General features: G+C 41.6%; 65 protein-coding genes, 1 tRNA gene and 1 pseudogene (1 of these 67 running past the window's edge). 46 read left to right on the top strand and 21 right to left on the bottom strand.

All coding sequences use genetic code 11. The annotated features are described in order from the left end of the window. Both DWW10_RS08990 and DWW10_RS08985 read left to right on the top strand, forming a co-directional pair. Positions 1 to 41 carry the 3' portion of a hypothetical protein gene (locus DWW10_RS08990; RefSeq protein ID WP_009130248.1) on the top strand. 457 nt of this gene lie to the left of the window's left edge, so the window shows 41 of its 498 coding nt (coding positions 458–498); its start codon lies off the left edge, out of view; its stop codon occupies positions 39 to 41. A 24-nt stretch (positions 42 to 65) separates the two neighbouring features. Continuing rightward, a complete protein-coding gene (locus DWW10_RS08985) occupies positions 66 to 1,724 on the top strand; it encodes a flotillin family protein (RefSeq protein ID WP_009130249.1) in 1,659 nt (552 codons plus the stop codon). 87 nt (positions 1,725 to 1,811) lie between these two features. Here the strand turns inward: DWW10_RS08985 and DWW10_RS08980 are convergent, their stop codons facing one another. Beyond that, positions 1,812 to 2,618 (bottom strand): LytTR family DNA-binding domain-containing protein, encoded by an 807-nt coding sequence (locus DWW10_RS08980; protein WP_022392995.1) that lies wholly within the window; start codon positions 2,616 to 2,618, stop codon positions 1,812 to 1,814. A 4-nt stretch (positions 2,619 to 2,622) separates the two neighbouring features. Further along, positions 2,623 to 3,411, bottom strand: a complete 789-nt coding sequence (locus DWW10_RS08975; RefSeq protein WP_022392994.1) for a LiaF transmembrane domain-containing protein — start codon at positions 3,409 to 3,411, stop codon at positions 2,623 to 2,625. Between the two features lie 292 nt (positions 3,412 to 3,703). Between DWW10_RS08975 and DWW10_RS08970 the strand changes: the two genes are divergently transcribed. The 13 genes from DWW10_RS08970 (at position 3,704) to DWW10_RS08910 (ending at position 32,290) form a co-directional block, all read left to right on the top strand. Then, complete coding sequence (locus DWW10_RS08970; RefSeq protein ID WP_118420794.1) at positions 3,704 to 7,696, top strand: hybrid sensor histidine kinase/response regulator transcription factor; 3,993 nt, start codon at positions 3,704 to 3,706, stop codon at positions 7,694 to 7,696. A gap of 22 nt (positions 7,697 to 7,718) precedes the next feature. After that, positions 7,719 to 10,598: a glycoside hydrolase family 2 TIM barrel-domain containing protein gene (locus tag DWW10_RS08965; protein ID WP_022392992.1), complete on the top strand. Its 2,880-nt coding sequence runs from the start codon at positions 7,719 to 7,721 to the stop codon at positions 10,596 to 10,598. Between the two features lie 144 nt (positions 10,599 to 10,742). Next, a complete protein-coding gene (locus DWW10_RS08960; RefSeq protein ID WP_022392991.1) occupies positions 10,743 to 13,001 on the top strand; it encodes a sialate O-acetylesterase in 2,259 nt (752 codons plus the stop codon). Between the two features lie 23 nt (positions 13,002 to 13,024). Next, complete coding sequence (locus DWW10_RS08955; RefSeq protein ID WP_022392990.1) at positions 13,025 to 16,051, top strand: DNRLRE domain-containing protein; 3,027 nt, start codon at positions 13,025 to 13,027, stop codon at positions 16,049 to 16,051. A gap of 127 nt (positions 16,052 to 16,178) precedes the next feature. Next, positions 16,179 to 19,238 carry a SusC/RagA family TonB-linked outer membrane protein gene (locus DWW10_RS08950; protein ID WP_022392989.1) on the top strand — a complete coding sequence of 1,020 codons (3,060 nt, stop codon included), beginning with the start codon at positions 16,179 to 16,181 and terminating at the stop codon, positions 19,236 to 19,238. Positions 19,239 to 19,256: 18 nt separating this feature from the next. After that, the gene (locus DWW10_RS08945; protein WP_022392988.1) at positions 19,257 to 20,861 is read left to right on the top strand and encodes a RagB/SusD family nutrient uptake outer membrane protein; all 1,605 of its coding nucleotides are present in this window, start codon (positions 19,257 to 19,259) and stop codon (positions 20,859 to 20,861) included. 42 nt (positions 20,862 to 20,903) lie between these two features. Continuing rightward, positions 20,904 to 22,724, top strand: coding sequence for a BACON domain-containing protein (locus DWW10_RS08940; protein ID WP_022392987.1), 1,821 nt, complete (start codon positions 20,904 to 20,906; stop codon positions 22,722 to 22,724). A gap of 20 nt (positions 22,725 to 22,744) precedes the next feature. Continuing rightward, positions 22,745 to 24,295 carry a hypothetical protein gene (locus DWW10_RS08935; RefSeq protein WP_022392986.1) on the top strand — a complete coding sequence of 517 codons (1,551 nt, stop codon included), beginning with the start codon at positions 22,745 to 22,747 and terminating at the stop codon, positions 24,293 to 24,295. 522 nt (positions 24,296 to 24,817) lie between these two features. Beyond that, positions 24,818 to 27,202: a DUF2264 domain-containing protein gene (locus DWW10_RS08930; RefSeq protein WP_022392985.1), complete on the top strand. Its 2,385-nt coding sequence runs from the start codon at positions 24,818 to 24,820 to the stop codon at positions 27,200 to 27,202. Positions 27,203 to 27,227: 25 nt separating this feature from the next. Then, positions 27,228 to 28,616, top strand: a complete 1,389-nt coding sequence (locus tag DWW10_RS08925) for a sulfatase family protein (protein ID WP_022392984.1) — start codon at positions 27,228 to 27,230, stop codon at positions 28,614 to 28,616. A gap of 30 nt (positions 28,617 to 28,646) precedes the next feature. Further along, on the top strand, positions 28,647 to 30,452 hold the full coding sequence (locus DWW10_RS08920; RefSeq protein WP_022392983.1) for a family 43 glycosylhydrolase: 1,806 nt from the start codon (positions 28,647 to 28,649) through the stop codon (positions 30,450 to 30,452). A 19-nt stretch (positions 30,453 to 30,471) separates the two neighbouring features. Beyond that, positions 30,472 to 31,839: a sulfatase family protein gene (locus DWW10_RS08915; protein ID WP_022392982.1), complete on the top strand. Its 1,368-nt coding sequence runs from the start codon at positions 30,472 to 30,474 to the stop codon at positions 31,837 to 31,839. 94 nt (positions 31,840 to 31,933) lie between these two features. Further along, positions 31,934 to 32,290 carry a hypothetical protein gene (locus tag DWW10_RS08910; protein WP_022392981.1) on the top strand — a complete coding sequence of 119 codons (357 nt, stop codon included), beginning with the start codon at positions 31,934 to 31,936 and terminating at the stop codon, positions 32,288 to 32,290. A 92-nt stretch (positions 32,291 to 32,382) separates the two neighbouring features. Here DWW10_RS08910 and DWW10_RS08905 read toward each other — a convergent pair whose 3' ends face one another. From DWW10_RS08905 to DWW10_RS08880, 6 genes are all read right to left on the bottom strand, one after another. After that, positions 32,383 to 35,658 (bottom strand): glycosyl hydrolase, encoded by a 3,276-nt coding sequence (locus tag DWW10_RS08905; protein WP_022392980.1) that lies wholly within the window; start codon positions 35,656 to 35,658, stop codon positions 32,383 to 32,385. 118 nt (positions 35,659 to 35,776) lie between these two features. Next, positions 35,777 to 35,850, bottom strand: a tRNA-Ile gene (locus DWW10_RS08900). Between the two features lie 95 nt (positions 35,851 to 35,945). Further along, positions 35,946 to 36,257 (bottom strand): DUF4491 family protein, encoded by a 312-nt coding sequence (locus DWW10_RS08895; RefSeq protein ID WP_007661686.1) that lies wholly within the window; start codon positions 36,255 to 36,257, stop codon positions 35,946 to 35,948. Between the two features lie 10 nt (positions 36,258 to 36,267). Further along, positions 36,268 to 36,732 carry an Lrp/AsnC family transcriptional regulator gene (locus DWW10_RS08890; protein WP_007211685.1) on the bottom strand — a complete coding sequence of 155 codons (465 nt, stop codon included), beginning with the start codon at positions 36,730 to 36,732 and terminating at the stop codon, positions 36,268 to 36,270. Between the two features lie 192 nt (positions 36,733 to 36,924). Then, positions 36,925 to 37,791 (bottom strand): BamJ family beta-barrel-assembly machinery protein, encoded by an 867-nt coding sequence (locus tag DWW10_RS08885; RefSeq protein WP_118420796.1) that lies wholly within the window; start codon positions 37,789 to 37,791, stop codon positions 36,925 to 36,927. Positions 37,792 to 37,812: 21 nt separating this feature from the next. Further along, positions 37,813 to 38,409, bottom strand: coding sequence for a BamJ family beta-barrel-assembly machinery protein (locus DWW10_RS08880; RefSeq protein WP_022392978.1), 597 nt, complete (start codon positions 38,407 to 38,409; stop codon positions 37,813 to 37,815). A 192-nt stretch (positions 38,410 to 38,601) separates the two neighbouring features. Between DWW10_RS08880 and DWW10_RS08875 the strand changes: the two genes are divergently transcribed. Continuing rightward, entirely contained in the window at positions 38,602 to 39,303 is a 702-nt protein-coding gene (locus tag DWW10_RS08875) for an SIR2 family NAD-dependent protein deacylase (RefSeq protein ID WP_022392977.1), read from the top strand. Positions 39,304 to 39,473: 170 nt separating this feature from the next. Here the strand turns inward: DWW10_RS08875 and DWW10_RS08870 are convergent, their stop codons facing one another. From DWW10_RS08870 to DWW10_RS08860, 3 genes are read right to left on the bottom strand one after another with little or no spacing between them, the layout of a single operon-like run. After that, entirely contained in the window at positions 39,474 to 40,220 is a 747-nt protein-coding gene (locus DWW10_RS08870; protein WP_022392976.1) for a glycosyltransferase family 2 protein, read from the bottom strand. Continuing rightward, entirely contained in the window at positions 40,213 to 41,478 is a 1,266-nt protein-coding gene (locus DWW10_RS08865; protein ID WP_118420797.1) for a glycosyltransferase family 4 protein, read from the bottom strand. The genes DWW10_RS08870 and DWW10_RS08865 overlap by 8 nt, the downstream gene beginning before the upstream one ends. After that, positions 41,475 to 42,749, bottom strand: a complete 1,275-nt coding sequence (locus tag DWW10_RS08860; protein WP_118420798.1) for a glycosyltransferase — start codon at positions 42,747 to 42,749, stop codon at positions 41,475 to 41,477. Before DWW10_RS08860 ends, DWW10_RS08865 begins: the two co-directional genes overlap by 4 nt. 129 nt (positions 42,750 to 42,878) lie before the next feature. Between DWW10_RS08860 and DWW10_RS08855 the strand changes: the two genes are divergently transcribed. From DWW10_RS08855 to DWW10_RS08840, 4 genes are read left to right on the top strand one after another with little or no spacing between them, the layout of a single operon-like run. Beyond that, positions 42,879 to 43,730: a hypothetical protein gene (locus DWW10_RS08855; RefSeq protein WP_022393459.1), complete on the top strand. Its 852-nt coding sequence runs from the start codon at positions 42,879 to 42,881 to the stop codon at positions 43,728 to 43,730. Continuing rightward, a complete protein-coding gene (locus DWW10_RS08850; protein ID WP_022393458.1) occupies positions 43,727 to 44,479 on the top strand; it encodes a cytidylyltransferase domain-containing protein in 753 nt (250 codons plus the stop codon). Before DWW10_RS08855 ends, DWW10_RS08850 begins: the two co-directional genes overlap by 4 nt. A 40-nt stretch (positions 44,480 to 44,519) precedes the next feature. Further along, positions 44,520 to 45,560, top strand: coding sequence for an N-acetylneuraminate synthase family protein (locus DWW10_RS08845; protein ID WP_022393457.1), 1,041 nt, complete (start codon positions 44,520 to 44,522; stop codon positions 45,558 to 45,560). Between the two features lie 13 nt (positions 45,561 to 45,573). Then, positions 45,574 to 46,077, top strand: a complete 504-nt coding sequence (locus tag DWW10_RS08840) for a KdsC family phosphatase (protein ID WP_022393456.1) — start codon at positions 45,574 to 45,576, stop codon at positions 46,075 to 46,077. On the opposite strand, the gene DWW10_RS08835 is transcribed toward DWW10_RS08840, so the two are convergent. The 4 genes from DWW10_RS08835 to metG are packed head-to-tail and all read right to left on the bottom strand — an operon-like array spanning position 46,052 to position 51,558. After that, complete coding sequence (locus DWW10_RS08835; protein ID WP_022393455.1) at positions 46,052 to 47,044, bottom strand: glycosyltransferase; 993 nt, start codon at positions 47,042 to 47,044, stop codon at positions 46,052 to 46,054. The genes DWW10_RS08840 and DWW10_RS08835 overlap by 26 nt on opposite strands. A gap of 12 nt (positions 47,045 to 47,056) precedes the next feature. Then, entirely contained in the window at positions 47,057 to 48,070 is a 1,014-nt protein-coding gene (locus DWW10_RS08830; RefSeq protein ID WP_022393454.1) for a glycosyltransferase family 2 protein, read from the bottom strand. After that, complete coding sequence (locus tag DWW10_RS08825) at positions 48,070 to 49,515, bottom strand: lipopolysaccharide biosynthesis protein (protein WP_022393453.1); 1,446 nt, start codon at positions 49,513 to 49,515, stop codon at positions 48,070 to 48,072. The genes DWW10_RS08830 and DWW10_RS08825 overlap by 1 nt, the downstream gene beginning before the upstream one ends. 3 nt (positions 49,516 to 49,518) lie before the next feature. Next, a complete protein-coding gene (gene metG, locus DWW10_RS08820; protein WP_022393452.1) occupies positions 49,519 to 51,558 on the bottom strand; it encodes a methionine--tRNA ligase in 2,040 nt (679 codons plus the stop codon). A 322-nt stretch (positions 51,559 to 51,880) separates the two neighbouring features. Between metG and DWW10_RS08815 the strand changes: the two genes are divergently transcribed. Next, positions 51,881 to 54,094, top strand: a complete 2,214-nt coding sequence (locus tag DWW10_RS08815) for an alpha-L-arabinofuranosidase C-terminal domain-containing protein (protein WP_022393451.1) — start codon at positions 51,881 to 51,883, stop codon at positions 54,092 to 54,094. Between the two features lie 56 nt (positions 54,095 to 54,150). On the opposite strand, the gene DWW10_RS08810 is transcribed toward DWW10_RS08815, so the two are convergent. Further along, positions 54,151 to 58,161, bottom strand: a complete 4,011-nt coding sequence (locus tag DWW10_RS08810) for a hybrid sensor histidine kinase/response regulator (RefSeq protein ID WP_022393450.1) — start codon at positions 58,159 to 58,161, stop codon at positions 54,151 to 54,153. A 276-nt stretch (positions 58,162 to 58,437) separates the two neighbouring features. Here DWW10_RS08810 and DWW10_RS08805 point away from each other — a divergent pair, with 276 nt between their 5' ends. The 4 genes from DWW10_RS08805 to DWW10_RS08790 all read left to right on the top strand — a co-directional run bounded on the left by DWW10_RS08805 (position 58,438) and on the right by DWW10_RS08790 (position 67,093). Beyond that, positions 58,438 to 61,548: a SusC/RagA family TonB-linked outer membrane protein gene (locus tag DWW10_RS08805; protein WP_022393449.1), complete on the top strand. Its 3,111-nt coding sequence runs from the start codon at positions 58,438 to 58,440 to the stop codon at positions 61,546 to 61,548. A gap of 19 nt (positions 61,549 to 61,567) precedes the next feature. After that, positions 61,568 to 63,346: a RagB/SusD family nutrient uptake outer membrane protein gene (locus tag DWW10_RS08800; RefSeq protein ID WP_022393448.1), complete on the top strand. Its 1,779-nt coding sequence runs from the start codon at positions 61,568 to 61,570 to the stop codon at positions 63,344 to 63,346. 106 nt (positions 63,347 to 63,452) lie between these two features. Then, positions 63,453 to 66,377 (top strand): glycosyl hydrolase 115 family protein, encoded by a 2,925-nt coding sequence (locus DWW10_RS08795; protein ID WP_022393447.1) that lies wholly within the window; start codon positions 63,453 to 63,455, stop codon positions 66,375 to 66,377. Positions 66,378 to 66,568: 191 nt separating this feature from the next. Then, a complete protein-coding gene (locus tag DWW10_RS08790) occupies positions 66,569 to 67,093 on the top strand; it encodes a DUF6125 family protein (protein WP_118420817.1) in 525 nt (174 codons plus the stop codon). A gap of 11 nt (positions 67,094 to 67,104) precedes the next feature. On the opposite strand, the gene DWW10_RS08785 is transcribed toward DWW10_RS08790, so the two are convergent. Together DWW10_RS08785 and DWW10_RS08780 are read right to left on the bottom strand one after the other, a co-directional pair. Further along, on the bottom strand, positions 67,105 to 67,878 hold the full coding sequence (locus tag DWW10_RS08785; RefSeq protein WP_022393445.1) for a class I SAM-dependent methyltransferase: 774 nt from the start codon (positions 67,876 to 67,878) through the stop codon (positions 67,105 to 67,107). Between the two features lie 52 nt (positions 67,879 to 67,930). Then, complete coding sequence (locus tag DWW10_RS08780; RefSeq protein WP_022393444.1) at positions 67,931 to 68,863, bottom strand: acyltransferase family protein; 933 nt, start codon at positions 68,861 to 68,863, stop codon at positions 67,931 to 67,933. Positions 68,864 to 69,355: 492 nt separating this feature from the next. Here DWW10_RS08780 and DWW10_RS08775 point away from each other — a divergent pair, with 492 nt between their 5' ends. Then, positions 69,356 to 70,048 carry an HAD family hydrolase gene (locus DWW10_RS08775; RefSeq protein WP_022393443.1) on the top strand — a complete coding sequence of 231 codons (693 nt, stop codon included), beginning with the start codon at positions 69,356 to 69,358 and terminating at the stop codon, positions 70,046 to 70,048. Here the strand turns inward: DWW10_RS08775 and DWW10_RS08770 are convergent. Then, positions 70,045 to 71,505: a vWA domain-containing protein gene (locus DWW10_RS08770; RefSeq protein WP_022393442.1), complete on the bottom strand. Its 1,461-nt coding sequence runs from the start codon at positions 71,503 to 71,505 to the stop codon at positions 70,045 to 70,047. The genes DWW10_RS08775 and DWW10_RS08770 overlap by 4 nt on opposite strands. Further along, entirely contained in the window at positions 71,477 to 73,087 is a 1,611-nt protein-coding gene (locus DWW10_RS08765) for an AAA family ATPase (RefSeq protein WP_022393441.1), read from the bottom strand. Before DWW10_RS08765 ends, DWW10_RS08770 begins: the two co-directional genes overlap by 29 nt. A gap of 169 nt (positions 73,088 to 73,256) precedes the next feature. Here DWW10_RS08765 and DWW10_RS08760 point away from each other — a divergent pair, with 169 nt between their 5' ends. The 3 genes from DWW10_RS08760 to DWW10_RS08750 all read left to right on the top strand — a co-directional run bounded on the left by DWW10_RS08760 (position 73,257) and on the right by DWW10_RS08750 (position 79,054). Beyond that, positions 73,257 to 73,724, top strand: coding sequence for a radical SAM-associated putative lipoprotein (locus DWW10_RS08760; RefSeq protein ID WP_021967779.1), 468 nt, complete (start codon positions 73,257 to 73,259; stop codon positions 73,722 to 73,724). Next, positions 73,717 to 74,787, top strand: a complete 1,071-nt coding sequence (locus DWW10_RS08755; RefSeq protein WP_022393440.1) for a TIGR04133 family radical SAM/SPASM protein — start codon at positions 73,717 to 73,719, stop codon at positions 74,785 to 74,787. Before DWW10_RS08760 ends, DWW10_RS08755 begins: the two co-directional genes overlap by 8 nt. A 361-nt stretch (positions 74,788 to 75,148) precedes the next feature. Continuing rightward, positions 75,149 to 79,054 carry a hybrid sensor histidine kinase/response regulator transcription factor gene (locus DWW10_RS08750; RefSeq protein WP_022393439.1) on the top strand — a complete coding sequence of 1,302 codons (3,906 nt, stop codon included), beginning with the start codon at positions 75,149 to 75,151 and terminating at the stop codon, positions 79,052 to 79,054. Positions 79,055 to 79,115: 61 nt separating this feature from the next. On the opposite strand, the gene DWW10_RS08745 is transcribed toward DWW10_RS08750, so the two are convergent. After that, positions 79,116 to 80,765, bottom strand: a complete 1,650-nt coding sequence (locus DWW10_RS08745) for a glycoside hydrolase family 43 protein (protein ID WP_409012356.1) — start codon at positions 80,763 to 80,765, stop codon at positions 79,116 to 79,118. Positions 80,766 to 81,097: 332 nt separating this feature from the next. Between DWW10_RS08745 and DWW10_RS08740 the strand changes: the two genes are divergently transcribed. From DWW10_RS08740 to DWW10_RS08660, 17 genes and pseudogenes are all read left to right on the top strand, one after another. Continuing rightward, positions 81,098 to 84,034: a glycoside hydrolase family 2 protein gene (locus DWW10_RS08740; RefSeq protein ID WP_409012355.1), complete on the top strand. Its 2,937-nt coding sequence runs from the start codon at positions 81,098 to 81,100 to the stop codon at positions 84,032 to 84,034. Positions 84,035 to 84,060: 26 nt separating this feature from the next. Beyond that, complete coding sequence (locus tag DWW10_RS08735; protein WP_147350465.1) at positions 84,061 to 86,004, top strand: rhamnogalacturonan lyase family protein; 1,944 nt, start codon at positions 84,061 to 84,063, stop codon at positions 86,002 to 86,004. A 159-nt stretch (positions 86,005 to 86,163) separates the two neighbouring features. Continuing rightward, positions 86,164 to 87,534 (top strand): glycoside hydrolase family 43 protein, encoded by a 1,371-nt coding sequence (locus tag DWW10_RS08730; RefSeq protein WP_022393435.1) that lies wholly within the window; start codon positions 86,164 to 86,166, stop codon positions 87,532 to 87,534. 94 nt (positions 87,535 to 87,628) lie between these two features. After that, positions 87,629 to 88,270 carry a hypothetical protein gene (locus tag DWW10_RS08725; protein WP_022393434.1) on the top strand — a complete coding sequence of 214 codons (642 nt, stop codon included), beginning with the start codon at positions 87,629 to 87,631 and terminating at the stop codon, positions 88,268 to 88,270. A gap of 13 nt (positions 88,271 to 88,283) precedes the next feature. Continuing rightward, the gene (locus tag DWW10_RS08720; RefSeq protein ID WP_022393433.1) at positions 88,284 to 89,309 is read left to right on the top strand and encodes a glycoside hydrolase family 43 protein; all 1,026 of its coding nucleotides are present in this window, start codon (positions 88,284 to 88,286) and stop codon (positions 89,307 to 89,309) included. A 24-nt stretch (positions 89,310 to 89,333) separates the two neighbouring features. Further along, the gene (locus DWW10_RS08715) at positions 89,334 to 91,211 is read left to right on the top strand and encodes a family 43 glycosylhydrolase (RefSeq protein ID WP_022393432.1); all 1,878 of its coding nucleotides are present in this window, start codon (positions 89,334 to 89,336) and stop codon (positions 91,209 to 91,211) included. 130 nt (positions 91,212 to 91,341) lie between these two features. Continuing rightward, complete coding sequence (locus tag DWW10_RS08710; protein ID WP_118420819.1) at positions 91,342 to 92,535, top strand: glycoside hydrolase family 88 protein; 1,194 nt, start codon at positions 91,342 to 91,344, stop codon at positions 92,533 to 92,535. Beyond that, positions 92,525 to 93,766 (top strand): DUF2264 domain-containing protein, encoded by a 1,242-nt coding sequence (locus tag DWW10_RS08705; RefSeq protein WP_022393430.1) that lies wholly within the window; start codon positions 92,525 to 92,527, stop codon positions 93,764 to 93,766. The genes DWW10_RS08710 and DWW10_RS08705 overlap by 11 nt, the downstream gene beginning before the upstream one ends. Positions 93,767 to 94,036: 270 nt before the next feature. Continuing rightward, positions 94,037 to 97,411 carry a SusC/RagA family TonB-linked outer membrane protein gene (locus tag DWW10_RS08700; RefSeq protein WP_022393429.1) on the top strand — a complete coding sequence of 1,125 codons (3,375 nt, stop codon included), beginning with the start codon at positions 94,037 to 94,039 and terminating at the stop codon, positions 97,409 to 97,411. 20 nt (positions 97,412 to 97,431) lie between these two features. Further along, positions 97,432 to 99,732, top strand: coding sequence for a RagB/SusD family nutrient uptake outer membrane protein (locus DWW10_RS08695; RefSeq protein WP_022393428.1), 2,301 nt, complete (start codon positions 97,432 to 97,434; stop codon positions 99,730 to 99,732). Positions 99,733 to 100,190: 458 nt separating this feature from the next. Further along, positions 100,191 to 102,254: an acetate--CoA ligase family protein gene (locus tag DWW10_RS08690; protein ID WP_022393427.1), complete on the top strand. Its 2,064-nt coding sequence runs from the start codon at positions 100,191 to 100,193 to the stop codon at positions 102,252 to 102,254. A gap of 33 nt (positions 102,255 to 102,287) precedes the next feature. Beyond that, a complete protein-coding gene (locus tag DWW10_RS08685) occupies positions 102,288 to 106,460 on the top strand; it encodes a two-component regulator propeller domain-containing protein (RefSeq protein WP_022393426.1) in 4,173 nt (1,390 codons plus the stop codon). Between the two features lie 122 nt (positions 106,461 to 106,582). Beyond that, on the top strand, positions 106,583 to 108,745 hold the full coding sequence (locus tag DWW10_RS08680; protein ID WP_022393425.1) for an alpha-N-acetylglucosaminidase: 2,163 nt from the start codon (positions 106,583 to 106,585) through the stop codon (positions 108,743 to 108,745). A 28-nt stretch (positions 108,746 to 108,773) separates the two neighbouring features. Then, positions 108,774 to 109,883 carry an acyltransferase family protein gene (locus DWW10_RS08675; protein ID WP_182021374.1) on the top strand — a complete coding sequence of 370 codons (1,110 nt, stop codon included), beginning with the start codon at positions 108,774 to 108,776 and terminating at the stop codon, positions 109,881 to 109,883. Between the two features lies 1 nt (position 109,884). After that, positions 109,885 to 112,212 (top strand): GH92 family glycosyl hydrolase, encoded by a 2,328-nt coding sequence (locus tag DWW10_RS08670; RefSeq protein WP_022393423.1) that lies wholly within the window; start codon positions 109,885 to 109,887, stop codon positions 112,210 to 112,212. Positions 112,213 to 112,234: 22 nt separating this feature from the next. Then, positions 112,235 to 113,689, top strand: a complete 1,455-nt coding sequence (locus tag DWW10_RS08665; RefSeq protein WP_022393422.1) for a glycoside hydrolase family 28 protein — start codon at positions 112,235 to 112,237, stop codon at positions 113,687 to 113,689. A gap of 13 nt (positions 113,690 to 113,702) precedes the next feature. After that, positions 113,703 to 115,020 (top strand): annotated as a pseudogene (locus DWW10_RS08660) (glycoside hydrolase family 28 protein); the annotation flags it as partial. Between the last annotated feature and the right edge of the window lie 323 nt (positions 115,021 to 115,343).

The raw sequence follows: 115,343 nt of genomic DNA, 5'->3' as shown, positions 1-115,343 counted from the left end.
TCATCACGGGCTATAAGGACGGAACTCTATATATTCAATAAAACAAAACTCAAAAACATAGATTTATGACACAAGAAATGATGATTATGGCCGCCATACTCGTGGCGGTTATCTTACTTACCTTCATTGGTATTCTTTCCCGTTACCGGAAATGTAAAAGTGACGAAGTACTGGTAGTATATGGTAAAACGGGCGGTGATAAGAAGTCAGCCAAGTTGTATCATGGTGGTGCTGCATTTGTGTGGCCGATAATCCAGGGGTATGAATTCCTGTCCATGAAACCGATGCAGATAGACTGTAAGCTGACAGGTGCACTGTCTGCCCAGAATATCCGTGTGGATGTACCGACTACGATTACGGTGGCTATCAGTACCGATCATGAGGTTATGCAGAATGCTGCCGAACGTATGCTGGGACTGACGATTGATGATAAGCAGAATCTGATAACGGATGTTGTGTACGGACAGATGCGTCTGGTGATTGCTGATATGACGATTGAAGAACTGAACTCCGACCGCGATAAATTCCTTTCTAAAGTAAAGGATAACATCGATACGGAACTTCGCAAGTTTGGTTTGTATTTGATGAACATTAACATCAGCGATATCCGTGATGCTGCCAATTATATTGTCAACTTAGGTAAGGAAGCTGAAAGTAAGGCACTGAATGAGGCTCAGGCAAACATTGAGGAACAGGAGAAACTGGGTGCCATCAAGATTGCCAATCAAATAAAGGAACGTGAGACGAAAGTTGCCGAAACGCGTAAAGACCAGGATATTGCCATTGCCGAAACTAAGAAATTGCAGGAAATCTCTGTGGCTAATGCTGATAAGGATCGAATCTCGCAGGTAGCTATTGCCAACGCTGAAAAAGAGTCGCAGGTGGCAAAGGCTGAAGCTGAAAAAAATATCAGGATTGAGCAGGCTAATACGGAAAAGGAAAGCCGTATTGCTGAACTGAATTCTGACATGGAGATTAAGCAGGCGGAAGCGGGAAAGAAAGCTGCCATCGGACGAAATGAGGCGCAGAAAGCCGTGGCACAATCTGATGCGGAGCTGGCTGTAACGCGTGCCAATGCCGACAAACAGGCCGGTGAAGCTGAAGCACGTTCGGAAGCTGCCGTACAGGCTGCCCGCGAAATAGCTCAAAAAGAAGTGGAAGAGGCTAAAGCCCGTAAAGTGGAATCTTCTTTGAAGGCTGAAAAGATTGTACCTGCTGAAGTTGCAAAGCAAGAAGCCATTCTTCAGGCTGATGCTGTTGCCGAAAAGATTACCCGTGAGGCTGAAGCTCGTGCAAAAGCAACTCTGGCACAGGCCGAGGCTGAAGCAAGAGCCATCCAGATGAAGTTGGAAGCTGAGGCTGAAGGTAAGAAGAAATCATTGCTTGCTGAAGCTGAAGGTTTCGAGGCTATGGTACGTGCGGCGGAATCTAATCCGGCTATTGCCATCCAGTATAAGATGGTAGATCAATGGAAAGAAATTGCCGGAGAACAGGTGAAAGCATTCGAACACATGAATTTAGGAAACATTACTGTATTCGATGGTGGAAACGGAGGTACAAGCAACTTCCTGAGTTCGCTGGTGAAGACGGTTGCTCCGAGCCTCGGTGTACTGGACAAACTGCCTATTGGTGAAACCGTAAAGGGAATCATCCACCCGGAAGGAAAGGAAGATAAGCAGGAAGCCCAAAAGGATGAACCAAAGAAAGACGATAAGAAGAAATAATCAGATAACCTTATCTGCTAAAAAAGAAGCGAAGAATCCACAATGGGGCGGATTCTTCGCTTTTGCTTTATAGAATAGTTTAGGTCTTTATATTCCCAGTCGTTCTTTCAATAGCCGGTAGCCCGTCAGGCTAACCCGCAACTTGGTTCCGTTTTTCAATAACACCTGGTAGGTTTCTTTTCCGAATAGTTCTACCCGCGATATCTGTGTCACGTTTACAATGGTGGAACGATGGATACGTACAAAGTTGTCACTTGGCAGATGTCCTTCAAAATACTTCATGGTTTGCTCTTTGATGTACTCTCCTGTGGGGGTGATCAAAGTCGTATAATCTCCACACGCCTGGATATATAGAAGTTCATCTACTTTGATGATATGTATTCGTGCTCCGTCCTTTACAGTAATGCGGTCAATGGTTTCCTCTTGTACTTCCGGTTTTTTTTCTTTTGTGGCTTGCGGTACAATGAATTCATCTTCTTGTGCTTCCGGAGTTTTCACTACTATCAGGTGATACCATAATATAATGGCTATCCATGTCGGTATGCCGAACAGAAGCCTGAAAGGTATGGTAGAGGCAAAAGAAATATAAGGTGTTCCTGCAATTCTTACCATAATGTCGCAGACCATGAAGCTGCCCGCAATCCAGAGCAATATTCCTGATACAACCGTAATGACATTTGTCTGGAGAATGGATACTTGGCCTACTACAAACCAAGCCAGGTATGCCAGTGCCGCAAGCCATCCGATTGTTGTGACTCCGTCGATGATGGCAGGTAGCCAGTCGGCTCCGGTATATCCCCACAACAGAGTTGCCTGGATGATTGCCAGAACCAATGCCAGCACAAGCATCGGAAACCAACGATAAGGATAATCTATAATTGGATGTGCTCTCATAGGATTAGTCTTTAATCTCTAATCCACCGAAGGAAATATTTCCACGGATTATGAGTGTACTTTCTTTATTAATATTCGCTCCCTGCCAACGCTTATCCTCGCATCCGCCGGCAAAAGCATTGCATTGCAGTAGAATATTCCAGTCTGAAGGAATGTACAATTCTATTCCACTACAAGTACAGTCGATATCAATATATGTTTCTCCCGGTGCAAGATGCGTGTGGCGCAGATCGATGACAGTCCCTCCGAATGAAGCCCGGATACTGGCTCCTTTAAACAATTCATCCAATACGACATGGCGTACAGAACCAAAAGCATTGTCGGAACGCAGATAACCGTTTTCCGATTCGCATTGTTGCTCATTGTTTTCCATATTCATGTGCATATGTCCACCTCTTCTTTTAGCCCAGTCCTGATAACGGCCACTCATATGGCTTTTCATCCAGCGTTCCCTACGGCGGGATTTTACAAAGAACAGGATACCTGCCACAATCAGTGCAACAGGCCAGACAAAGGTCTGTGAGTTCTCCGGTAACCACGATAATCCTCCAACTAAGAAATAGACGCCTATCAGGGTGAGGATAGAACCACTCAGATAATGGCGGCGCGTCATCGTGTAGAGACCTAATACAATGAGAAGACTATGCCAGGATACCACTATGCTAAATAAGTCATACGTAATCCAACCTACGTTACGGGCAAACAGTAATATTCCGGAGATGATGAAGAGCGAAGCTATCAGTGCTTTGCCCGATAAGCCTGCATGAGACGGGAAGTTTTGTTTCTTTTCCATTATTTCTATTGTTATTGATTCATATTCCATTGTTATGGGTTGATGGCTCAAAGGTAAGCGAATTATTCATCCCTGTATAGCCCTTCCGGGTGATTTCCGGTAGAAAAGCCGATGAGTTCCGGGTATGAATCGGTGAATTCGGAGGGCTTTCGTACGATATCGACACAGATTAGTCCTATTTTTATATAGGTTGTACATAGATTCCGCTATTTTTGTTTCTATAAAAAAAGGAACCTTATAACTGAAGTATACGATGATGAAAAAGACTCCCTTATCAATAATAGTGTTGCGGATGCTGTTACTGCTCTCATTTTTGATTCCCGGATTGTTGTTCGCACAGGATATCCATTTTCAAACATTCGGAGTAGAAAATGGCATCTCGCAACCAACAGTTACATCTATTTATCAGGATGAATTCGGGATAATCTGGATAGGTACTAAAGATGGTTTGAACCGTTATAACGGTACCGATTTTTATATATTCCGCCCGATTGAGAATGATAAGCATAGTCTTTATAATAATAATATAGGTACGATTTGTGGTGATAAGGATGGGCATATTTATATTCGTTGCAAGTATGCCGTAGTTGAATATGATATTAAGAAGAATATTTTTCATACGATTCGCGATAATAACATTCAGGCCATTAGTTACGGTAACTCTCGGCTGTGGGCTTGTACCAGAGACTCTTTATTCACCTATAACCGTGCGGAAGATAGGTTGGAATATTATTATCACCTGGAGGATGTACGCATGTCCTGTGTGACCGAAGACCATGAAGGAAACCTATATGTAGGAACCATGAATAATGGCTTGTACATGCTGGACAGTAATAAGAAATGGCTTAATTATCTCCCAACAAAGGATATAACCTGTATTTATGAAGACTCCAAAAAGAATATTTGGGTAGGTACCAAAGATGACGGGCTTTTCCGACTGGACAGGAACGGTGGAAAAACAAACTATGTGCATGCACCTTATAAGAATGGACTTTCCAGCAATTACGTCCGTTGTGTGGTTGAAGATAACTTAGGTAACTATTGGGTGGGGACTTTTAAAGGTTTGGATAGATTGGATGTCACTACCAATACTTTCACCAATTACAGTGAAGATAATAAACCCTATAGCTTGAGTAATTCTTCCATCATCTGTATGATGAAGGATCAGCAAGGAACTTTCTGGATTGGCACTTATTATGGCGGGGTTAATCTGTTTAATCCGGACTATGAGATTTATACCTATTATTATTCCGATGAATCTCAGCAAGGAAAGCTGACCTCTCCTTTTGCCGGACGAATGAGAGAAGATTCCAAAGGTGGTATCTGGATTGCAACAGAAGGTGGTGGAGTGAACTATCTCGATCGAAAAACAAGAAGCTTCGCAGAGTTTAAGTATGATATAAATAAGAACTCTCTTGCATCCAATACGGTACAATCCTTGCATTTAGATGAAGATAACCAGACTCTGTGGATTGGTACACTACGGGGAGGACTGGATAAGCTGGACTTGAAAACGCATAGATTTACCAACTACAGGCATATTCCCGGGAAAGAGAATTCATTGATTAACGATATAGTTCGCAAAATTATTCCGTATAAAGGGAATCTTTTACTGGCAACCCATAACGGAATAGGATCATTCGATCCTCAAACAGGAGAGTGCACAAAGCTACTGAAAGATAGTAGACTCAATAACAGACAGATCATTGATATGCTTCTTGACAGGAACAATAATTTATGGTTCTCCTATTCATTGGGACTGGTTAAATATAATCTTGAAACCCGGAAACAAGATGAGTATTTCGTTCCTAATAGTTCGAAGCGGGTTATAGGCAGTAATCTGATAAATGTACTTTTTGAAGATAAGAAAGGTAATATCTGGGCAGGTTCTTCGGGAGATGGTATATTCCTATATGAGCCGGATATCAATTCATTCAAACCGTTTAACTCACACAATTCGGACCTGATCAATGATTATATCCTCGATATAAAAGAGTCTTTGTCCGGTTATCTCCTGATAGCCAGTAATCAGGGCTTTTCACGTTTTGATATGGAGAACCAGCGCTTTTATAACTATAATAAACAGAATGGTTTTCCGATGACGGCATTGAACCCTTACGGATTGTTTGTGGCCAGCGATAATGAGATCTTTCTTTCCGGTCCCAAGATGATGATCTCTTTCTTTGAAAAAGAATTGAATTCTTATGTAAAGCCCTATCAGCTTAACTTCACCTCATTGGAAGTGAATAACCAGGTTATATTGCCGAATGATGACTCCAATATTCTCTCTGAGTCTATTTTGTATCAGCCACAAATTACGCTGAATCATAACCATTCCATCATCACTATAAATTTCTCGTTATCCAATTATGTATCGGTACTGAGAAACCGGATTTACTATAAATTGGAGGGATTTGATAAAGACTGGATGAGTGCAGGTTATCGTAAAGGCATTACTTACACCAACCTGAATCCGGGTAAGTATAAGCTAAAGATAAAGAGCTCTGAGGAATATTCCGGTAAGGAAAGTATCTTTAAGGAAATTGATATTGTGGTGAAGCCACCTTTCTACAAATCGGTCTGGGCATATTGTATTTACGTTATTATTTTGATTGTATCTGTCTATATAGTGGTTAGTTTCTATTCTTCCAAATTAAAGTTGCGGGCTTCACTTGAATACGAGAAGAAAGAGAAGAAACAGATAGAAGAACTGAACCAGTCCAAACTTCGTTTCTTTACCAATATTTCACATGAATTCCGTACTCCGCTCACATTGATTGTGAGCCAGTTGGAGATGCTGATGGAAAGGAATGATATTCAGCCGTTAGTGTACAATAAACTGGTGAATATCCATCGAAATACATTACGTATGAAGCGCCTGATAACCGAGCTTCTTGATTTCAGGAAACAAGAACAGGGTTTCGAGAAGTTCAAATACAGCAAGCAGGATATTTATGCGTTCCTGGATGAAATCTATCTGTCTTTCAAGGAGTATGCACGGGGTAAACAGATTAATCTTGAATTTCTTAATAAGGATAGGAATCTGGAAGTCTGGTTTGATGTGGTACAGCTTGAAAAGGTGATTTATAACTTGCTGTCCAATGCTTTCAAATATACATCTCTGGGTGGTACAGTCTCTTTATCAGTACAGGAATATGAAAATAGTGTGGTTATTCTTATTTCAGATACGGGTATCGGTATTGCCGAAAAGAGCTTGGATAAGATATTCGATCGTTTTTATCAGGTCGACAGCACAGACAACCAGAAAGGTACGGGCATAGGATTGGCACTTGCTAAAAGTATAATTGAAGCCCATAAAGGCAAAATCAGTGTGCGGAGCATGGAGGGAAAGGGAACCACTTTTGTGGTTGAATTGCCTTTGGGAGATAGTCACATTGCCGATTCACAGAAAGTGGCAACTCCCGATATCGATTCATCATGCATTTCAGAATTGACCATGTATGGTGACAAGGCACTGACTGATGTGGTGGATGATGAGAATCCTGCTAATGAATCGGAAGATACAAAGAGTAAAATCCTGATTGTTGAAGATAATGAAGAACTCAGAGGCTTACTGGTCCGTCTGTTCTCCAAAGTATATTCCGTTTGCGAAGCGCAGGATGGTGAAGAAGGACTGGAAAAAACAAAAGAAATACAGCCCGATATTGTACTGAGCGATATCATGATGCCCAAGATGTCCGGTATAGAAATGTGCAGGAAGATAAAGAGTAATTTTGAAACATCCCATATCCCTGTGATATTACTGACGGCCCAGACAGCCGAAGAATATACAATGCAAGGGTTAAAAATGGGCGCAGATGACTATGTGACTAAACCTTTTAATGTGAAACATTTGTTTATGCGTTGTAACAATCTGGTAAACAGCAGAAAGCTGTTACAGAAAAAATATGCAAAACAAATGGATAACAATGTGGATATACTGGCAACGAATAGCGCAGACCATCAGTTCATGGAACAATGTGTAGCGTGTATTGAACAGAATCTGGATAATCCGGATTTTGACGTGAATATGTTTGCCCAGGCCATGAATACCGGCCGTACCAAACTCTTCCTGAAGATTAAGGGTATCACAGGGCAGACACCCAATGACTTCATTCTGAATATCAGATTGAAGAAGGCGCAGATGCTACTGAAACAGATGGATACGAAGACTGTTTCGGAGATAGCATATGAAGTTGGCTTCAACTCCCCAAGCTATTTCATAAAACGTTTCAGGGAGTTGTTCGGGGTGACTCCCGCCCAATATCAGAAAGGAGAAGAATAAGTTTACTATTATAATTGATACTATGAAAACAAGATTATTGTGTGCTTTATGTGCATTATTTCCGTTGTCTCTGTTGGCGGCAAAGGTTCATAAGATAACTCCTGTCACTACCGATAAGGATATCAGGATTGAAGTAATGTTGTCTGCTGAGGCGAACGAAAGTTTGTCCCTTGATGCTGTAATTACGCATGCCCGGAGTAAGGCGATATTATGCAGCCATTCCGGAGAATTTTATTTTAAGAATAAAGTGGATACAACGGTGGTCTGGAAAATAGACCAATTGACTCCTGAATTATGGAGTCCTGTTAATCCTGCACTTTATGACTTGGAAGTAAAGGCGGGTACTGAAACTTTTCATAAGCGGATTGGGTTCAGAAAGTTCGAGATGCGGGATGGTGTATTTTATTTGAATGATAAACCTATCTATCTGCGGGGTAATGCCATTAATCCGCCTGAGCGGGGAATACCCGAACAGCTGGAAAGAAGCAAAGACTTTGCACGTGATTATGTTCGCTTTATGAAGAGCCTGAACATAAATATCATCCGTATTCCCGATGACCAGAATTGGATGGATGTGTGCGATGAAGAAGGTATGATGATATTTGCCGGTCGGTATGGTCGTCCCAAACATGCAACCAAGACTGCACCACCGACAGACTTTGACCTGTCACTCAGAACCTATAAGGAAATTGATCTGGGACCGTTCACTCCCCATCCTTCCGTAGTCATCTATATTTTATCCAATGAAATGCCTTATGAAGGTAAAACGGGCGATCTGTATCGGAAGTTCTTGACAAAGATGTGTAGTGAACTCAAGAAATGGGATGATACCAGATTGTATATAGGCAATACCGGTTATGGGCTGGGACATTCGGGCGATATCTATGATGTACATAGGTATTGGGGATGGTATTATAATACTTTCCTTACTTATCTCAATATGCGTGATAAGGCGATGTGGCAAAATTCGGGAAGAGTACAACCGATTACTTTTACCGAATGTGTAGGAAACTATACAGGAATAGACGGGCGTTTCAACCTCTGCTCCAGAACCAAACAACCGGGTTCGCAGAAGTGTTGGACAGGACATCTGCCCGATGATGAACAAGCCGGAGCAGCTATGACCTATCAGGCTTTTGTACTGAAGAATGCAACGGAATTATTCCGTCGGTTGAGAAGGCAAAACAGCTGCCTGGCAGGTACCATGCCTTTTACAATTATATTTCATAACTGGGATGGAGTAAAATCCTTTGCCGAGATGAAACCGAAACCTGTAGCCTGGCAATATCAGATCAGCTATCAGCCTGTATTGCTGAGTTGGGAGAATTGGCAGTCGCAGATTTATGCAGGGAGTAAGCTTGCGGTGGTAGCCCATGTTGTCAATGACGATGATTATGGCAATGATTTGGATGAAGTTCATTTGCAGTGGTGGATTGAAAAGGAAGGTGAGAAAGTATTGGCGGGAGAGGTCGATCTTCCATCTGTTCCTTATTATGGCACTTGTAAAAGGCCTTTGTCAATAGATATTCCTCAGAATCTGGCTTCGGGAGACTATATGCTGAAAGGTGAGATTTGGTCGAAAGGCAGTAAGGTGTCCTATAATGAGAGTGAACTGTTCATAGCCGGAAAAGACTGGCGGGGTACAGAGGTGATGAAGAAAACCATTTATGTGTACGATTCTTCGGCAGGAGAGCAAACCTTGAGCTGTTTGCAAAAACTCGGTTACCCTGTAAAAGCGGTACGTATGGTTAAGGAATTACCCCGGAATTCTACCTTAATTCTGGCTAAGAATTCATGGGATGATTCACTGAATAATCAGTCAGAGCAGTTGAAAGAATATGTAAGTAAGGGTGGGCGCATTATTTGCCTGCAACAGGATGCTGCAACATTCAATCAATCGTGGCTGCCAACTTCCGTGGAGTTTCTGAAAGACAGCAATAATGATCCGGTTTATCTTTCACCGTCTCTGGCGTATGCGGATGGTATGAATATCAATCTTGAACGTCCGTATCATCCGGTTTTTAACGGATTAACCCCTAAGCAGTTCCGCCTTTGGTCCGACTATACCTCCTATGATGAATCGAAGAAAGGCTTTCCTGCCATTTATCCGGTGGACAAAGGATATGATCTTCGTGAATCCGGGATGGAGAATGTAGCCGTCCTTGCCAACTATAGCCGTGCTTTGGCTGCGACAGCCTTGTCGGAGATGTTTATGGGTAAAGGCTCCATACTGTTGTCTGGTTTCGATTTGATTAATCATTGTGGAGTAGACCCCGTAGCTGATAAACTCCTTTTCAATATGCTTCGTTATATGTCTGTCGACAAGCAGCATGAACCGTATGTGGAAGTGACTGACTCAATTATCTGGGGAGACTATGCTTCCGAACGGGGAATCGTGAACGCACCTTGTAATGGGCTGATGGTAAACACTGTTCCTATCATTCCAAAAGGACAGGAGCATGACCCCAGATATGAAGTGAAGATTGATGAATATGGTTACCAGTATGCCGGTGCTTATGGTGGGTGGAATTCAAAACCGGGTGTGCAATATGTACCTTATGGAAGAAGGCCTATGGCTCCATTCACTTTTTCAAAAGGAGGAAGCCCGTTGATCAGTAAATCATCTACCAGTGGCGAAGGATATTTCTATATGACATTGTCCGGGAAGAAGAAAACCATGATTACCATATTGGAGAATCCTGTGGACGAGCCTCTTAACATCAGTATCACCATCAATGACAAAACAACAGGGAACTATGTGCTTCAACCCAAGCAACAATTAAGTGTCGAAACAGATATCTCGCATATAAAGAATAGAATGAAAGTTTCCCTGAAAGGAGACCGTCGGGTGATATTGCTGAAAACAATATTAAGTACAGGGCGTCCGGATCATACGGAATAAGATTTCTGATAGTTGCCAATCCGATGGCAAAATGCCAGTATTAAACACGACTGTACAAAGTTGCTTCATAAAAGAACGATTGTTATATGTCTTCACTCGGTAAACGGACATCTTTGCAGAGTCATTTTAAAACCGAATTGAACTATGAAACGCATTTTATTTTCTTTATTTTTATTTCTGACCAGCATCGTTGTTTTTGCTGACGGCGGGTTTACGGTTGCCGATGTTTTTACGGATCATATGGTATTGCAACGTAATGCAAACGTGAAGATCTGGGGAAAAGCGGCAGACGGTTCGCAGGTTGAAGTGTTGTTTGAAGGACACAGTCGGAAGAGTAAGGCTGTTGATGGAAAATGGATGGTCACATTAAGGACCGGAGAAGCCGGAGGACCTTATAAATTAGAAGTCATAAATGGTAATAATAAGGTTAGTTTTAGAGATGTTTTCGTAGGTGACGTATGGCTGGCGGGTGGTCAGTCAAATATGGAGTTTGCTTTGCGCAGGGTGAAGGACGCGAAGACGGAAATCGATTTGGCTGATTATCCTCAGATACGTTATTATAAAGTACCGAGAAAATACTATCCGGAACACGAAGTGCCTGAAACATCCTGGAAGATTTGTACTCCTGAGACAGCACCGGAGTTTGCAGCTGTTGCTTACTACTTTGCGAAGAATCTGCATAAAGATTTGAATATTCCTATCGGTATCATTCAATTACCCGTAGGAGGAACGACGGTTGAGGCGTGGACGAGCCGGAAGTTACTGTTGTCCGATAAAGACTTCCGCCCTGTCATAGAGCGTTATGATAGTATTGCTGATGCTTATCAGCCTGGAGAGTACGAGAAAATATATGACCGTTATATTAAGTCTCTGGCAGAGTATAACAAATTATCAGCAGAAAAGAAACAATACATAGGTAAACCTACGGAACCTATGGGAAAATGGAATTTTCGTCGTCCGGTCGGTTTATCCGAAACGATGTTGAACGTTGTTAGTCCATATACTCTGAAAGGATTTATTTTCTATCAGGGAGAGTCGAATACAGCACGTGGAGCACAATATCGTAAACTGTTCCCCGCTATGATAAAGGAGTGGAGGGCGTCGTGGGGGCAGGGAGATATTCCTTTCCTGTTTGTACAGTTACCCCGATTTGAAACAAAGACCCGTTACTGGAATGAGTTGCGTGAAGCGCAATACCTCACCTCACTGCATGTGAAGAATACAGGTATGGCCGTTGCTTTTGACCAGGGAAATACCAAAGATATTCATCCGATAGTGAAAGATACAGTTGGCTGGCGCCTTGCACAGTTGGCTTTGGGTAAAGTTTATGGTAAGAAGATCGTCTATCAGGGGCCTGAATTTAGAAAGAAGACGAAAACCGGAGACGGCAGTTTACTTCTGGAATTTGCGAATGCGGGTACAGGGATTATTGCCAAAGACGGTTCTTCCTCGCTTTCCGGATTTATGGTTGCAGGTAAAGACGGTCAGTTTTATCCGGCTGAAGCAGTGATTGTTGATAACAATCGGGTACGTGTAAAGAGCAATCAGGTAAATAATCCTGTAGATGTCCGTTATCTCTGGGTGAATAGTGGATATATGAATTTCTTTAATAAAGAAGGTTTTCCCGCCCTTCCCTTCCGCACGGATAAATACAGGTTGGAAACGGAAGGCGTATGTGTCAATCCTGAACCGATGATACCCCAGCTTGATCTGTTCCTTTTCATTGGCCAGTCCAACATGGCAGGACGGGGATATATTACTGATAACTATAAAAGCAGTATAAAGGATGTATACTTGCTGACTCCGAACGGTGATATGGAACCTGCAAGGAATCCTTTAAATAAGTACTCTACTATCCGCAAGCAAATAGATCTGCAAGGGGTAGGCCCGGCCTATTCTTTTGCAAAGGCCATTGCAGATAAAACGGGGCGCAAACTTGGATTAGTGGTTAATGCACGCGGGGGGAGTTCCATAAACTCATGGTTGAAAGGAGCTAAGGATGATTATTATGGAGAAGCTTTGTCACGTATACGCCAGGCCATGAAGTACGGAACGTTGAAAGCGATTATCTGGCATCAGGGCGAAGCCGATAGCCGGAATCTGGAAGCGTATATGGCGAAGTTACAAAAGTTGGTTGCCGATTTGCGGGAAGATCTGGGAGATACAAAGCTCCCCGTCATTGTGGGAGAGATTGCCGAATGGCGGATGAATGGAACTTCGGATGCATTTAATAAGATGTTGCGTACGGTTCCCCGGCATATTCCCTATTCCTATTGTGTGTCATCCCGGGAATTGGTGCCCCTGATCAATGAAAATGACCCTCATTTTAGTGCTGACAGTCAGATAATCCTTGGTAGGAGATATGCTGAAGCGGCTTATAAAGCCTGTTACTCTAAAGAATAGAAATACCCATTAAAAGATAATTTATGAGCTTGAAGAAACAACTATTTTTAGTCTGTGGTGCTATTGTCATGCCCTTTTTGGGGCTACATGCAGATAATGTCAATGTAGCATTACACAAACCGGTCACTGCCTCATCGCAGCAGGAAGAGTTTCCGGCATCCAATGTGACGGATGGAATCGTTTCGCGTAAATCTACCTGGATGAGTGGTAAAAGTGCGCGTCCACCCCATACACTGGATATTAATCTCGAGAGATATTATAATATAAACCGGGTTGTTATCTATACAGGAATTCCGGATGCCGAACAAACAGAGCAGGAGAAAGGAAAAGCACCGGGATTCTGGTCGGTGAAGAATTTTAAGATTCAATACTGGGATGATGCCAACTGGACGGACCTGCCGGATACGGAATGCACGGAGAACAGGTTGGATAAGCTTGAGTTCACCTTTCATCCGGAGCTGCTCACTTTTCAGATTCGTCTGGTATCTACCGATGGTGAACCGATCCGTATTAATGAGTTTGAAGTATACGGTAAGGAGAAGGCGGGTATGCCGATTCCTGTTACTACAGGTGAAGCTCCAAGAGTTTCCCAGGAACCTTTGGAAAAGGAAATGCAGGTGACGGTGGCTAAAGAAATCATTGGTAAGTCCATGAAATACGTGGCTTACAATCAAGGATATTATTTACCCGGAAGTAATGTTTCCGGTTGGCTTGAATACTCTAATGTGAACAGTTTGCGCGTATGGACTTCTCTGAACGATTATATTCCTCAGTCCGTTGTGTTCAATGATAAAGAACTTTCCACATTGGAGGCTTTTGAGTCCTGCAAGAATGAGTTGCGAAACAATCCGGAGCATAACCGTTTCATTCAATGGGAACCTATCCTGGCGAAGTGTGGGGAAGCACATTTCTCTACCAATTCCATGGTATTCGAATACACGTTGAAAGAATTGAAACGTCTGAATATCGATGCTATTCTTCAGATAAATTCCACCGATTTTGATGGAACGTGGAGTAATAAATGGAAGCAGTGGCAGCGTTTCTATGCATTGGCTTTTTATGCGGCTAAGACGGGGGATGTAACCATGTATGCCATGCACAACGAACCGAATCATCGCCATGCCGGACCAATGAAGATCACCCAGTATGTAGATGCCATGAAAATAGTTTCGGATGCTGTTTATTGTGCCGTGCAGGATGTGAACAGGCTGTATGGGAAGAATCTGAAATCACGTTTTGTGAGTCCGGTTACAGCGGGTTCCAATACAAACTGGTGGGCCGAAGTCGTGAAGAATCTGCGTATAGACTATCGCGGCTTGCCTTCGGACAGGGATTTGATGGATATATTCTCTACCCATTCTTATAATCTTCCGGCAGCAGGTTATGCGTCCAAGGTTTCTGATATAAGAAAGATTATAGTGGAAAATCATCCTTTGAAACAACCGCTTCCGATCGTTTATACAGAAACAGGGCGTTGGATGAATGCATATCTGATCGATAAGGAAGAGACGATGGATTCTCCTTCCTTGTTCACAGAGTGGGCCGGTGAATATACAAACAATACGTTCAATCAAGGGTACGGAATGTGGGCTTTTAAGTTTGCCAATACTACCAGCGGAACATATCCACGTGGAATTAAGTCAGGACATCACTTTATCTGGCAAGGCAAACGGATTGTGGAGGATGCCTATACCAATGTGGCATTGGGTAAGAAAGCAATGGACCTGACTTCATCTCGCCCGGTAGCGGTGAAGGTAATAACCGATGGTAATAAGACAGATGCTTCCATGTGGGTGTCTCCGGATACGGATGCAGAGAAATACCTGGAAATTAATCTGGGAAAAAGCACTTCATTGGGTGGGGCTGTTGTCTATACGGGTTCGGCATATGGAGTTTATACGGCTCCCGACCGCGTGAAAAATTTCCGTTTGCAGTATTGGGACGGTACCGGATGGGCGGATATAAAAGAAACCGTTGAGAAAGATGCACGTTATGCGCAATCCTTTTTTCTGTTCGATGCTCCTGTAACTACTTCCAAAGTCCGCTTTGTTGCAACGGATAAGGGGAGTATCAAAGTGAGGGAAATCAAACTGTTTGATGCGGAGTCCGTCAAAGAGATTCCTTCCTCTTTTGATATAAGTGGCATTCAGCGTACGGGTGAAGTTGTTCGCCTGTTTGCTAAAGGATTTAAGGATGAACGTCCGTTGCTAAATACAGTGAAGTCGGTTGCTGATAATGATGTGGATGCGATAACTTCCTTTAATCCGGAAGAAATGAGATATTATGTATGGCTGGTACAACGGAAACTCTCTTCAAACTCTCTCACACTGGACCTGAAGTCGCTGAACCTTCCGGCAGGAACCAAGGTGATTGCCGAGGAAGTAAGTGCAAATGCTTATGGTGAAGTAGTCTGGATAAAAGAAACCTCAGAAGAAGGACAGCTTTCGTTTGAACTTCCTGCCCAGAGTGTAATGCTCCTTACCATTCCTATCTGTTCCAATGCTGCAAGTACACTGGTGGCAACGGCGGATGCAACCGTTAAGGCCGGGGCAAATAGTGAGAAAAACTTTGGTAAAGCCAAAGTGATAAATATAGAAATGAATGCTTCCCGAGCCAATGGCAATCAGGTTAGCTATCTCAAGTTCGACTTGTCGGGTATGAATAAAGAGAAAATGAATGCCGCTATACTCCGGCTGTATGGCAGTTCGTCAACCAAATCTCCCTATCGCTTCCATGTCTACGCGCTGGATAATAGTAATTGGGACGAAAGTACCCTGAACTGGAAGAATGCCCCCAATCTGGAAAAAGACCAGGTGCGCGTAACCGATGTAGGTAATACGGCACATGTAGCCGGTGAGATAGTTGTGACTGAAACAGCATCCTGGCATCAACTTGATGTCACTTCATTGATACGGAAATGCCGGCAGCCGGAAATTACATTTGTGTTGATCAGGGAAGTCCGCCAATTGGGAGATGATTCTGATAATAATAAGAATAGTTCCTTCGGAACCAGAGAATCTGTGAATAAACCGGCTCTGATAGTGTGGTAAGCGGAAAAGATTTATTTCGTTCGTACGATTGTGCTTTCTTTCCGTATGATTTTTAGATTCCGATTCTGTGTTTTTTGTGAATTTTGTCTTGTTCCTTTATTAGTAATATATAAATCTAATGTATTAAATGAAAAACTGTTGTTTTAAACTAATCTTATCGGTTGTATTTCTATTGATTATGGCCGATGTACATGCGCAGAACGTGCGGGTAACAGGTGTTGTGTCTGATACGCAAGGTCCGTTGATTGGCGTAAATGTTCGCGTGAAAGATTCTGCAACTGGTGTGATTACCGATATAAACGGTAAATATTCTCTTGAGGTACCTTCGAATTCTACACTCGTGTTTTCGTATATCGGCTATCTGAACCAGGAGCATAAGGTAGGTAATAAAGGTGTTATTAATGTAGTTATGGTAGAGGATACCAAGCAACTGGAAGAAGTTGTAGTCGTGGGCTATGGCTATCAGCGGAAAAGTGATGTCGCTACTTCTGTTGCTTCGGTTAAGACGGATGAACTGAAAAGTTACCCGGCAGGAAACGTAGCTGATATGCTTCGTGGACGCGTGGCCGGTGTTAATGTAACAAGTTCGTCGGGAAGACCGGGTTCCAATCCTAATATTACGGTTCGTGGTAACCGTTCTATCAGTGCATCCAATACTCCTTTGTATGTTATCGATGGTTCTATCTCAGACAGTGAAGAGTTCAGTACGCTGAGTGCGGAGAACATCGAGTCCATCGAGATTCTGAAAGATGCCGCTTCGCAGGCTATCTATGGTGCCCGTGCCAGCGATGGTGTTATCCTGGTGACAACGAAACGTGGTAGCCAAGGTAAGATGGAGGTAAGTTACAACGGATATGTAGGTATACAGTCTTTATGGCGCAACTTCGATTTCTACTCACCCGAAGAATATGTAATGTTGCGGCGTGAAGCAAAAGCCAATGATAAAGGTGTGATTGATGCACGCGAAATATCCATTGCCGAAGCTTTGGGAGACGATGTCATGCAGCAAGTGTGGGCAAGCGGACAATTTATAGATTGGGAGAAAGAGATGTTGAAGAATGCACTTTATCACAATCATGATGTAACGTTGCGCGGTGGAAATGATAAGATACGGATGGCTGCCGGTGTCAATTACTTCGATCAGGACGGAATGGTAGCCACCGGTTCCGGCTATCAGAAGGCGGCTTTTCGCCTGAATGTGGATTATAACATTAATAAGTGGATCAGCCTTGGTGTAAACTCGTCTTATGCTCTTACCAAATCCGATCGTGAAGACGGTAGTTTCAGTGAGTTTATTACCCGTACTCCGATTGCACAGATTTATAATGAAGATGGTAGCTATTCACGCTATATTAATTCTAATAATGATGTCAACCCGTTCTATAGAGCGGAAAACTATAAGCGTGAGATTTCCACCAATAGTTACCGTTTGAATGTTTTCCTGGAACTGAAACCTTTCAAAGGGTTCAATTACCGCCTGAATACATCGCTCTATAACAGAGAACAGGAAGATGGCGAAGCAAAAGGAGTGAATTATCCGGGTGGTGGAGCTACGGCTAAACTGACCGACAGGGAAGACAGAAGTTATCTGATTGAGAACATCTTTACATACAATGTCCCTATTAAAGACCAGAAGCACAAACTGACGATTACCGCAGTACAGTCCGTAGACCATAAGCAGACAAAGCAGTTGGGCTATGCTACCGACCAATTACCGGTGGATATGGATTGGAACTTCATCGCAAACGGCCAGTTTACAGGTTCTCCCATACGTTCCTTTACCGAGAATAACCTGGTTTCTTTCATGGGACGTGCTTCTTATATCCTGATGGATAGATATATTATGAATGTTGCAGTAAGAAGAGACGGCTCCAGTCGTTTCGGAAAGAATAACAAATGGGGTACATTCCCGTCTGTAGCCCTTGCATGGCGTGTGAATCAGGAGAAGTTCCTCCAGAATGCAACCTGGATCGATAATCTGAAACTGCGCTTGAGTTATGGTATCGTAGGTAATCAGAACGGTATTGGTAATTATACGACTCTTGGTCTGACTGACCAACTCAGATATGAGTTTGGCGATAATTCATATATGGGTTATCTTCCCGGAGCAGAACTTACCAATCCTAACCTGAAGTGGGAGCAATCCAGAACCGTCAACATGGGCTTGGACTTTGGTTTGTTCCGAAACAGACTGTCGGGTACCATCGAGTATTATAAAACCCGGACTACCGATTTGCTTGTTTATCGCGGATTGAATTCAGCCTTAGGTTACGAAAAGATGCTCGATAATCTGGGAGAAACGAAGTCGAGTGGTATTGATATCAGTGTTAGCGGTGACGTTATCCGTACAAAGGATTTCACATGGAGTCTGGGAGCTAACTTCAGCCAGTACTCCAATGAGATCGTGAAGATTGACGATCAGGTGGATGAGAACGGAAAACCGTTGAGCCAGCCCGGAAACAACTGGTTTGTAGGTAAACCTATCAATGTATATTACAATTATGAACCGGACGGTATTTATCAATACACAGATTTTGATATTACCCGTGATGCCTATGGTAAACTGACATATACCTTGAAACCGACCATTGATACGGATGGAGACGGTATACCCGACAAAGTCCTGGAACGTCAGGATGCAGTGGCACCGGGTTCCGTGAAAGTGAAAGACCTGAATGGCGACGGAAAGATTACGGCAGATGACCGTACCCCCATCTCCAAAGACCCGGACTTTACCCTGTCATTGAATACAAGTCTTAAATGGAAAGGCTTCGACTTCTTTATGGATTGGTATGGAGTATCCGGACGCAAGATTCAGAACGCCTATCTCTCAGAATCAAACAGTGGTGGTTCATTGCAGGGAAAATTGAACGGTGTGAAGGTGAATTACTGGACTCCGTTTAATCCTTCAAACGACTTCCCGCGTCCTACCCATAATTCGAATGTGACGTATCAGAGTGCCTTGGCTATACAAGATGCCTCTTACATCCGTTTGCGTACTTTGCAACTGGGATATACATTCCCCACCGCCTGGATTAAGAAAATCCAGCTTCAGAAGTTAAGAGTATATGCAACCGCTACGAATCTTCTTACGTTCACAGACTTCCTGTCGTATAGCCCGGAGTTGACTCCCGGTGCATATCCTGAGTCAAGACAGTTTGTGTTTGGAGTAAATTTGTCATTCTAATTATTAAAGACCGAAAAAATGAAGAAAAGATTATATATAGCAGCTTTAGCAATTGCAGCAATTGCGACGTTGCCTTCCTGTGAAGACTTTCTTAATCCTGAATCGAAGACGGACATCACTTACAACTATCTGATAGGTACTCCCGATGGTCTGAGCCGCGCCGTGATAGGATTATACAATATGGAGAGACAGATAGCCAATGGAGATGGAGGTAACCTGTACGTCGTAAATATGTGCGACTATAACACGGACATCATGGTGTTCCGTGCAGGAACAAGTGCAGCTATTGCCCGTCTCAATACGCTATTGCCTAACAATGCGGATGTCGAATCATTCTGGACACACCATTATTCCATTATAGGCAAAGCCAATGAAATCATTGTAAGTGCCGAGAACCTGGGGCTTGATGACGAAGTTGTCCATAAGGCATGGGCTGAGGCTAAGTTCTTCCGCGGACATGCATACTTTGAACTATGGAAACGTTTTGAACGTCTCTATCTGAATACACTTCCTACTACGGTAGATAATCTGGTGCGTGACTATAAACCGGCATCTACGGAAGAAGTATTCACTCTGATCAAAGGTGACCTGGAAGATGCAATAGCCACCCTTGCCTGGGATATCCCGAATAAGGACTATGGCCGTATCACTAAGGCAGCTGCCAAACATGTGAGAGCGCAGGTAGCCATGTGGGAAAAGGACTATGATAAAGCAATAAAAGAGTGTGAGGATATCTTCAGGGATGGCACGATGTACTCCCTGATGCCGAAGACGGAAGATGTTTTCAGCGGAGCGGACTTGCGTAACTCCGAAGTGCTGTGGTCCTACCAATTCTCAGAGAACCTGGGAGGTGGCGGAAGCGGTACTCCATTGATGGGACACCGTCTTGCTATTATTACCACTACCCGCTATCAGTCTAATGCCGGATGTACCTTTGAAGCAGCCCAGGGTGGTTACGGTTGGGGACGTGTTTATCCGAATACTTACTTGTTCGGTCTGTATGATAAGGAAAAGGATACCCGCTATGAAAAGCTCTTTATCCACAAGTTCTATTACAATGATCCCACTAATGCCAATTATGGCAAAGAGATACCAGCCGATTTGTATGGCAGTTCTGCCGGATACCTGGAGAAACTGCATCCGATGTCAAAGAAGCATTTTGATCAATGGACCAATGCTACACAGCCTGACAGGACTTCCAGTTTCAAGGACCTGATCGTTTACCGTCTGGCAGAGACCTACCTGATGTGTTGTGAGGCTTACTTCCATCGCGACGGCGGTTCGAGTTCCGAAGCCATCGAATACTATAACAAGACGTGGAGCAGAGCAGGTAATGCCCGTGAGAACGGTCCGCTTACCCTTGATATGATTCTGGATGAATACGCCCGTGAACTGCACTTCGAAGGAGTACGCTGGCCATTGTTGAAACGTCTTGGACTCCTCTACGACCGGGCTCGTGAACACTCGGGCGACTTGAAGTCGGAAGACCCGTATCTGGATACCGACTATGCCTTGTGTCGTGATTACTTCGTGAAAGGCAAACACGAAATATGGCCTATACCACAGAAGCAGATAGACCTGATGGGAGCAGAGAACTTCCCGCAGAGCGATCCGTGGAAATAGGAGAGTTGACTTTAAATTATAAATTAAAAACAGAATCATAATATGAAAAAACTAACTCTGGTTTCATTGATTTTGAGTATGATACTGATTTCATGTAAAGAGCGTGGAGAAGTGCGTATCATGCCGGAATTTAATTATGACCAAACCACTATAAATATATCGAAGAATGAAGGTTCTTCTGCAACGGCTCTTATTTATACGACGGAGGGTGAGGTTACCGCCGAGTATACGGCAGACTGGCTCTCGGTAGATGTGAATCCGAAACGTGCCATTTATAAAGCTACGGCTGCCAATGAAACTGGTGAACCGCGTTCTACTGTCGTGAAGTTGGTTTCCGGAGAGTTCTCTGTAGATGTAACAGTGACTCAATCAGATAAGGATGCTTCGGAAGAGAAGGCTTTGAAAGTGGGACAAGTGACAGAAGACGGACTCGGTATGATATTCTGGGTTGACCCGTCTGATCCGGAATCCGGAAAGGCTATCTCACTGGAACGTTGGGGCGGCAATCCGTATGAAGCATCTATCATGCCTCATGGCGCTCTGTCGGCAGTAGACGGCCCGGCGAATACAGCTCTGTTTGTAAATGCAGGTCCTAATGATGCTGCCGCCTTGTGTACAGCATTGGGAGAAGGTTGGTATTTACCGGCATCCAATGAATTGCTCGATTTGTTTGACGCATACAATGGTATCGGGCATGAAGACCCGGCATTCACCAATGCAGTGCCTGCCAGTATCAGCGATACGGAAAAGGCAGCCCGTGCCATGTTAGACCAGTACCTGACCGATTTGGGTGGAGCGGTTATAAATGCAGCGGCTGATACGGGCAATGGTGAAAGCTACTGGGCAAGTACGGAAAGTGAAGATGGGCAGAAAGCAAGATACGTCCGTTTCGGTAAGTATGGACTTGACTTTGGTGCCAAGACGGGTACAAGCCGCTTCGTACGTGCCATGAAAGTGATAGGTAACTATAAGTTCCCCGAAGAACCTGCCACACTGACCGTTACCCCTACTCAGGTTGGACTGACCAGTGAAGCCGGTGCTACGGCAGAGTCTACCGTAACTACGAATAAGAGTTCGTATACGGTAACCATTGAAGGTGATGGCTCCACATGGCTTTCCGTAAGCAAGGCAGAAAACAAGATTACATTCACCGCTTTGTCGGAGAATACCACGGATGGTTCGCGTACGGCGACTGTGACCGTCGTGGCCGGTTCCGGTGAAGGCCAGGCTACGGCTACCATTACCGTAAGCCAGCAGAAAGCTATAGCTGTGGAACCTTTCACAATAGGTGAGTATGTGACGAAAGATGGAGATACGGAACTTGCTGAAGGCGGTATTGTGTTCTGGGTGGATCCGGCAGATCCTTCCAAAGCTAAGATCGTGTCCCTTAAGCGGGAGAGCCTGAAGTGGACAAACGGATTTGCCGATGGTTTTGGTGTAACGGATGGTGAAGATGGATATGCCAATACGCAGACCATAGCACAGAGCGAACATGCAGCAGACATTCCGGCAATACAATATTGTAAGGAGAGAGGTGAAGGCTGGTATTGGCCGGCAAAAGACGAACTGGTGGCTTTATATGATGCCTACAACGGAAACCATAGTTCGAGCCTGCTTCCCGGTCAGCTCCCGGCGGAAGAACAGGCTGCACGTGCTGCGTTCGATAAAATATTCACCGATCATGGTGGTGTGATCCTGAATACCATGGGAGATACGGAGAATGGTGACAGTTATTGGGCAAGTACGGAGACTACCGACGGTAAGAAAGCTTGCTATATACGTTTTGGTAAATATGTCAGTACCAATAACGCCAAGACCGGAAGTGCACGTTATGTTCGTTGTGTGAGAAGTGTTTCCAAATAAAATCTTTAAAGGCAAATATCATGAAAATAAAATCATTTTATATAACGGCATCCTTTGCGTGTCTGTTTATGTTGACTTCATGTGTAGACTATGAAGTGAAAGATCCTAACTTCATGCCGCCGGACGTTGTTTTGGACGAGGGTGACGATGATGAGATTATAGAGGGGTTGCCGACTCCCGGAGAGATGCAGGCTTACAGTCCTTCACTTCTGGGTAAACCGTACCGCCCGATCAAGGTGAAGTATTCGAGCCAGTTTCCACCGGTTGCCAGCTGGACTGAAGCGAATACCCGCATCGTGGCTTATATGGGCGAGTATAAACCAAGCATAAAAACAGAGAGTGACTATAAGGCTATCACCAATAAATATGGTAGCCTTACCACAGGTGCCAAGCAACAAGCCACAGGACGCTTTTATGTGAAGAAAGTCAACGGTCGTTGGTGGATTATCGATCCCGAAGGATATCCTCACTATGAAAGAAGTGTGACTTCCCTCAGGTATGGTTCTTCTTCGCGTAATAAAGAAGCCTGGAACAAGCGCTTTGGTAATGATAATATGTGGTTGTCGAAGACACAATCGGAACTGGCTTCCATTGGTTTCCACGGTACCGGTGCTTTCTGTACCAATACTTACAGCAAGATTCAGACACATAACCAGAGCAATCCCAATGCACCTATGACTCTTGCACCTTCGTTCGGCTTCCTCAGCCAGTTCAGATCGCAGAACGGGCATGCTTATCCGGGAAATACTTCCGATAATGAACTGGGACTTGTGTTGTACAGTGATTGGGCGGAGTTCTGTAAGACTTATATCCGTTCGGCCATGGCGTCTTATTTGAATGATGCGAATGTATTGGGCTTCTTTTCGGATAATGAGATAAACTTCTCTTCGCAGAATTCAAGAATACTGGATCGCTTCTTGCAACTGACCGACCGGACAGATGTCGCCTACCTGGAAGCTAAGAAGTTTATGGAAGAGAAGAATGCAACAAGTGTTACCGATAACCTGAATAGTGAGTTTGCCGGCAGGTTGGCCGAACTCTATTACAAGGGAGTCAAGGAAGCCATTAAAGAGATTGATCCGGGAATGATGTACCTGGGAACCCGTCTGCATGGAACACCGAAATATCTACAACATGTGGTGGCGGCTGCGGGTAAGTATTGCGATATCATCTCTATCAATTACTATAGCCGTTGGAGCCCGGAGCTGACTACCTATGTGAAGCAGTGGGGTGAAGATTGGGCGGATGCTCCCTTTATGGTTACTGAGTTTTATACAAAGGGTGTGGAAGATTCTGACCTGAACAACCAGTCGGGTGCCGGATTCTCCGTTCCTACTCAGAATGACAGGGCGTACGCATACCAGCATTTCACTTTGGGTTTGTTGGAAGCCAAGAACTGTGTCGGCTGGCATTGGTTCAAGTATCAGGATGATGATGGTACGGACAATAGCAGTAAGCCCGCTAATAAAGGGGTTTATGACAACTATTACGAGATGTATCCCTATCTGAGTAAGTTCATGAAGGAAGTAAATTACAATGTTTACAACCTTATTGAGTATTTTGATAAATAAACAGATTTATCAGATTGACATTTTGAATTTCTAAAGCCCCGGGAGTCTCTGCTTTGCAGCCCGGGGAGAGGAGGTTTGTAAATTCGCGAATGAAAATCTATATTTGTCAGATTATGAGTTGGATATATAAATACATACAACTCTAAAAAACGGGAAATTGCTTGTTCGGGCTCTTTGACCATAAGGCTTTTGCAGAATATATGCTTCTTTGGTACAGAAACTATATATCTAATGTGCAGGAACTATATATCTGACGCGTTGGAACTATATATCTGATACGTCAGAACTATAGATGCAATCTGCAGAATATAGAGTTCCTGTACATAGAATATGTATAACGGACGTATATTATGCAATATGCCGCATTTATATTCAAAGACGGGAGGCGCTGATGGCCTGTTTTGTCTTTCCGGATAAAATGCATTGTAAGGCAAAAGCCTGTTTTCCTCTCTTTTTGTAAAGACAAATGGGAAATACCGGTATTTTAAGAAATAAAACAAATAAATATAAACCTTTAAAAGGATGATGATGAGAAACGGAAAGAAAGTTTTAGTTATAGGTTTGGTTCTGTTGGCAGGATTCACCTCTTCGGCATCGGCAGTGACAAAAGGTATGAAAAAGGTTGTTGAGGATGCGCTCGACTTCTCTGTCAGACAGTCAATGTCCATGTTCGGTGAGATGAAAGATCAGAAAGGCATATTGCCCAGAACGGCGAAGGATGGAGAGATGATTACCTGCGATTCCGGTTGGTGGACAAGTGGTTTCTATCCCGGTACGTTATGGTATTGTTATGAGTATAGCAATGATCCGCAGGTGAGGGCAGCCGCCGAGGAAATGACTTTGCGTGTGGAAAAACAGAAGTATACGACCAGCAATCACGATGTTGGTTTTATCATCAATTGCAGTTTCGGCAATGGCTACCGCCTTACCCGTAATGAAGCTTACAGGGAAGTGATAGAGACTGCGGCCAAATCCTTATCCACCCGCTTCCATCCGGTGACGGGTTGCACCCGCTCGTGGAACAGCAAGAAATGGCAGTTCTCCGTAATCATTGATAACATGATGAATCTGGAGCTTTTTACGGTAGCCTCATCCATGACGGGAGATAATTCTTACTATAATAAAGCGAAATCTCATGCCGACCGTACAATGATCAATCATTTCCGTCCGGATGGCAGTTCGTACCATGTGGTTAGCTATGATACGATTACAGGAAAGGTGCTGAACCAGGTGACACATCAGGGGGTAAGCGACCAGTCCGCCTGGTCGCGTGGACAGGCATGGGGATTGTATGGATTCACCATGATGTATCGTCAGACGGGTAAGAAAGAGTATCTGGACCATGCTATAAAAGTCGGTAAGTACATTATGAACCACCCGCGTTTGCCTAAAGATAAAATCCCTTATTGGGACTTTGATACTCCCGATATTCCGAAAGCTGATAGAGATGCTTCGGCCGGTGCCATTATGGCGTCGGCTTATGTGGAGCTGAGTACTTATGTAGAAGGCGAACTGGGCAAGCAATTCCTTGCAATAGGTGAACAGCAAATAAAGTCGTTGGCTTCTCCGGCCTATCGTGCCAGGAAAGTGGGCGATAACAATCATTTTATCATTAAGCATTGCACTGGTTTCATGGCAAAGCAGTATGAGATAGATGCTCCATTGACGTATGCCGATTATTATTTTGTAGAGGCTTTGCTTCGCTATAAGAATTTGTTGGAAGGGCGTCCCGTAGTTGAGACGATTACGGCTTTCTCTGAAAATCCGGACCGTTCCGCTTGGTTGAGTTCACTCCATCGTATCTCCTATCCGTTGCTGGCGAATATGGCGAAAGGTGAACTTCGTAAAAATATGCCGGTTGAATCTATCGCCGCCGATATGCAGAAAAGAAGAGAAGTGACACATCTGGAAGCTTTGGGCAGACTGATTACAGGTATTTCGGCTTGGCTGGAACTGGGACCCGACAATACGATAGAGGGTAAACTGCGTGCCCGGTACATCGATTTGGCTTTAAAGTCGATTGCCAATGGAGTTGATCCGGAATCGCCCGATTACCTGAACTTCAATAATGGACGTCAACCCTTGGTGGATGCAGCTTTCCTGGCTCATGGATTACTGAGAGCCCGTACACAACTGTGGGATAAACTGGATAAGACCACTCAGGAACGGGTAATCAAGGAGCTCAAATCATCGAGAGTAATAAAACCTTCCGAAACCAATTGGCTGTTTTTCTCGGCAATGGTGGAGGCTGCCTTAAAGGAATTTACCGGCGAGTGGGAGTATGACCGGGTGAAATATGCCTGTGACCGCTTTGAGCAGTGGTATAAGGGAGATGGCTGGTACGGTGACGGGGCCGAATTCCATCTGGACTATTACAACAGTTTCGTTATCCACCCGATGATGGCGGAAGTGCTGGGTGTGATGAAGAAACACCAGATAGAAGGTGCCATACCTTACGAACTTGAACTCGAACGCTATGCCCGCTATGCAGAGCAACAGGAAAGAATGATTTCTCCCGAAGGGACTTTCCCGATAGTGGGTCGTTCATTGGCTTACCGTTTCGGGGCTTTCCATGCCTTGTCCGACGTTGCTTACCGGAAATTGCTTCCGGAAAGAGTGAAACCTGCACAAGTGAGATGTGCACTGACAGCAATTATCAATCGGCAGACACAAGCTCCTGGAACATTCAACCCCGAAGGATGGCTGCGGGTGGGCTTTGCCGGCTATCAGCCTCATATTGGAGAGAGTTATATTTCAACAGGTAGCTTGTACTTGTGCTCTGCCGTGTTTGTAGCCCTCGGTTTGCCGGAATCAGATGAGTTTTGGGCTTCGCCTGCAGCAGACTGGACTTGCAAGAAGGGATGGGCAGGCGTCGATCTGGATGTGGACAAGGCTTTGAAGAAATAAGGATGAATTCTAAGAAAAATTGCTTATGAAGAAATTAGCAAGTGTCGTGTTGTATGGATGTGGCATTTCATTGTTTGCTTCCTCTTGTGTGCAGAAAGCTGAAGAAAAGAAATTGAATGTCCTTTTCATCATGACCGACCAGCAGAGATATGATATGCTGAGTTGCGCAGGCAATCGCTATGTCAATACCCCTTCACTGGACCGTCTGGCAGAGAATGGTGTCAGGTTTGAGCATAATTATTGTGCAAATCCTGTATCTATGCCGTCACGTTTTGCAATGGCAACGGGGCGTTATGCCGGTGAAATAGGTTATACAAATAACTCCACCAAGCCGGATACTTTAAGAGTCTTGCCTGTTGCCCGTGAAAATTCAGTTGGGAATCTTTTCCGTAATGCCGGCTATCAGACAACCTATTCCGGTTACCCGGGCTTTTATTGTGGAAAGACTCACATGGAGGAGTATGGTTTTACCCAGAATGGTACGGATTATTACGAGGGGCCTGCTGATTTTGCCGAGAACTTTTTTGCTGGTTATAATCCGGCTCAGGATGAACCTTTTTTCCTATATCTCTCTTTCATGAATCCTCATGATATTTGTTACGGGGCAGGTTTTGATCCGAGATTTCCCGATGAGCTGCGTCCTCATCAGATAGCTGCTACGCAGAAGTATATAGATTTGCGTAAAACACTAAGTGATGAAGAATTTCGTGCACAGATACCTCCCGTACCTGCCAATGTGGGACCTAACGGGACATATGCCGAAATGAAGGAAATCGGTTCCGGCTCCCGTGACTGGACAGAAGGGCAGTGGGACTTTTATCGCTGGATGTACTGCCGGCTTGTAGAAGATGTGGAACAACAGATCGGGCGTATCCTGACTGCGTTGGAAAACTCCGGTCTGGCAGATCATACGATCGTCGTCTTTACTTCAGATCATGGAGAGATGGGACAGTCTCACGGTCTTGTTTTTAAAAGCCGTTTGTTTGAAGAAGCTACCCGTACACCGCTTATTATTTCCGGTCCGGGAGTGAAGAAAGGAGTTGTAGACTCAAAAAGCCTGACTAGTGGAATTGATCTGGTACCTACGCTATGCGACCTGGCAGGAATTCCCGTACCGGAGAACTTGTCCGGTAAGTCACTGAAACCGGTTCTGACGGGGCAAACGGATAAGATTGACCGTGAATATATTATCGTAGAGTCTAGTTCAGGCTATCAGATTAATGACGGACGTTATAAGTATACAGCCTTTACGCGTGGAGATAAGGAAGCGTCTTTGATGGATATCCTGACTGATCCTGGCGAAATGGCCGATAAGGTTGATGATCCGGCTTATGTAGCGGAGAAGGAACGCTTACACGGTTTATTGATGAAGGAAATTAAAAAAATAACAGAACAGGCTCCGGCAGAGAAATAAGCCGGAAGTTCTATTAACCTTAGTATTGGCATGAAGAATAAATTATCCCTTTTATTGGTGTCTTTTTTTCTCTTCTCCTGTGCGGAGAACAAACAGGTAACGGAACAGCAGACTACGTTTTGTAATCCGATGAATCTGGAGTACGGCTGGGGATGTTTCCAGAAGAGAGAGAAGAAAGCCCGTACGGCTGCCGATCCGGTAATCGTATTGTTCAAAGACAAATATTATCTCTTTACTACAATGGATATCGGCGGTTATCGTGTATCCGACGACTTGATAACATGGAAGGATGTCTATTTTAACCCGGAGATACATGCATCTGCCCTTGATATTGACCATTATGTGGCACCTGCTGTAGCTGCGGATGATAATTATGTCTATTTTATAAACTTTACCCGCGACCGTTCCAAGAAGAAAGTAGACGTGATTCGCTCTGCTGACCCGGAAAATGGAAAATGGGAAAAATGCGGTGAGGTACGGCGTATGGCCGATCCTTGTCTGTTCATTGATGACGGGCGTTTTTATTTCTATTATGGGCTGGGTGCAGAACAATCTACCACTTTCTTTGAAGTGAATCCCGAGACTTTTGAGGAAATAGAAGGTACGAAGAAGGTGCTCCGTGAATATATCACGGACGTTAAAGAGTGCACTTCCGGTTATCACTTCGGGCGCAGAGAACTGTATGATGAAATCGACGCTTCTGCCTGGATGGGTAAGTTCGAGAAGATACCTTGCCCTGAGGGTGCCTGGATTGTGAAGAACAATGATAAGTATTACCTGCAATATGCCACACCGGGAACCATTTGTAACTGGTATTGCGATATCGTTATGGAGAGTGACAGTGCGAATGGAGGTTTTGTTGAACAGCCTTACAATCCTGTTTCGTTGAAGGTAGGTGGTTTTATTGGTGGGGCAGGCCATAGTTGTGTATTCAAAGATAAGTATGGTAATTGGTGGCAGGCAACTTCCATGTGGATTGGTAACCACGATGAATTTGAGAGAAGAATCGGATTGTTCCCGGTATCATTTGATGCGAAAGGGCGGATGAGAACTCATACCGTATTGGGTGATTATCCGATGCTATTGCCTCAGAAGAAGTTTGAGCCGCAGGATATCTCTGCTTTCGGTTGGATGCTTCAGTCTTTCAATAAAGCTTGTGTGGCTTCTTCTTCGCTTCCGGGCTTTGAACCGGAGAAAGCAGCAGATGAGAATGTCAGGACGTGGTGGTCGGCAGAAAGCGGTAATGCAGGTGAGCATTTCGTAATGAACTTTGGTAAGAAAGTACAGATAAACTCTGTTCAGATCAACTTTGCCGAACAGGATATAAATCCGGAGGCTCCCAAAGAGACAGACTATCATGCCTATAAACTGTATACTTCGAACGATGGGCATACCTGGAAGCTGCTTGCTGATAAGTCCGGAAACAAAACAGCGGTTCCTCATGAATATCTGGAACTCTCCGGACCTGTAGAAGCTTCTTATATGAAAGTGGAGAATGTGCATACTCCCAAAGAAGGTAAATTTGCACTGTTGGATTTGCGGGTATTCGGTTCCGGTTATTCGGATAAGCCCGGACAGGTGAAAGAACTTTCTGTGAAAAGAAACCAGGAAGATGAAAGATACGCCTCGCTTGCCTGGAATAAAGTATCCGGTACCGACGGTTATTTGGTCCGCTTTGGTTATCAGCCCGATTTTCTGAACCAATGTATTCAGGTGAAGGGAAATGAAACCACTGAGCTTTTGCTGCATATTCTCACTAAAGGCGTGAAGTATTATTATCGTGTGGATACCTATAATGATAGTGGAATTACGGAAGGTAATGTTATTTCGGAGTAGGGCTTTGGTTTTTCTCCCTATGTTGACTTGTGCCGGGCTTATGCAAGCTCAGCACAAGCCTAATATTGTTATCATCTTTACCGATGATCAGGGATATCAGGACCTTGGTTGCTACGGATCGCCGTTGATACAAACCCCGGCAATAGACGGGATGGCAAGGGAAGGGCTAAAACTGACAGACTTCTATGTATCTGCTTCTGTCTCCAGTGCCTCACGTGCGGGCCTTTTAACGGGACGGCTGAATACCCGGAATGGAGTGAAAGGAGTATTCTTTCCGGAATCCGAAGGTATGCCTTCCGAAGAGATTACCTTGGCAGAAGCATTGAAAGAACAAGGTTATGCAACAGGTTGTTTCGGTAAATGGCATCTGGGTGACTTGAAAGGTCATCTGCCCACAGATCAGGGGTTTGATAAATACTTCGGTATTCCTTATAGTAACGATATGTATATCGGTCCTTCTCAAAAATTTGCTTCTAATGCTGTGTTTAGAGATGGGTATACTCTGTCTGAAGCTAAAGCGGACCAGGACTTTGTGAGAAATGCTCCCAACAGAGCGACGATAAAAAAGAAACTCAATAGTGTATCTCCTTTGTTTGAAGGCGATGAAATCATAGAATATCCTTGTGATCAGTCTACTACTACCCGTCGTTATTTTGATAAAGCGATTGAGTTTGTAGGGCAGAATAAAGAGAAACCTTTCTTTGTTTACATTACTCCTTCGATGCCCCATATTCCTTTATTCGCATCCGAGCAGTTCAGAGGCAAGAGTAAACGTGGGCTTTATGGAGATGTTGTGGAAGAAATAGACTGGAATGTCGGACGCTTTCTCAACTATCTGGATCAACAAGGATTGGCGGAAAATACGTTGGTTATTTTTGCATCTGATAATGGACCGTGGTTAGGTTATAAAGAAGATAGCGGTTCTGCCGATCCGTTACGTGGCGGTAAATTCTCGTATTATGAAGGCGGGGTACGTGTACCTTGTATTCTGCGTTGGAAGGGTACTATCCCGGCAGGAATAACCAGTGATGCGATAATTGCCAGTATTGACCTATTCCCAACAATAATGCATTATGCCGGTTGCAGGTCGTTCAGGCAGAAGATTGATGGAGTGGATATATCATCATTCTTGGAAAATCCTTCTTTGCGGTTGCGTGATGAGTATGTCTATGTAAAAGGTGGTGAGGTGCATGGAATACGTAAAGGAGATTGGGTTTATTTGCCTAAAACGGGAAATAGTAAGTTTAAGGAAGGTGATGTGCCTGAGTTGTTTAATTTAAAACGGGATATTGGAGAAACTAATAATCTCCATCTGGAATATCCTGAAAAGGTGAAAGAATTACAGGAAGTAATGCAGCTATACCAGGCTTTAAAAGTTAAAAAATAGACTTTTAGGGTATCGTTAATGAAAAAAGATATGTTTTTTTGCAACCTGTGACTCTCTTTCTGCGTCTAATAGATAAATAAAAAACAGAAGAGCTATGAAAGTAAATTTATCCATGGATGATATCCGTACAAAAGTAGAAGAGTATATAAAGAAAGCAGGTCGTGCTACAGGTCGTCCTGTGCTTACAGCTTATTATGTAATGACAGCCGATACGACTCCCGATAGTGAGCGCACCAATATAATGCTTGCTTTGGTAGCCATCGTCTTCCCTACCAGTATAGAGGATGTTCTGGGACAACTCTTTATGGTAGGTAAAGGTTTTGCTGCTGTCTATGCTTATAAGAAGGTAAAGAAATATATCACTCCCCAGATTAAAGATAAAGTAGAGGCAAAATTGGATGAGTGGTTCCATGATAATGTGACGGAGGTGGAGCCATTGTATTTGGAATAACAGTTTCTTATTTTCAATAGGTATAAAAGGCACCTAATAAAATTGGGTGCCCTTTTTATATCATTATAAATGTTGTATCGTACAATCTACATTTATCTTTTACGTATCAGTTCTACTTGTTTCAAGCCCGACGGTTCCAGTTTGTCATCAGGGCTTGCAATCATGGGATAAGCGTATGTGATGCGTTCATTTTCTTTTAGTGAAGCATCATATATCATGCGGTTCATAAGTGAATTGGCTACATGGATTTCGATATCGTTTTCTCCGTCAATTAAATACTTCGTAATTTCAATATTCCAGGGTGAACACCATGCAATCCCGGCATCCTGTGAATTGATAAATACATGTGCCACAAAACCCGGATTACCGAGCTGTAAGTAAATTCTGTCATTAGCAACGTCGATAGTCACCTTTTTTCTGTACACAGCGGTACCTGAGTAATATTTGATGCGTGGGTCGGCATTGGTAGTCCAGTCTTCCAGTGTTTCAAATTTAGTATACCCTGGTCCACCCAATTTCTCGTCAAAGTATACCAGCCAATCTCCTTCAACAGTTTGAACTTCATCTTTCGGATTAAACCATGATATAGCAGGCAGTTGCTCTTCTCTATCAGTGAGTATGATAAAATAGGATTCACGGGGATATAGATAGAGTTTAACAGAAGTAGTCTTGTCACTTGTCTGTAAAACAGGAAGAGAAAAGCGTTCTCCCGTGACTGTGTTCCATAATTGGGCATATTTTCCTTTCGCTGCAAAGGTGAAAATGTTATCTTCTGCTTCCTCTTTATGATTGTCTATGAAATAGATATGGGCATCCGCCAGTTGGCGATGGGCAAAATAAATCATAGCTTCTTTTGTATTTCCTTTTTCCATTCTGACGTCAGGAACAATGTGAGCATGGTCTATAGCTTCAGCCAAAGGCATCCCCCAATATACATGCCCTTTCCCAAACTGCTTACTTCCCGATGTTTCCGGATTTTCGCCCCAAAGTTCATCTGTCAGTTTTTGATACTCAGTATCTTTTTCTATATCTTTTCCTGAATTGGAATGTGCCGGTCTGGAACCATAAATCTTTGCTCCACCTTTCACCAACGAGTGGATTTTCTGCAATGCATTTAAGGTGATGTCACCATTTCTTGGCAGTATCATCATTTTATAACTAATCCCGTCGGGCAATGTTATTTTTTCGTCGCTCACATTCATTCTCGTGAGCAGGGCATGAGTAGTAAAAGCGTCAAAGTCAAATCCGCCCGGGATATCAGGAAGTCTGTAAGTCAATATTTTCACAGGTGCGTTTTCTCCAAGATAAACACATAAGTCTATAGCAGACTTGCCCTGTCTCATGATATATGCGTTTCTTGCCTGGAAGTCCCAGAAAGGACTGCTGTACTTCCACCATGTATTATTTCGGTTAATGGCGTAGTGTCTCCCTCCTCCGGTACTTCCGGGAATTTTATCCAGCCATGGCTGATAGGCAGATGCACATATCACAAACTCGTTGATGCCGAAGGCATAAGCATAGTCGGCAAGAGATTTCAGATAGGCAAGTGATGCACTATACTTGACGTCGGTGTATGCTTCTGCCGAGGCTATTTTCTTTCCGTAAAGGTGGGCAGCCGAAGAACTCTCTTTAATATCATAATTGCCATCAGGGTGTATTCCCCAGAACTCTCCCTGTGGCTTACTCACTTTACTCTTGGCCTGAATAGGGTCTCCTGCTATACACAAAGCATTACCAATGGCTTGTGCGGTGAATATGAGCCCGTTTTTGTTACATAGTTTTTCGATTGTTCCATAGTAATTGTCCGATATCATGTCGGCTATATTACGTCTTACGTCGAAGAGGAAACTGTCAGACTCTTTCACACCATCAACGATGTATCCCATCATGGCAGGAAGGTAAATCATAGGATCATATCCCTGCCGTTGCTTAAATTGTTCGATGAAATCATCAGTCCAGTTTTGTGCACCGGCTTCATGGCTGTCCATTGCTATTCCTGAAAGGTGTCCGCTATTCGTGCACTTAAGTGAATCTATAATTTTTGCTACATAATTATCCCATTGCAGTTTTACTGCTGTTGCAGACAATTTATCGCATTCTCTTCCCATCAGGTTTTTTCTTCCGTGTTTGATGGAAGCTCCTGTCGGTACGTATGCAAAGCGCATGACCATCCATTTGCCGTCGGGGGCATCCCAACGTAAGATGCCATTTGCATCCATTTTGTCAGTGAGATTGATTATTTGCTGGGAGTTAATGACTTCTGATGCTGAGTAATCGGGAGTCTTATTGCATTCGATGTATTCGGCATAGAGTCCGGCCTTTTCTTCCCATTGATCAAGTCTGGCAGATGAGCTTAATACTACTGCTCCAATCTGTAAGTCGGGATTACGCATTTCATCATCCCACCAGCTGTGAAGGTTGAGCCTGTAATATTTTCCTTTTACTGCATTGAATGAGATTGTTTTCTGTCGCCAGCTTTCATGGGCACGATAGATCGGTTTTAAGTTACAAACCGTTTTGTAGTTTATGCCATCTTCGGATACTTCCAGTTGCCCCAGGTCCGGAAGAATACGATAACCGGTACCTACGAATGTTTCGGCGGGAGGGCCGGGAATATTGGTTGCACTGGTCGTTGCTTTTCCTTGCGGACGTACTTCGTAGCTAATGCTTCTTGCTGTAAAATCGTCCGGAAATTCCATATTGATATATACGCTTCCATCTTTGGTGGCAGGTATTTGGGTTAGAGATTTAGGTTTTGCAGCAAATATGTTGTTAAGGTCGATCCCAGTTAGGTTAGATGATATTTTTATCTTTTCGGTTCGGGAAGTGCCGGTTTCTTCATTTACCGGGAAGGCTAATACTGCCACATCTTTGCAGAAGTTATATTGGTTGACAGGCGCCTCAAGTTTGCCTTCGAAGAGGTGTCCGCCTTCAATGAGAAGCTCGCTTGCAGCAAGTCTTTTCATGCCTGTTTCATTGGTAATCCACGGACCACCGGCTACAAACCCATTAGAAATATGTATTTCGAAGGTTAGTCCTAATCTTTGAGCTTCTTCGGCTGAGAACCTCAGCATTTCCCACCACTTTTCCGAAAAACCGGGCAGTGCATTTTCGGCTTTTCCATGTGATTGATCGTAGTACACAACGCCTCCCACTCCCGCTTTTTTGAATGCTTCGAGGTCAGCTGTTATTCCCTCCTTGGTTGTTTCGGTTTCTCCATGAAACCACCATACTTTGGTGCGGGCACTATCTTGAATGTGTTCAAAACCATAGAGCGCATCAGACAGATTGTTTGTATTATATTGCTTCTGCTTACTGCATCCAAGTAGAATCGTACCAGATAAGATCAATATCAATAAAGCTCTCATTTGCTTGTTGAAATTAGTGCGGAAAGGAAAGTCTTTTATGCAAAAGCGTTTGTAACACTTTAAACTTATAAAAAGAATAAGGTTGCAATTAGTAGAAGTTGCAACCTTATTCTTAGTGTGGACCAGCCTGGGCTTGAACCAGGGACCTCCAGATTATGAGTCTGTTGCTCTAACCAACTGAGCTACAAGTCCGGTGTTATCCTCATCGGATAGCGGGCACAAAAATAGTATATTCAGTTGAAATATGCAAACCTTTCGGGTAAAATATACTGTTTGCTGCTTTGTTTTTAGAACTTATACGTACGTTTGGGGTTCTTGGGGAACCATCCTTTCTTTACGCGGTCTTCCTGTTCGAAAACTTCTTTGATCGTCCAGAACGAGGAAAAAGCAAATACACCTAAGAGGGAAGCAATCAGGATATTTTCTACACAAAGTGAAGCAGCGACGCCTCCGATGCCCAGTACAAGAAAAATCCACCAGCACTTGGTACCCCAATAGTACTCGGCCTTTACTACCACAGGGTGAAACAACCCGATGATAAGAAAAGTACAAATGCCGATGAACAGTCCCGAAAGATGATATTCGTTTAAGAATTCCATAAACTATCTGTTATTTCTCCGGGCAAATGGGAATTTCCTTTTTGATGCTTTGCTCCAGTGAAATCAATGTTTCAGTAGCGGTTACGCCCGGAATTTCCTGCATTTTGTTATTCAGCAAGTCCATCAGGTGCTCATTATCACGTGCATAAACCTTCGTCAGCATCGTATAAGGACCTGTGGTGAAGTGGCATTCCACGATTTCTGGTATCTTCTCCATTTCGGCAACCACTGATTTATACATGGAACCTTTCTCAAGCTTGATACCTACATACGTGCAGGTTCTGTATCCCAGAGATTTAGGGTTCACATGATAACCGGAGCCGACAATAACGCCTAAATCAATCAAACGTTGTACACGTTGATGAATGGCAGCACGTGATACGCCACACTCAGCAGCTACATCTTTGAAAGGAATGCGGGCATTCTGAGAGATGATTTCCAGAATCTGCCGGTCAAGATTGTCTATTTTTTCCATAATATCAATTTATGTAAGTTCTTGTTTTTATCAAATAGTAAGCAAATATAGGACTTTATTTTAATTTCTCTATAAAAATGGAGGAAAAAATAGGGAAAGAGTAAAAAAGAAGCGGACGAAGCAGATGTTTTTGTTTACATCCGTTTCGTCCGCTAAGTTCATGCGGGTGAAGAAGAAATCTTCAGCCGATATTTATTTCTCGATGCTAACGAGTTCTACTTCGAATATCAGAGTAGAGAACGGTTGAATCTGACCGCCAGTTTCTCTGCCACCGTAAGCCAGATCCTGAGGAATATAAAGTTCCCACTTAGAACCTACAGGCATCATAGTGAGGGCTTCTGTCCAACCTTTGATAACTTGGTTAGCACGGAAAGTTGCAGGCTCGTTACGTTTGTAAGAGCTGTCGAACTCAGTACCGTCAATCAAAGTACCCTTGTAGTTTACCTTCACTTTGCTGGTGTCAGCAGGAATCTCACCTGTACCTTTAGTGATGATTTTGTATTGCAGACCGCTCGGAGTAGTTACAACACCTTCTTTACCTTTGTTGTCAGCGAGGAATTTTTCACCTTCAGCTTTGTTATCAGCATACTTAACTTCCAGAGCTTTTTCTTTGATGCTTTCCATACCTTCGCGCATGTAAGTTGTTGCAGCTTCTTTAGTCATGACGCCAGTCTTACCTGTGATACCTGCAATGAAACCTGCCAGCATGTTTTCGCGGCTGATAGTCTGAGTAGAGTCGCTACCGAAGATTTGTTGGTTGAAACCTTCTACCCATTGTTTGCCTACCATTTGACCGATTTGCATACCAGTCATATAAGCGAGGTCTTTTTCGCTGGTCTTTGCAGCGCCTTCGTTGAAACCTTTGATGAATTCAGCCATCTGAGTAGTATCAACACCTTGTTGCATCAGATACTGAGTTAAACCTTCTGTACGAGCCATACCGATGGCATAAGACAATGAGTCAACTTCTGTTTTCAGATTTGCTTTCGGGCTTTGTGCAGTACAGGAAGCTAAACCTGCGCCTACTGCAAGAGCCATGATCAATGTTACTTTTTTCATTTTGCTTTTACTGTTTATTTTTTATTTTTGGGATAATATTTCAAGTAATTCTACTTCGAAGATCAGTGTGCTGTGAGGCGGTATCATTTCGCCTGCACCTTGTGCACCGTATGCCAGGTCGGAAGGAATGTAGAGTTTCCATTTGGCGCCTTCGGGCATGAGCTGCAAAGCTTCTACCCAACCGGGGATTACCTGGTTTACACCGAACACGGCAGGTTGTCCGCGCTGGATAGAACTGTCGAACAGAGTTCCGTCAACCAGTGTACCTTCGTAGTGACATTTCACCTGGTCGGTAGCTTTTGCATATTTGCCTACGTTGCCTTCGTTGATGACTTCGTATTGCAAACCGCTTGGCAGGGTAACAACACCCGGACGTTGCTTGTTTTCTTCCAGGAATTGTTTGCCTTGTTCTATGCTGGCGGCATTCATTTTCTCTTCCAGTTCGGCGAAGTATTTGTTCACTATATCGCGGGCTTCTGCATGCGAGATAGCGGTTTTGTTTCCTTCTAATATGTCTTTGATAGCTTGTGCAAAGTCATCTACTTCGATGCCTTTTGCACCCATGCTTAATAAATTTTGACCTATTCCAAGGCCGATAGCGTAACTGAATTTATCCATATATCTTTTGGGTTGAGACTGAAAGTGATGTATCTTTCAATCAGTTGCAAAATTACAAGTTGCAAAAGTAAGGGTTTTATTTGAATGATTTATGCTTTTAGGATTTAAATTTTCTTATATCTGTGGCAACTTCGGCAATCTTCTGTATTTTTGTAGGAAAGAAACTGCGATAAATAGAAAGGAGATTTGGCAATGAAGAAGAATTTAGTGATTTTGTCCGGTGCCGGAATGAGTGCCGAGAGTGGCATCAGTACGTTTCGTGATGCAGGCGGACTGTGGGATAAATATCCGGTGATGCAGGTTGCCAGTGCCGAAGGGTATGTACGTGATCCGGAGTTGGTGATTAACTTCTATAACGAGCGTCGTAAACAATTGCTGGATGTGGAACCGAATGCAGGACACACAGGGCTTGCTGAGTTGGAAAAAGACTTTAATGTGACGGTAGTTACGCAGAATGTGGACAATCTGCACGAGCGTGCGGGAAGTACGCACGTCATTCATTTGCATGGTGAGTTGACAAAGGTTTGTTCGAGCCGTGATCCTTATAATCCCCGTTATGTAAGAGAGTTGAAACCGGAAGAGTATGAAGTGAAGATGGGCGACAAGGCAGGTGATGGCTCTCAGTTGCGTCCGTTTATAGTCTGGTTTGGTGAAGCCGTGCCGGAGATAGAAACGGCTATCAGCTATGTGGAAAAGGCGGATATCTTTGTAATCATAGGTACTTCGATGAATGTGTATCCGGCAGCAGGTTTGCTGAATTATGTACCGAGAACGGCAGAGGTATATCTGATTGATCCGAAACCGGTGGATACGCACTCGATGAGGCAGATACATGTCATTCAGAAAGGAGCTTCGGAAGGGGTGAAAGAGCTGAAGACAGAGATTCTTCACTAACTCCCTGTGTTGTTCTATAGACTGAAGCTTTTGCCATATTTTGCCAACGCGTTGGCAAACCTTTGCCATCGAACTGGCAGGGTTTTGCCACCGCAATGGCACGACTTTGCCAGTTAGGTGGCAAGAACTCGTCTGTTATTAGGTGGAAAGTGTGAGGTTTACTTTGAGTTTTACTTCTTTAATATTATCCGCAATACAAACCATGCATGATGTGCTACGGTACTTATCAGCCCGTAATGTTTCGCCATGATGCGGAAGCGCTCCCGTAAGGAGGCTTTCTGATTCTGCGTGGTCATGCCTTCTTCCAGATAATCGATAAGCGTGAGGTGCGTGTTGTGCAACATCCGTGCTTTTTTCATGATGCGGATGCACCAATCAAAGTCGGCAGAGAAGCGGTATTGCATATCGTAGGGTACAACCAGGTTTCGTTTAGCGAAGAAAGCCTGATGACAAACAAGCATCCCTTGCTTGAAACTCTTCCACGTCAGCACTTCGGGAGCGGAGAGGCGGCGCATACGGAGGAAGTGCCTTTCTTTATCAACCAGAGCCGTTTCACCATAAATTACGTCCGGCAGCTCACCAATTCCCAGGGTATGTACCATCTGCTGCAAGGTGTCATCTTCGTGGAAACTGTCTCCGGCATTGAGGAAACAGAGGTAGTCGCCGGTTGCCAGGTTGATGCCTTTGTTCATGGCGTCGTACAGTCCCTTGTCCGGTTCGCTGACGATCTGCGTAATGCGGTCACGATACCTTTCGGCAATGGAGAGGGTGCGGTCTTTGGAAGCACCATCTATAATGATGTACTCTATGTGGTGGTAGGTTTGGGAGATTACACTTAGTATCGTGTCTTCCAATACGGCTTCGGCATTGTAAGTCACGGTGATGATGCTGAACTTGGGCGTAAGGCGATTATGCATGTCTTCCGGTTATTTTGTTGTAAACGTCAATGTATCTCTTGGCAATGGCGCGTTCCGAATAATTGGAAACAGCTTTCCGGCAGGCTTGTTCGGCGAGGGTGGCGTATTCCGGTTCGGTGAGTATCCAGTAGATGCCGTTGGCGAAGTCTTCAACCGATTTATATTGTGCCACATAGCCGTTGTGCAGATGGTCTATCATTTCCGGTATGCCGCCTACGTTGAAACCTACGCAAGGTATGCCGCAGGACATGGCTTCCATAATCATGTTCGGTAGATTTTCTTCCAGGGATGGGGTGACGAAGAGGTCTACGGAATTGTAGATATCTACCAACTGATGTTCGTTGCTGACGAAAGCGAGCGGATAAACCTTGAAAGGCAACATGTTCTGTATTTGTTGCGACTGGTTACCGAAGACCACGACGCCCAATTGTTCTTTCAACTCCGGATATTTCTCTGCCAGCAGTTTGCACGCCTTAATCATGTAATCTACCCCCTTACGGGTATCCATAATCTTCACCGAACCGAACAGAATCAGTTTACTGTCTTGCGGAAGCATACACTTCTCCCGTGCAGCCTTTTTATTATGAGGCTTGTAGAGGTTGGTGTTGATGGGATTAGGGATATTCGTAATGACGTGTCCGCTGAAAAGGGCACTTTTTCTGGCACGTTCTTCCAGCCAATGACTACAGGCCACGAAATTGATGTGGCGTCCTTCGTATAGTTTCTGTTTTTTAAGAAATATACGGTGGGAGAGATCTTTCTTTCTGCTTCCGTTATGGATAAAAGGGCAATGATGGCACTCTTCCTCGTAATGCATGCATCCACCGGAGTAGTGGCAGATACCGGTGCATGGCCACATATCGTGCATGGTCCAGACTACAGGCTTGCCCGAAGCAAGAATCTTTTCGATGTTCTTTAAAGAAAGCATTCCCTGGTTGATCCAGTGAAGATGTATGACGTCTGCTTGTTGGAATTCCGGCAAAGCGGTGATATCCGTACCGGTATTGGCTATGTCTACAGCAAAGAGATGTCTTTTATTGAAGTGATTAGCCTTCCAGATAACGATTCGTTCCCATACGAATTTCCATACCATGCGCAGGTTGTGGGGCAATTCTACTACGGTGATCTGTTCGGTTTGTTTGTCGCGCACCAGTAGTTTGGCTTTGATGCCGTTATTCTTCAGGGCTTCCATCAGGCGGCTGGCGGCTACAGCCGGACCGCCTATCTTCTCTGTAGTATTAATAAGTAGTATTCTCATTGTGTTACCTTTCTTCTGATTAAGTTCTGGTAGAGGTCGAGATATTGCTTGGCAACGACTTCACCGGAATATTTTTCGGAAACTTCGTTTCGCATGTTTTCTTCCGACAGGGTGGCTCGGGCTTCGGTTATTCCCCATCGGATACCTTCCGCCAGACTGTCGGCGGAGAGGTAATCGGCTAAGAAACCATTCTCCTTGTGACGGATGATGTCGGCCTGTCCGCTATTGCCGAAAGACACGGGAATACAGCCACAGGCCTGTGCCTCGATTAATGTCTGACCGAATGTTTCGTAAAAAGATGCGGATACGGTGACGTCTGCAGCGGAGTACAGTTGTGAGAGTTTGTCCGTATCACCTATTCGTCCAAAGTAGGTGTAGCTGACGGGGAGGGTGCTGAATAGTTTCTCCGGGTATTTGATTCTGCCGAATAAGGCCAGATGGAGTTTCTCTTGCGGGAATTTTTTCTTTTCAATCAATAGCCGGATTGCCTGAATCAGGTATTCCACTCCTTTGATAGGATCGTCGATACGGGCGGCTCCGAACAGAATGATATGTTTGTCGGGCAGGGACAGTTCTTTGCGGGACAGTTCCTTGTCCATGATCCGGAAGTCGGCAAGTGAAAGCGTGTTGGGAATAACGGATATCGGCTTCTCTTTGAGCAAAGTGCTTTGCTGTACTTGTGAGGAGAGCCATTTGCTGACTGCAACGATATTCAGTCGATTGGTGGCATTGAACAGTTTCTGCTTCTTCTTGAATGTCCGGTGTGCCAGGTCGTTTTTGCCGGGGAAACGCAGGAAGGGACAGTTTCCGCATTCGCTTTTGAACAGGCTGCAGGTATGGGCATGGTGGCAGATGGCTGTACATTCCCACATGTCGTGCAATGTCCAGACAATGGGCTTACCCGATTCGATGATTTCCCGTATGTTTCCCAGTGAAAGCATTCCCTGGTTTATCCAGTGGAGGTGTATGATATCAGCTTCCCGGAATACGGGTAGTTTGGTTACATTGAAGCCGGTGTTGGCTATGGATACGGTAAAGAGGTTTTTCCGGCTGAAGAGATTGTTTGTCCAGATAACCAGTCTTTCCCATAAGAAGGTGCATTTCTTTTGCCAGTTTTTACCTACTGAAATCACCTGTTCCGATTGGCTTTCCTTGTGGAGGACGAGCATCTTCACGTCTGTTCCCGCTGTATAGAGCGACTCCATCAGGCGTCTGGCAGCAATGGCGGCTCCGCCTGTTTTCTCGGACGTATTGATAATAAGTACTCTCATGTTGCGGAATGTTTTGGCAAAAGTACAGCTTTTACCGCTTTATATCCACAAATTCGCGGTTTTTTTAGCCAATAAAGGCGAAAGTATCTATCTTTGCAGAGGAAGTTTTATTATCATTTGACAACGAGTATGGGAGAAAAAGGTTTGAAATGGTTGGAACAGCTCTGGCAGTGCTTTCTCAGTATAGTGAAGATTCTGTTGCAGTCCAAGTGGGGTACACGTTTACCGTCTTCTTTCAGCAATCCGGATGAGTTGCTGATATTGGCTAACGGCCCTTCGTTGAACCGTACCGTAGAAGAATCCGCGGACTTCATACAAGGAAAAACTTTACTGGCTGTGAACTTTTGTGTAAGCTCACCTATGTTCGAGCGTCTCCGCCCTGAACTTTATCTGATTGCCGATCCGTTGTTCTGGATTGTTCCTGAGAAGCGTGTGCAGCTTTTCAAGACAATGGCTGAGAAAACTACCTGGGATATGAATTTCTTTGTTCCCGCCCGTGCGCTGAAGGATAAAGAATGGCAACCCTTATTGGCCGCTAATCCTCATATCAAACTCTATATTTATAACACTACGCCTGTTGAAGGCTTTCAGAGTTTCTGTAACTGGATTTTCCGTAAAGGATGGGGTGTTCCCCGTCCGCACAATGTGCTGATACCTTCTATTGCCATGGGCTTGCGTCTGCCATTCCGGAAGATTTATCTGGCAGGTGCCGATCATTCTTGGTTGCCGGAAATCACAGTAACAGATGATAATGTAGTATTGATGCACCAGAAGCACTTCTACGACCAGAACAAATCGCAGGCCGACACCGTGAAGCAGGAGAATCTGAACAGTGCACGACTTTATACGATTCTTTATCACATGCATGTAGCCTTCAAGTCCTACTTTATTCTCGAAGCCTACGCCCGCAAATTGGGTAAGGAGGTAATCAACGTTACTCCCGGCTCTTATATCGATGCTTTTAAACGGATGAAACTATGAAAGATGGAATAATTATTCAGGCACGTACCGGTTCCACCCGGTTGCACAATAAGATACTGCTCCCTTTCTATGGCGAACAGCGCATTATCGACATTCTGATAGCCAATATCAAACAGGCTTGTCCGGATAAGTGTATCATACTTGCCACTACCAACCGTCCGCAGGATGATGTACTTGCCGAAGTAGCCCATCAGGCAGGCATTCTCAGTTTTCGTGGTGATGAGGACAATGTGCTCGATCGTTTTATCCGTGCTGCCGAAGTCTTCGGTGTGGATCGCTTTATCCGTGTTTGTTCGGATAATCCTTTTCTGCGTCCCGAAACTTTCAATACTTTCTTTGCCGAACATGCCTTTTGTCCGGCAGATTATATCGCCTATGGCTTTGCTGACGGGCGTCCTACTATTAAATCTCACTTGGGTTTATATTCCGAGCTGACAACGATCAATGCTCTGCGTCGTGCGGCAGTTTCCACACAAGAGAAACTCTACATTGAGCATGTCACCATCTATCTTTATACACATCCCGAAAAGTTCAAGGTGCGTCTGCTTCCTTTGCCTGCCGAGTTGGAGGGCCGTTTCGATCTTCGTTTCACCCTCGATACGATGGAAGACTTTACCCTGCTACAAGAGCTTTATGCTACTTTCTATGAAAAGACGGATCGTAGTGTTCATGCCCTGTTGCAATTAGTAGCATCGCACCCTGAATACCGTGCCAAGATGTTGGAGAATATAGCCCAAAACGAAAAATAACAGGTCACTCTGTTACATCCCTCTTAATTTTGATAGAACAATGAAGAGTACTTATATAATAGGAGAAATCGGACAGAATCATAATGGTTCCGTCGACATAGCCAAGTTGATCGTAGACCTGGTGTCCCGCCCTGTTCGTGAAGAAGTGTTCAATATAGAACTCCGTCCGATGGATGCGGTGAAACTGACCAAGCGTGATCTGAATGAGGAACTGACGGACTCGCAGATGAACCGTCCGTATGATTCTCCCCATTCTTTCGGACGCACCTATGGCGAGCATCGCGCTTTCTTGGAACTGACGGACGAAGAGCATCTGGAAGTCTATAAGCATGCCAAGGCTTTAGGCCTCGATTTTGTGGAAACGCTTTGTTCCAAAGGCTGTCTCTCCTTGCTGAAGCTCTTCACTCCCGACCGCCTGAAAGTGGCAAGCCGTGACCTTACCAACTTGCCGTTGCTGGAAGTAATGGCCGAAACGAAGATACCTATTATCCTGTCTACCGGTATGGCAGGCAAGAAGGAACTGGATGATGCTTTGGAAGTTATCACTCGCTATCATGATAACATTTCTATCTTGCATTGTGTATCTCAATATCCTACTCAGCCCGATAATCTGAATTTGAAGACGATTTCTTATCTGAAACAGCATTATGGTCAATACTGTATTGGTTTTTCAGACCATACCATTGGTATTGCTGCCCCTATCGTTGCTGTAGGTATGGGTGCGGAGATCATCGAAAAGCATGTTACTATAGACCGGCGCATGAAAGGAACCGATCAGCAAGGTTCGCTCGGACCTGATGGTGTGAACCGCATGATACGTGATATCCGTATTGCCGAACGCTGGCTGGGAAAAGAAGAATTGTATGTCGACTCCTCTGTGGCTTCGGCAAAAGTGAAGCTGGAACGTTCTATTGCAACGAATAAAACGTTGCATCCCGGAGACATTATTACTGAAGATGATATCCATTTGTTAAGTCCCGGCGATGGCTTTAAGTGGGCCGAACGTGAGAAGGTAGTAGGGCATAAGGTATTGAAAGAAATTCCCCGTAATGAGATTATTTATCCGAGTTCTATCATTTAACTGTTATTGAATTATGTTGCCGAAATTAGTGATTACCGATATTGATGGTGTGTGGACCGATGGCGGAATGTATTATACTGCTGAGGGGGATGTTATGAAACGTTTTTCAGTGAAAGATGGTTGGGGGGTGATATTCCTGCATAAATTGAACATACCTGTTGCCATTATGACCGGAGAAAATTCACAAATCGTTCAGAAGCGTGCGGATAAACTGAAAATCAGCCATTGCTATATAGGCGTGAAAGATAAAGTCGCCCAGGCCGAAGAAGTCTGCCGGGAACTGGGTATCACACTGGATGAGGTTGCCTTTATCGGTGATGATTTGAATGACTTGCCTTTACTGCGGAAAGTAGGCTTTAGCGCCTCTCCTTGCAATACTCCTGACTATGTGAAACAGGAAGTAAAATATGTAACGGTTGCTCACGGTGGGCATGGCGCTTTCCGTGAGTTCGTAGAAAAGATATTGCAAGATAATGGAGCACTGCAGTCGGTTATTGCATCTTGCTTGGAGCGTTGAGTCGTACTTTCGAAGGACGAATAATTCCTAATCCGTAATCACGAATAAAGAATAAAGGCAAGAAGAAACTTTTTAAGATACAGAGAACTCCTTTGTCTTTCTGCGGGAATAGTTCGTTTCTGTAATGGACACAAATCAATCCGGCTCTGATTATCTCATACAGGGTTCCTGCTTTCATGCATGCAATTACCTGGCGGTCCGGTTCAAATTTAAATTGAATTCGTTGATACAGACGAAAATACTCGCGGCTGATTTGACGCTTCGTGTGGTCGTGCAAAGCACATAATGCAGTATAATAACCATACAACTTATTCTTGTTTGCCTGTCTGCTCGTAAAGGTGCTTGCGTTTTCGTGCCTGCGCCAGTGTACAAGTACCTGGTTGATGTATTTTACATCTCCCATACTGCTGCATAGTGTGTAAACGAGACTGTCATATGATACATTATATGTTTCGAACTGATGGATAAGCGGAAGCACTTCCCGACGAAAAAGAATCTGATGCCCGTATGCTTTAGGGTTGACAAGCACACTAAGGGGATGCGGATGTTCTCCCCAATCCTTTTTGTGCAGCAGTCCCATATTCGGATTCTTTTGATTAAATAACACCGAATTGTGAAAGATAAGCATGGAATCTCCGATCTCTCTGACCAGGATTTCTATTTTGTTCGTTTCCCATATATCATCCTGATCGGCACTGGCTATATAGTATCCATTTGCCTTTTGGTAGGCTGACAGGAAATTCTGATTATATCCCAGTCGCCTTGAATTCTGGAACAAATGAATGGTGCCAGGATATCTTTTCTGATAATTATGAATGATTTCAAGGGTATTATCAGTAGATAAGTCATCTTGGATAATGATTTCTATGGGAGAGTAAGTTTGGTTTAGGAGAGACATTAATTGCTCTTTTAAATATCTCTCCCCATTGTAAGTGCACATTACAATGGAAACAGTTTTATTTGTCATTTTTGCGTGTCTTTAAGAATGCTCAATTGCCTTGATAATTTCTTCTTTTTCCGGTGTGGAGAATGTACAGGGGTAGCTTTGCATACCTCGTACCGCTTTCAATCCTTTCTGATTATATCGCCAGTTAGCCAGCCTGTTTACCCAACGTAACAGGGGATGTTTATGAGTGAACTCCATAATCTTCCTTTTGCCGGAGATTTCGGCAGTGTCTTTAGGCATGTCGCTGATGCTGCAAATAAAGGAGTAAGCATCTTCAAGCGTGTCACCTTCCCGGGCTGCCAGTAATTCTGATAACGCCAGAAGGAAACCTTGATATTCCTCCCGATATTTATGAGAAGTTTTGATAACTGAAACAGGTACGGTGGTTTCGGCTGCGGAACCTGTAATATGCTCGCGGGCACTGTAGAAGTAGGGCAGTGTGGCATATTTGCCGAAGATGAGCGCAGCGTGGTTAAAGAACTCTTCCGCTAGGAAAAGGTTGCGGAAGCGCAGGCTTCCATCCGGGTTGAAACAAGCTGCATACATCCTTTGAAAAGCCCGTGTCCGGATGACGGAGTAGAGCAATGAGGCATACATGTTCTTCTCTTGCAAAAGTCTTTCCCGGGGAGTCTCGCCCGTTACTTGTTTATCGAAGTAGCGGATATAGCGAGGGTAGAATGATATTTTCCCTTTACGGGGAGTGAAGGTCAGGTAATGTCCCTGTGCAGTACTGTAATCAGGGTGTTCGTCCAGAAAGGCAGCCATCTGTGCAATGCCGGAAGGGACAGCGAAATCATCATCAGCACAATAAAGTACATAGGATGTACTAATCATGGGGAGCACCTCTTTCAGCTTCAGCAGGAAATGCAGTTTAGGGCGGTGCAGATAAGTGATGTCCGGGTACTTCTCCGCATCGGCAAACGGATGGTCGGATGAGTCGGGAACAAGAATCTTGATATCTGTGCGGCTATAGTAGTCGAGCAATCTGCGCAAGCGCTCGGGACGGTTGTGCGCAGGGATGATTACAGTTACATTTTGCAGTGTCATTATTGTATGGTTTTCTTTTTAAACAGATATTGAAGGCTTTCCCTGAATACGATCGACTTCAGGCTCCACATCAGGAATATGTAGAGTGAGGCGGCTAAAGCGACTTTCACTAATAAGGAGAGATAGATATTCTTCACATAACCTGCCACCCAGTAAGTAAAAGTCATTACGGCTACAGATATAATGAGGTAGGGAGCTATATCCTTCAGTGTATTAAACAGGGAAATTCCGATATGTTTATGAGCAAAATAATGCCAGATAAGTAGCCAGAAGATATTAGCTGCTGTATAGACTATCAGCATGACATTCAGTCCGTACGGGTAACTACCCCACACGCATAATAGCTGGAAGATGCCCAGTGCGATGGTGTTCCACATGTATATGTTCGGCCGGCCGATACTGTTCATCAGGTTGGAATAAAGAGTTGAAATAGGCATGAAGGCCCCCCATACGCACAGTATCTGCATGACGGGTACACAGGGTAGCCATTTTTCTGTGATGCTTATTACAATCAGTTCCTGCGAAACAATGGCGAGCCCCAGCATAGCGGGGAAGCCGACAAAGGCGGTGAAGCGCATCAACTTGCGGAATATGTTTTGCAAACGCTGCGTATCTTCCGAGGCTTCTCTGAACACAGGTTGCCCTACACTGTTTATCATTCCGAAAATGGTGGAATATCCCATTGTTGTCCATTTGCTTCCCTGTGAGTAGTAACCGGCTTGCTGGATGGTGTAGAAACGTCCCAGCAATGCAGAGAAGATGTTGTTATTGATATGAGTGAAGAGCGAGGTAAAGAGTAATTTACTGCTGAAAGGCAATAATTCCCGCAATGGGTGAAAGCGGAACGAAAAAGTAGGTCGCCAGGGAGAGAATATCCAAAGTAAGATGGTGTTGGTACTGACATACACAACGGTTTGTACGGCAATTCCCCAGTATCCCCAGCCATGGTAGGCACAACTGACACCTGTAATACCCGAAATGAGGATGGCGGCTATCTGTATCTGACTACGCTCTTTTACCATGAGATTACGGAAAAAGTAAGCCGTGGGGGCAGTACCGAAACTTCCGATGAAGAAACTCAGAAATTGGAAACGGGCCAGCCGGGTAAGCTCGGGTGTATGGTAGAAGTCGGCGATAAAGGGGGCACAAAGAAAAAGTATGAGGTAAAGTGATGCACCGATACTGATGTTGAACCAGAATACGGAATTGTAATCTTCATGTTTTACCTCCTTCTTATTGACAAGTGCCAGAATGAAGCCACTCTCCGAGAAAATTCCGGCCATGGCAGAGAAGATGGTCAATACGGCCACCATGCCATAGTCTGTTGTAGATAACAACCGGGCAAGGAATATGCCGAAGACGAGGTTTAGCAGTTGCATGGCCCCGTTGCCTATTCCGCCCCAGAATAATCCTTTTGCTGTTTTCTCTTTGAGTGACGCTTCCATTAATTACTTCACTTCGCTACCGGGTTTCACTTCTTTCATGGTAGTAACCACGGAGAGTGAACCGTCAAAATTCTCGGCAGAAAGGATCATACCTTCACTGACGATGCCTTTCAACTTACGCGGTGCAAGGTTGGCTATGAAGCATACTTGCTTGCCTACCAGCTCTTCCGGATTGTAATGCTGTGCAATACCGCTGACAATGGTACGGTTCTCCAATCCATCGGCAATCTTGAATTGCAGCAATTTATCGGCTTTAGGAACTTTCTGACATTCCAATACGGTACCTACGCGAATATCCAGTTTCATGAAGTCATCGAACTCAATGTTCGGGCGGATGGGGTTGGCTTTGTAGCTGGCTTCCTCATTGGCCTTCTTTGTATCGAGCAACTTCTGTACCTGTGCTTCGATAACGCTGTCCTCTATTTTTTCGAACAGTAGTTCAGGTGTCGCTAATTGGTGACCTGCTGGCAATAGATTAGTGCTGCCCAGAGTAGCCCAGTCAAAACTGTCCATGTTCAGCATGTTACGCAATTTCTCGCTGCTGAACGGCAGGAACGGTTCGAATGCAATGGCCAGATTGGCAACCAGTTGCAGGGAGATATTCAAGATAGTGGCTACGCGGTCCATATCCGTTTTGGCAATCTTCCAGGGTTCGGTATCTGCCAGGTATTTGTTTCCGATGCGGGCCAGGTTCATGGCTTCCTTCTGTGCATCGCGGAACTTGAATACATCCAGTAACTTTTCTACTTCTGCTTTTACGTCAGAGAATTCTTTCAATGTTTCGCGGTCGTAATCCGTAAGTTCACCGGCAGCGGGCACTACACCATCGAAATACTTTTTGGTGAGTTGCAGAGCACGGTTCACGAAGTTACCATAAACAGCCACTAACTCATTGTTATTGCGTGCCTGGAAGTCTTTCCAGGTGAAGTCATTGTCTTTTGTCTCAGGTGCATTGGCAGTCAGTACATAGCGAAGCACATCTTGCTTGCCCGGGAAGTCTGCCAGATATTCGTGCAACCATACAGCCCAGTTGCGTGAAGTAGAAATCTTATCACCTTCCAGATTCAGGAATTCATTACTCGGTACATTGTCCGGTAAGATGAAACTACCTTCCGCTTTCAGCATGGCAGGGAATACGATACAGTGGAATACGATATTATCTTTACCGATAAAGTGGATCAGACGTGTTTCGGGGTCTTTCCACCAGGTTTCCCAAGTGTCGGGCAACAATTCTTTCGTATTGCTGATGTAACCGATAGGGGCATCGAACCATACATATAACACTTTTCCTTCTGCACCTTCTACGGGTACCGGAATACCCCAGTCGAGGTCACGGCTTACTGCACGCGGTTGCAAACCCATGTCAAGCCAGCTTTTGCATTGACCGTATACGTTGGGACGCCACTCTTTATGGTCTTCCAAAATCCATTGGCGCAACCAGCTTTCGTGTTGGTCAAGCGGCAGATACCAATGCTTTGTTTCACGCATTACAGGCTTACTTCCGCTGATGGCACTTTTCGGATTAATCAGGTCTGTGGGGCTGAGACTTGTACCGCACTTCTCGCATTGGTCGCCATAGGCACCTTCTGCATGGCAGTGGGGACATTCGCCTGTAATATAGCGGTCGGCAAGGAAAGTTTTGGCTTCCTCGTCGTAATATTGCATACTGGTTTTCTCGATGAAGTCACCTTTGTCATACAGCTTGCGGAAGAATTCCGAAGCAGTGTCATGGTGAGTTTTTGAAGTCGTACGACTGTATACATCGAATGAAATACCGAACTCTTTGAATGATTCTTTGATAAGCGTATGGTAACGGTCTACTATATCCTGCGGCGTCACGCCTTCTTTCTTGGCGCGTATGGTGATGGGTACTCCGTGCTCGTCCGAACCTCCGATAAAGATTACATCTTCTTTTTTCAGTCTCAGATAGCGAACGTAGATATCAGCGGGTACATAAACTCCTGCCAGGTGTCCGATATGAACCGGTCCGTTAGCGTAGGGCAATGCCGACGTAACGGTAGTGCGTTTGAATTTCTTTTCCATTGTGATATATGTATCTCTTTTGTTATGAGCGCATTTTGGTGTGCAAAGATAGCAGTTTTCCACTCAAAGAAAAAGAGAAGACAATGAAATATCCAACTACATGTGGCAGAAATTTATATTTATCAGTGTTGTAAACGGAATAATATTGTGCTCCATTCCCATTGATGATATCCATATTTAAACTAACATTTTTCAACTATGTATATGCAACATACGCAGAAACACGCAAATTGACAGAAAATCGTCTTTTTTTGAACTTCTGCTGATTCACAGAGACTGAGATAGGAACTATCTTTGCGATGTCTATAAAACAAATTTTATCATGAAAAAAAAGAAACTAAGACTAAGCATTATCGGATTATTAATGGGAGGATGCATGTTTGCACAGCAAAGCCCGGTCCAATTGAACGTAGAAGCGAGTAAGCAGATTGCCACTGTACCCAAGCTATTCAATGGTACAAATATTGAAGATCTCAACAATCAAACCAATGGAGGTATATTCAGCCAATTGCTGCATGGGGAAGCGTTTGAAGAAAACATTGATGTTGATTTCTTAAATCTGAAACGAGGAGATTATTCTAAAATATATGTTGTTCTGGATGAAAGGAAAATCCCTCATTTAATCACTCAATCTGATATTTACCACCGGATTAGTTGGAACAACCTCACCGAAAAATATGATTTTAATTCTAAAGATATCTATAACTCTCCTAAGTTCAGAGAGCCTCACATAATTTCTGGTTGGAAATTCCCCGGACGTTTCCTAACATTCGACTCTCTACCAGGTGACATACAGAAAATTATGCTCGAAAGGATTAACGGTAATGAGCAAATCTCCAAATATTGGAGTAAATTGGTAGTTGGTAATCCCGGCTATGCTTACGAACTAGTACGCAACGGAAATGCCTATATAGGTAGACAAAACCAAGCTATTTCATTTATCGAGGGTAGCGGAGAGGTTGGCTTAACCAACCATGGTCTTTACCGCATGGGAATTCGTTTTGACAGAAATAAACCATATGATGGCGTACTCCGCATAAAAGCCGATAGTCCAGTTTCCGTATATCTATCATTAAGAGATGAACACGGAAATGTTCTGGCAGAAAAACCTTATTCTCTCAAAGGGGATGGCACATATGAAAAAGTGGAATTTGAGTTAATACCACAAAACAATACCATTAACGGAAGTTTTGGCATATCATTAAAAGCTCCGGGCAAAGTCGAGTTAGGATTTGCTTTTCTGCAACCCGGAGAATGGGGAAGAGTAAAAGGCTATCCCATTCGTAAAACATTTGCCGATGCATTGAAGAAACAAGGAATCAAGGTATTTCGCTACAATGGTTCAATGGTAGATGTTGGTGCCGATACCTACCTATATCGTTGGAAAAAGATGATAGGCCCAATTGATGAGAGAAGAGTAACATTGCGAAGTGGCTTCAACTTGTATGCCACACATAGTTTTGGTTTTATTGAAATGCTACAGGCTGCCGAGGCCATTGATGCCATTGCCATTATTGGTATGAGCATGGATGAAAACTATGAAGATATTCGTGATTTTGTAGAATACGTTAATGGTTCAATTGACACAAAATGGGGAGCATTACGTGCCAGCCACGGTCACCCAGAACCTTATAATCTAAAATATATTCAAGTAGACAATGAACGTCTTATATCCAGCGGATACGTTGAATGTATGAAGAAATTTGCTGAAGCTGCCTGGGAGGTAGACCCGGAAATGACAATAATGACTTCACTTAATATTCGTCGTGATCGCTACAAAAAAGGCATACCGGCATATAATCTGGCTGCAGAAATGGTTGGATGGTTTATCTCTAAAGGCAAAGGTGATAAACTTGCATGGGACCCCCACTATAGCGGTGCTCGCAACTTTGCCGATGAAACCGAATGGTTTGAGGAGGAAATGGGTATTGTACTTCAAAGGGATTTAGCAGAAGATTATCCTGGATTTAAATTAAACCTACATCCAATGGAGGAGAACGGAAGCCGATGCGACTGGGACCGTGGTCTAGCCCATGCCCACAACTGGAATACATTGCAACGCTACGGTGATTGCTTCCGAATGCTGGGTACGGCAAATACTTTTCAACCCCATGGTTTGCATTATATGTGGGACCAAGGCCGTATCCATTACACTGCTGATACGATTTGGTTCCAACCTTCAGCACATATCGATGAAATGATGATGAAAACCTGGAAGCCAAATGTTGTACAAACAACAAGTAGCGACAAAGCACTCGATATAACTGCAAAAGTCAACGAACAGAAAACTGAAATGACGATCTACGTAGCAAATATGAGCAATGAACCACGGCAGGCTATTCTGAATATCCGGGATTTCCGTTTCAATCCCAAAGCGGAAATTTATACTATAGGTGACTGTGAACTTACTGAATACAACACTTATGAAAATATGAATAATGTTGTATTTAAACCCTCAAAAATTAATATTGCTAGGAAAAATGCAAAATACACTTTTCCTAAGTATTCATATACAGTTATTACTTTAAAAAAATAATAATAGTCAAGAGTTCTTCACTTCCTCAAATATGGAGCCATGTTTGAGGAAGTGGCTTACTTTGGATGTTTCTTAGCAAAATCTTTAGGTAATACACCAAATTGTTTGTAAAATACTTTAGAGAAATGAGATATTGAATTCATTCCTATTAATACACAAATTTCATTTATACGATATTCTCCCGTCTTAAGTAATTCCGCTGCCTTCTTCAATCGTATGATCCGAACGAAATCACCAGGAGTCAACCCTGTGATTCCTTTCAATTTCCTGTGTAGACTACTTCGGCTCATTGTTACTGCCATAGCGAGATCATCTATACTAAATTTTTCATCACTAAGGTTTTGATGGATAATATCTGTTATCTTATTAAGAAAATCTTCATCGGCTTTATTATGGGCTATAGAGTCAATAGCGGCATACGGATCATTTGCAAAATTCTGACGTAACTTCATTCTGCTTTCCAGTAAATTATTAATTTGCACAAGCAGATAAGGCATTGAAAATGGTTTTTCAATATAGGCATCTGCACCACTTTTTAGCCCTTCTATTTTATTATCCAATGCTGTTTTCGCAGTTAATAAAATAACAGGTATATGACATGTGGAAAGGTCGTTTTTTATAGAGTTACATAATTCCAAGCCATCCATAAGAGGCATCATAATATCTGATACAATCAGATTAATAATTTTCTCGTCAAGTACTGCCAATGCTTCCACTCCATTGCTTACTGCCACTATTTCATAGTATTTACCAAGTTGCCGACTAAGGAAAGAGCGTAATTCTTCATTGTCTTCAACAACCAACACTATTTTTCGATCAGAGATCTGTATTTCTGACGACAAAGGTGTATCTTCTTCATACTCCACTTTACTAACGCATTCATCCAATTCAGGTTGAGAAATATCAGCAGACATATTAATGGGTATTTGTACGACAAAACATATGTCCTCAGCTTTATCGTCAAGATACAATTTACCATTATGCAGTTGTACTAAAGAAGCAGCAAGCGTAAGACCAATACCCGAACCTGGCTGCGTCACATTTTGGTTACCATCGTTAATTCGGAAAAAAGCCTCAAAAATACGTTGACGCATCTCCACAGGTATAGGTGTGCCATCGTTTCTTACTGTAATGCAGAAACATTGAGAGTCGCAATCAACAGATAAGGCAATCTTTACATAGCTTGTAGAATACTTAATAGCATTATTGAACAGGTTACTACACACTTTTGTGATTACTTCCTCATCAATTAGAGCAAAAAGAGGATCAGATAAAGAATCGAATGTTATCATTATATCCCGATGTTTTGCTGCAGCAATAAACTGAACATACGTATTGTACACAATTGAGCATACATTTTTCACTTGAAAGTTCAAAGTAAACGCTTTCGATTCTACTTTCCTGAAATCAAGCAACTGATTTACCAATACCAATAACCTGTCTGTATTCTTTTCTATTATACCCAGATTCTCATGCATTTCATCCTTACAGAGGTCTTCATGCATAATACAATCTAACGGTGCTTTTATTAATGAAATAGGTGTACGTATCTCATGGGCTATATTCGTAAAGAAATCTATCTTCAATTTATATATTTCTTCTTTCTTCTCATGCTCTTGTCTTATTTGCTGCTTCTTCATTCTTTTCTTTCTTTCTTTAATATAATGATGTAACAGCATATAAAAGATAGCTATTAGGATAATTGCATATACGATATAGGCTTCTATAGTAGACCAGAATGGAGGTATGATATTAATATGCAGCATGGTCTCTTCACCTTCCCAATCATAACCATCAATACTATACTTGATACGGAAAGTGTAACTCCCTGGAGGGATACTATTATATGATACTTGCGTAATATTATCAGCATACATCCATTTCTTGTCAATCCCCTCAAGTTGATATGCATACTTACCCTGCCCATTCATTGAGTAATTTAATGCTGAAAAACCGAGACTGAAAGTCGACTGGTCATAATTCAGGTTTATAACATCTGTATACGGCATAGCTATTTTCAGTATAGAAGTGGTTGTATCAACTTTTACTTTCTGATTATAAATAAACAAATCCGTCAGTACAACTGAATATCTATTCTTGCTATCCTTTATCGCTTGAGGATTAAATGATATAAATCCATCAATACTACCGAAATAAAGAATACCATCTTTGCCCTTGATTCCTGAATTGTAATTAAATTGTTCATTATCAAGACCATTGGATAGATTATATTGTTTTTTCACCGACATGGTTTCAGGGTCGAAATGTACAATCCCATCAAGAGTACTTAGCCATAGTTGCTGATTGTTGTCTTCTAGTATTTTATAAACCACATTACTAGGCAGCCCTTCTTTCATTGTTATCCGAGTAAAAGTTTCGTCTTTAGGATGGTATAGACAAAATCCACCATCTTCGGAAGAAAACCACAAACGTAATTTGCTGTCCTGAAAAATACCTGTAATTCTATCGTAGCAAATACTATGTGGATCATTTACATCATACGTAAACTCTTTAATAGTATCTGTATATGGATTGTATCTGATGACCCCTCTGTTATAAGTTGAGAACCATATATTGCCATTATGATCTTCCAATATATCACTAGTAAACGACTGTTTTATCTTTTCGAACTTCTTCACACCATCAATCTCTGGAACATATGTATATATATCACTTGAAGAACCTATCCAGGTAATACCGTTTCGGTCAGTATAAATAGCTAGAATATGATTGTTTTGTATCGTAGTAGAATCGTTGTCTTTCTTCTCATAATGCTTACTACGTCCAGTTTTTAAATCCAGTACATCAAAGCCTTTAGAGAATGTTCCTACCCACAATTTATCATCTACCAGGTTTAAAGACTGAATATTAGGAAAAGTCACAGATAACGGTTTACTATTCTCGGAGATATGAGTAAACTGTTTGGTTTTGGTATTAAAATAGTTCAACCCATTATCTTCTGTTGCAATCCATAGATTTCCTTCTTTGTCATTAACAAATTCCCTAACCTTATATCCTTTAATCGAATTTTGATCAACTTTTGGGTAGTAATTTCTGAAATAAGTGCTTTCCACCAGAATATAATCCATCCCTCCAAAATAGCTTCCAACCCATACGTTACCTTCTCTATCCCTAAAAATAGAATATATAGAATTATCCGAAAGAGATAAATTATCATGGGGGTCATGAGCCAAATGATGTATTTGCTCACCCTGTAAAATATAAATGCCACTCTCAGTACCCACCCAATATTCTGTATCGGATATTTTTTCTATTGTTCGTACGTATATATCTGAATTTCGAGGATTATATATAGGTATTTTTTTAGTTGTACCAGTTATCTTATTTACAAAGTAAAGTCCCCTGTTTAAAGTTCCTACCAGCATGTAAGAATCATTATACTCAGACATAGCCGTAGGAGAGTAAGTGAAGGAGGTTAATAAATCAACTTCCTGGGTAACAAAGTTATATTTCAATATCCCTATTTTCGGAAAGGAAATATAGGCTATACCATTATCATCTACGTAGAAAGCACTAGGGATAGAAGTTCCGACATATGACCTGAATTTCTCATTTAAGCAAAATAATTTGTTCTCTTTATCGATATAAATATATAAACCTGTATTGCTTCGTATCCACACTCGATCCAGATGATCTATAAAAATTTCGTTTACATACCCGCTAATAGTTTCTTGTTCAATCGTTTTTAAATCAAACGTAGAAAACCTTTCCGTAAAAGGATCATAGAGTGAGATACCTTTATCTGTGGCAATCCATAATCTTTTAGTCTTATCTTCTTTAATAGAAAAAATGATACTGTTCTTGAGATCACCTGGCAAGTCCCCTCTCTGATAAACTTTAAAGTTAGATCCGTCAAACCTATTGAGACCATTTTTAGTACCGGCCCATATAAAACCTTTGCTATCCTGATAAATAGACATTACTGTGTTCTGTGAAAGTCCGGAATTTATCTTATAATGTTTAATATTATAAGAAAGTTCTTGTGAAAATATAGCTTCTGAATAGAATGCCAAAGACAGGAATAATATCAATACTGTGTATTTCATGTTTATATTAGACTAACTTATTTACTACAAAACCTATACACAAAAATAGTTGAAAAACAGATTAGAAGCTATTAATTATATGTTAAATAAGGCACTTTACAAATAATCGCTATAAAATGACAGAAAAACGCTTTTATTTAATCTTTACATTAACACACTTGAATCAATAACACTTTTTTTTGGCTAAACATCATCATCCAAATAATAATATTCACGATACATTTGCAGGTGTTGCAACCTTTTATACTTATTTATAAACTTTTAATTTAATATTTTATGAAACATTTTAGCGTCCAGACTTTCAGGTCACATCCTCGCTGGTGTATGTTTTTAATTCTCTTTTTCTTTTCCACAGTATCATTATGGGCACAAAAAAGAGAAATTAAAGGGACTGTAGTTGATTCTTCTAAAGAGCCCTTGATTGGTGTAAATGTGATTTGTAAAGGAAATGAAACTATTGGTACTATCACGGATCTTGAAGGAAAATTCAGCCTGAATGTAGAAGCCAATGCAACTTTGATTTTTTCATATATAGGCTATACGCAGATAGAGAAAAAATTAGCTGTAAACGAGAACTATCTCACCATTACAATGCAAGATGACTCTGAACTTCTTGATGAAGTAGTGGTAGTAGGTTACGGTACCATGAAAAAGAAAGATTTAACCGGATCTGTATCTCGTGTAGGTAAAGAAGTTTTAGAAAATAAACCGGTTACAAACTTCATTGAATTTCTGCGTGGTAGTGTTGCTGGTTTTAACACTACTATAGGAAATACCTCTGAAGGAGGAGGACAAATGTTGATTCGTGGTGAGAACTCATTGAAAGCCAACACTCAGCCATTGATTGTGTTGGACGGTTCTATTTATTATGGTAGTTTATCAGACATCAATCCGAATGATATTGAATCATTAGATGTATTAAAAGACGCAAGTTCATCGGCCATTTATGGTGCCAGAGGTGCTGCCGGTGTAATAATGGTAAATACCAAAAAGGGAGCTTCGGAAAAACCTGTAATTAATGTCAGCACACGCATAGGTTTCACTGAAGCAACCAACTTAGTAGATATATTCAGCCCAAGCGAGTATCTGCAGGTACATGCCGATTATTATAAAACTCAGGATTATTTCTCAAGCAGTCCACGCCCGACCGGCTACTACGATCACCCGGACAATTTGCCATCTGGTATAGATAAAGACCAATGGGGTAACTATGATTCAGGCTTTACCGGTGATTATATTGGTACATGGTTGAACCGAATCGGCTTGCAAGATGTAGAAGTAAAAAACTATAAAGCAGGCAAAATCACAGATTGGCGAGATATGGCTCTGCGCACAGGTTTAAGACAAGACTACAATGTCAGCGTTTCAGGAAAGAGTAAACTTACGAACTATTTCCTCTCTATGGGATATGTAGACAATGAAGGATATTTAGTTGGTGACGAATATCAGAACTTCCGTACACGCGTAAATTTGGAAACTGAAATTACCAAATGGCTGACAGTTGGTGTGAACAGCCAATTTGCTAATAGACGAAGAAACAATAATCCTGCAGACCTCACACAGGCTAATAATAACAGCCCGTATGGAGATATGTATGATGAAGAAGGAAAGTTCAAATGGTTCCCACATGATGATGCTACGTTTGTTAATCCTTTCATGTGGAATTATTATACTGAAAAATTTGTGAGAGAACAAACATTGATGGCAACTACATTTGCCAAAGTAAAATTGCCATTTGGCTTTAGCTATCAAGCTAATTTTCAAAATCGTTTCAGTTGGTTGAAAGATTTTTATGCAGATTCACCTGAAGCTCGCGACAGACCCGGTGGTAGAGCTGCCCGTACGGAATACAGCGTTTATGAGTGGATGGTTGATAATATTCTTAACTGGAATATGACTTTTGCCGATATACACAAATTCGATGCGACTTTTGTATATAACGTAGAAAAGTACCAGGACTGGAAAGCATATATGATCAACAATAAGTTCGAACCGGATGCAAGTCTTGGCTTCCATAATATGGGTGCAGGTTCCGAACCACAAATTTCTTCAGATGACCAAGTACATACAGCCAATGCATTTTTGGGTCGTATTAATTACAATTTGATGGACAGATATTACTTGACGGCATCTGTAAGACGTGACGGCTACTCTGCTTTCGGAGCAAACAATCCGTATGCAACATTTCCTGCTGTAGCATTGGCGTGGAGAATATCAGATGAAGATTTTATGAAGAATGATATTCTAAATCACCTGAAACTACGTGCTTCATGGGGAGAGAACGGCAACCGTGAATTCGGCCGTTATGCTGCTCTTGCAACTTTAGGTACCCGTAAGAATATTGTCGGTGGTAATCTCGTTAATGGCTTAGTGCCAAGTGGGCTAGGTAACAAAAATCTTAAATGGGAAAGAACGACTGCATTAAATTTCGGACTTGACTTCGGTATTTTTAACGATCGTATTACAGGTATTATTGATTTCTATAAGACTAAAACAAACGACTTGCTATTAACACGCCGTTTACCCAATATCATTGGTTATGATTCTGTAGCGGCAAATATGGGTGAACTAGGAAATACTGGTGTTGAAATCACATTAAACAGCCTCAACATGAACATTCCCGGTAAATTCACATGGACCAGTACCCTTATCTATACCCATAACAAAAATAAAATCAAGCATCTGTATGGTGACATGGTCGATGTGGTTGATAACGAAGGAAAGGTTATTGGGCAAAGAGAAGCCGATGACGAAACAAACGGTTGGTATATCGGACATGGCCTTGATGAGATTTACGATTATAAATTTATTGGTGTATGGCAATTAGGCGAGGAAGCCGAAGCTGCAAAATATGGTTCTCGTCCAGGTGATGCCAAATTGCTCGATGTAAATGGGGATGGTGTTATTGACTCAAAGAACGATAAAGTATGGTTAGGTAGAAAATCACCTACACACCGCTTGTCTTTACGCAATAGCTTTGATCTTTGGAACTGCCTGAATATCTCTTTCTTGTTAAGAAGTGAACTCGGATGGTATGGTTCTGATAACAGACAGCAAAATAATGGTATTCGTTTCTTCCACAGAGGTAATACGACTAAAAGTGATTACTGGACTCCTGAAAACCCAAGCAATGAATACTGTCGTTTAGCAGCTGCAGCACCGGTAGGATTTAGTAACTGGAAAAGTAGAAACTACTTACGTTTACAAGATTTCTCTATATCATATACCGTTCCCAAACAACTAATCAGACGCTTGGGTATTCAGGATCTTCGGGTAAATATGATGGTCGATAATGCCTTCGTAATTACTAATTGGAAGAACTATGACCCGGAAATTAATAATGTAGTACCACGGACATTTACTTTTGGAGTTAATTTCACTTTATAACCTATTAAATATAGAAAATATGAAATACTTATATAGATTATTCCTATTAGCAACATTTATAACCGGACTCACATCTTGTAGTGACTGGTTGGAACCAGAACCGTTGTCATTCTACACACCCGAAAATGGAGTTAAGGATGTAAATGGAATTGAAACAGTTCTGCAAGTTAGTCGTAGACAATTGAAGAACGAATATTATGGTAATCAGGACGAGCAAATTGCACAAATAGAGTATATACTCTCTGATATGGCAATTTCAGGTGCACCTGAAGATTATGAACTTCATAACCTGGAAACACAGCTGACTCCGACTCTTATAAAAGGTAAACAGCGTGTTTACAAACATTTCAGTCATGCATGGGGTGGTGTTAAATATGCCAACTTAGTAATTAACAGAATACCACAAATTGAAGCTTCACAAGAAAAAAAGGATGAGCTTTTAGCTGAAGGATATTTTCATCTGGCCTACTGGTATTATCGCCTGGTAAATCAGTTTGGAGATGTGCCTCTCATTCTTGAAGAAATCCAAGAGCCACGTATTGATTTACAAAGTACCTCACGTGAGGCCATTCTAAAATATTTCTGTGAGAAGTTGGAATTTGCTGTAGAACATTTACCAATGACTGCGCCAGCCGGTGCTATTAATCGTGCAGCTGGTGAACATCTGCTTACTAAATACTATTTACAATGTCGCAGATTCGATGATGCTGTAAAATCTGCTACTCGATGTATTGAAAATTATGGTTTGAAATTAATGAAGAACCGTTTCGGTATACGTGCAAATGATCAGATACACGATGTTATTAATGACCTGTTCAAAGAGGAAAACATTACCGCTAGCGAAAACCTTGAAGGTATTCTTACCGTTCAGGAGCAGTTTGGTAGTGAAGGTAGTGTAAGCCCGAGCGAAGGTTCATGTAGGATGAGACTGTACACACCTTATTGGAGTGGTCCACAGGTGAGAACACCAGATGGAATGGGTGGATACAGTAAAGCAAATGCTATTGTACAAATGGACTCATTGGGGCGTGGAATCGGTATTGTACGTCCAACGAATTATTATCAATATGAATTATGGAAAGACTGTGGCAACGATATGAGACATAACTCGCTCAACTGGTATGATGCTAAACACTATACCTATACCAATCCTCAGTCTGCTTATTTCCGGAAGTCCATTCAACCGGAGTATATAACAGGACATGACACAATCAGATGTTATTACTCATGGCCATATTACAAAGTGTTTGTTGACAAAGATGAAATTAACAAAGGAAATGAGCCCAAAGGTGGTTTTACTGACTGGTATGTTTTCCGGTTAGCCGAGACTTATTTATTGCGTGCTGAAGCCTATTATTGGCAGAATAAGCTATCTGAAGCTCTGGCAGATGTTAATGAAATTCGCCAACGTGCAAACGCTCCGTTATATCAAAGTGTTGGATTAGATGAGATCTTTGATGAGCGTGCCCGTGAACTCTATCTTGAAGAACCACGTAAATGCGAACTTACTCGTGTTGCGTATATCAAGGCTGCATTAGGTCAGGATGGATATACTTTGGACAAGATGCATGAAAAAAATTGGTATTACGATCGTGTTATTGCAAAGAATAATTTCTATCGCAATGAAATTTCACACGGAACAAATTCATATAAGATTAAACCATACCATGTATACTGGCCCATTCCACAAGATGCAATAGATGCTAACAACCTGAATGTTATCAATCAGAATTATGGGTATCAAGGCTCACAAAACAATATACCACCTCTTGAAACTGTGGTAGAGCCTGAAAAGTAGATATTAAATTAATTACAAGGTAAAAGTTTTATTAGGATGACAACCTGCCGGTGATATTATATTGCCGGCAGGTTCTAATAATTTGCCGCTACAAATAGACTTTATCATGAGAAAATTACTCGCCATTTTACTACTCTGTTATGCGACTTTTGGTTTTGCACAGATTAAAATCAGCAACAAGCCTCATACAGGTAACGAATTTTCAATATATTCCAATGGGAATGCTAGTGAAATATACATAGATAACTCCGATTTTGAAGTAGTTAAAATAGTATCCCAACTTTTAGCTGAGGATATAGAAAGGGTAAGCGGTCAAAAAGGGAAGCTGCTCACTACAAAATCTATTAAATCCAAACAGCCTATTATAATAGGGACTCTAGGACATAATAAATGGATCGATAAACTTGTTGCAAGTAATAAAATAGATATATCTGCCATAAAAAACGGTTGGGAACAATATATTATTAAGGTAGTAGAAAAACCTTTTAGTGGTGTAGACAAGGCTTTGATTATTGCAGGATGTGACAGACGTGGAACAGCCTATGGTACCTTCACTCTATCTGAAGCTATGGGAGTATCTCCTTTATATTGGTGGGCTGATGTTCCTGTAAAAAAGCAAAAGGCGATATATCTGGAAACAGCCGAGTATATTTCTAAAGAACCTTCCGTGAAATATCGTGGTATCTTCCTGAATGACGAAGGATGGGGACTTGTGCCTTGGGCAGCCAAAACATTCGACCCAACATTGGGTGATATCGGTCCTAAAACTTACGCAAAAATATGTGAACTCATTCTTCGAATGAAAGGCAATATGCTGGCACCAGCCATGCATCCGGGATCAGGTGCATTTAATAAATATCCCGATAATAAGATTGTTGCTGACAATTATGCTATTGTCATGACATCTGCACATTGCGAACCTTTGTTATTTAACAATACCACAGAATGGTTTAGTGAAACCATGGGAGAGTGGAACTATATGACCAATAAAGAAGGCATTAATAAAGTATTGGATAAACGTATATCTGAGAATGGACAATACGAGAACTTCTATACATTAGCTATGCGGGGTATTCACGATGCCGGATTGGTGGGGGTACCCAAAGAAAAAGAAGTAAGTTTAATAGAAGAGGTACTGAGTGATCAAAGAAATATATTAAAAAAATATATTAATAAAGATATAACATCCATTCCACAACAATTTGTACCCTACAAAGAAGTATTGGACATTTATGAGAAAGGTCTGAAAGTGCCTGATGATGTGACTTTGGTATGGCCTGATGATAACTTCGGCTATATAAAAAGGCTGAGTAACAAGGAAGAACAAAAACGTAAAGGTGCATCTGGTATATATTATCATATCTCTTATTGTGGAGAGCCACACGATTATCTGTGGATTAACACAACTCCTGCTACATTAATCTATGAAGAAATGCGAAAAGCTTATGATACAGGAGCCAATCGTTATTGGTTACTAAATGTAGGAGACATAAAACCGGGAGAACTTGGCATGAAATTTTTCCTTGACATGGCTTGGGATATTGAACAATTCAACTTTGATAATGCCTATACTCATCACACCGATTTTCTGACTTCCATATTTGGAGAGAAATACAGAGATGATCTTGTTGATATTATCAATAACTATTATCTGCTAGGGTTCCAACACAAACCTGAAGGAATGGGATGGGGATACCAATGGAATAACTATCTGGAACGCGAAAGAATTATAGATACAGAGTTTTCTTTTGCAAACTATGATGAAGCCGAAAAGCGAATGGCTGCGTACGACCGTATTGCAAATAAGAGCGAAAAGATATGGAAGCAATTACCGGAAGAATATAAACCTGCTTATTATGAGCTAGTTCACTATCCGGTAAAAGGAGCTACACTGATGAACAAGAAGATGTTGACAGCTCAGAAAAATCGTTGGTATGCCCGACAGGGACGTGCCACAACCAATGCAGTAGCAAACGAAGCAAAAGTCTATTTTGATAGTCTTGCTATTTATACCGACAAGTTCAATTCGCTACTCAATGGCAAATGGAAGCACATGATGGCAGTAAGTCCGGGTTGGAATGCCAGTTATCACGAAATGGCGCCTACCGAACAAATAAATATACCCGAAGAGGGAGAAGTCGGAATCTTCATACCCGGCCAAGATTACACCTTTGGCATGCCTAATGTAAATGTACTCCCATCTGTCAATCCATATACCCAAAAAAACTTCTTCTTTGAAATCTATAACAAAGGGAAAAAAACATTTATTTGGAAAGCAACTACTCATGCCAATTGGATAAAGCTAAGTAAATTAAGTGGGAAAACAGCCACACAGGAAAGAATCAAAGTTTCAATCGATTGGAATAAGGTGCCTCATGGTAACAATATAATTGGAGAGATTGAGGTCATGACAAATGGTAAAACAGATAAGATATTTGTTCCTGTATTCAATCCACAAACTCCATCGATTGATGAAGTGAGAGGCATGTATATAGAAGATAATGGCTGTGTTTCCATAAATGCCGGGCTTTTCCATCGTAAATACGAAAACGACGATATCAAAATAAAAACAGTAAAAGGGTTGGGTTATGAGAATGATTGTGTACAATTAGGAGAAGCGACTAAACCTTCCCAAAATAAATGGTTCACCAATAGGGCTCCCAAAGCCGAATACGACTTTTATACATTCAATGCCGGAAATGCAACAGTATATGTATATGCATTACCCCTATTCCCGATAGATTCCAAACATGACACCAGTTATGGAGTAATGATTGATGAAGGAATGGTGCAATGGATGTCGACAGCATCGAGGGAATATTCAGGTGAGTGGCGCAGAAATGTAGCCCGTAACAGTGCTATAGGTGTAGCTACGCTTCAAGTTGACAAACCGGGTAAACATACATTCAAATTAATTTGTGCCAACCCAGGGGTGATTATCCAGAAAGTGGTGATTGATTTTGGTGGCATGAAACGTTCTTACCTAGGTCCGGAAGTGACTTATGTAGAAAACAAGAAAGCTACACGATAAGAATGACGTTCATTGATAAGTAATATGTTCTTTCCAATCTGAAGTTGTCGAATACTTCAGAGTATGTCACCATAAAATAGAAGCATACGTATTTAATTTTTGGATTAATTTCATACATTTGCAAATGTAGTGTAATGACGGAACACTGTTATTCAGCCTTTGAGATAGTTATTTATATGAGCCTTTTAATAATGAAACAAAATACTCTTTTAAACTCCCTTACTAAAGAAGAACTTATAAAACTCATCGAAGCCTATTCCAAAAACTGGTTGGCTATGGATGGTGTATGGTTTCAATCGGTAGAGCGAAAATACGGAATGGATGAGGCCATGCATCACGATAGGGAAGCATGGAGAGTTTTTACAATCACAGAGGCAAGGAGAATCAAGCAGTTTCTTGAACTGCCGGAACATGCAGGACTGGAAGGGCTGGCAAAAGCCTTGCAGCTGCGTTTCTATGCAAATATAAACAATGATGAGCTTATTTTCGGAAAAGATGGTAAGACTTTGATGTATCGCACATTAGACTGTCATGTGCAAACCGCCCGTAAGCGTAAACAAATGGAATATCATCCTTGTAAATCAGTAGGTATCATTGAATATAGTGGTTTTGCAGCTGCAATAGATGAACGTATTACATGCGAGTGCCTCAGCTGTTATCCGGATATCACTGATAACAGCTGTTGTTGTGCCTGGCAGTTTACTCTGAATGAGTAATACAAGGAATTCTATTTAAGAATATAGAAGCATGATGTCGTAAATAGATTTCTTACATAAGGTATAAAACCGATTATTGCAGGTAATTTCCGAGGTTTTAATCCGAATTTTATTTCATAATGAGGATTTATAAAGAACAACTGTTTGTCCATAACTCTGATAGATTCCCTATGCACTAACCTTTCAAATAGCTCTATTGAAGTCCTGGTATCTTTTATAGAAATAAGCTCTTTTATGCAGCCTGTATTTTCACCGGCAATCTTTAAAATACTTTTATACATAAAAGTTGGCAACAGGTGAATAAAAGGAAAGTGCGAGATTATTTTGCTTTTACATATCTGTTGGTGTCCGCCAAAAGGCATTTGCCATGCAGGAAACGACATAAAGATAATACCTTCGGGATTCATGTATTTAGGAAGATTGGATAAGAATGTAGCTTTGTCCTTTATATGTTCTATAACGTCATGGCAGATAATTAAATCGAATTTGTGTTCAAGCCCTTTCAACTTGAAAATATCCGAAGCTATGAAATCTCCTTTTATTTGCCTTTCTTCAAAAAAGAGGATTGCACCTTTTATTCTTCCTGTCGATAAATCGACCCCGGTAGTGTTACATCCCAGTTCAGCAAAGGGTAATAGATTGCCTCCATCCCCACATCCTATTTCTAAAACATTCATTCCCTTTTCAATCTTTTTGTATTTTGATATATATGGGATGTAGTATCGCTTACTTGTTATCGAAAGTTCATTAAAGTATAATTTTCTATTTTTCTGTCGTTCTTGCATAATATCTATTATATAAATTTCCTTTTTAGGTTCTGTCAGATTTATGTAGCTGTTAATTTAATATTGCATTTTGTCCAAAGAAGAAGCGTGAAAAGTGTAGTTTATCCATGCTCCATGCTATTACTATACATCCACTTACGGTGATTGCAACGGATATGATCATAAAAAGTATTCCGGTGGGCTCAAAGAATAAAAAAGATAGGAACATCTTGCACAATATTGTGAAAAGAGGGGAGAAGAGAAATATGACAAGAGTATTTCTACCTATAAAATAAGAGCATTGTTTGATTTCCTTGGATAGATAACTGTGTGCATATAGTGATATAATGATAGCCAGATAAGTAATAGTGATACCTGCCAGTATCCCTCTGTTCAGATTGTCTGGAAAACAGCAGAGTAGTATCATGGGGACAAGGGCAAGAAGCGATGGCTGAAAGATACGGACAAATGATAATTTGCTTTGTTTAATGATTACCCCTGCAAGGAAGTAAATGGCATTGGCAAACACTATAATTCCACCCCAGCGTGATACTGTGAATAGACCAAGACCAAATAATATTACCTGTGATATTGTTTTCATGCGGGTATAGCGGAAAGTCAGGTAATATAGTAGACTACAGATAATAAGCGTGTGGAGATACCAGTAGGGACCCAATGGCTTTATAAATATCTTATGCAATAAAATGTTTGAACTAATTTCCGGTACATTTTCTCTCACGGGTAAGATATGCGACATTAGTACGTAACCTGTCTCCATACACAGGTAGGGAATGAAAATCCATAATAGTTTTTTCATAAAGCTTCTGATATCTTTCTGTACATTAGTCAAATAACCGGATATGATTAGGAAAGCGGGCATGTGGAACGTGTATACGATCTGTTTTATATAAGGATATTTATCTCCTATATATACCAGATGAAAAGCAACCATTAGAAGGATAAGAATGCTTTTCAGATAGTCTAATTCTTTAATGCGATGCTCCATAGATTGAGTTTTGTATGTTATTGCAAGAATAGCATCCCGATTTCATAAAGGTAATGATTCGTGATAGTTTAATAAGTCTCATATTTGTGTGTAATTTTGTTGCTAATGCTTTAGCCTATACAAAAATAGGTAGCTTTTTATAAAAAACAGGATAATAATACTTCTTTATGATAATGTAACTATATTTTAAAATATATATAAGTATTATTAGAACTGTCTCCAAATCATATTTGAACCATACCCGGACTATATCAGAACCGTACTTGCTCCGTACGTTCTCCAGTCAGAAGTACCTCTGAGTGGAGAAAGTACGGGGTTGGTACGGAGCAAGTATATCTCAGGTATGTCCCGTATCGCTTTTTGAGTTCGTTTTTGAAAAGAAAGGCGTTAAAAAAAGTTTCTCATTTGCTTTGCTCGATATTTATTCCGTGTTTTGCATGGCATAAAATATGTAACGTAAAGTGCATAATACTATTTATAAAAATAGAGAAGATGAAACATGCTATTAAGGTCATAGCTTTCGATGCAGATGACACGCTTTGGAGTAACGAACCTTTTTTTCAAGAGGTAGAACGAAAATATACAGAATTACTGAGTGATTACGGCGGCGCAGAAGAGATTTCGGCAGAGTTGTTTAAAACAGAAATGGGGAACCTGGAATGTTTGGGGTATGGTGCCAAAGCATTTACCATTTCAATGGTTGAAACGGCTTTGAGGATGAGTGGACAGAAGATTTCAGCAGAGAAGATACAGCAAATTATTCTTTTAGGTAAATCTTTGCTCCAGATGCCGATTGAATTGCTGCCTGGTGTGGAAGAAACTCTGAAAGCTTTGAAAGAACAAGGAGGGCATCGTCTGGTAGTGGCAACGAAAGGTGATTTGCTGGATCAGGAGCGTAAATTACAGCGTTCCGGGCTAATGCCTTATTTTGATCATATTGAAATAATGTCTGATAAGACCGAGAAAGAATATACTCGTCTGCTACAAGTCCTGCAAGTCGCTCCGGAAGAATTTTTGATGATCGGTAATTCTTTGAAATCTGATATTCAACCGGTGCTCTCCATTGGGGGATACGGAGTACACATTCCTTTTGAGGTGATGTGGCAGCATGAGGTGGTGGATACATTTACCCATCCCAGGCTGAAACAAGTGAAAAGTCCGATGGAACTGATGGACTGGCTTTAGTGCTTACGGTCTACATGATACTCTATTCGGTAGATATGATCGAAATGCTCCGTCCATTCGTTTGGAGCAATGCCGATCTGCAGGCCGTAAAAGCGAGTACCTTTCTCACGGTGTATACTCATTTGCTCTAATAATTCCGGCTTACATTCAGGGATGCGATAATCGCTGATAAGTAAGACATCTGCATTCATATAACGGTTTTCGTCAAGCATTCTGAAAGTGTCTTTCAGCATTTGGGTGGCATCTGTGTCGCCACTAAAGGGATGGCTGAAGAATTCCATTAGTTTCAATCGGTCGCGTCGTATATCAATGGTTTTGGTAGATACGGAGAATGAAATCAGAAAACATTCTCTGTCTTGATGCTCTGCGATCTCTATGAGCTTTATCAGTAGGGAATTAGCCATCTTCTCCGGTTTTCCGGTCATGCTGCCCGAGGTGTCGAGGCATACAATCATAGGGCCTTTCAGGACTGCCGGTTTTACTTCCAGACGTCTGGAGGGTTGCATGATTTCCGATTTGTAACGGAAGGTTTGCAGTTTCTGTGTGAAGTATTTCAGCATAAAGACATCTTGCAGCTCATTGTCTGCATAGTATAGCAGTTCCGAGGGGAGCAGGGCATTCAGGTCGTTGCCGATGGTGACACCCAGAATGTCACTCTTTTGAGAGTGAGCCAGTTTGTAGGCACTGCCTTCCGTCACATATACTTGTTTGCTACCCTCATCGTCGGCTATTCGCCCCATGCGGTTTGCTACTTTCAGCAGTTCGGGATATTCCTTTTGCAGTTTTACAATCTTCCGGATATTCTCAAAATCTATGGTATTCCATAACCCGTTCATCATGCTCCATGCCTGATAGAACTCTTCTTTATCCACTTGGTGCTCTTCCAGATATTCCGGTATCTTATCCAGGCTGGTTTTTAATTTCTTTTCCAGAAAGTCCTTCTTGATATCCAGGTTTTTCTCTTTCTGCTCTTGTTGCTTCTGATGAAAAGAATCTTCCCAGTCTTTCAGCATCTTCTCCCAAACGGTAGAGTCATGTTGCTTGTCTTTGTCCCCAAACATGTGTTCGTAGAACGGTTCGTCGAAAGCATTTTCTTTATAATCGTCTTTGATCTTTCTTAATAAAGCTTGCCAACCGTCCCGCTTCTCCTTAATCCAGTTCAAGGCACTTTCCATTTCTCCAAGTTCGGATTGAGCTCTTTGCATCTGAAACTTTTCTTGTTCGAGAAACTGCCAGACAAACTGCGTGGTGATGTCATAGAATATGCGTGCACGAACCTCATCGCTTAACACCAGAACTCTGATGGAAGGATTGTTCATGATGGCCAGTAGATAGAGCAACAAGGGATCTTCCGTTTCGCCGTATAGAGTCTTGGCGCATTCTCCTGTCTGCACAAATTTCTCGACTATCTTTGTATAGAAGTGAATGTCATACTTCTTTTTGATTAGCCCCGCCATATTGCTGTAAATTGAATTGTAACTTTTCCTCTTCGATCTCTACATTCCGCAGTCTTTTTAATACTTCGTCCGAGTAGCGGGTGATTAACTCTCTATCAGCCGGTGTGACGAACAGATTGTCCGTACATAAGGAACTGGTGAGGGCTGATAGTTGCTGGAAAAGTTGATTCAACTCGTTCCGGTAATTGCGGGGAGTGATCTGAGGCAATTTGTCGAACAGACTTTGGGAGGATTTGCCGGATGTAGGGAGTGTTTTTTCTCCTTTTTTCCTTTGGCTCATCGGATATCGCACACCGTCTATCAACAGGTATTCTGTTCCTTCCCTGTACAGGTTTACCCGTTGCTGGGAGGCAGATGATGAGGGCGTTCCACCCGGATAACAGCGAATAATCGAGCGTCCCGGATTCAACGGATCGGGATAGATGACAGCTTGTTTAGGTGCATTTTCTCTCTTCTGTTCTTTCAGAGCCAGATAGTCTACGGCAAAGATGTATGTATGGCCTGTTCCGTGTTCCTCTACATGATAGTAGAAGTAGTCTGTAATTTCCAGTTCATTCCAGGGGGAACAGTTGTTCTTGAAGTCTTCCAAAGCTTGGCGCACCCGGCTGATTCGGATGTCGCTTTTAATTGCTTCGGTGATTTCTTCCATTTTTTCCAGGCAGGAGGTGAATAGTTCCCGGATGACCAATTGATGAATCGGCTCACATTCATCTGCTTCATTCCACAAACAATGGTATAGGGGCAGCAGGTCTGATGAGTTGACCTCTGTACGTCCGTTAATGAAAGCTGAGGCTTTCAGCAATTGCACAATGTTCTTCCAGCGACGGTCGCTTATATATACGTTTCGGGCAGTGCCTTCATCATCCAGTGGAAGCCGTTTCAGTTGGTGGCGAACGTTAGTAATGTATTGTAGAATCTCGGCAGATAGTGAAATCCGGTTGATCTGTCCGCGCCAGTCTGCATATTCTTTTTCACTGATTTGCAGTTCTGAAGGCACGTTTATTTCTTTATCGTTGTCATCGAGCAGCATGTTGTAAAAAGTCTGTTCGTCCTTTACACAGGTGCAGATGATACGCAGCAGAAACCGATCCCACAGGGCCTCAAGTCCTTCGCCGTGTGCAGGCAACTCGTTACTGGCGGCAATCAGAAGTTTTAGTGGTAGCTTAATTTCGCTATCGCCATTCCGATAGATTTTCTCGTTGATGGCGGTGAGCAATGAATTTTGTATGGCAGGTCCCGCTTTCCATATCTCATCCAGAAACACCACGCTTGCCGTAGGCAGATACCCATCAATGGCACGTTCGTATTTATCAAACTCTTTCAGCCGGTTGATGCTGATAGGGCCGAATATCTCATCGGGAGTAGAAAAGCGTGACATCAGATATTCAAAAGCTTTTGCTCCCTTAAAGGCGGATTTCAGTCTGCGCGCCACCATGGACTTGGCTACTCCCGGAGGACCCAGCAAGAGAACACTTTCGCCTGCCAATGCAGCCAATAGTGACAGGCTGAGTTCAGTATCCTTCTCGTAAACCCCTTGGTTGATGGCGGTTAATAGTTGTTGTATTCTGTTTCTGATGTCCATAATTCTTCTTGTTTACACTTTATTTTAGGTATGAAGCTTCAAAGATATGAAATCTTTATACGGAATACTGACAATTATTTTGAATTATTGCAGATAAAAAGTTATCTTTGGTGCAGTATTTCTAAAAGAACAGCATTTTACAAAAAGGATATCTAATTTAAGAATGAACATGAGAAATGCTATGAAAATGAAGGAAGAGAAGAAACGATGGTTACATTTCTACAACCGGATATTGTCCGGCGTATTGGTCTTACTAGGTTTTAATGCATGTGACGGGACGGGGGCTGATGAATATGGAACACCTTATTGTCGTTTTGAGATTAAAGGTAAGGTACTTGATGAACTACGCGAACCTGTAAAGGATGCAAGGGTTATCGTAAAGGAACTTACGTCGGATGGAGAACCGATGGGAGCTTATTACACTGATACTCTGTATACTCAAGAGAATGGAGAGTTCCGATTCTTAAATGAGCAGGCAGGTGGCTATGGTAAATACCGCTTAGTATGTGAAGATTCACCGGGTATTTATAAAGCAGACTCAACTGACATAAAAATGGAGCCGACAGGTGGCAAAGGCTGGTATCAAGGCAGTGACACTAAAGAAGTAGATTTTGTACTGAAGAAAAAGAATGAATAATCTTTCAATACGTAAACAGCTTGCTCTGGAAATAAACCGGAAGATCTGGAATAACCTGAAAGAACTGCACCCTCTGAAGCAGCTCTTCTGGGAGTGCACTTTGCGTTGTAATCTCCACTGCAAGCATTGCGGAAGCGACTGCAAACGAATGGCGGCAGTGGAAGATATGCCTGCCGAAGATTTTCTGCGTACTATCGATTCCATTACTCCTTATGTAAATCCCAATAAAGTAAGTATCATTATCACTGGTGGAGAACCCCTGATGCGGGAAGACCTGGAAAAAGTCGGGCTGGCCCTCTACCGTCGTGGTTATCCGTGGGGCATGGTCTCCAACGGACTTTATCTGACAAAGGAACGCTTGCAAAGTCTCATGGCTGCCGGATTACACTCCATAACTATCAGTCTGGATGGTTTTGCCGAAGATCATAATTGGTTGCGGGGGCATCCTGAAAGCCATCACAATGCTTTGGAAGCCATAAAGATGCTGGTGCACGAACCGGAACTGACCTGGGATGTGGTGACTTGCGTTAACCGACGTAATTACCCTTATCTGGACGAATTAAAAACATCTCTTTATAAAATAGGCGTTCGCCAATGGCGGATGTTTACTATCTTCCCGGTTGGCCGTGCTGCTTCGCACCCTGAGTTCCAGCTAACAGATGAAGAATTTACCGGACTTATGGACTTCATTAAAGAAACCCGTAAGGAGGGAAAGATACATCTGAGTTATGGCTGCGAAGGCTTTCTCGGCAAGTACGAAGGAGAAGTACGCGATAGCTTCTTCGCTTGTAATGCCGGTGTTACCGTCGGTTCCATCCTGATAGACGGTTCTATCTCTGCTTGTCCCAGTATCCGGAGTGATTTTCATCAAGGGAATATCTATCAGGACAATTTTATGCAGGTGTGGGAAGAACGCTTCCAGCCATTCCGTAACCGCGATTGGATGAAAAAAGATGCTTGTGGCGATTGTTCCTTCTTCCGTTATTGCGAGGGTAACGGGATGCATCTTCGTGATGAAAACGGTAATCTCCTGTTTTGTCATTCAAAGAGATTAGTGCGTTAAGTTTATTTAATCTAATAAAAATGCTATTTCATTATTTCCTAATTGAGGGAAAAAGTTATAGAAATAATCAGAGTACAATAGAATTGAAAATTTTATGATTTAAGATCCATTCTTTTTAGGTATTTGTTAATAATATCGTATAGAGGTTATAAACCTTAGAAGGATTGAATAACTTTATTATCATCAAATATTTAGGAGATTATAGTAGAATATGTGGATATACTCATCTGAGTGTGATTAACATTTTAGAAGCAATAACGATTTTTAGGGAAGAGTTTTTACTAATTAAAAAATTAACTAAAGTTTTTTGTTTTTATAATTGTTAGTTTCTTACTTTGTCTTAAATAAATAAAGAGCAGTTATGTACTTTGAAAAACATTCAAGAGCAGTTTTGTTCATTCTATTAATGTTGTTTGCTTTACCTCATAGAGCACAAGATGTTATTATGACTGAACTTCCAAATATAAATCAGCTTCCGACTAGAGATATTTTATGTATATTCCAAGACTCGGAAGGGTATATGTGGTATGGTACAGAAGAAGGGTTGTGTAGAGACGATGCATATCAGATAAAAGTGTTCCGTTCTGATTTTAATACTCCTGGATTGTTGGAAAACAATAGTGTAACAAGTATTGCTGAAGACAAAGAAGGAAAAATTTGGTTTGGTACAAAACGGGGGATGTATATTCTTGATAAGACCAATTATAAGATTAGTTCTCTTCCTGATAGCGAAATAAAAGGATGGGTTATAAAAATGGTTAGAGGGACTTCTGATGGAACTGTTTGGGTCTCATCTGGGAAGTTTTTATTTCGATATGATATGTCTGGTGAAAGGTTGGGAAAATATGAATTAAAATGTGAAGACGTTCCTAGAGAAGTAAACGGTATTTGTGAAGATAATGAAGGCACAATTTGGGCGACGCAATTGAAAGGAGGATTATTCAGATACAATGCTCAAGATGATAAATTTGTTCAATATCCTTGGCCTTTTAAAACATCTGTTACATGGATGATGAAAGATGCTGTTTCACCATTTTATTGGATTGGCACATGGGGAGATGGGATTGTTCGATTTGATCCTCGAGAAAAAAACACCAATTGCATGTTTGTGTCACAATCAGCTACTACTCAATATGCTGATCCAGATAAAAAAAGAATTTCTTGTATTGCCCAAGATAGTTTGAAACATCACCTTTGGGTAACTGCAAATGATAATTTGTATGCATATGAGATCGATGTAAACGATATGTTGCATTCAGTTGATATCTCAGGTTTATTTTCTGAAGATAAAAGAATGTTGAACAGTGTTATATGTGATCAAGATGGGAATCTGTGGATTGTAGGGAATTATCCTGAATCATATTCATTTGTTATTTCTTATTTGCCGAACAAAATAATGAGTTATCCAATGGATTTGGTTAAGAAAGAAATAGGTATATATGCTTCCCCTATGGAACTTTTCTATGAAAAAGAATATTATTGGGTTCGTCAGAAAAGAGTTGGATTATATATTTATGATACTAAAAATAATAAATTGGCAATGCATGAAAACTATAATAGGAGTTTTTCGTTTTTCTTTGAAAAATCAGTTGATTATGATGGTGTATATGTTGCCGTATTCGAATCACAGGTCATATTAATACAGTATACAGAAAAAGGTTTTATTGAAACTGAGATATGTAAGGTTCCTATTGAACCTCATGAACGCATTCGTACTTTGTATGATGACAAGCATGGAAATTTGTGGATTGGAACGACGTTTCATTTATATAAATATGAATTAAAACAAAAACAACTTGAAAAAGTGTATGAATATACTGGCATTGTAAATGATATTATTTCATTGGATGATGGAAGTATATTCATCGCTACAGAATCTGAAGGATTTTGGAAGATTGTTGACGGTAGAAAAGAGTTTAAATATCTTACGAAAGAAAATTATGTGGTTTTAACAACTTCTCCTGATCAAAAGGTTTGGGTTGGGACGCAACAGGGAAATGTCTATTGTTATGATACTACTAAGAATGAGCTGACATCTAAAACAAAAGATTGTAGTCTGATAGGTGATGCTATTATAGACCTTTTAGCTGATGATTATGGTAATATATGGATATTGACTGATCAAACAATTATTATTTATAATCCTGAAAAACAGATTACAAACTCAATTTCTTGTTCTGATCCTTTCATCTCGTTGGATAATTTTTTATCACTTCATAAGGGTGAAAATGGTGAGATGCATGTTGGGGGTAGGGGAGGTGTGCTGACATTCCCCTGCATTACTCCACTTGAAAAAGTATCACAAAAAATCTCCATAAGTTTAACCTCTGTTAAAATCAATAATATTCAGAAGATATTAGGTAGAGATAGTCAAAATATTATTCTGGAACCTCAAGAGCGAAATGTTGAACTTTTCTTTTCCACTTTTGACCCGCTTAATACCAATAAAATTTGTTATGCTTTCCGCCAAAAACAAGACAGTGTTTGGAACTATTTGCCTATGGGACAAAATAGTATTTATTTAGCAGGGCTTTCAAAAGGAAATTATGAAATGGAAGTAAGGGCAACAGATAAAAATGGACTTTGGACCCAGAAATCCACAATTATTAAAATTCAACGGCAGCCAGACTGGTATGAGACATGGTTGGCATATACTTCATATCTCTTTATTTTTTTAGTATCTGTTCTTCTCATGATTCAGAGATATGTTAGGTTACAAAAAGCTAAGCAGCAAAAGTTAATGGATGAGCAGGTGTCGCAGATGAAATACCGTTTTTTTACTAATGTGAGCCACGAACTTCGTACACCTTTAACTCTTATCGTAACCCCATTAGAGACTATTATAAGAAAGGTTTCAAATGCAGACCTTAAACAACAATTAGAATCAATAAATAAAAATGCTCAAGATTTATTGAGCTTGGTTAATCAATTACTCGATTTCAGAAAAATAGAAATGGGGCACGAAACACTTTCTTTAACTAAAGGGGATATTAGTGAATTTATTTCCTCTATATATGAAAGTTTTCAATTAGCTGCAAGAGAGAAAAAAATTGATTTCCAATTTCATACAGATATTAGTTCGTTTTATTTATTCTTTGATGCCAATAAGCTGCGCAAGGTAGTAAATAATCTGCTTTCCAATGCTTTCAAGTATACAGAAGAAGGAGGGTGCATTTCGTTGTCTATTTATAAAAGAAATCGGGAACAGGAATATGTTGTTATTTCAGTAGAAGATACGGGTAAAGGTATTCCTGTCAATGAATTATCTACTATTTTTGAGCGTTTTCATCAGGTAGGCGGGCAAGAAGGTATTATTGGAAGTGGTATTGGCTTACATATTGTGAAAGAATATGTTGATATGCACGGAGGGTTTGTTGATGTGCAAAGTGAATTATATAAAGGTTCTATTTTCTCTGTTTATATCTCGACTGATTTGAAGCCGCATGCAAGTATTACAGCTATGGAGATGGAAAAAGAGCGAGAGAAAGTTGCAATGACTGAACCACTAGGCGATCTGAGAAAAAGAGTATTGATAGTGGAAGATAATGTAGAATTCAGTACATACCTAAAAGGTGAACTAAGTCGATTTTATACTGTATATGAAGCTGCCAATGGTTTAGAAGGTGAAAAAAAGGCAGTAGAGAAAGAACCAGACGTTATCATTACGGATTTAATGATGCCTGGGATAGATGGCATAGAGCTCTGTCATAGGATTAAGAATAATATAAATACATCGCATATTCCAGTAATTCTTCTTACAGCAAATAGCAATATAGAAAATGAAGAAAGAGGTTACAGGGAAGGAGCTGATGCTTATATTTCGAAGCCGTTTCATTGGGACATTTTATTGGCTAGAGTAGAGAATCTGATGGTACAAAAGGTACAGCGTCAACAACTTTTCAAAAATGAAATCGAAGTAGCTCCCAAAGATATTACTATTTCTTCGTTGGATGAACGATTGATAAAGAAGGCATTAGAACTCATTGAAACTAACATTAATAATTCTGAATATTCTATTGAAGATTTAAGTAGCGATATGGCAATGAGCCGGTCAAATTTATATCGTAAAATTCACTCTATCACAGGACAAGCTCCTACTGATTTTATTAAAAATATAAGGTTGAAGAAAGCTGCCGAATTATTAAAGGAGGGTGGATTGACTGTAGTAGAAGTAGCCTATGCTGTTGGGTTCAATACACCAAGCTATTTTACAAAGTCATTTAAGAAAATGTTTGGTGTATTGCCTACTCAATATGGTCAAAAATAACCGGAAGGAGACTTCCGGTTATTTGATTTGCTTGGATTTCAATTAGAAATAAACCGCAGAATTATTTTTCTGATTTTTGAATTCTGAAGTAATCCACTTCTAACCAGCCTCCGGCACCAGAAATTTTCGGACGATTACAGAATAGCCCTACTTTTGCACCTATCCAACCACCTTTACGTGCAGTAAACTTTCCTCCGATTGGTTGGAAATGCTTGCCGTTTAAGCTGTAAAAAAAAGTACATACTCCTTCACTATGAACGTCTATGCGTAACCAAACGGTTAGGTTTGCAGAATCAAGTTTTTGAGAAGCTATAAGTTTCTCAGGATTCTTTTTTTCTGCTTCGAGACATTCTGACATAGAAAGTATTATACCACTTGATGTATTTTCAAATGCTAGTATAGCATAATCATATCCCATAACGATAAGCCCTCCGCGCTCGCCGATAGCTCTATTAGATGGATTAAATGTCATTTTACTGGTTATAGAGAACTCTTCGGCTGGGAACTTTTGGAGTAGCAAGTTGGGACAATCCATCATATTATTATACTCATCGTTATTTTGTACTACTGAGAAAAGTTTTAAATGGCCTTTTTCGCCGGCAGGATAATACCAATATATATAAGGATTAGCATGCCATTGCCATTGAAGACTGAGTGTTCGCTCATTAAACTCATCGCTTTCTTGTGGCGTCATTACTGGATATTTTTTACCTACATTAGGTTTACGGAAAGTCGTTACAGGTTCACCTGTCCCTTTACCAGCTTTATCTATACCAATAATGGGCCAGCCATCCTTTCTCCAGCTCATTGGCTGTAAGTGAATGATGCGTCCATACGCATCTTTGTCCTGAAAATGAATAAACCAATCTTCCTTTCCATCTGGAGTGGTTACCCATCCTCCTTGATGAGGACCATTTATATCGGTTGTACCACGAGCCATAACAGTACGGGATTCATATGGGCCATAAATATTGCGTGAACGCATTGCAAGTTGCCAACCGTTTTTAACACCTCCAGCTGGAGCAAATATCCAATAGTAACCATTATGCTTATAGAATTTTGGTCCTTCAATAGTAGGGTTTTCTCCATGACCCGAATAAACTACATGTCCTTGACCATCTATAACTTTATCTCCGTCTGATGATAAGCGATTAACTATAAGTAGAGAACTCTGCCTTACACGACTACCCGCAAGAGCATGTATTAAATATACATTACCATCGTCATCCCATAGTGGGCATGGGTCGATGAAACCACGTCCCTCTTTTACCATAACAGGGGCTTCCCACTTTCCTTTAGGGTTTTGAGTACGTACCATAAAGATACCAAGATCCGGATCACCCCAATAGATGTAAAAATAGTTGTTGTGATAGCGAATTGATGGTGCAAAAACCCCACGCCCATGCCGTGGTATATCATAATGATTGGGTGGCATAGTGATGGATTCTAAGGCATGTCCAATAATTGTCCAATTAACTAAATCTTTGGAATGGAGTATCGGTAAGCCTGGTATACAATTAAAACTTGAAGCAGTCATGTAATAATCTTTATCGGCGCGACAGATGTCCGGATCGGAGTAATCGGCATAAATGATTGGATTTTTATAGTTGCCATTACCTAGATCGGCAATCCATACCTTCGAGGGATCAGCTGCGCAAATTGATACTGTAAATAGAAAGATAAAATTTAAGAATGAAAATAATCGCATAATAATATTAGTTTTTAATTAAAAAATTCTACTTTAGTGTTATAAAATACAAAAGTAGACCTCTTTATAGCTTATTGGGTGTTCTGTGGTTGCAATTTATAGAACGCATGTTGCAACTTCGTTCTTGCCGATTTATGTCATCAATATTTTTTCTTTTTGCAACGGTTGTTGTATATCTTGCAACGAAACAACCATACTCATAAACTTCAATTCGCTTACTTTGCTTTCGAATAATTTCATCGACGGAATAATATTGGGAGATTTATTTAATAATATAATTATATACATTGTAAGGTATGAGAAAGCAAAGATTAGTAAATTTGTTGTTAGCTTTTATGTTGGTATCTACAACTGCGTTAGCTAGTAATAGAGAGAAATACAATTTTAATTCGCAATGGCTATTGAATATTGGAGATTCTAAAGGAGCCGAGCAAAACAATTATTTCGATAAGGATTGGGAGAAAATAACTCTGCCTCGTGCCTTTAATGAGGACGAATCATATAAGGTAAACATTAAATATATGACGGATACTATTGCTTGGTATCGTAAGCATTTCAAATTACCCAAAACTGCTAAGGGAAAAAAAGTATTTATTGAATTTGAAGGGGTACGTCAAGCTGCTGATTTATGGCTTAATGGTAAATATATAGGATTACATGAGAATGGGGTGATGGCTTTTGGGTTTGATTTGACACCTTACTTAAATTTCGAAGGAGAGAATGTTATTGCATTAAGAGTTGATAACGATTGGCGTTATAAGGAAAGAAGCACAGGTAGTGGTTTTCAATGGAATGATATAAATTTTAATGCCAACTATGGTGGTATACCTAAAAATGTATGGTTACATATTACTGATAAATTATATCAGACATTTCCATTATACAGTAACCTACGAACAACAGGCGTTTATATTTATGCTACTGACATACAGGTGAAAAGTCGTAAGGCTGTCATCAATGCCGAGTCGGAAATCCGCAATGAACACGATAAGGTAATGAATGTGAATTATGAAGTAGAAGTGTATGATTATGACAATAAATTAGTTGGTACTTTTAATAGCGAACCTGTTGTGATACAACCAAATCAAACGGTGACTGTGAAAGCATCTTCTGATTTTTCCGGATTGCATTTCTGGAGTTGGGGATATGGCTATTTGTACAATGTAAAGACAAAGTTGATTGTAAATAATAAAGTTATTGATGAAGTTGTTACCAGAACTGGATTCCGAAAAACACGGTTTGCAAATGGTAAGATTTGGTTGAACGAGCGTGTTCTTCAGATGAAAGGATACGCACAGCGTACCAGCAATGAATGGCCGGGAGTAGGTATGTCTGTTCCCCCTTGGATGAGTGATTATTCTAATGGTTTGATGATTGAGCATAATGCAAATCTATTTCGTTGGATGCATGTTGCCGCTTGGAAACAAGATGTGGAATCATGTGATAGGGTTGGAGTACTTCAGATGCTTCCTGCTGGTGATGCGGAGAAAGATGTCTTTGATCGTCGTTGGGAACAGCGTACTGAGTTGATGCGAGATGTAATCATTTATTATCGAAATAACCCAAGTGTTATATTTTATGAATCCGGAAACGAGTCAATCAGTAGAGAGCACATGATTGAAATGATTGCTATACGTGATAAATATGACCCTTATGGAGGGCGGGCAATCGGTTCACGTGAAATGTTAGATATCCGTGAGTCGGAATATGGAGGCGAAATGCTTTATGTAAATAAGAGTGAATGTCATCCTATGGTACAAACAGAATATTGCCGAGATGAAGGTTTGCGTAAATATTGGGATGAATACAGTTATCCTTTCCATAAACAAGGAGATGGACCATTACATAAAAATGCAGATGCTAGTGCATACAATCAAAATCAGGATATGTTGACTGTTGAGTTTGTGCGCCGTTGGTATGATTTTTACCGTGAACGTCCAGGGACAGGAAGACGTGTTAATTCTGGTGGGGCGAAGATCGTTTTTTCTGACACACAGACCTATGGACGTGGGGCTGAAAACTATCGACGTAGTGGTGTTGTTGATCCGCTAAGGATCCCGAAAGATGGCTTTTTTGCTCATAAAGTAATGTGGAACGGTTGGGTAGATGTAGAAAATGAAAGTACCTATATTATCGGGCATTGGAATTACACACCTGAAGTAATAAAACCTGTATATGTTGTTTCATCAGGGGATAAGGTGGAGTTATTCGTTAATGGTAAATCAAAAGGTTTTGGTAAACGTGATTATGAATTCCTTTTCACATTTGACAGTATACAGTGGGAAAAAGGGGTTATTAAAGCTGTAAGTTATGATGAAAACAATAAAGAACTTAGCAGTTATTCAATTGCAACTATAGGAGAACCCCAACGATTGAAACTTACTTTGATGCATGGTCCCAACGGTATATATGCTGATGGAGCCGATATTGCGATAGTACAAGTAGAAGTTGTGGACAGTAATGGAAATAGATGTCCTCTTGCTAATGATATGATAAAATTTGATTTGCAAGGTCCGGCGGAATGGCGGGGAGGTATTGCCCAAGCTGAAGATAATTATGTGTTAGCTAAAGAATTGCCTGTAGAATGTGGTATTAGTAGAGTGTTGATACGGATGACTGACGTGGCTGGAAAAATCACATTGAAAGCTCAGGCTAAAGGATTGGGAACACAAGAGGTGTCATTCAATTCCATACCTGTAGAAGTAAGAAACGGACTTAGTACATTCTTCCCGAATGAGAAACTTCCTAGCCGATTTGATCTAGGCGAAACGCCATTAACTCCATCTTATCAAGATACAAAGGTGGATGTAAAAGTGAAATCTGCTATTGCCGGAGTAAATACTGAAACCACTGTTAATAGTTATGATGATAATGAACTTAGTGAGTGGAAAAATGACGGGCGATTAAGTACGGCATGGATTACATATCAATTAGAGCGATATGCAGAGATAGATGACATTTGTATTAAACTTACAGGATGGAGACAGCGTTCCTATCCGTTGGAGATCTTTGCAGGAGACAAGCTGATTTGGAGTGGTAATACGGAAAGGAGCCTTGGCTATGTGCATTTATTTGTAAAGCCGATTAGGACAAAAACAATAACCATACGTTTAAAAGGCGCGACGCATGATGCTGATGCTTTTGGACAAATTATTGAAGTGGTTGAACCCAAAGCAGGAGAGCTGGATTTATTCAAAGCAAAAGGAGGGGATCAGACAAACAATGAGCTTCGGATTGTGGAAGTTGAGTTCTTGGAAACGCTGAATAGATAAATTATTAACTTTAATGATACATGAAAATGAAGAAAATATTGAAACTATTGGTTTATTGTCTAAGTTTTGTCCTTCCTGTGTGTTTTATAGCTTGCAAATCGGATATCGAAAACCGTAAACGCCATCTGTGGGGCTCTATCGCTGATGAAAGTATGGGACAATTGACTAATATTGATACACTAAAAGGTAGTTATTCAAAACTGTTATTAAGTTGGAGAATGTTCCCTGATGATACAGCTGAAACTGCTTTTGATGTGTATTATAAGAGTTTTTTGGGTTGGGATAAAATGAATAAACAGCCTATTATTAATTCCACTAACTTTCAGGTACCTGATAATTATATTGATTATTCGAGCGATAATACGTATAAACTCTGTTATCATGGAAGTAATGAAGTGTTGGATACTTATACCATATCGGTAGATCAGATAAAGAATAAACGGCCTTATGTATCTATCTTTCTTCGAGAAACGGCTTCTGATACGCGTATCAATGATGTGCCAGAATACATCATTAATGATGGTGGTGTAGCCGACCTTGACGGTGATGGAGATTATGAAATATTAGTTGTACGCCATGCCTATGGATACGAAAAGGGGATTGTACCTCAAAGCTATGCTATACTCGAAGCTTACAAATTAAATGGATCATTTATTTGGAGAGTGGTGTTTGGGACAAATATTCCGCACAATAACGCCTGTGTGTTTATTGCTGCAGATTTTGATGGTGATGGGAAAGATGAAATCGCTATTCGTACGTCTGAAGGAACTTATTTTGGTGATGGTAAATACATCGGTGATACTAATGGTGATGATAAGGTAAACTATGCAAGAGCAGGTTATTATAATCGCGAAGCTCCCGAATTTGTATCTATCATAGACGGTATGACAGGTAGTGAACTTGCGCGAACCCCCTATATAGCTATAGGAACAAGCGAAGAATGGGGTGATAATTACTTTAAACGTGCTAATAGTTTGAGACTTGCGGGCGCCAAACTTAAATCAGGTAATAAATGGCAAGTAGTAGCTTGCCGAGGTACATACGGTAAAATAGTAATGGAAGCTTGGGAATATAACGGAGCAGGCAAGAAAATGGATAAATTATGGAGATTTGACACCGATGCTAACAATAAATATTATAAGGACTATGCTGGACAAGGTAATCATCAACTGGCTGTAGCTGATGTAGATGGTGATGGCTTCGACGAAATTACATACGGTGCATGTGCTATTGATCACGATGGAAAAGGTTTATATACCACCAAACTGGGGCATGGAGATATGCTTCATGTCGGCAAATTCGATCCGAACAGATCGGGATTGCAGGTTTACCAATGTTATGAGAGTGGTTTGACAAGAGCTTCATTAAGAGATGCACATACGGGTGAGCAGATATGGGCATTGGTAGGAGATGAACCTGGTGATGAAGGAAGAGCTTTGATTGCCGATATTGATCCCAAATCTCCTGGCTGTGAAGCATGGGTATACGATCGTATAGTGTATGATATTAATGGTAATCCAACAGGTGCGGAGAAAGCAACAATGGTAAACTTTCCTATCTGGTGGACTGGGTCGCTTAATCGTCAGCTTTTCGATAATAGAGCTGTCAATCAGTATAATCGCGATGGAGGAAATGTGCAAGTGTTTTCTATGATTCCTTTTGATGTTGCCTGTGCAAACGGTTCCAAAAATAATGTGGCTTTCATGGGAGATATACTTGGTGATTGGCGTGAAGAAATAATTATAGCTCGTAGACATTCGAGTGGTATAGAATTTAATAAACGTCCTTTACCGGGAAGTACAGAATTGATGATCTTCTCAACATGGTATCCGACAGAATATAAATTTCCCTATTTGATGAGTGATGATTTGTATTATAGATGTACTATGCATCAGAATGTGGGATATAACTCTCCCAATCATTTAGGCTATTATCTTGGCTCGGATCTTATAGAGAAGGTGCAAAAATAGATGTTTGTATGAGGAAGATGCCTTTATAGACAGACAATGAAAACTCCAAAAAGAAAAACAATTCAGATATAAAGATAACAGTTTGATTTATAAGTATAAAATAATTTATATATTATAATGAGGCGCAGTATATGTTATTTAAAATTAGTTCTTTTAAACATGAAAACATTTATCTATAGTACCATATTTTTTCTTCTAATATTTTCACCTGTTTTTAGTAATAATTTACAAGTAAAAATGGAAAATATTAAAGCGTCCTTAATTATTCCAAATGAAGATGATATCCGCGGGAATATAACTTTATTGCCTGAAAAAGATGGAGCATCTATTGTATGGAATAGTTCCCATCCAAAAGTGATCTCAGATAAAGATATTCTGTTAAATAATATGGGCGTTGAAGCTTACAAGATTGTTCCAGCAGGCATTGTGATACGGCAAGAGAGGGATACAAAAGTAGTTTTGACTGCAACAATTAATTTAGATGGGCTGAAGGATACTAAAATATTCCATGTGACAGTAAAGGCTAAACCTCAGAAAAAGAAGTTAAATGCCTATATCTTTCCTTTTTTCCCTTCTAATAGAGAGGAACAAATTTATTTTGCAGTTGGGAAAGATCCACTTCATTTTACTGATTTGAATGCTGGAAAGCCTATTCTAGAATCAACAGTAGGGAATATGGGGGTTAGAGATCCCTATATTATCCGTTCTTATGAAGGAGATAAATTCTATCTTATTGCAACAGACTTAAGAGTGCAAACCCAAGGCTTTGAGACAGAGAAAGGAAGTTTATATATGGTTGTATGGGAATCTCCAGATCTCATAAATTGGTCAGAACCACGTCTCGCAGATTTGGGAGCACGAGCTTTTATTGAAAAAAATGGATATCATTTGGGATGTGTGTATGCACCAGAAGCCATTTTTGACGAATTGACAGGGGAATATGTAGTTTTTTGGACATCTAGAATATATCCAGATTATCCTGCAACGCTGTCGGGAAGACGTTATAAAGTGTTTTATTCACGAACAAGAGATTTTGTACATTTTACCCCTGGAGAAATCTATATTGACAGAACTCCTGGAGATATTATTGACACAAGTATGATTCAGGCTTCTGACGGAAAATACTATAGAGTTTCAGCAGATGGGCTCATGTCGATTGAAAAGGCAGATTATATTTTGGGAGAATGGAAGACTATTTCAGATTTGACTAATCTACATAAAAGGATGAATGGATATTTGAAATATTGGGCAGATACGAATGTTGAGCTGAGAGGAAAGCTTATAGAAGGTCCTCAGCTTTTTAAATTTAATGATGAAGATATATATGGACTTTATTCTGATAATTATCAAAAACCAGGTCTTGGATATATTCCGATTACAACGACAGAAATCTCGGATACTACTGGTACGAAATGGCAGCTTTACACAAGAGATCAATATGATTTCGGAAAATTGAGAAAACGTCATGGTAGTATCATTGGAATAACAGAAGAGGAGTATATAAATTTAAAGAAGAAATGGGGTAGGTAAGTGGAATAGGTATATTATATAAGTAGAGGATTTTTTTTAATAATTCTTTGAATAAAGAAGATATATATTAAACGATTTTTTTAATTGATATTTTATGAATTTGTATTATATACTGATACTCTTTTGTTTATTATGCGCGTGTGGTAATCAAAAAGAAGACTACTTTTCCAAAGGAGAGTTTAAACAATGGGCACAGACTCCTCCTGTGGGATGGAATAGTTGGGATTGTTATGGAACACAAGTTGATGAGGCAGCAGTGAAAAATTCTGACTGTATGGCAGAAAAACTAAAGGAGTATAGATGGGAATATATTGTTGTTGATATTCGCTGGTTTGTTGAAAACGAAAAAGGAACGAATTATAATCAAAAAAATCCTATCTATGTTCTAGACAAATACGGACGCTATCAGCTTGCACAGAACCGTTTCCATTCGGCTATACAAGGAAAAGGTTTCAAGAGTTTGGCCGATTATGTTCATAGCAAAGGGCTGAAGTTTGGAATACATATTATGCGAGGAATTCCCAAATATGCAGTCGAAAAGGGACTTCCTATAAAAAGAACTGATGGTATTACTGCTGATCAAATTTACTCGACCGAGTTTCAATGTAAGTGGTTACGTGATAATTACACCATTTATGAGGTAGTTGAGATGTGGACAGGAAAGAATATAGGAAATTTTTTCAATATTTTTCCTAATTTATCAGACCACATGCGAGCGGACTGTATAAACTCATAAACTATAAATATATATGTATAAACCCAAACAAATAGTTATTGTAGTATTTATTTTTACTACCATTTCATTATCACTATCAGCAAAAGGAAATAAAGATAAGAATGGATATATAGGATATTTGTTCGCTTATTTTGAAGGTGTTGTAGGGGAGCGAAAGGAACAGGAGCAAATTCGGTTCGCCATAAGTTATGATGCAGTAAACTGGAAAGCCTTGAATAACAATGAACCAATATTAAATTCGGATGATATATCGCAATCAGGTGGTATTAGAGATCCGCATATTTTACGAGGTGAAAAAGGGAGGATGTTCTATATGGTAATGACGGATATGTCAACGGCAAAAAATGGTTGGGGAGCAAATCCTGGAATTGTGATGTTAAAATCAGATGATTTGATCAATTGGGAATCGTCTACGATTGATTTGTCTAAAGCTTATCCAGAAAAATTCTCCAATGCAAAATGGATGTGGGCACCACAAACTATTTATGATCCAGTAGTTGGTAAATATCTGATTTATTTTACGATTAAATATTATGAAAATGATAAACTTGATTTCTATTGTGCTTATGCAAACAATGATTTTACAGGGTTTGAAAATGAACCAGTATTGATGTTTAGTCCGAAAGATGGTGGAATAGATGCTGATATAGTTTATAAAGATGATACTTATCACCTTTTTTTTAAAGGAAATTCAAAAGATGAAAACGGGAAACAGTTTAAAAGTGGGATAAAACAAGCTACGGCTAAAACTTTACAAGGTCCATGGACAGAATATTTTGATTACTTGGATGTATATCATGATTCCCGAACAAATGTAGAAGGTTCTAGTGTATTCAAATTGAATAATTCTAATGAATACATTCTTATGTATGACTTATATTCAAGTGGACGTTATGAATTTCAACGCTCTATTAATTTGTATAATTTTACTTCAAAACAGGAATCTTTTACAAAAGATTTTAATCCGCGTCATGGAAGTGTTATCAGCATTACTGAGAAAGAACTTAATCGTTTGAAAAAAAAATGGGGGGGCTTCTAATTAATCAAAAAAGTAGTTAAGACAATGAAAGCAAAAATGAAATTATTTTCTTATATATTTTTAGTTATTGTGATAAGTGTGGACAATTCAATATTAGCTCAATCTGATAGTATTTTTATGTTTCAATCAAATGGGAACCCAATTGTGTCCCATCGATTTACACCTGATCCGGCAGCTTTGGTGGTTGGAGATACTTTGTGGTTGTTTACTGGACATGATGTGGGAGAAAAAAATAAAAAGATGATTTTGAAAGATTGGCGTGTATTCTCAACCACCGATCTGAAAAATTGGACTGAGTATCCTATTCCACTGAAAGTATCTGATTTTACATGGGATGAAACAGGTAGAGCCTATGCTGCACAGGTAATAAATAGAAATGGTAAATATTATTGGTATATTAGTACTGATGGTTCAGGAATTGGAGTAGCTGTAAGTGACCGCCCTGAAGGTCCATATAAAGATGCAATTGGGAAACCATTACTGACAAAAGATGATTGTTTTGCATCAAAACATCGTTGGGCATGTATAGATCCTTCCGTATTTGTAGATGATAATGGTGTTGCATGGCTGTTCTGGGGCAATGGACAGTGCTATTATGCAAAGTTGAAAGATAATATGATAGAAATAGATGGAGAAATAAAACAAGTGTTGTTTGATGGTTTTGAATTTGAGGAGGCGTCATGGGTTCATAAATATAATAATAAATATTATTTGTCATACGCATCCGGATTACCAGAAAAAATAGCTTATGCCATGGCCGACAACATAGAAGGCCCTTGGGAATACAAAGGCATCTTGAATGAAATTGCAGGAAACTCCAGCACCAATCATCAATCTATCGTCGAATTTAAAGGTCAGTGGTATTTTTTTTATCACAATGGAAGTCATCAGCGAGGCGGTTCACCTCACACACGGTCAGTGTGTGTAGATAGTTTACATTATAATCTGGATGGTACAATGAAACGTGTTATTATGACAACAGAAGGAGTGGCTCCTGTCAATGGAAATAATCCTGTTATAAATGGGTATTATGCTGATCCTGAGATTCTTTATGCTCATAAAACAAATAAGTATTACATTTATCCTACCAGTGATGGACATAAAAATTGGGATGGAGACTATTTTAAAGTATTCTCATCTGAGAATCTGAAAGATTGGAAAGATGAGGGGGTAATACTTGATTTGAAAAAGGATGTGTTATGGGCTCAAAAAAAAGCTTGGGCACCGTGTATTATTGAAAAGAAAGGAGAAAAGGAAGAATATAATTATTATTATTATTATACAGGAGATGGAAAAATAGGTGTAGCAACTGCTAAAGAACCGACAGGTCCATTTACTGATTTAGGTAAACCTCTTATCGATTGGAAACCTGAAGGCATTAATCGTGGGGCAGAAATAGACCCTGATGTATTTCATGATCCTATCTCTGGAAAAAAATATTTGTATTGGGGTAATGGATATTGTGCTGTAGTTGAGTTAAACGAGGATATGGTTTCTTATAAGAAAGAAACCTTGAGAGTAATTACTCCACCCTATTTTCGCGAAGGATTATATGTTTTTTATCGCAATGGATTATATTACTTTTTATGGTCAGAAAACGATACTCGTAGTGAGGATTATCAGGTTCGTTATGGAACTTCAACATCGCCTATTGGTCCAATAAATACACCCAAACATAACATTATACTTCATAAAAGACCTGATAAGGGGATCTACGCTACAGGACATAATTCAGTACTTCAAATTCAAGGGAAAGATGAATGGTATATCGTTTACCATAGATTTACCCGTCCTGAAGGTGTAAAAATGGGGCGTATGGCAGGGTATTATCGTGAGATTTGTATTGATAAAATGGAATTTGATAAAGATGGAAGAATACTTCCAGTAGAACCTACACTTTAATGAGGACAAAAGCAATAGTTTACATGAGATTTATAGTTAAATGAGAGTAATATTATTAAAGATTATGACTGAGAAAAAAAATATCAATTATTTTATTTGGATTCTGAATTACAAATTGAAACATTTGAAAATGAAAATTCCAATTTTATGTATTATAAGTATGGCTATACTTTTAATATCATGTGGTAATGTTAAACAGGAGCCTCTTTCTGAGGTTATAGAATATGGACTTACAGTGGCCACTGAACAAACCTTGTTTCTTGCTAAAGAAGTTTCCCGTAGAGAAGGACAGCTGCCTCGCACATATGAAGATAATGAAATAAAGACTTCTTCTTACAGAGCTTGGATTTCTGGTTTTTTCCCCGGTGTACTGTGGTATCTGTATGAGAATAATCCCATGGATGAAATAAGGAAATATGCCGAGATGTATACAGAACGTGTGGAAGAGGCAAAGAAAATAACGAATAATCATGATCTCGGATTTATGCTTTATTGTAGTTTTGGTAACGGTTATAGACTTACGGGTAATTCTCATTATCTTGATGTGATGAAAACAGGTGCACAATCGCTTGTTACTCGTTATGATAAAACTGTTTTGGCTATCAAATCATGGGAGTCAAGTAGTGAATGGCAATTTCCTGTTATTATTGACAATATGATGAATCTTGAATTTTTATTGTTCATGGCAAAGGAGAGTCAAAATGAGAGTTATCGTAATATATCTGATAACCATGCAAGAACAACATTAAAGAACCATTTTCGTAGCGATTATAGTAGTTACCATGTTGTATCATATGATACAATTACTGGAATCCCTCATGCAAAGAATACCCATCAAGGGTATGCCGATAGTTCGGCTTGGGCAAGGGGACAAGCTTGGGGATTGTATGGATATACTATGATGTACCGTGAGACAAATAGATCTGAATATCTTGAACAGGCACGAGGTGTGGCTTCGTTCATTATGAACCATCCTAATATGCCTGTAGACAAAGTCCCTTATTGGGATTTTAATGCACCAGATATTCCTAATACAGTTCGAGATGCATCCGCTGCTGCTATAATAGCATCCGCACTGATAGAATTAAGTCAGTTAGATAATAGTATAGAGGCTCCGAAATATCTTGAATATGCGAAAGAGCAAATACGTTCGTTGACATCTTCTACATATCTTGCAAAACCAGGGACTAATGGAGGTTTTATACTGAGGCATAGTACTGGTAATTATAATAAGAATTCGGAAGTAGACGTACCTTTAACTTATGCTGATTATTATTATGTAGAAGCTTTACTGCGTCTTAAAAAACTTCAAAATGAAAATTAGGAATATTCTAATTGTATATATAGTCGTATCGTTTTTTACGGCTTGTAGTACTGAATGCTCATACACTTTTTCTGTTTCGGAAGATCGAGCTTATTGGGTGGAGACAATGATAAAGATCGTAGATCCAGTTTTAACAAATCTTAGTAATAGTAGTCTTAAAAAAAATATGCCTTTTGAGTCATTGTCTACAGATTCGCTTAGAAAAACAGTGTCATATTTGGAGGCTGTTGGCAGAACAGTTTGTGGAGTAGCTCCTTGGTTAGAGTTGGGACCCGACAGTACAGAAGAAGGGAAATTGAGAGCTAAATATATAAATCTCACAGTTACAGGGATTAAAAATGCTGTCAATCCTAATTCCAGTGATTATCTGTCGTTTGATAATCGGCATCCACAAACATTGGTAGATGCGGCATTTTTGGCTCAGGGGCTTTTGCGGGCGCCTAAACAATTATGGGATAATTTTGATATAGAGACAAAAAGGCGAATTATTGCTGAATTAAAAAGAACTCGTTCTATTAAGCCGTATGAAAGCAATTGGCTATTATTTGCTTCTGTGATTGAAGCTACTTTATTAGAATTTGCAGGTGAATATGATGAAGCTAGATTGCTTTACGGGGTTAATCGTTTTTGTAAAGAATGGTATAAAGGAGACGCTTGGTATGGTGATGGAATGGAATTTCATCTAGATTATTATAATAGTCTGGTTATACACCCGATGTTGACAGATGTGCTTAAGATCTTGAAAAAACATAATCTGAATGGTTCGGTGTACTTTGAAGCTCAACTGAAAAGACTTCAACGTTTTGCGGTACAATTAGAGAGATTTATATCACCCGAAGGTACTTATCCTGTGGTAGGACGATCAATAGTATACCGATTTGGAGTTTTCCATGCACTATCTCAAACTACACTAATGGATATTTTGCCAGATGAGCTTCCTGCCGCACAAGTACGTTGTGCTTTGACTGCTGTTATTAAACAGCAATTAGAATTTTGTACTAATTTTGATAAAGATGGATGGTTGAAAGTAGGGTTTACTGGGAGTCAAATGAATATGTCGGAAAGTTATATAAATACTGGAAGTCTATATTTATGTTCTGTTGTTTTTCTTCCCTTAGGATTGTCATCTGAACACTCTTTTTGGTCTGATCCTTATATAGAGTGGACTAATCTTAAGGCGTGGAAGGGAATAGATGTTGGTCGCGATAAAGCATTGAAAGGAACTCGTTAGAATCCAGTGATTATTCATATACAAAGGTTGGCAATTTGAGTTTTATAGGCATACTTCTTTGGTTGCAGAATATAGAACGAGCGTTGCAAAAAGAGAGGTGATTGATAATGTAGAACTCTAAAAATAAGATTGCAACATTTGTTTTATATCCTGCAACCTTGGAACAATGAATAATTTGTTTTAGGTTTTATTTTTGTGTCATTAAATATGAATATACATAATAAAGTATGGACTTTTAATTATTAATCTATTAATTTTAATTTAATTCTTATGACATCTAATTCTTTGAAAAAGAGCCGAAGCAGGAATCCCCTGTTTATCTTACTCTGCTCAGGTTTACTGATAGGCTCACCACAACCCTTGAGTGCTACTGGTATGTCTATACAAGTAGTTCAACAGAATGTAACAGTAACGGGTGTAGTGACTGATGCTTTAGGTGAACCCATCATTGGCGCATCAGTAATAATGAAAGGTACATCCAATGGAGTAATTACTGATCTTGATGGGCATTTTACTCTGAATAATATCACCAAAGGGGCTACCATACAAATCAGTTATATCGGTTATGTGTCTCTTGAAATCAAAGCTGAACCAGAAAAAACTATGCGAATTATTCTACAAGAAGATTCACAGACACTTGATGAAGTGGTTGTTATTGGATATGGTACAGTTAAAAAGAGCGATGTTACTGGAGCATTAACACGTGTAACAGAAAAAACAATCAAAGAGCGACCTGTTCAGAATGCGTTACAAGCTATGCAGGGAAAAGCTGCTGGGGTTCAGATCTCATTGAATAATCGTCCTGGAGAATTGGGAGAAATCCTTATTCGTGGCAGTCGTTCATTAACTGCAGAAAATGATCCTTTGTATGTTATTGATGGAATTCCGATGTCAGCGGGGTCTATTGCTGATGTGAATCCGAATGATATTGAATCATTAGAAATCCTAAAAGACGCTTCTGCCACTGCTATCTATGGTTCACGTGCGGCAAATGGTGTTATTTTGGTCACAACGAAAAAAGGAAAAGTGGGAAAGATAAGTATCAATTATGATGGTGCTGTAACTTTCTCCAAGCTTCATTCGATGACAGATTGGATGAATGCAGGCGAGTTGATTGATTGGAAAAGACAGGCGTCAATTAATGCAGGTGATTATACGAATGGGAAGTATGGTAATGCACCAGATCCAGATGTTGACGGAGACAAATATTTTCAGATATCTAATTATCCTTATATGAAATCTGCTTTTGATGCAGCGTTTCAGTTCAATGCTGATGGTACTCCTATACTTAGAGATGCTACTGAATATGAAATAAATGTGTTAGGGTATGCAAGTAAAGTACCTGTTTACGATTCATCAAAGATACCTACTACACCTTGGAAGGATTATGTGACACGTACAGCTGTTACACAGAATCATCAAATTTCACTTTCAGCAGGTACGGAGAAATCTAGATTGTATATGTCTATGGCCTATCTAGATCAACAGGCAGCAGTGAAAGATCAAGATTATAAACGCTATTCTATAAATATTAATGGTGAAATGAATGCCACAGACTGGCTTAAAGCTGGGATTGGCTTTAATGGATCTCATTCTATACAAAATTATGGTATTATTGACAACTCAGGAAATAGTGGATCGAAAGATTCTTATGGGGTAGCGATTGGGTTGGAGCCATTTGCACCTGCGTACGATGCTGAAGGAAATATTTTGTATGTTGATAATGGACCATCACACCACAATGTGTTGCGCAATATTGAAGAAGCTACAAATGAAACCCGTAATTATGCAGCGATGATAAACTCCTTTGTGGAAGCCGATATTCAACCTTGGCTAAAGTGGAGAACGAATTTTGGTTTTCAATATCGTAATATACGTAATGGTAGTTATTACAGTAATGAGTTTACTAATCCTATTGGGGCTCCTGCATCTTATCCGAATGTGGCATATAATAAACATACTCAACAATTATCATGGACGCTGGAAAACCTTATTTTTGTCAACAAGACATTTAAGAAGATTCATACATTAGGCTTTACTTTGTTACAGTCGGCTGAATACTATCGCAATGAGTCTTTGAATGCACGGGCGTATGAAGTTAAATTCCCAACTTCACTTTGGTATAATATGGGACAATCCGATATATCACAAGGATCATTTGGTTCAGGATTTACAGAGCAGAAACGCGCTTCGTATATGGGACGATTCAATTATAACCTAAAGGATAAATATCTGCTGACTGCTACTGGCCGATGGGATGGTGCTTCTGTTTTGGCTACAGGAAATAAATGGGATTTCTTTCCTTCTGCAGCGTTGGCGTGGAAAATAAGTCAGGAAGACTTTTTAAAAGGGGTGGTTTGGATGAATGAATTAAAGCTCCGTATTGGTTATGGAGTAACTGGAAATGCTTCTATCAAACCATACCAAACAGGAGGGACAATGGATTCCTCATATGCAAATATTCCTTTTGGACAGGGGGCAATAAGTACAAATACAGTAGGAGCCAAAGCTGTAATCCTTCCTAATAGTCAGTTAGGTTGGGAAAAGACAGCATCTGCTAACTTTGGTCTTGATTTTGGTTTTCTGAATAATCGGATAACTGGTAGTCTTGAATACTATATTTCTAAAACATCGGATTTACTGTTAAACCGTTCGATACCAATGATGACAGGTTATACTTCCATTCTTGCAAATATTGGAAAAACCCAAAATAAGGGATTCGAACTTACACTCTCTACCATAAACATAAGTACCAAAGACTTTACTTGGAAAACGGACTTTACTTATTCGATAAACCGTGAAAAGATTGTAGAACTATCTGATGGAAAATCAGATGATCGCACAAATGGATGGTTTATCGGTAAGCCAAGCGATGAAGTCTGGACAAAGAAATATGATCGTTTGTGGCAGAATACTCCTGAAGATGCTAGATTACTTGCTATCTATAAAGCGAATGGAATTACGATGTTGCCCGGACAAGCTAAACTTGTTGATCAGCCTTTAATTGAAGTAGCTAAAGGAACAGAAGGTTCTATAACTAAAACCATCACTATAAATGGGCAAGAGCAAGAAATCACTTATATGGATAATGGGTTTGGTAAAATAGATAATGATGATAATCATTTCTTGGGGGCCTTTCGTCCCAAATGGGAGGGTGGTTTTACCACAACCTTTACATATAAAAACTGGGAGTTGAACTCTTTTATCTATGGTCGTTTTGGAGGCTTATATTATGGTCTGATGCAAACTTATGGAGCTCGTAGAGAAACAGATGTTTGGAGTGAAGATAATCCGAAGGGAAGATATCCTCAGCCACGAAGCGGAGGAACTGCATTCACAGATTATTCATCCTATATGAATTATACAAAGGGCAATATGGTTGTTGTTCGTAACATTGCTTTATCCTATCAGGTTCCCGAAAATATCTTGAAAAAGGCAGGAATAGGGAGTGCTTCCATTTATGCTCAGGTATTAAACCCATTTATATTCGGAGGAGATCTGGTAAAAGAAGGTATAAATCCAGATGATATGACTGGATGGAAGGCCAGTGGACGTTCAAATGGTGAGTATAAATATATTGGTGGACAAACCAATAACACTGCTCTTACACGTAGTTTCGTATTGGGATTGAGAATAGGTTTTTAAACATTAATTGTATAAATAAGATGAAAAAATATTTTCTATATGTGATAATTGTATTAGGAACGATTTCCTGTACGGATAGTTTTCTGGATGAAAAGATGGTAGGTACCATTACACAAGATTATTTTAATACAGAGAAAGGCCTTGAACAGTTAATAGTAGGAACATATGATGCTGTTCGTGTTAGTAAACAGTATCATCAAGGACCTAGGGCTATGTTGTATGGTGCAGATAATTTTGCAATAAAAACTGCTAATGAGGCCTTATTTACACCGGGCTTATGGGCATCAACTGGTAATATTGCAACTTGGGCAAATGCCTTATGTGGTGAATTTTCGTCAAATTCATTGTTAGGCTATTACCCTATTATTAATAACTGTAACCGTGCGATTCTTACCATTCGCAATAAGGAAGTAGAAGGGAAATTTGTATCAGATAATAAGTATGCAAATTTGAGGCTTTCAGAGGTATTATTTAATAGAGCTTATGTAATATATATACTGAATACATTATATGGCGATGTATACATTCCAGATGGATATACTAAGGAATTACCTTCAAACTATCATTATGTTCGTCGGCCTTCTAAGGAAATCTATGAATTAATTATTGGTGATTTACGTTTTGCCTATGATAATCTGCCAGATGTCACCGAATTAAATTTAGGCAATGAATATGGGAGGGCTACGAAAGGAGCAGCTGCTCATTTCTTGGCAAAACTCTATTTGCAGAGAGCCCAAGGAGCAAAATATGGAACAGCCGAGTATGGACGTAATGCTGATGGAACAATTGACAATTCGAATGAAAAATCATATTTGGGACTACTATACAAAGGTAGTGTAAGTACAGATTTGGATTCCTGTATTTATTATGCAAGTAAAGTAATTAATCATGGTTATTATGAATTGGAAGATAACTACGCAGCATTATTCAAACATCCACTAAATGACTATAGTAACGAAAGTAGTAAGGAAATTATTCATACTTGTATTTATGGACCGGCAGGAACAGATAATGGGCGTTATGGAAATCGGGTTATAGTTTATCTCGGAGCGGGCTACGCAAATGCAGCATGGGGAATTCCTGATAATTTCTGGGAAGGACCTACAAAAGTAGCTAATATTGGACTTACTAATGATTTTGGTTATGATCTATATATAAATAAACATGCTGATTCCAGATATCAGAAATCATTTCACTTGGAATTTAAAACAGGATTGCGAGGGGGGACATCAACTTCTACGCCTGCACCTAATGAAGACTATTATGCGTATGATGATTCCAGAAATGCTACAGTGAGATGGACTAGTGATATGGCTGATTATTTCAACCAAAATATCTGGCCTACCTACAACAGAGAATCTTGGGGTAATCGTAAAGCAGTAGCCGGAGAACATAAAATGGGAAAAAATGATTTGGCTTTCGGATATATTGAGAATACTAAAGAAACTGCCATAGATATTAAAGAAGCTTTGGCACAACCATTTGTTGTATTTGCCCGTTGGATGAAAGAAGATAATAAATATTATTATCGTGTCCCTATCCAGACAGCTTCCGGAACGTATTCTTATAATACCAATTCTTATATGGGATTAGATAAACAGAGTACAACCTCAAGTCCGGGAACATTGAAATATGATGATCCAAATCGTGGTGCATACAATGGTTCGGGTGGCACACGCGATATACCTATATTCCGTTTGGCAGAAACATATTTATTACGTGCTGAAGCTTACGGACGGAAGGGAGATTTTGGAGCAGCTATACAAGATATAAACAAAGTGCGTGCTCGTGCAGCTTTTAAAATTGGTGAAACACGTTCAGAAGTCCTTGCCAGATTGCAACCTGGACATGAGAATCTAACAGCTCAAGAACAATTGTGGCCTTATAGTGTGGAAAAAGATACAAGCAATGATATGTTGATTGATGCTACTTGGTGGGATGGTAGTTCGGAACAATCCAAATTAGAGAATTATCCAGCAACGGCACAGACAACTGAAGATAGGTTTGTGAATTTTATGTTAAATGAATTGGCTCGCGAATTGAATCATGAAATGATTTATTACGAGAATCTGCATCACTCAGGATGGCAAGCTGACCGTATGATTTATCACGAACAAATGGCTTCTTCTTTAACAGGATTGTGGGATACATCAGATAACCTGATTAATGGAGAAGGACAGACGGGAAATGGTAGAGGTTTTTACAAGCCATTTCATACATTTAAACCTTTTGCACAAACTGTTATTGACCTTTTAACTGATGAGAATGGTATTCCATTAGATGAGTCAGCGAAGAAAGCATATCAGAATTATGGTTATTGATATATGGTAGAATTAGACTATCGTTTATGAGTATAATTTGGGGGGATTTTTAAATCAATAATAGTTAATGATATATATTCATAAATGATGGATAATTACGATATGGACAGTATATTCAGTACTGTTTCATTAATTATTAGTTAAACAATTGAGAAGCTGGCTCTGTGAAGAGGCAGCTTTTTATTAATTCGTCTAGTATGAATGCACTGCTATAGAGGTAATTTTCGAATGAGTTTTTGGTAGATGGGGATTATTAGCCAATAGTAAAGATCGATGGAGGTCTGCCTGCAGATTGCCATCATTTTAGTATTGGTTATTAGAATGATGTTTGGCTTCTATTTATACTTATAAAGTTTTAAATAGAGATAGGTTTATGAAACTTTTGCATAAACTTCCGTTAATAGAACAAAAAGACGTATATTTGTCACATTGTATCCTGAACTTAAAGTGAACAAACTATGATAACAAACCAATTGCTTCGTCCTGCCAGTATTGTAGTGGTGGGAGCATCCAATAATGTGCACAAGCCGGGAGGCGCCATCCTGCGTAATCTTATTAACGGTGGCTATACCGGAGAACTCCGTGCTGTAAACCCCAAAGAGACAGAAGTACAAGGTGTAACAGCTTATGCAGATGTGAAGGACATCCCCGATACGGATTTGGCTATACTTGCCATTCCGGCACAGATGTGCCCGGATGCTGTGGAGGTGCTTGCTGCTGAAAAGCAGGTACGTGCGTTTATCATCCTTTCCGCTGGGTTTGGTGAGGAGACACATGAGGGTGCATTGCTGGAAGACCGTATTCTGGAAACAGTGAATAAGTATGGAGCTTCCTTGATAGGACCGAATTGCATTGGACTGATGAATACCTGGCATCATAGTGTGTTCAGCCAACCCATCCCGCAACTGCATCCACAAGGAGTCGATTTGATATCCAGTTCCGGTGCGACTGCCGTTTTCATTCTGGAGAGTGCCGTAACAAAAGGTTTGCAGTTCAACTCCGTTTGGTCTGTGGGAAATGCGAAGCAGATAGGTGTGGAAGACGTATTGCAATATATGGACGAGAACTTCCAACCGGACAAAGATTCTAAGATCAAATTACTCTATATCGAAAGTATCGGTGATCCCGACCGCCTGTTGTTCCACGCTTCTTCTTTAATTAAGAAAGGTTGTAAGATTGCTGCTATCAAGGCTGGCAGTAGCGAGAGTGGAAGCCGTGCGGCATCTTCGCATACAGGAGCCATTGCCAGTTCGGACTCGGCAGTGGAAGCTTTGTTCCGTAAAGCCGGTATTGTACGTTGCTACTCACGCGAAGAGCTGACGACAGTGGGATGTATCTTTACCCTGCCGGAATTGAAAGGGAAGAACTTCGCTATCATTACTCATGCCGGAGGTCCGGGAGTGATGCTGACCGATGCTTTGAGTAAAGGCGGACTGAATGTCCCTAAACTGGAAGGCCCGGTTGTAGATGAACTGAAAGGAAAACTCTTTCCCGGTGCGGCTGTAGGAAATCCGATTGATATCCTGGCTACGGGAACTCCCGATCATCTGCGGCTCTGTCTGGAATACTGCGAAGAGAAATTCGATACGATAGATGCCGTTTTGGCTATTTTCGGTACGCCGGGACTGGTTACCATGTTCGAAATGTACGATGTGCTGCATGAGAAGATGCAGACCTGCAGTAAACCTATCTTCCCCATTCTCCCTTCTATCAATACCGCCGGAGCGGAAGTTGCCGCTTTTCTTGCTAAAGGTCATGTGAACTTTGCCGATGAAGTGACGCTGGGCACAGCCTTGTCACGTATCATGAATGCTCCCCGTCCTGCTACCAATGAGATCGAGCTCTTTGGTGTGGATGTGCCGCGTATTCGCCGTATTATAGATTCTATTCCCGAAGACGGGTATATCCAACCGCATTATGTGCAGGCGTTGCTTCATGCTGCCGGTATTCCTATCGTTGAAGAATTCGTGTCTTCTAATAAAGACGAAATACTGGCCTTTGCCCGTCGTACAGGTTTCCCTGTGGTGGCAAAGGTTGTGGGGCCTGTTCATAAATCAGATGTCGGTGGCGTAGTGCTTAATATAAAAGGAGAACAGCATCTGGCGTTTGAATTTGAACGTATGATGCAAATTCCCGAAGTGACGGGGATACTGGTACAACCTATGCTGGCAGGTACGGAACTTTTTGTAGGTGCCAAGTATGAAGCTAAATTCGGTCATGTGGTGCTTTGCGGTTTGGGTGGCATCTTTGTGGAAGTGCTTAAAGACGTTTCTTCCGGTTTGGCACCACTTTCGTACGAAGAGGCTTACTCTATGATCCATTCTCTCCGCGCTTACAAGATTATCAAGGGAACGCGCGGACAGAAAGGGGTGAATGAGGATAAGTTTGCTGAGATTATCGTACGCCTCTCCACTTTGCTACGCTTTGCTACGGAGATTAAAGAAATGGATATTAATCCGCTTTTGGCTACGGAGAAACATGTGATTGCAGTGGATGCCCGTATCCGGATAGAAAAGAAGTAGCTTGTCACTTGTAATTCGTAATTTGTAACTTACATGAAGCGACGTATCCTGATATTCCTCATTTGTCTGATGCAGCTTCCACCGCTTTTTTCGGAAAGCATGGATCGCTTTTTCAGCCAGTACAACTTTAAGTTTATTACTGAAACTGCAGGGTTACCCTATAGTTTTGTGAGTGATATCTTTAAGGACTCCGAGGGATATGTATGGGTTGCTACGCATTACGGAATAGGTCGCTATGACGGTTATCAATTCCTGAACTATGGCACTCAAACGGAACCGATATGTCTCAAGAACGACTTTGTTCATAAGGTCTGTGAAGACAACTTCCGACGCCTTTGGATAGCCTCCGAGGGTGGCATCGACATTCTCAACCTGGATACTTATGCTTTGGTGGAGTTACCTGTTCCATCAGACAGTCCGCTACGAAGGTTGATGAATGAAAACGTAAGTACGGTTTATAAAGACAATCAGGGTGATGTCTGGATTTCCGCTAACAAGGATTTGTGGTGTATAGAACTGGATGCTGAAGGATCTATAAAGAATTACTATCATCTGGAGAGTGAGTGTGCTTCTCCGGTGCATGCTGTCACCGATCTGGGTTGGACAGTTTGTGCAGGTATTGACAATGAAGTGTGCCGCATCACGAAGCATGAAGGACATCTTCTGAAAGTGGAGAAACTGTCTGACAGCCTGGTTTCTTTCAGTGAAGACTGGCGGATCTCCTGTATGCAGGTAGACGGCGATTTGCTGTGGATTGGTTCTAACCGTGGCTTATTCAAATACCACCATGCCGGGCAAAGTCTGAAACGCTATCGTTACTCCACCCACCGCCCCGGGATGCTGAGCCAGGCTTATATAACGGATATCAAACTGACGGAACGGGGACACCTGATTGTATCCACCCTTAACGGACTGAATGTCTATGATAAAGACACGGATACTTTCTCATTCATTCGTCAGACCAGTGAACGAGGGGGAGTTACCATCAACTGTAATGCCATCAACTGCCTGTTTACCGATGGTGAGACCATTTGGCTGGGTACTGAAACCGGTGGCATCAACCTGCTCTCTCCGAAACGGCTTCAGACGAAACTGTGGACGTGTGGGAGTGCGGATACAGAAAACGACGCCCCTACGCCTGTGAATGCGGTGGATGAAGACAAGGACGGGAACCTCTGGATAGCCTTGGTAGAGCGCGGCCTGATGAAGTGGAATGAAGATAGTAAATCTTGCGTCCACCACCTCTTTTCTCCCAATGACATAACCTCTGTCAGCAACAATACCCTGATGGGTGTCCTGATAGATTCCGATAACCGCCTGTGGGCATATACCTGGGGTGTGGGGATTAATGAGATCGACCTGAATATCCCCAATAACCGTACCTTCAAGCGTTATACTTGTGAGAATATTCCTGAATTGGAAGGAGACTTTATCAACAGTGCCTGCGAAGATGTGATTAATCATGGAATATGGTTCGGCTCCACGCGAGGAGTACACTTCTACGACAAACGGAAGGATACTTTCATTCGTGTACTGTTCGATCAGTCTGACAATGAGTTTGAGGCTATCTATGCTTTACTGATTGACAGTAAGAAACGCCTCTGGGTAGGTACTACACAAGGTGTCTTTATCGTAGACCTTGCTTCTTTTGCCAAGTCGAATAAACGTTTTGACTATAAGTACCTCAAATATAAACTGGATAATCCGCAGTCCACTCAACTGGAAAAGATCAACAGTATTCTGGAAGACAAAAACGGAACCATCTGGCTGGGAGGTAACGGAAGCGGCCTGTATCAGTTGACGAGCGACAAGAATAATCACTTTGTGTTCAGAAACTATACGACGCGCCACGGGCTGCCTAATAATACAATTATCGGCATGGCGGAAGACGGACAGGGGAACTTGTGGTTGACTACGAATGATGGAGTGTCCCGGTTGAATATCCAGGCGATGACATTCAGCAACTATACGCAGGCCGATGGTTTGCCCGCTACCCAGTTTTATTGGAACGGTATCCATTACTCGGAGCGGCATGACTTCATCTATATGGCAACCCTGGACGGACTGGTTATCATCCACCCTGACGATGAGGCTTCGCAGCCTGCGGATTCGCATGTGAAACTTTCTTCCCTGGCCATTGGCGGAAATATGATTTATCCTTCCAGTGGTGGTTATCTGAAAGAAAACATCACCCTTGCTTCCGGCATCTTCCTGCATGAACGGGAGAACCGTTTCTCTATCGGTTTTACTACGCAGAATTATGGAAACAGTAGCCGTATCCGTTTTGCTTATCGTCTGCAGGGGTACGAGGAGGAATGGAACGAAACTCAGCCGGGTGATGGCATGGCCCGGTATACGGCTGTTCCGCCGGGAAACTATACATTGCAGGTTCGCGCAACGGATGAGTTGGGGCGCTGGTCGGAAGAAACGACTGAAATAGAAGTCGGAATCACACCTTATTTTTATAAGTCCGGTTGGTTCTACCTACTTCTTGTCATAGCCATTTGCATTGCTATCTATTTATTCTATAAGCGCAAGACCCGGAGCTATCGTGAACAGAAAGCACGATTGGAAAAGGAAGTGGAACTGCGTACGCAGGAACTGGCTGTCCAAAACAAGCAATTGGAAGCCATGGCCCAGCACGTGAGGGAGATTACGGAAGAGAAGATTGCTTTCTTTACAAATATCACGCATGAGTTCCGTACTCCGGTTACATTGATTCACGGTCCCATTGAGCATGCCCTGAAGGAGACACAGGACGAGGCGGTGAAGGCACAGTTACAGATAGCCGAGCGGAATTCGCGGTATCTGCTCTCCCTGGTCAATGAACTGATGGACTTCCGGAAACTGGACATTGATAAAGTGGTGTTGGATAAGCGCTCCTCGAATTTTGTCGAGTTCTTATCTGAGTTGCTGATACCTTTCAGGGTTTTTGCAAAGGAGAGGCAGATTGATATATGCACTTATTTCCGATTGGAGAATCCTTTCCTGATGATTGATCCCGGATATATGCGTAAGGTGCTGGTTAATCTGGTTTCGAATGCCATTAAGTTTACGCCCGACGGTGGTCGCATTGATATATTTGTGGCAACCATTAAGGGTGAAGGCGGAGAGAAGTTGCTCTATATGAATGTATGTGATACGGGACACGGTATTGTGGCGGAAGACATGGAGAAGATTTTCGACCGTTTCTATCAATCTAAGAAGAGTACGAAATATCCGGTTTACGGGCAGAGTGGTACGGGTATCGGTCTTTTCCTGTGTAAACGGATTGTATACTTGCATGGGGGAGAAATTTTTGCCCGTAATAATCCCGGGCGAGGGGCTTCGTTCCGTATGTTGATGCCGTTGGTTCCCGGTGAACAAGTGGAAACAAGAGGAGAAATAGTGGAAGATCCCGGTACTGTGTACCTGCCGGATACCTTACAACCGGAAGATACACAGAAGAAAGAGACCATCTTGATTGTGGAAGATAATAAGGATATGCGCTCGTATATCCGTACGTTGCTTGTGGGCGATTACCGTTTGTTTGAGGCAGGCGACGGGCAGGAAGCTCTTGAAATAGTTCAGAAGCATACGATAGATTTAATAGTTAGCGACCTGATGATGCCTGTGATGGATGGTATGGAGTTGTCCCGCCGCATCAAGGAGAATCTGGCCACTTCGCATATTCCGTTCCTTATGCTTACGGCACTTCGCTCGGATGTGCAGGAAAAAAAGAGTTTCGAGATAGGCGTGGACGAGTATCTCTGTAAGCCTTTCGATGAAGAAGTGCTCCGGCTTCGTATTCGCAATATCCTGAATTTGCGGAAGAAGTATAAGAAGATGTTCTCATCCAGCAGCAATGTGGAAGAGCTGCATGTGAAGGAAGAGTCGCGGGACAAGACATTCATTACGAATGCCGTCAACCTGATGAAGGAGCACTATGCCGATGCAGAATATAACCTGGAACGTTTTGTGCGTGATATGGGATATAGCAAGACGCTCGTCAACAAAAAAATGCAGGACCTCACAGGGCAACCTATCGGACAGTTTATGAAGAATTACCGTCTGAACGTGGCGCAACGAATGATACAGGAAGGACCTGGAGACATCAATGTTTCTGAGATAGCTTATGCTGTAGGTTTTAATGATCCGAAGTACTTCACAAAGTGTTTTAAAGAATTCTTTGGGTATTTACCGAGTTCGAAACTGGGAAAGAAATAGAGACTCCTCACTTTGTATTTCTGTCTCATTCTTTACTATATTCGTCCCAAACTTTTCTATTTTCTCCTTATATAAGAAAATAAACGCTTACTTTTGCACATCACCCAGAAGTAATGAATACCATGAAAACCAAACTCTGTTTAGTCATTTTGTTAATAGTAGGTTTGTCTACTTATTTATCTGCCAACCCCGTCAACGGTCTGCTTGAAAGAATTGATAAGGGAGCATCTAAGAAATTTGTTATTGAACTCAATAAAGGTACGGACGACTTTTTTGAACTGGATCAGAAAGGTAGTAAAGTTGTTGTCCGTGGTAATAACTACGTGAATATAGCGACAGGTATCAACTGGTATCTGAAATATTATGCCGGTATCCAGCTATCATGGAACGGCATGCAGGCATCGCTTCCCCAAGTACTTCCTGCTGTTCCCCAGAAAGAACGTCACGAAACGTCCCTCTCACTTCGTTATGATTTCAACTATTGCACCTACTCTTATACGATGGCTTTCTGGGATTGGGAGCGCTGGGAGAAAGAAATAGACTGGATGGCCCTGCATGGCATCAATCTTCCTTTGGCCGCCGTAGGGCAGGAGTGTATTTGGTTCAATATGCTCCAAAAGCTGGGATATTCCAAAGAAGAAATAAACAGCTTTATAGCCGGCCCCGCCTTCTTGGCTTGGTGGGCCATGAATAATCTGGAAGGATGGGGCGGCCTCAATCCGGACTCTTGGTACGTACAGCAGGAAGCTCTGCAGAAGAAAATATTGAAGCGCATGCGTGAGTATGGCATCAAACCTGTATTTCCGGGATATTCCGGAATGGTTCCGCATGATGCTGACGAGAAGTTGGGACTGAACCTAACCAAGTCCGATCTGTGGAATGGCTTTACCCGTCCGGCTTTCTTGCAGCCTACTGATGCTCGTTTTGCCGAGATAGCAGATTTGTATTACCGGGAGCAGGAGAAGCTTTTTGGCAAGGCCGATTATTACTCTATGGACCCCTTTCATGAAGCGGAAAATGCCGCTTCGGTAGATTTCGATGCAGCCGGCCGGGCCATCATGACGGCTATGAAGCAGGTGAATCCGAAAGCCACCTGGGTAGTACAGGGTTGGACGGAGAATCCTCGCCCTGAAATGATAAAGAATATGCAGAACGGAGATCTGCTGATACTGGACTTGTTCAGCGAATGTCGCCCTATGTGGGGAATCCCTTCCATTTGGAAGCGCGACAAAGGTTATGAGCAGCACGACTGGCTTTTCTGTATGTTGCTCAACTTCGGCGGCAATGTCGGTCTGCACGGCCGCATGGACCAGTTGCTCAACAACTTCTATCTGACGAAGAACAATCCGTTGGCAACTCATCTGAAAGGTATCGGTCTCACCATGGAAGGCTCAGAGAATAACCCCATGATGTTCGAACTGATGTGCGAACTGCCTTGGCGTCCGGAGAAATTCACAAAAGAGGAATGGTTGAAAGATTATCTCTTTGCCCGTTACGGCGTGCGCGACGAGAAGATAGAACAGGCATGGACCCTGCTTGCCAATACCATTTATAACTGCCCCTTCGGAAATAATCAGCAAGGCCCTCATGAATCCATCTTCTGTGGACGTCCTTCGATGAATAACTTCCAGGCATCGAGCTGGTCGAAGATGAAGAACTATTACGACCCTACTGTTACGGAAGAAGCTGCCCGGCTGATGCTGGAGGTAGCCGATAAATACCGTGGTAACAATAATTTCGAATACGACTTGGTAGACATGGTTCGCCAGTCTCTTTCGGATAAAGGACGCATTGTGTACAACCGTACCATTGCCGACTTCAAGAGCTTTGATAAACGCAGTTTTGCCCGTGACTCCCGGAAATTCCTGGATATACTGCTGTTGCAGGATAAATTGTTGGGTACACGCAGTGAATTCCGTGTAGGTCGCTGGATAGAGCAGGCACGCAAGTTGGGCACTACTCCCGAAGAAAAAGACCTGTACGAATGGAATGCCCGTGTACAGATAACTACTTGGGGCAATCGTGTTTGTGCTGACGACGGCGGTCTGCGCGACTATGCTCATAAGGAATGGGACGGCATTCTACGCGATTTTTACTATAAACGTTGGGCGGCTTATTGGCAAACCCTCCAAGACCAACTGGATGGTAAACCCGAAGTGAAGCTGGATTATTACGCTATGGAAGAACCCTGGACATTGGCGAAGAATCCATATGGTTCGGCTCCCGAAGGAAACTGTGTGGATGTGGCAAAAGAAGTGTTTGAGAAAGTGTTTGGGAATGAGTGATTAGTGGTTAGTGATTAACGCCCTACAGATGATGGAAAATATTCACCCCCCAATTTCCGGTTATCCGCAGAAGAAGCGCCTCTTGTCTCTCGACGTGTTGCGTGGAATCACCGTTGTCGGAATGATTCTCGTCAACAATTCCGGTGGAAAGCTATCCTACGACTCCCTGCAGCATTCTGTATGGAATGGGCTGACGCTTTGCGACCTGGTCTTTCCGTTCTTCCTGTTCATCATGGGCATTTCCACTTACATTGCTCTGAGCAAGTTCCATTTCCAGGCATCAGGCCCGGTGATCCGTAAGATACTGAAACGCACTCTTGTCATTCTATGCATCGGCTGGGCCATTCATTGGTTTCACTTTATCTGTGAGGGTGATTTCTTCCCCCTTGCCCATCTCCGGCTTACGGGAGTGTTGCCACGTATCGCTTTATGTTATTGTGCCGTTTCTTTCGTAGCTCTGTATGTCAAGCCTAAGTATATCGGCTGGATAATCGGTTTCCTTATCATCGGATATACCGTCTTGCTCGGTATTGGCAACGGATACACCCCCGATAGCACAAATATCCTGGCAAACATAGACCGGAATGTATTGGGTACAGACCATCTTTATCATAAAAGCCCGATAGATCCGGAAGGACTTACCAGCACCCTCGCAGCTATTGCTCATACATTGATTGGCTTTTGTTGCGGGAGGATCATACTGGCTAAGGAAGCTTTGGAACAGAAAACCCTGAAACTGTTTGTGGCAGGCTTTATTCTGATGGCATGCGGTTTTGTGCTGGCGGAGGCTTTGCCGTTGAATAAGCGTATCTGGTCGCCTACCTTCGTATTGGTCACTTGCGGACTGGCTGCCATGCTTCAGGCCGTACTGATTTACTTCATCGATATGAAAGAGAAGAAGAACTGGTGCCGCTTCTTTGAGATATTCGGAGTCAACCCGTTGTTTCTCTATGTACTCAGTGAGGTGGCGGCTATTGTTATCGGTGCCACCGGAAGCAAACCGGTTATTTATGAAGGGATACATTCATTGATAGCCGATCCTTATCTGGCATCTGCCGTTTACGCCCTTGCTTTCACGTTGTTGATGGGAGCATGCGGCTATCCACTGTATAAAAAGAAAATCTATATAAAAATATAACATGAAACGAACGATCTACACATACTGCTCTCTATTATTGGCAGCTGCCTTGCTGCCGGGTACCACTTCGTGCACCGGACGTTGTGGAACGGATGATGAGTCGCGATTATCCTATATCGACACCCGCGTCGGCACTGCCCCCAGTGCTACCCATACAGCCGGGTTGTTCGGCAGGGATACGGAAGAATACGGGCAAACTCTTCCGGCAGTACTCGAACCCAACGGAATGAACTTCTGGACTGCACAGACGCGTGATACGGAACAAAAATGTATAGCTCCCTATTATTATGCAGATTCCTTGTTGCAAGGTTTCCGTAACTCCCATTGGATTGTGGGCGGATGCACGCAGGATTACGGTTCTATGACCCTGATGCCCCTCTTCGGCACACTGCGTTGTCAGCCGGAAGCACGTTCCACCCGTTTCTCGCATGACGAGGAAATGGCGACTCCCGCCTATTATAGAGTTTCTCTACCGGATGAGAATATCTTTGCTGAAATGACGGGCCGTTCGCGTTCCGCTATCTTCCGTTTCACCTACGGAAAAGCAGGAAAAGGTTATCTGGTGGTGAATCCCAACAGTGATGAAGGTCAGGGATACATCTGCATCGATACCCTCAACAATCAGATCTACGGATACAATCCCGTTCACCGCATTTATCAGGGCTGGGGAAAACCGGCAGGCTATAGCGGACATTTCATCGTTCAGCTGCAAAAGAAGCTGACGGGGTACGGTGTGTTTAGGGGAGATTCCCTGTCTCAAGGTGTCACCCGGATAGGTGATGCGGCACAGATCGGTGCTTATATAGAGTTTGATGTAGCTGAAGGCGAAGAAGTGCTGGTAAAAGCCGCTTCCTCCTTTACCGACCGGGACGGTGTTTTGCAAAACCTGAAGGCTGAAATCCCTCATTGGGACTTCGGTCAGACTTGTACAGATTTGAGACATATCTGGGAGAAGCACCTCTCTGCCATTGATGTAGAAACCGAACAGCTTGCAGACAAGGAAATGTTTTACGGTGCTTTCTATCGTGCCTCTTTCCTGCCGCATACATTCAATGATGTGGATGGGCGTTATCCCTCTTTTGCGAATGGAACCCCGATACGGCAACTTCCTGAAGGAGAAACGTATTATGAAGATTACAGCATGTGGGATACCTACCGTGCCCTGCATCCAATGATAAATCTGCTTTTCCCGACCAAGGGCGGAGATATGATGCAATCTCTGGTGCATAAATATGAGCAAGGCGGCTGGTTACCCATCTTTCCTTGCTGGAATAGCTATACTGCCGCTATGATAGGTGATCATTGTATCTCCGCCATCAGTGATGCCTACTGTAAGGGTATTCGTAATTTCGATGTGGACAAGGCTTATGAAGGAATGCGTAAGAATGCTTTTGAAACTCCTTCCAACCCTGATGAATATAAAAACGGTATGGGTCGTCGTGCCCTGACTTCTTATCTGGAATATGGATATATTCCTCTTGAAGACGGTGTACCCGATGCTTTCCACACGAAAGAACAAGTGTCGCGCACCCTGGAATATGCTTATGATGACTTTGCCCTTGCACAGATGGCGAAAGCTCTGGGTAAGACAGATGATTACCAGGCATTGATACAGCGTGCTGCCAATTATCGCAATGTGATGGATCCCCGTACCGGATATGCCCAGGGACGTCATGCCGATGGTACTTTCCTGAATGATGCCAATGCTTTCAATTTCGCCCGTTTCATTACTGAGGGCGCTCCTTGCCATTATACCTGGTATGTGCCGCAAGATCCGTACGGATTGATGGATTGTATGGGAGGCAAGGATAAGTATGTAGCCAAACTGGATTCCATGTTCAGCGAACAGCGTTACTGGCATGGAAACGAGCCGTGTCATCAGGTTGCCTATATGTTCAATTATGCAGGCGAGCCTTGGAAAACTCAACGTGCCGTCCGGCATATTATGGAAACGGAATATCTGAATGAACCGGGTGGACTTTCCGGTAATGATGATGCCGGACAGATGTCGGCCTGGTATATGTTTGCCGCTATGGGATTCTATCCGGTATGTCCCGGTACCCCGTATTATATACTTGCCAGCCCCTCATTCCCCAGCTTTACGCTGAATCTTGAGAGTGGAAATACGTTTACCGTGAAAGCCCGTAATGCGTCGCAGAAGAATATTTATATCCAGTCGGCAACACTGAACGGAAAGCCTTATACACGGAATTATATTACCCATCAGGATATAGTGAACGGTGGTGTGATGGAGTTTGTAATGGGGGATGAACCGAATAAAGAATGGGGAGCGGGAGCAGAAAACTGTCCGCCGGAAGTAATGAAATAACTAACAAAAGAAAGGGAAAGATATGGCATGTTTTAAGCACATTCTATTATTCTTATTACTCCTTTGCGGCTCTGCTGCGTGGGGGCAACGGGTTTATAATATTACCGATTATGGTGCCATATCCGATACAACGCAACTTTCCACTGTAGCCATACAAAAAGCGATAGACGATTGTGCTGCTCACGGGGGAGGTACTGTATGGGTGCCTGCCGGTAACTATCTTAGCGGTACGGTTTTGTTGAAGAGTTATGTCAATCTGCATTTGGATGCAGGAGCTACGATTTATGCCAGCCGGAGAATAGAAGACTTCAGTAATCTTGCCCGCAAAGTGGGGGCAGCCGATAATGCTGAGGCTGAAATGTTGATAGGGGCAGTCAATGCCAGAGATATTTCAATCACCGGACAAGGAGTGTTGAATTGCCGTGCCGTGCGTACCGGATACCGCAGGGAGCCGAAAACGGAAGTTACAGATTCTATTACTGCACGGGAAATTGTTAATGCCGGGCGTTACGGAGTGGATTATCAAAGCAAGTTCAGAAAGGTTCCACCTTGCCCGGGAGCTATCAACTTTACAGGATGTACCAATGTTCATATCCGCGATATACAAGTGATTGAATCTTCTTTCTGGTCGGTGCATCTGCAATGGTGCGACCGGGTGTATGTGGACGGTGTCTATATCCAGTCCAATTCCCATAACGGAGTTAATGCGGATGGGTTGGACATAGACGGGTGCAGCAATGTAATGGTTTCCAATTGCCGGATTGATACCGGTGACGATGCCTTGTGCCTGAAGACAACCCGGCAGAATGGTAAAACCCAATCTTGCCGTTATATTACAATAAGCAATTGCATTCTGACCTCTTCATCAGCAGCGTTGAAGATAGGGACGGAGTCTCATGCAGACTTTGAGTATATCACCGTATCAAATTGTGCCATCAGCCGGGCAAACCGTGGACTCAACATCATTCTTCGCGATGGGGGGAATGTACGCAATGTGATCTTCTCCAACTTGACTATAAATACGGTACGCAAGGAAACATTCTGGTGGGGGAATGGCGATCCGGTTTGGTTCACTATACAGAAAAGAGGGGACATTCCGTCAGCCGGAAGTATAGAAAATATAACGTTGAGCAATATAACAGCCTGCGGACAAAGTGGGATTCGCATGGAAGGTTTCAGTAGCCGGATGAAGACCATACGCTTGCGCGATGTACAGCTTTTCATGGAACCGGAAGATGCGGTAGATAAAAGGTCGCGTAACGGTTTTCTGTTTTATGGAATAGATGAATTGTCACTGGTGGATTGCCAAGTGCGTTGGAACAAGGAAAAGCCGGAGGCTACTTGGGAGAGTGCCTATCTGTTCCGGGAAATCGATGATCTTTCCCTTATCCGCGTGAAAGGAGAGAAGGCACCGGGAAGCAATTACGAGGCCTTCAGGTATGAAGACTGTAAGAGGATATCGACAGACAAACATTAATCAGAAAGATATAATGAGAGTAAAAGCATTCTTGTTTGCCCTATGCAGCATCTTGCTGTTAGGGGCGTGCAGCACTCCGAAGACTGGAGGAACTGTCTACAATATTATGGACTACGGAGCCAAAGGTGACGGCGTGACCGATGATGCCGCAGCTATACAAGCCGCTATCGACCTGTGTTCCAAGTCGGGTGGCGGAACGGTACTTGTTCCGGCGGGGCGTACTTTCATGTGCAGTCCTTTCCATCTTGCCTCGTTTGTAGAACTACACCTGGAACCTAATTCCTGCCTGCTTGCCAATCCCGATGAGGCTGCCTATACACTGAGCGCTTTCCGCGATAACCGTGGTGAAGGTATGATGTGGATTTATGGTCAAGACCTGAAAGAGGTATCCATCACCGGAACAGGAGCTATAGATGGAAACGGTGTCTCCTTTATGGGTAAGGAACTGGAAGATTCTTACGAGCTGAAACCGGTGACCGACTTCGATCCCCGTCCGCATGTGCTGACGCTTATCAATATAGAGAAGACAGTGATCCGTGATGTAACCATCCGCAATAGTGCCTATTGGACGGTCCATCTCATTGGTTGCAACGATGCCTCCATTGATGGTATCTCTATTTTGAACAATCTGAAGATACGCAACGGCGACGGTATCGATGTAGACCATTCCAGGAATGTGCGCATTGCCAATTGCCATATAGAATCGGGTGATGACTGCATCTGCCTGAAGAATCGCCGCGAGTTTGAGGAGTACGGTTCGTGTGAAGATATTGTGGTGACCAACTGTACCATGGTTTCCCGTTCCTGTGCCATCAAGATCGGTTCGGAAAATATGGATAAGATTAATAACGTACTGTTCAATAACTGTATCATCAAGAATAGCAATCGCGGCATCGGTATTCAGAACCGGGATGAAGGAACGGTTACCAACGTAATTTTCTCTAATATGATTGTAGATTGTATGTTCTACTCGGATGTCTGGTGGGGGAAAGCGGAACCCATTTACGTGACTTCTTATCCGCGTGCCGTAGGTAATCATAAGGATGCCGGTTGGCGCTTTCCGAAGGGAGCTACCGAAGGACGTTGCGGAGAAGTGAGCCGTATTTATTTCACAAATATCAAGTGTACCAGCGAGAACGGTATTTTTGTAGGCGGGGATACACAGGATAAGGTGAACCATATCTACTTTGAAAACGTAGACCTGCTGTTGCAGAAACGTACTGCCTATGAGGGTGGCATTTATGATAAACGTCCGTGCGTAGGCGAAGGATTCATCCACGATAAGACGTATGGCTTCTATATCGATACGGCATCTGATATCCTGATAGATGATTGTACTGTTACCTGGGGAGATATACGTCCCGATCAGGCAGCTGAAGGAATTGGGCAGAAGGGTGTTCGTAATCTGAAAATAAAGGACTCAAGTTTCGCAAGCTCAACTTTCGCAGTTGACAAGGTTTCAGTTGACAAGGTAACAAGGCAAGAGTGTCAGGCTTTTCATGAAATACGATAGGTGAGAATCGTTTGTGAGACTATCTCCCTTGTTCCCTTGTCAACTGAAACCTTGTTAACTAATAAGTTGAGCACTTGCGAAACTTAAATAAAGGAATCTGATTATCCGTTTATGCACCTGTTATATTCGCAATTACTAGTC

It is taken from the genome of Bacteroides intestinalis, assembly GCF_003464595.1.
In the GTDB taxonomy this organism is placed as follows: domain Bacteria; phylum Bacteroidota; class Bacteroidia; order Bacteroidales; family Bacteroidaceae; genus Bacteroides; species Bacteroides intestinalis_A.
Note: the sequence above shows the minus strand (reverse complement) of the source record. Positions and strands in the feature narration are given on the sequence as shown.

Coding starts and splice junctions, on each gene's coding strand:
- DWW10_RS08985 (WP_009130249.1), top strand. CDS start 66: ATGACACAAGAAATGATGATTATGGCCGCCATACTCGTGGCGGTTATC.
- DWW10_RS08980 (WP_022392995.1), bottom strand. CDS start 2,618: ATGAGAGCACATCCAATTATAGATTATCCTTATCGTTGGTTTCCGATG.
- DWW10_RS08975 (WP_022392994.1), bottom strand. CDS start 3,411: ATGGAAAAGAAACAAAACTTCCCGTCTCATGCAGGCTTATCGGGCAAA.
- DWW10_RS08970 (WP_118420794.1), top strand. CDS start 3,704: ATGCTGTTACTGCTCTCATTTTTGATTCCCGGATTGTTGTTCGCACAG.
- DWW10_RS08965 (WP_022392992.1), top strand. CDS start 7,719: ATGAAAACAAGATTATTGTGTGCTTTATGTGCATTATTTCCGTTGTCT.
- DWW10_RS08960 (WP_022392991.1), top strand. CDS start 10,743: ATGAAACGCATTTTATTTTCTTTATTTTTATTTCTGACCAGCATCGTT.
- DWW10_RS08955 (WP_022392990.1), top strand. CDS start 13,025: ATGAGCTTGAAGAAACAACTATTTTTAGTCTGTGGTGCTATTGTCATG.
- DWW10_RS08950 (WP_022392989.1), top strand. CDS start 16,179: ATGAAAAACTGTTGTTTTAAACTAATCTTATCGGTTGTATTTCTATTG.
- DWW10_RS08945 (WP_022392988.1), top strand. CDS start 19,257: ATGAAGAAAAGATTATATATAGCAGCTTTAGCAATTGCAGCAATTGCG.
- DWW10_RS08940 (WP_022392987.1), top strand. CDS start 20,904: ATGAAAAAACTAACTCTGGTTTCATTGATTTTGAGTATGATACTGATT.
- DWW10_RS08935 (WP_022392986.1), top strand. CDS start 22,745: ATGAAAATAAAATCATTTTATATAACGGCATCCTTTGCGTGTCTGTTT.
- DWW10_RS08930 (WP_022392985.1), top strand. CDS start 24,818: ATGATGATGAGAAACGGAAAGAAAGTTTTAGTTATAGGTTTGGTTCTG.
- DWW10_RS08925 (WP_022392984.1), top strand. CDS start 27,228: ATGAAGAAATTAGCAAGTGTCGTGTTGTATGGATGTGGCATTTCATTG.
- DWW10_RS08920 (WP_022392983.1), top strand. CDS start 28,647: ATGAAGAATAAATTATCCCTTTTATTGGTGTCTTTTTTTCTCTTCTCC.
- DWW10_RS08915 (WP_022392982.1), top strand. CDS start 30,472: ATGTTGACTTGTGCCGGGCTTATGCAAGCTCAGCACAAGCCTAATATT.
- DWW10_RS08910 (WP_022392981.1), top strand. CDS start 31,934: ATGAAAGTAAATTTATCCATGGATGATATCCGTACAAAAGTAGAAGAG.
- DWW10_RS08905 (WP_022392980.1), bottom strand. CDS start 35,658: ATGAGAGCTTTATTGATATTGATCTTATCTGGTACGATTCTACTTGGA.
- DWW10_RS08895 (WP_007661686.1), bottom strand. CDS start 36,257: ATGGAATTCTTAAACGAATATCATCTTTCGGGACTGTTCATCGGCATT.
- DWW10_RS08890 (WP_007211685.1), bottom strand. CDS start 36,732: ATGGAAAAAATAGACAATCTTGACCGGCAGATTCTGGAAATCATCTCT.
- DWW10_RS08885 (WP_118420796.1), bottom strand. CDS start 37,791: ATGAAAAAAGTAACATTGATCATGGCTCTTGCAGTAGGCGCAGGTTTA.
- DWW10_RS08880 (WP_022392978.1), bottom strand. CDS start 38,409: ATGGATAAATTCAGTTACGCTATCGGCCTTGGAATAGGTCAAAATTTA.
- DWW10_RS08875 (WP_022392977.1), top strand. CDS start 38,602: ATGAAGAAGAATTTAGTGATTTTGTCCGGTGCCGGAATGAGTGCCGAG.
- DWW10_RS08870 (WP_022392976.1), bottom strand. CDS start 40,220: ATGCATAATCGCCTTACGCCCAAGTTCAGCATCATCACCGTGACTTAC.
- DWW10_RS08865 (WP_118420797.1), bottom strand. CDS start 41,478: ATGAGAATACTACTTATTAATACTACAGAGAAGATAGGCGGTCCGGCT.
- DWW10_RS08860 (WP_118420798.1), bottom strand. CDS start 42,749: ATGAGAGTACTTATTATCAATACGTCCGAGAAAACAGGCGGAGCCGCC.
- DWW10_RS08855 (WP_022393459.1), top strand. CDS start 42,879: ATGGGAGAAAAAGGTTTGAAATGGTTGGAACAGCTCTGGCAGTGCTTT.
- DWW10_RS08850 (WP_022393458.1), top strand. CDS start 43,727: ATGAAAGATGGAATAATTATTCAGGCACGTACCGGTTCCACCCGGTTG.
- DWW10_RS08845 (WP_022393457.1), top strand. CDS start 44,520: ATGAAGAGTACTTATATAATAGGAGAAATCGGACAGAATCATAATGGT.
- DWW10_RS08840 (WP_022393456.1), top strand. CDS start 45,574: ATGTTGCCGAAATTAGTGATTACCGATATTGATGGTGTGTGGACCGAT.
- DWW10_RS08835 (WP_022393455.1), bottom strand. CDS start 47,044: ATGACAAATAAAACTGTTTCCATTGTAATGTGCACTTACAATGGGGAG.
- DWW10_RS08830 (WP_022393454.1), bottom strand. CDS start 48,070: ATGACACTGCAAAATGTAACTGTAATCATCCCTGCGCACAACCGTCCC.
- DWW10_RS08825 (WP_022393453.1), bottom strand. CDS start 49,515: ATGGAAGCGTCACTCAAAGAGAAAACAGCAAAAGGATTATTCTGGGGC.
- metG (WP_022393452.1), bottom strand. CDS start 51,558: ATGGAAAAGAAATTCAAACGCACTACCGTTACGTCGGCATTGCCCTAC.
- DWW10_RS08815 (WP_022393451.1), top strand. CDS start 51,881: ATGAAAAAAAAGAAACTAAGACTAAGCATTATCGGATTATTAATGGGA.
- DWW10_RS08810 (WP_022393450.1), bottom strand. CDS start 58,161: ATGAAATACACAGTATTGATATTATTCCTGTCTTTGGCATTCTATTCA.
- DWW10_RS08805 (WP_022393449.1), top strand. CDS start 58,438: ATGAAACATTTTAGCGTCCAGACTTTCAGGTCACATCCTCGCTGGTGT.
- DWW10_RS08800 (WP_022393448.1), top strand. CDS start 61,568: ATGAAATACTTATATAGATTATTCCTATTAGCAACATTTATAACCGGA.
- DWW10_RS08795 (WP_022393447.1), top strand. CDS start 63,453: ATGAGAAAATTACTCGCCATTTTACTACTCTGTTATGCGACTTTTGGT.
- DWW10_RS08790 (WP_118420817.1), top strand. CDS start 66,569: ATGAAACAAAATACTCTTTTAAACTCCCTTACTAAAGAAGAACTTATA.
- DWW10_RS08785 (WP_022393445.1), bottom strand. CDS start 67,878: ATGCAAGAACGACAGAAAAATAGAAAATTATACTTTAATGAACTTTCG.
- DWW10_RS08780 (WP_022393444.1), bottom strand. CDS start 68,863: ATGGAGCATCGCATTAAAGAATTAGACTATCTGAAAAGCATTCTTATC.
- DWW10_RS08775 (WP_022393443.1), top strand. CDS start 69,356: ATGAAACATGCTATTAAGGTCATAGCTTTCGATGCAGATGACACGCTT.
- DWW10_RS08770 (WP_022393442.1), bottom strand. CDS start 71,505: ATGGCGGGGCTAATCAAAAAGAAGTATGACATTCACTTCTATACAAAG.
- DWW10_RS08765 (WP_022393441.1), bottom strand. CDS start 73,087: ATGGACATCAGAAACAGAATACAACAACTATTAACCGCCATCAACCAA.
- DWW10_RS08760 (WP_021967779.1), top strand. CDS start 73,257: ATGAGAAATGCTATGAAAATGAAGGAAGAGAAGAAACGATGGTTACAT.
- DWW10_RS08755 (WP_022393440.1), top strand. CDS start 73,717: ATGAATAATCTTTCAATACGTAAACAGCTTGCTCTGGAAATAAACCGG.
- DWW10_RS08750 (WP_022393439.1), top strand. CDS start 75,149: ATGTACTTTGAAAAACATTCAAGAGCAGTTTTGTTCATTCTATTAATG.
- DWW10_RS08740 (WP_409012355.1), top strand. CDS start 81,098: ATGTTGGTATCTACAACTGCGTTAGCTAGTAATAGAGAGAAATACAAT.
- DWW10_RS08735 (WP_147350465.1), top strand. CDS start 84,061: ATGAAGAAAATATTGAAACTATTGGTTTATTGTCTAAGTTTTGTCCTT.
- DWW10_RS08730 (WP_022393435.1), top strand. CDS start 86,164: ATGAAAACATTTATCTATAGTACCATATTTTTTCTTCTAATATTTTCA.
- DWW10_RS08725 (WP_022393434.1), top strand. CDS start 87,629: ATGAATTTGTATTATATACTGATACTCTTTTGTTTATTATGCGCGTGT.
- DWW10_RS08720 (WP_022393433.1), top strand. CDS start 88,284: ATGTATAAACCCAAACAAATAGTTATTGTAGTATTTATTTTTACTACC.
- DWW10_RS08715 (WP_022393432.1), top strand. CDS start 89,334: ATGAAAGCAAAAATGAAATTATTTTCTTATATATTTTTAGTTATTGTG.
- DWW10_RS08710 (WP_118420819.1), top strand. CDS start 91,342: ATGAAAATTCCAATTTTATGTATTATAAGTATGGCTATACTTTTAATA.
- DWW10_RS08705 (WP_022393430.1), top strand. CDS start 92,525: ATGAAAATTAGGAATATTCTAATTGTATATATAGTCGTATCGTTTTTT.
- DWW10_RS08700 (WP_022393429.1), top strand. CDS start 94,037: ATGACATCTAATTCTTTGAAAAAGAGCCGAAGCAGGAATCCCCTGTTT.
- DWW10_RS08695 (WP_022393428.1), top strand. CDS start 97,432: ATGAAAAAATATTTTCTATATGTGATAATTGTATTAGGAACGATTTCC.
- DWW10_RS08690 (WP_022393427.1), top strand. CDS start 100,191: ATGATAACAAACCAATTGCTTCGTCCTGCCAGTATTGTAGTGGTGGGA.
- DWW10_RS08685 (WP_022393426.1), top strand. CDS start 102,288: ATGAAGCGACGTATCCTGATATTCCTCATTTGTCTGATGCAGCTTCCA.
- DWW10_RS08680 (WP_022393425.1), top strand. CDS start 106,583: ATGAAAACCAAACTCTGTTTAGTCATTTTGTTAATAGTAGGTTTGTCT.
- DWW10_RS08675 (WP_182021374.1), top strand. CDS start 108,774: ATGATGGAAAATATTCACCCCCCAATTTCCGGTTATCCGCAGAAGAAG.
- DWW10_RS08670 (WP_022393423.1), top strand. CDS start 109,885: ATGAAACGAACGATCTACACATACTGCTCTCTATTATTGGCAGCTGCC.
- DWW10_RS08665 (WP_022393422.1), top strand. CDS start 112,235: ATGGCATGTTTTAAGCACATTCTATTATTCTTATTACTCCTTTGCGGC.